The sequence below is a fragment of the Bacillus sp. FDAARGOS_235 genome, assembly GCF_002073415.2.
GTDB classification, from domain to species: domain Bacteria; phylum Bacillota; class Bacilli; order Bacillales; family Bacillaceae_G; genus Bacillus_A; species Bacillus_A toyonensis.
This window is the reverse complement of the sequence record NZ_CP020437.2, coordinates 3605343-3720685: the sequence shown is the minus strand read 5'-3', so window position 1 is coordinate 3720685 and position 115343 is coordinate 3605343. Positions and strand designations below refer to the sequence as shown.

The 115343-nt window shown below is 37.2% G+C and carries 124 protein-coding genes, 2 pseudogenes and 2 other annotated features (2 of these 128 cut by a window edge); of the genes and pseudogenes, 38 read left to right on the top strand and 88 right to left on the bottom strand.

Features of this window, described 5'->3' with window-relative positions; translation table 11 throughout:
• Window positions 1-708: the 5' portion of an EcsC family protein gene (locus tag A6J74_RS21330; RefSeq protein ID WP_001256860.1), read on the bottom strand. 126 nt of this gene lie to the left of the window's left edge; 708 of the gene's 834 nt are visible here — the first part of the coding sequence; its start codon is at window positions 706-708; its stop codon lies off the left edge, out of view.
• Between the two features lie 137 nt (window positions 709-845).
• On the opposite strand from A6J74_RS21330, the gene A6J74_RS21325 reads away from it, so the two are divergent.
• Window positions 846-1481 (top strand): DUF1796 family putative cysteine peptidase, encoded by a 636-nt coding sequence (locus A6J74_RS21325; RefSeq protein ID WP_001054281.1) that lies wholly within the window; start codon window positions 846-848, stop codon window positions 1479-1481.
• Window positions 1482-1554: 73 nt separating this feature from the next.
• Entirely contained in the window at window positions 1555-1989 is a 435-nt protein-coding gene (locus A6J74_RS21320) for an NUDIX hydrolase (protein WP_000283515.1), read from the top strand.
• A 23-nt stretch (window positions 1990-2012) separates the two neighbouring features.
• On the opposite strand, the gene ackA is transcribed toward A6J74_RS21320, so the two are convergent.
• The 5 genes from ackA to A6J74_RS21295 form a co-directional block, all read right to left on the bottom strand.
• On the bottom strand, window positions 2013-3206 hold the full coding sequence (gene ackA / locus A6J74_RS21315) for an acetate kinase (protein ID WP_000034585.1): 1194 nt from the start codon (window positions 3204-3206) through the stop codon (window positions 2013-2015).
• A 299-nt stretch (window positions 3207-3505) separates the two neighbouring features.
• On the bottom strand, window positions 3506-4492 hold the full coding sequence (locus A6J74_RS21310; RefSeq protein WP_000084373.1) for a class I SAM-dependent methyltransferase: 987 nt from the start codon (window positions 4490-4492) through the stop codon (window positions 3506-3508).
• Window positions 4493-4691: 199 nt separating this feature from the next.
• The gene (tpx, locus tag A6J74_RS21305) at window positions 4692-5192 is read right to left on the bottom strand and encodes a thiol peroxidase (RefSeq protein ID WP_000024525.1); all 501 of its coding nucleotides are present in this window, start codon (window positions 5190-5192) and stop codon (window positions 4692-4694) included.
• Between the two features lie 134 nt (window positions 5193-5326).
• A complete protein-coding gene (gene ytfJ, locus A6J74_RS21300) occupies window positions 5327-5722 on the bottom strand; it encodes a GerW family sporulation protein (RefSeq protein WP_000350003.1) in 396 nt (131 codons plus the stop codon).
• A 12-nt stretch (window positions 5723-5734) separates the two neighbouring features.
• Complete coding sequence (locus A6J74_RS21295; RefSeq protein WP_002093186.1) at window positions 5735-6373, bottom strand: DUF2953 domain-containing protein; 639 nt, start codon at window positions 6371-6373, stop codon at window positions 5735-5737.
• Between the two features lie 205 nt (window positions 6374-6578).
• On the opposite strand from A6J74_RS21295, the gene A6J74_RS21290 reads away from it, so the two are divergent.
• Complete coding sequence (locus A6J74_RS21290) at window positions 6579-7382, top strand: NAD kinase (RefSeq protein ID WP_000785189.1); 804 nt, start codon at window positions 6579-6581, stop codon at window positions 7380-7382.
• A 234-nt stretch (window positions 7383-7616) separates the two neighbouring features.
• Here the strand turns inward: A6J74_RS21290 and A6J74_RS21285 are convergent, their stop codons facing one another.
• The 8 genes from A6J74_RS21285 to A6J74_RS21250 form a co-directional block, all read right to left on the bottom strand.
• Complete coding sequence (locus A6J74_RS21285) at window positions 7617-9188, bottom strand: amidohydrolase (protein ID WP_000504016.1); 1572 nt, start codon at window positions 9186-9188, stop codon at window positions 7617-7619.
• 87 nt (window positions 9189-9275) lie between these two features.
• Window positions 9276-9707 carry a VOC family protein gene (locus tag A6J74_RS21280; protein WP_000600354.1) on the bottom strand — a complete coding sequence of 144 codons (432 nt, stop codon included), beginning with the start codon at window positions 9705-9707 and terminating at the stop codon, window positions 9276-9278.
• Between the two features lie 102 nt (window positions 9708-9809).
• Entirely contained in the window at window positions 9810-11396 is a 1587-nt protein-coding gene (mbcS, locus tag A6J74_RS21275) for an acyl-CoA synthetase MbcS (RefSeq protein WP_000817731.1), read from the bottom strand.
• A gap of 176 nt (window positions 11397-11572) precedes the next feature.
• Window positions 11573-11770, bottom strand: a complete 198-nt coding sequence (locus tag A6J74_RS21270; protein WP_000124490.1) for an alpha/beta-type small acid-soluble spore protein — start codon at window positions 11768-11770, stop codon at window positions 11573-11575.
• A gap of 80 nt (window positions 11771-11850) precedes the next feature.
• Complete coding sequence (gene thiI / locus A6J74_RS21265; protein ID WP_000989269.1) at window positions 11851-13065, bottom strand: tRNA uracil 4-sulfurtransferase ThiI; 1215 nt, start codon at window positions 13063-13065, stop codon at window positions 11851-11853.
• Window positions 13066-13071: 6 nt separating this feature from the next.
• Complete coding sequence (locus A6J74_RS21260) at window positions 13072-14214, bottom strand: cysteine desulfurase family protein (protein ID WP_000638977.1); 1143 nt, start codon at window positions 14212-14214, stop codon at window positions 13072-13074.
• 234 nt (window positions 14215-14448) lie between these two features.
• The gene (gene ezrA / locus A6J74_RS21255; protein ID WP_000377320.1) at window positions 14449-16161 is read right to left on the bottom strand and encodes a septation ring formation regulator EzrA; all 1713 of its coding nucleotides are present in this window, start codon (window positions 16159-16161) and stop codon (window positions 14449-14451) included.
• 210 nt (window positions 16162-16371) lie between these two features.
• On the bottom strand, window positions 16372-17211 hold the full coding sequence (locus A6J74_RS21250) for a LysR family transcriptional regulator (RefSeq protein ID WP_000362575.1): 840 nt from the start codon (window positions 17209-17211) through the stop codon (window positions 16372-16374).
• A 124-nt stretch (window positions 17212-17335) separates the two neighbouring features.
• On the opposite strand from A6J74_RS21250, the gene A6J74_RS21245 reads away from it, so the two are divergent.
• Window positions 17336-18280 (top strand): DMT family transporter, encoded by a 945-nt coding sequence (locus tag A6J74_RS21245; RefSeq protein WP_001036042.1) that lies wholly within the window; start codon window positions 17336-17338, stop codon window positions 18278-18280.
• A gap of 11 nt (window positions 18281-18291) precedes the next feature.
• On the opposite strand, the gene refZ is transcribed toward A6J74_RS21245, so the two are convergent.
• Window positions 18292-18930 (bottom strand): forespore capture DNA-binding protein RefZ, encoded by a 639-nt coding sequence (gene refZ, locus A6J74_RS21240; protein ID WP_000814925.1) that lies wholly within the window; start codon window positions 18928-18930, stop codon window positions 18292-18294.
• Window positions 18931-19077: 147 nt separating this feature from the next.
• On the opposite strand from refZ, the gene A6J74_RS21235 reads away from it, so the two are divergent.
• Entirely contained in the window at window positions 19078-19557 is a 480-nt protein-coding gene (locus tag A6J74_RS21235; RefSeq protein WP_000494324.1) for a GAF domain-containing protein, read from the top strand.
• A gap of 59 nt (window positions 19558-19616) precedes the next feature.
• Here A6J74_RS21235 and megL read toward each other — a convergent pair whose 3' ends face one another.
• Window positions 19617-20795: a methionine gamma-lyase gene (gene megL, locus A6J74_RS21230; protein WP_000726603.1), complete on the bottom strand. Its 1179-nt coding sequence runs from the start codon at window positions 20793-20795 to the stop codon at window positions 19617-19619.
• A gap of 399 nt (window positions 20796-21194) precedes the next feature.
• On the opposite strand from megL, the gene rpsD reads away from it, so the two are divergent.
• Together rpsD and A6J74_RS21215 are read left to right on the top strand one after the other, a co-directional pair.
• Window positions 21195-21797 carry a 30S ribosomal protein S4 gene (rpsD, locus tag A6J74_RS21220; RefSeq protein WP_000135316.1) on the top strand — a complete coding sequence of 201 codons (603 nt, stop codon included), beginning with the start codon at window positions 21195-21197 and terminating at the stop codon, window positions 21795-21797.
• A 243-nt stretch (window positions 21798-22040) separates the two neighbouring features.
• Window positions 22041-23188 (top strand): annotated as a pseudogene (locus A6J74_RS21215) (type I restriction endonuclease).
• 87 nt (window positions 23189-23275) lie between these two features.
• Here the strand turns inward: A6J74_RS21215 and A6J74_RS21210 are convergent.
• Window positions 23276-23404: a hypothetical protein gene (locus tag A6J74_RS21210; RefSeq protein WP_000050940.1), complete on the bottom strand. Its 129-nt coding sequence runs from the start codon at window positions 23402-23404 to the stop codon at window positions 23276-23278.
• A 150-nt stretch (window positions 23405-23554) separates the two neighbouring features.
• On the opposite strand from A6J74_RS21210, the gene A6J74_RS21205 reads away from it, so the two are divergent.
• Window positions 23555-23857: a YjdJ family protein gene (locus tag A6J74_RS21205; protein WP_000154645.1), complete on the top strand. Its 303-nt coding sequence runs from the start codon at window positions 23555-23557 to the stop codon at window positions 23855-23857.
• A 107-nt stretch (window positions 23858-23964) separates the two neighbouring features.
• Here the strand turns inward: A6J74_RS21205 and tyrS are convergent, their stop codons facing one another.
• The 6 genes from tyrS to acsA form a co-directional block, all read right to left on the bottom strand.
• Window positions 23965-25221, bottom strand: coding sequence for a tyrosine--tRNA ligase (tyrS, locus tag A6J74_RS21200; protein WP_000512094.1), 1257 nt, complete (start codon window positions 25219-25221; stop codon window positions 23965-23967).
• Window positions 25222-25291: 70 nt separating this feature from the next.
• Window positions 25292-25520, bottom strand: a binding site (T-box leader).
• A gap of 77 nt (window positions 25521-25597) precedes the next feature.
• The gene (locus tag A6J74_RS21195) at window positions 25598-25843 is read right to left on the bottom strand and encodes a hypothetical protein (protein WP_001293798.1); all 246 of its coding nucleotides are present in this window, start codon (window positions 25841-25843) and stop codon (window positions 25598-25600) included.
• Entirely contained in the window at window positions 25824-26369 is a 546-nt protein-coding gene (locus A6J74_RS21190; protein WP_000057201.1) for an RNA polymerase sigma factor, read from the bottom strand. The genes A6J74_RS21195 and A6J74_RS21190 overlap by 20 nt, the downstream gene beginning before the upstream one ends.
• Window positions 26350-26805, bottom strand: coding sequence for a hypothetical protein (locus A6J74_RS21185; protein WP_000066426.1), 456 nt, complete (start codon window positions 26803-26805; stop codon window positions 26350-26352). The genes A6J74_RS21190 and A6J74_RS21185 overlap by 20 nt, the downstream gene beginning before the upstream one ends.
• Window positions 26806-26871: 66 nt before the next feature.
• Entirely contained in the window at window positions 26872-27432 is a 561-nt protein-coding gene (locus A6J74_RS21180) for a maltose acetyltransferase domain-containing protein (RefSeq protein ID WP_002049131.1), read from the bottom strand.
• A gap of 84 nt (window positions 27433-27516) precedes the next feature.
• Window positions 27517-29235, bottom strand: coding sequence for an acetate--CoA ligase (gene acsA / locus A6J74_RS21175; RefSeq protein ID WP_000862062.1), 1719 nt, complete (start codon window positions 29233-29235; stop codon window positions 27517-27519).
• A gap of 176 nt (window positions 29236-29411) precedes the next feature.
• Here acsA and acuA point away from each other — a divergent pair, with 176 nt between their 5' ends.
• From acuA to A6J74_RS21155, 4 genes are all read left to right on the top strand, one after another.
• On the top strand, window positions 29412-30044 hold the full coding sequence (gene acuA, locus A6J74_RS21170) for an acetoin utilization protein acetyltransferase AcuA (RefSeq protein ID WP_000581385.1): 633 nt from the start codon (window positions 29412-29414) through the stop codon (window positions 30042-30044).
• A 17-nt stretch (window positions 30045-30061) separates the two neighbouring features.
• Window positions 30062-30706: an acetoin utilization AcuB family protein gene (locus A6J74_RS21165; RefSeq protein WP_000634579.1), complete on the top strand. Its 645-nt coding sequence runs from the start codon at window positions 30062-30064 to the stop codon at window positions 30704-30706.
• Window positions 30703-31869, top strand: coding sequence for an acetoin utilization protein AcuC (acuC, locus tag A6J74_RS21160; protein ID WP_000092814.1), 1167 nt, complete (start codon window positions 30703-30705; stop codon window positions 31867-31869). Before A6J74_RS21165 ends, acuC begins: the two co-directional genes overlap by 4 nt.
• Window positions 31870-32067: 198 nt before the next feature.
• Window positions 32068-32889, top strand: a complete 822-nt coding sequence (locus A6J74_RS21155) for an alpha/beta fold hydrolase (RefSeq protein WP_002093169.1) — start codon at window positions 32068-32070, stop codon at window positions 32887-32889.
• Between the two features lie 122 nt (window positions 32890-33011).
• On the opposite strand, the gene A6J74_RS21150 is transcribed toward A6J74_RS21155, so the two are convergent.
• The 3 genes from A6J74_RS21150 to A6J74_RS21140 form a co-directional block, all read right to left on the bottom strand.
• On the bottom strand, window positions 33012-33299 hold the full coding sequence (locus A6J74_RS21150) for a hypothetical protein (RefSeq protein WP_000503083.1): 288 nt from the start codon (window positions 33297-33299) through the stop codon (window positions 33012-33014).
• A gap of 147 nt (window positions 33300-33446) precedes the next feature.
• Window positions 33447-34136, bottom strand: coding sequence for a response regulator transcription factor (locus A6J74_RS21145; protein ID WP_002039721.1), 690 nt, complete (start codon window positions 34134-34136; stop codon window positions 33447-33449).
• 1 nt (window position 34137) lies between these two features.
• Window positions 34138-35592 carry a sensor histidine kinase gene (locus A6J74_RS21140; RefSeq protein WP_000023853.1) on the bottom strand — a complete coding sequence of 485 codons (1455 nt, stop codon included), beginning with the start codon at window positions 35590-35592 and terminating at the stop codon, window positions 34138-34140.
• 243 nt (window positions 35593-35835) lie between these two features.
• Here A6J74_RS21140 and A6J74_RS21135 point away from each other — a divergent pair, with 243 nt between their 5' ends.
• From A6J74_RS21135 to mscL, 3 genes are all read left to right on the top strand, one after another.
• The gene (locus A6J74_RS21135; RefSeq protein ID WP_000475135.1) at window positions 35836-36516 is read left to right on the top strand and encodes an ankyrin repeat domain-containing protein; all 681 of its coding nucleotides are present in this window, start codon (window positions 35836-35838) and stop codon (window positions 36514-36516) included.
• Between the two features lie 79 nt (window positions 36517-36595).
• Window positions 36596-37522, top strand: a complete 927-nt coding sequence (locus A6J74_RS21130; RefSeq protein ID WP_001039684.1) for a Gfo/Idh/MocA family protein — start codon at window positions 36596-36598, stop codon at window positions 37520-37522.
• A 128-nt stretch (window positions 37523-37650) separates the two neighbouring features.
• Window positions 37651-38049 carry a large-conductance mechanosensitive channel protein MscL gene (gene mscL, locus A6J74_RS21125; protein ID WP_000267005.1) on the top strand — a complete coding sequence of 133 codons (399 nt, stop codon included), beginning with the start codon at window positions 37651-37653 and terminating at the stop codon, window positions 38047-38049.
• A 50-nt stretch (window positions 38050-38099) separates the two neighbouring features.
• Here mscL and A6J74_RS21120 read toward each other — a convergent pair whose 3' ends face one another.
• On the bottom strand, window positions 38100-38372 hold the full coding sequence (locus A6J74_RS21120; RefSeq protein ID WP_000585028.1) for a DUF3917 domain-containing protein: 273 nt from the start codon (window positions 38370-38372) through the stop codon (window positions 38100-38102).
• 225 nt (window positions 38373-38597) lie between these two features.
• Here A6J74_RS21120 and A6J74_RS21115 point away from each other — a divergent pair, with 225 nt between their 5' ends.
• The gene (locus tag A6J74_RS21115; protein ID WP_000637896.1) at window positions 38598-38834 is read left to right on the top strand and encodes a DUF3949 domain-containing protein; all 237 of its coding nucleotides are present in this window, start codon (window positions 38598-38600) and stop codon (window positions 38832-38834) included.
• Between the two features lie 13 nt (window positions 38835-38847).
• The gene (locus tag A6J74_RS21110) at window positions 38848-39210 is read left to right on the top strand and encodes a DUF4288 domain-containing protein (protein ID WP_000271416.1); all 363 of its coding nucleotides are present in this window, start codon (window positions 38848-38850) and stop codon (window positions 39208-39210) included.
• Window positions 39211-39244: 34 nt separating this feature from the next.
• Here A6J74_RS21110 and ccpA read toward each other — a convergent pair whose 3' ends face one another.
• From ccpA to A6J74_RS21080, 5 genes and pseudogenes are all read right to left on the bottom strand, one after another.
• Complete coding sequence (gene ccpA, locus A6J74_RS21105) at window positions 39245-40243, bottom strand: catabolite control protein A (protein ID WP_001103299.1); 999 nt, start codon at window positions 40241-40243, stop codon at window positions 39245-39247.
• Window positions 40244-40837: 594 nt separating this feature from the next.
• Window positions 40838-41041: pseudogene (locus A6J74_RS21095) on the bottom strand (bifunctional 3-deoxy-7-phosphoheptulonate synthase/chorismate mutase); the annotation flags it as partial.
• Window positions 41042-41151: 110 nt separating this feature from the next.
• Window positions 41152-42168 carry a CamS family sex pheromone protein gene (locus tag A6J74_RS21090; RefSeq protein WP_000738035.1) on the bottom strand — a complete coding sequence of 339 codons (1017 nt, stop codon included), beginning with the start codon at window positions 42166-42168 and terminating at the stop codon, window positions 41152-41154.
• Between the two features lie 117 nt (window positions 42169-42285).
• Window positions 42286-42612, bottom strand: coding sequence for a bacillithiol system redox-active protein YtxJ (gene ytxJ, locus A6J74_RS21085; protein ID WP_001057464.1), 327 nt, complete (start codon window positions 42610-42612; stop codon window positions 42286-42288).
• A complete protein-coding gene (locus tag A6J74_RS21080; protein ID WP_033657337.1) occupies window positions 42612-43124 on the bottom strand; it encodes a DUF948 domain-containing protein in 513 nt (170 codons plus the stop codon). The genes ytxJ and A6J74_RS21080 overlap by 1 nt, the downstream gene beginning before the upstream one ends.
• Window positions 43125-43312: 188 nt before the next feature.
• On the opposite strand from A6J74_RS21080, the gene A6J74_RS21075 reads away from it, so the two are divergent.
• Window positions 43313-44428, top strand: coding sequence for an aminopeptidase (locus A6J74_RS21075; protein WP_000654730.1), 1116 nt, complete (start codon window positions 43313-43315; stop codon window positions 44426-44428).
• Between the two features lie 47 nt (window positions 44429-44475).
• Here the strand turns inward: A6J74_RS21075 and A6J74_RS21070 are convergent, their stop codons facing one another.
• From A6J74_RS21070 to A6J74_RS20995, 16 genes are all read right to left on the bottom strand, one after another.
• Window positions 44476-44658, bottom strand: coding sequence for a hypothetical protein (locus tag A6J74_RS21070; protein WP_044810179.1), 183 nt, complete (start codon window positions 44656-44658; stop codon window positions 44476-44478).
• On the bottom strand, window positions 44655-45059 hold the full coding sequence (locus tag A6J74_RS21065; RefSeq protein WP_001025038.1) for a PH domain-containing protein: 405 nt from the start codon (window positions 45057-45059) through the stop codon (window positions 44655-44657). Before A6J74_RS21065 ends, A6J74_RS21070 begins: the two co-directional genes overlap by 4 nt.
• 65 nt (window positions 45060-45124) lie before the next feature.
• A complete protein-coding gene (locus A6J74_RS21060; RefSeq protein ID WP_001003144.1) occupies window positions 45125-45628 on the bottom strand; it encodes a GNAT family N-acetyltransferase in 504 nt (167 codons plus the stop codon).
• Window positions 45625-46173 (bottom strand): GNAT family N-acetyltransferase, encoded by a 549-nt coding sequence (locus A6J74_RS21055; RefSeq protein WP_000494651.1) that lies wholly within the window; start codon window positions 46171-46173, stop codon window positions 45625-45627. The genes A6J74_RS21060 and A6J74_RS21055 overlap by 4 nt, the downstream gene beginning before the upstream one ends.
• 56 nt (window positions 46174-46229) lie before the next feature.
• Complete coding sequence (locus A6J74_RS21050) at window positions 46230-47135, bottom strand: DMT family transporter (protein WP_000792466.1); 906 nt, start codon at window positions 47133-47135, stop codon at window positions 46230-46232.
• Complete coding sequence (locus A6J74_RS21045; protein ID WP_000276596.1) at window positions 47125-47538, bottom strand: MerR family transcriptional regulator; 414 nt, start codon at window positions 47536-47538, stop codon at window positions 47125-47127. Before A6J74_RS21045 ends, A6J74_RS21050 begins: the two co-directional genes overlap by 11 nt.
• Before the next feature lie 170 nt (window positions 47539-47708).
• Window positions 47709-49019: a UDP-N-acetylmuramate--L-alanine ligase gene (gene murC, locus A6J74_RS21040; protein WP_000219460.1), complete on the bottom strand. Its 1311-nt coding sequence runs from the start codon at window positions 49017-49019 to the stop codon at window positions 47709-47711.
• A 251-nt stretch (window positions 49020-49270) separates the two neighbouring features.
• On the bottom strand, window positions 49271-50389 hold the full coding sequence (locus A6J74_RS21035; RefSeq protein WP_000658377.1) for a nicotinate phosphoribosyltransferase: 1119 nt from the start codon (window positions 50387-50389) through the stop codon (window positions 49271-49273).
• A gap of 61 nt (window positions 50390-50450) precedes the next feature.
• Window positions 50451-54371: a DNA translocase FtsK gene (locus tag A6J74_RS21030; protein ID WP_080609582.1), complete on the bottom strand. Its 3921-nt coding sequence runs from the start codon at window positions 54369-54371 to the stop codon at window positions 50451-50453.
• A gap of 155 nt (window positions 54372-54526) precedes the next feature.
• Entirely contained in the window at window positions 54527-55483 is a 957-nt protein-coding gene (locus A6J74_RS21025; protein WP_000874076.1) for an N-acetylmuramoyl-L-alanine amidase, read from the bottom strand.
• A 40-nt stretch (window positions 55484-55523) separates the two neighbouring features.
• The gene (locus A6J74_RS21020) at window positions 55524-55868 is read right to left on the bottom strand and encodes a hypothetical protein (RefSeq protein WP_000813345.1); all 345 of its coding nucleotides are present in this window, start codon (window positions 55866-55868) and stop codon (window positions 55524-55526) included.
• A 352-nt stretch (window positions 55869-56220) separates the two neighbouring features.
• Window positions 56221-56835: a YtpR family tRNA-binding protein gene (ytpR, locus tag A6J74_RS21015; RefSeq protein ID WP_001006772.1), complete on the bottom strand. Its 615-nt coding sequence runs from the start codon at window positions 56833-56835 to the stop codon at window positions 56221-56223.
• Entirely contained in the window at window positions 56832-57644 is an 813-nt protein-coding gene (locus tag A6J74_RS21010) for a DUF1444 domain-containing protein (protein ID WP_000784599.1), read from the bottom strand. Before A6J74_RS21010 ends, ytpR begins: the two co-directional genes overlap by 4 nt.
• Before the next feature lie 79 nt (window positions 57645-57723).
• Window positions 57724-58038: a thioredoxin family protein gene (locus tag A6J74_RS21005; RefSeq protein WP_000838192.1), complete on the bottom strand. Its 315-nt coding sequence runs from the start codon at window positions 58036-58038 to the stop codon at window positions 57724-57726.
• An 84-nt stretch (window positions 58039-58122) separates the two neighbouring features.
• Window positions 58123-58632, bottom strand: coding sequence for a DUF84 family protein (locus A6J74_RS21000; RefSeq protein ID WP_000869945.1), 510 nt, complete (start codon window positions 58630-58632; stop codon window positions 58123-58125).
• Between the two features lie 268 nt (window positions 58633-58900).
• Window positions 58901-59974 (bottom strand): M42 family metallopeptidase, encoded by a 1074-nt coding sequence (locus tag A6J74_RS20995; protein WP_001031519.1) that lies wholly within the window; start codon window positions 59972-59974, stop codon window positions 58901-58903.
• Window positions 59975-60122: 148 nt separating this feature from the next.
• Between A6J74_RS20995 and A6J74_RS20990 the strand changes: the two genes are divergently transcribed.
• The gene (locus tag A6J74_RS20990) at window positions 60123-60434 is read left to right on the top strand and encodes a PepSY domain-containing protein (RefSeq protein WP_000118536.1); all 312 of its coding nucleotides are present in this window, start codon (window positions 60123-60125) and stop codon (window positions 60432-60434) included.
• 199 nt (window positions 60435-60633) lie between these two features.
• On the opposite strand, the gene A6J74_RS20985 is transcribed toward A6J74_RS20990, so the two are convergent.
• Together A6J74_RS20985 and trmB are read right to left on the bottom strand one after the other, a co-directional pair.
• Entirely contained in the window at window positions 60634-61488 is an 855-nt protein-coding gene (locus A6J74_RS20985; protein ID WP_000391955.1) for a YtnP family quorum-quenching lactonase, read from the bottom strand.
• A gap of 70 nt (window positions 61489-61558) precedes the next feature.
• On the bottom strand, window positions 61559-62212 hold the full coding sequence (gene trmB / locus A6J74_RS20980; protein ID WP_001239372.1) for a tRNA (guanosine(46)-N7)-methyltransferase TrmB: 654 nt from the start codon (window positions 62210-62212) through the stop codon (window positions 61559-61561).
• Between the two features lie 231 nt (window positions 62213-62443).
• On the opposite strand from trmB, the gene A6J74_RS20975 reads away from it, so the two are divergent.
• On the top strand, window positions 62444-62722 hold the full coding sequence (locus A6J74_RS20975; RefSeq protein ID WP_001122853.1) for a YtzH-like family protein: 279 nt from the start codon (window positions 62444-62446) through the stop codon (window positions 62720-62722).
• 3 nt (window positions 62723-62725) lie between these two features.
• Here A6J74_RS20975 and A6J74_RS20970 read toward each other — a convergent pair whose 3' ends face one another.
• The 4 genes from A6J74_RS20970 to pepV all read right to left on the bottom strand — a co-directional run bounded on the left by A6J74_RS20970 (window position 62726) and on the right by pepV (window position 68162).
• The gene (locus A6J74_RS20970) at window positions 62726-63523 is read right to left on the bottom strand and encodes a phosphotransferase family protein (protein ID WP_002039786.1); all 798 of its coding nucleotides are present in this window, start codon (window positions 63521-63523) and stop codon (window positions 62726-62728) included.
• A 229-nt stretch (window positions 63524-63752) separates the two neighbouring features.
• Window positions 63753-65894, bottom strand: coding sequence for a type I pullulanase (gene pulA / locus A6J74_RS20965; protein WP_002039785.1), 2142 nt, complete (start codon window positions 65892-65894; stop codon window positions 63753-63755).
• Between the two features lie 212 nt (window positions 65895-66106).
• Window positions 66107-66652 carry an RNA 2',3'-cyclic phosphodiesterase gene (gene thpR, locus A6J74_RS20955; RefSeq protein WP_000433242.1) on the bottom strand — a complete coding sequence of 182 codons (546 nt, stop codon included), beginning with the start codon at window positions 66650-66652 and terminating at the stop codon, window positions 66107-66109.
• A 103-nt stretch (window positions 66653-66755) separates the two neighbouring features.
• A complete protein-coding gene (gene pepV, locus A6J74_RS20950; RefSeq protein ID WP_001274245.1) occupies window positions 66756-68162 on the bottom strand; it encodes a dipeptidase PepV in 1407 nt (468 codons plus the stop codon).
• Between the two features lie 357 nt (window positions 68163-68519).
• Between pepV and A6J74_RS20945 the strand changes: the two genes are divergently transcribed.
• Complete coding sequence (locus A6J74_RS20945) at window positions 68520-68741, top strand: DeoR family transcriptional regulator (RefSeq protein WP_000805512.1); 222 nt, start codon at window positions 68520-68522, stop codon at window positions 68739-68741.
• Window positions 68742-68823: 82 nt separating this feature from the next.
• Here the strand turns inward: A6J74_RS20945 and A6J74_RS20940 are convergent, their stop codons facing one another.
• Both A6J74_RS20940 and A6J74_RS20935 read right to left on the bottom strand, forming a co-directional pair.
• Window positions 68824-69552, bottom strand: coding sequence for a pseudouridine synthase (locus A6J74_RS20940; protein ID WP_001234943.1), 729 nt, complete (start codon window positions 69550-69552; stop codon window positions 68824-68826).
• A 41-nt stretch (window positions 69553-69593) separates the two neighbouring features.
• Window positions 69594-71246: a putative polysaccharide biosynthesis protein gene (locus A6J74_RS20935; RefSeq protein WP_001284037.1), complete on the bottom strand. Its 1653-nt coding sequence runs from the start codon at window positions 71244-71246 to the stop codon at window positions 69594-69596.
• A 154-nt stretch (window positions 71247-71400) separates the two neighbouring features.
• Here A6J74_RS20935 and A6J74_RS20930 point away from each other — a divergent pair, with 154 nt between their 5' ends.
• Together A6J74_RS20930 and A6J74_RS20925 are read left to right on the top strand one after the other, a co-directional pair.
• On the top strand, window positions 71401-72672 hold the full coding sequence (locus tag A6J74_RS20930; protein WP_000558856.1) for a BaiN/RdsA family NAD(P)/FAD-dependent oxidoreductase: 1272 nt from the start codon (window positions 71401-71403) through the stop codon (window positions 72670-72672).
• Between the two features lie 282 nt (window positions 72673-72954).
• Window positions 72955-74394 carry an MDR family MFS transporter gene (locus A6J74_RS20925; RefSeq protein WP_001228037.1) on the top strand — a complete coding sequence of 480 codons (1440 nt, stop codon included), beginning with the start codon at window positions 72955-72957 and terminating at the stop codon, window positions 74392-74394.
• A gap of 31 nt (window positions 74395-74425) precedes the next feature.
• On the opposite strand, the gene A6J74_RS20920 is transcribed toward A6J74_RS20925, so the two are convergent.
• Complete coding sequence (locus tag A6J74_RS20920) at window positions 74426-74749, bottom strand: ArsR/SmtB family transcription factor (RefSeq protein WP_000098843.1); 324 nt, start codon at window positions 74747-74749, stop codon at window positions 74426-74428.
• On the bottom strand, window positions 74750-75181 hold the full coding sequence (locus A6J74_RS20915) for an SRPBCC family protein (RefSeq protein WP_000193760.1): 432 nt from the start codon (window positions 75179-75181) through the stop codon (window positions 74750-74752).
• Between the two features lie 424 nt (window positions 75182-75605).
• On the opposite strand from A6J74_RS20915, the gene A6J74_RS20905 reads away from it, so the two are divergent.
• The gene (locus A6J74_RS20905; protein ID WP_000498975.1) at window positions 75606-75833 is read left to right on the top strand and encodes a DUF3973 domain-containing protein; all 228 of its coding nucleotides are present in this window, start codon (window positions 75606-75608) and stop codon (window positions 75831-75833) included.
• 186 nt (window positions 75834-76019) lie between these two features.
• Here the strand turns inward: A6J74_RS20905 and A6J74_RS20900 are convergent, their stop codons facing one another.
• Together A6J74_RS20900 and A6J74_RS20895 are read right to left on the bottom strand one after the other, a co-directional pair.
• Entirely contained in the window at window positions 76020-76202 is a 183-nt protein-coding gene (locus A6J74_RS20900) for a sporulation protein Cse60 (RefSeq protein WP_000621749.1), read from the bottom strand.
• The gene (locus tag A6J74_RS20895; RefSeq protein WP_000510186.1) at window positions 76180-76440 is read right to left on the bottom strand and encodes a DUF2553 family protein; all 261 of its coding nucleotides are present in this window, start codon (window positions 76438-76440) and stop codon (window positions 76180-76182) included. The genes A6J74_RS20900 and A6J74_RS20895 overlap by 23 nt, the downstream gene beginning before the upstream one ends.
• Before the next feature lie 252 nt (window positions 76441-76692).
• Here A6J74_RS20895 and A6J74_RS20890 point away from each other — a divergent pair, with 252 nt between their 5' ends.
• Window positions 76693-77187, top strand: coding sequence for a CarD family transcriptional regulator (locus A6J74_RS20890; RefSeq protein ID WP_000451448.1), 495 nt, complete (start codon window positions 76693-76695; stop codon window positions 77185-77187).
• Between the two features lie 71 nt (window positions 77188-77258).
• On the opposite strand, the gene A6J74_RS20885 is transcribed toward A6J74_RS20890, so the two are convergent.
• The 7 genes from A6J74_RS20885 to moeA form a co-directional block, all read right to left on the bottom strand.
• Window positions 77259-78044 (bottom strand): glucose 1-dehydrogenase, encoded by a 786-nt coding sequence (locus A6J74_RS20885; RefSeq protein ID WP_000286691.1) that lies wholly within the window; start codon window positions 78042-78044, stop codon window positions 77259-77261.
• Between the two features lie 12 nt (window positions 78045-78056).
• The gene (gene glcU, locus A6J74_RS20880; protein ID WP_000350876.1) at window positions 78057-78914 is read right to left on the bottom strand and encodes a glucose uptake protein GlcU; all 858 of its coding nucleotides are present in this window, start codon (window positions 78912-78914) and stop codon (window positions 78057-78059) included.
• A 33-nt stretch (window positions 78915-78947) separates the two neighbouring features.
• Complete coding sequence (locus A6J74_RS20875; RefSeq protein WP_000717664.1) at window positions 78948-79370, bottom strand: DUF3888 domain-containing protein; 423 nt, start codon at window positions 79368-79370, stop codon at window positions 78948-78950.
• Between the two features lie 93 nt (window positions 79371-79463).
• The gene (gene moaD / locus A6J74_RS20870) at window positions 79464-79697 is read right to left on the bottom strand and encodes a molybdopterin converting factor subunit 1 (RefSeq protein WP_000621781.1); all 234 of its coding nucleotides are present in this window, start codon (window positions 79695-79697) and stop codon (window positions 79464-79466) included.
• A gap of 2 nt (window positions 79698-79699) precedes the next feature.
• The gene (gene moaE / locus A6J74_RS20865; protein WP_000611223.1) at window positions 79700-80164 is read right to left on the bottom strand and encodes a molybdopterin synthase catalytic subunit MoaE; all 465 of its coding nucleotides are present in this window, start codon (window positions 80162-80164) and stop codon (window positions 79700-79702) included.
• The gene (gene mobB / locus A6J74_RS20860) at window positions 80161-80682 is read right to left on the bottom strand and encodes a molybdopterin-guanine dinucleotide biosynthesis protein B (protein ID WP_002093154.1); all 522 of its coding nucleotides are present in this window, start codon (window positions 80680-80682) and stop codon (window positions 80161-80163) included. The genes moaE and mobB overlap by 4 nt, the downstream gene beginning before the upstream one ends.
• Window positions 80646-81935: a molybdopterin molybdotransferase MoeA gene (moeA, locus tag A6J74_RS20855; protein WP_000229711.1), complete on the bottom strand. Its 1290-nt coding sequence runs from the start codon at window positions 81933-81935 to the stop codon at window positions 80646-80648. The genes mobB and moeA overlap by 37 nt, the downstream gene beginning before the upstream one ends.
• Window positions 81936-82018: 83 nt before the next feature.
• Here moeA and moaC point away from each other — a divergent pair, with 83 nt between their 5' ends.
• Window positions 82019-82504 (top strand): cyclic pyranopterin monophosphate synthase MoaC, encoded by a 486-nt coding sequence (moaC, locus tag A6J74_RS20850; RefSeq protein ID WP_000094155.1) that lies wholly within the window; start codon window positions 82019-82021, stop codon window positions 82502-82504.
• A 35-nt stretch (window positions 82505-82539) separates the two neighbouring features.
• On the opposite strand, the gene A6J74_RS20845 is transcribed toward moaC, so the two are convergent.
• From A6J74_RS20845 to A6J74_RS20820, 6 genes are all read right to left on the bottom strand, one after another.
• On the bottom strand, window positions 82540-83553 hold the full coding sequence (locus tag A6J74_RS20845) for a molybdopterin-synthase adenylyltransferase MoeB (protein WP_001158077.1): 1014 nt from the start codon (window positions 83551-83553) through the stop codon (window positions 82540-82542).
• Between the two features lie 16 nt (window positions 83554-83569).
• Window positions 83570-84583 (bottom strand): GTP 3',8-cyclase MoaA, encoded by a 1014-nt coding sequence (moaA, locus tag A6J74_RS20840; protein WP_001157124.1) that lies wholly within the window; start codon window positions 84581-84583, stop codon window positions 83570-83572.
• A 201-nt stretch (window positions 84584-84784) separates the two neighbouring features.
• Window positions 84785-87646, bottom strand: coding sequence for a BclA-related collagen-like exosporium protein (locus tag A6J74_RS20835; RefSeq protein WP_000796071.1), 2862 nt, complete (start codon window positions 87644-87646; stop codon window positions 84785-84787).
• A 116-nt stretch (window positions 87647-87762) separates the two neighbouring features.
• Window positions 87763-88086: a hypothetical protein gene (locus tag A6J74_RS20830; RefSeq protein WP_001110863.1), complete on the bottom strand. Its 324-nt coding sequence runs from the start codon at window positions 88084-88086 to the stop codon at window positions 87763-87765.
• A 20-nt stretch (window positions 88087-88106) separates the two neighbouring features.
• Complete coding sequence (locus A6J74_RS20825; protein ID WP_000512461.1) at window positions 88107-88331, bottom strand: spore germination protein; 225 nt, start codon at window positions 88329-88331, stop codon at window positions 88107-88109.
• Window positions 88332-88409: 78 nt separating this feature from the next.
• A complete protein-coding gene (locus tag A6J74_RS20820) occupies window positions 88410-88715 on the bottom strand; it encodes a rhodanese-like domain-containing protein (protein WP_000141215.1) in 306 nt (101 codons plus the stop codon).
• Between the two features lie 199 nt (window positions 88716-88914).
• Between A6J74_RS20820 and A6J74_RS20815 the strand changes: the two genes are divergently transcribed.
• A complete protein-coding gene (locus A6J74_RS20815; protein ID WP_000171892.1) occupies window positions 88915-89097 on the top strand; it encodes a hypothetical protein in 183 nt (60 codons plus the stop codon).
• 49 nt (window positions 89098-89146) lie between these two features.
• Here the strand turns inward: A6J74_RS20815 and A6J74_RS20810 are convergent, their stop codons facing one another.
• Window positions 89147-90271, bottom strand: coding sequence for a homoserine O-acetyltransferase family protein (locus tag A6J74_RS20810; RefSeq protein WP_001167598.1), 1125 nt, complete (start codon window positions 90269-90271; stop codon window positions 89147-89149).
• A 153-nt stretch (window positions 90272-90424) separates the two neighbouring features.
• On the opposite strand from A6J74_RS20810, the gene A6J74_RS20805 reads away from it, so the two are divergent.
• The 5 genes from A6J74_RS20805 to A6J74_RS20785 all read left to right on the top strand — a co-directional run bounded on the left by A6J74_RS20805 (window position 90425) and on the right by A6J74_RS20785 (window position 95715).
• Window positions 90425-92548 (top strand): spore germination protein, encoded by a 2124-nt coding sequence (locus A6J74_RS20805; RefSeq protein WP_080609579.1) that lies wholly within the window; start codon window positions 90425-90427, stop codon window positions 92546-92548.
• A gap of 16 nt (window positions 92549-92564) precedes the next feature.
• Window positions 92565-93659, top strand: a complete 1095-nt coding sequence (locus A6J74_RS20800) for a spore germination protein (protein ID WP_000049091.1) — start codon at window positions 92565-92567, stop codon at window positions 93657-93659.
• Entirely contained in the window at window positions 93635-94714 is a 1080-nt protein-coding gene (gene gerHC / locus A6J74_RS20795) for a spore germination protein GerHC (RefSeq protein WP_000411379.1), read from the top strand. The genes A6J74_RS20800 and gerHC overlap by 25 nt, the downstream gene beginning before the upstream one ends.
• Window positions 94715-94804: 90 nt before the next feature.
• Window positions 94805-94990, top strand: a complete 186-nt coding sequence (locus tag A6J74_RS20790; protein ID WP_000038783.1) for a hypothetical protein — start codon at window positions 94805-94807, stop codon at window positions 94988-94990.
• A gap of 302 nt (window positions 94991-95292) precedes the next feature.
• A complete protein-coding gene (locus A6J74_RS20785) occupies window positions 95293-95715 on the top strand; it encodes a pyrophosphohydrolase domain-containing protein (protein ID WP_000180546.1) in 423 nt (140 codons plus the stop codon).
• A 44-nt stretch (window positions 95716-95759) separates the two neighbouring features.
• On the opposite strand, the gene A6J74_RS20780 is transcribed toward A6J74_RS20785, so the two are convergent.
• Window positions 95760-96743 carry a hypothetical protein gene (locus A6J74_RS20780; RefSeq protein WP_080609577.1) on the bottom strand — a complete coding sequence of 328 codons (984 nt, stop codon included), beginning with the start codon at window positions 96741-96743 and terminating at the stop codon, window positions 95760-95762.
• 160 nt (window positions 96744-96903) lie between these two features.
• Between A6J74_RS20780 and A6J74_RS20775 the strand changes: the two genes are divergently transcribed.
• Entirely contained in the window at window positions 96904-97332 is a 429-nt protein-coding gene (locus tag A6J74_RS20775) for a GNAT family N-acetyltransferase (RefSeq protein ID WP_001246766.1), read from the top strand.
• Window positions 97333-97357: 25 nt separating this feature from the next.
• On the opposite strand, the gene leuS is transcribed toward A6J74_RS20775, so the two are convergent.
• From leuS to A6J74_RS20720, 11 genes are all read right to left on the bottom strand, one after another.
• Window positions 97358-99766 carry a leucine--tRNA ligase gene (leuS, locus tag A6J74_RS20770; RefSeq protein WP_000009469.1) on the bottom strand — a complete coding sequence of 803 codons (2409 nt, stop codon included), beginning with the start codon at window positions 99764-99766 and terminating at the stop codon, window positions 97358-97360.
• A 65-nt stretch (window positions 99767-99831) separates the two neighbouring features.
• Window positions 99832-100050, bottom strand: a binding site (T-box leader).
• Between the two features lie 51 nt (window positions 100051-100101).
• The gene (locus A6J74_RS20765; RefSeq protein ID WP_001137541.1) at window positions 100102-101295 is read right to left on the bottom strand and encodes an MDR family MFS transporter; all 1194 of its coding nucleotides are present in this window, start codon (window positions 101293-101295) and stop codon (window positions 100102-100104) included.
• A gap of 240 nt (window positions 101296-101535) precedes the next feature.
• Window positions 101536-102759 (bottom strand): cation:proton antiporter, encoded by a 1224-nt coding sequence (locus tag A6J74_RS20760; protein WP_000380436.1) that lies wholly within the window; start codon window positions 102757-102759, stop codon window positions 101536-101538.
• Window positions 102760-102762: 3 nt separating this feature from the next.
• The gene (locus A6J74_RS20755) at window positions 102763-103260 is read right to left on the bottom strand and encodes a cation:proton antiporter regulatory subunit (protein WP_001026058.1); all 498 of its coding nucleotides are present in this window, start codon (window positions 103258-103260) and stop codon (window positions 102763-102765) included.
• A 34-nt stretch (window positions 103261-103294) separates the two neighbouring features.
• Window positions 103295-103861: a tyrosine-type recombinase/integrase gene (locus tag A6J74_RS20750; protein ID WP_000454203.1), complete on the bottom strand. Its 567-nt coding sequence runs from the start codon at window positions 103859-103861 to the stop codon at window positions 103295-103297.
• A 112-nt stretch (window positions 103862-103973) separates the two neighbouring features.
• The gene (locus tag A6J74_RS20745; protein ID WP_001168330.1) at window positions 103974-104162 is read right to left on the bottom strand and encodes a hypothetical protein; all 189 of its coding nucleotides are present in this window, start codon (window positions 104160-104162) and stop codon (window positions 103974-103976) included.
• Window positions 104163-104318: 156 nt separating this feature from the next.
• The gene (locus A6J74_RS20740) at window positions 104319-106178 is read right to left on the bottom strand and encodes an FtsX-like permease family protein (protein WP_000897747.1); all 1860 of its coding nucleotides are present in this window, start codon (window positions 106176-106178) and stop codon (window positions 104319-104321) included.
• Window positions 106179-106194: 16 nt separating this feature from the next.
• Window positions 106195-106956, bottom strand: a complete 762-nt coding sequence (locus tag A6J74_RS20735) for an ABC transporter ATP-binding protein (protein ID WP_000165849.1) — start codon at window positions 106954-106956, stop codon at window positions 106195-106197.
• Between the two features lie 257 nt (window positions 106957-107213).
• Entirely contained in the window at window positions 107214-108236 is a 1023-nt protein-coding gene (locus A6J74_RS20730) for a DUF418 domain-containing protein (RefSeq protein ID WP_000527728.1), read from the bottom strand.
• Between the two features lie 136 nt (window positions 108237-108372).
• Window positions 108373-108522, bottom strand: coding sequence for a hypothetical protein (locus A6J74_RS20725; protein WP_001129345.1), 150 nt, complete (start codon window positions 108520-108522; stop codon window positions 108373-108375).
• A 15-nt stretch (window positions 108523-108537) separates the two neighbouring features.
• On the bottom strand, window positions 108538-108801 hold the full coding sequence (locus A6J74_RS20720) for a YtzC family protein (RefSeq protein ID WP_000840865.1): 264 nt from the start codon (window positions 108799-108801) through the stop codon (window positions 108538-108540).
• 115 nt (window positions 108802-108916) lie between these two features.
• Between A6J74_RS20720 and mnmL the strand changes: the two genes are divergently transcribed.
• From mnmL to A6J74_RS20695, 4 genes are all read left to right on the top strand, one after another.
• Window positions 108917-109876 (top strand): tRNA modification radical SAM protein MnmL/YtqA, encoded by a 960-nt coding sequence (mnmL, locus tag A6J74_RS20715; RefSeq protein ID WP_000868008.1) that lies wholly within the window; start codon window positions 108917-108919, stop codon window positions 109874-109876.
• The gene (gene mnmM, locus A6J74_RS20710; protein WP_000764465.1) at window positions 109873-110445 is read left to right on the top strand and encodes a tRNA 5-(aminomethyl)-2-thiouridylate-methyltransferase MnmM; all 573 of its coding nucleotides are present in this window, start codon (window positions 109873-109875) and stop codon (window positions 110443-110445) included. The genes mnmL and mnmM overlap by 4 nt, the downstream gene beginning before the upstream one ends.
• 249 nt (window positions 110446-110694) lie before the next feature.
• A complete protein-coding gene (locus A6J74_RS20705) occupies window positions 110695-111369 on the top strand; it encodes an aspartate/glutamate racemase family protein (protein WP_000579296.1) in 675 nt (224 codons plus the stop codon).
• Between the two features lie 155 nt (window positions 111370-111524).
• Window positions 111525-112826: a PepSY-associated TM helix domain-containing protein gene (locus A6J74_RS20695; RefSeq protein ID WP_000867831.1), complete on the top strand. Its 1302-nt coding sequence runs from the start codon at window positions 111525-111527 to the stop codon at window positions 112824-112826.
• 37 nt (window positions 112827-112863) lie between these two features.
• On the opposite strand, the gene A6J74_RS20690 is transcribed toward A6J74_RS20695, so the two are convergent.
• Together A6J74_RS20690 and A6J74_RS20685 are read right to left on the bottom strand one after the other, a co-directional pair.
• A complete protein-coding gene (locus A6J74_RS20690; RefSeq protein ID WP_001102465.1) occupies window positions 112864-113928 on the bottom strand; it encodes a tetraprenyl-beta-curcumene synthase family protein in 1065 nt (354 codons plus the stop codon).
• A gap of 37 nt (window positions 113929-113965) precedes the next feature.
• Complete coding sequence (locus A6J74_RS20685; RefSeq protein ID WP_000267437.1) at window positions 113966-114769, bottom strand: alpha/beta hydrolase; 804 nt, start codon at window positions 114767-114769, stop codon at window positions 113966-113968.
• A gap of 74 nt (window positions 114770-114843) precedes the next feature.
• Here A6J74_RS20685 and A6J74_RS20680 point away from each other — a divergent pair, with 74 nt between their 5' ends.
• A protein-coding gene (locus A6J74_RS20680) for a gamma carbonic anhydrase (protein WP_000640192.1) crosses the window boundary here: on the top strand, window positions 114844-115343 show its 5' portion. The gene runs 13 nt beyond the window's last position; the window shows 500 of its 513 coding nt (coding positions 1-500); its start codon is at window positions 114844-114846; its stop codon lies beyond the right edge, outside the window.

Sequence of the window (115343 nt, the reverse complement as noted above, 5' to 3'; positions counted from 1 at the left end):
TTGGAATAATTTACGACGAAGAGCATAAATTGAAAATGTTTTCAAAATTTGCTTTAACAAAACTTCGGTAGAGGCTGTTTGTAACACTGCTTCGTCTCCTTCATAAAAGAACGAATCTTCTTGCTCCAGCTCTCGTAGCAAGTTGTACCAAGCGTATTGCTGAAGTCTTCCTGGCAATAATGACGCATGAAACACCTTTAACGCCAGCATCATTTCATAAGGCTTGTTCACATCATGCCCAAACGATGTTGCAATAAGTTGGACAGCCTTCACATTTAACGCAATCATAACCGGAAAATCAGCTGTCAATAATAATAATCCTCCAGCACCCGTTGCTCCGCCTTGCACGAATGAATATAGACGATGACGTGCTGTTTGTTGCTCTGCTATGTATGTTAACTGATCAATAGATAATGCTTTCAAATCTTCAAGTTGTTCAATTGATTCATTAAATAATCTTGATGTTCCTAAAATACGATTACGTGCATCTAATTGTGATTGTGAACTTTGAATCAGTGCATGCAAATGAAAAAGCCATCCATCTGCTTTCGTAAAGAATTCTTTTCGTTTTTTCTCAGGTAATTTCACAACTGTAGTATGTAACCATTTATCAAACACTTTTTGAAAATCGGTCGCTTCTTGCTCAACTAATTGCGCTTCCCATTCCTTTATATTGTCTAAAATGGCTTGTTCTCGCTTCGATCGCATCGTAACAACCACCTCGTTCGATTTTTTTCTATTGTAACATATTTCTGCTTATTCTTTGCAAATATGCTTGTCTATCTCCATTCACATACCATTTTTTAATGACATAAAATATTAGCAAAAAGGATGAGATGAATCACATGAATCTATCCAATATAAAACAAAAGTATAATGCTGTATTTAGCTTAGGACAAAACTGCTGGCCTGCTTGGGCTTTATATCAACTAGGATTATCCCCATTTTTTGGCGTTATTGATTTTATGCTAAGTCCTTCATTAGAGAAAGTAAATTTATTATTACAAAATCGCTTTCACCGTTTTTTAGAATTAGAAAATTTGTCCTTCATCTCATTTTGGGATGATGATGCGAAATTAAGACTACGAGACAACATTTATGAAATTGACTCCTGCCATGACTTTAAAACAGATGTAAATACACCAACTTCTTGGCCTTCTTATACAGATATTAAATTAAATTATGAGCATCGGATTAATCGTTTTCTAACTACAGTAGAAATGGAAGAATCCATATTGTTTATTCGAACCGGGGGAACATATGAAGAAGCACTTTTTCTTGAACAAATTTTATCTCAAATGGTCAAGCATAACTTCTCCGTCCTTTTATTACTTCCTGCCGATGTACCAACTATCACTGAAGAAGATTGGGGATTACAAAACATTTGCGTTATAAAATGCCCAGTGATGGATATATACCAGTACAATGAAGCATTTTGGAAAGAACTATTAGACGGTATTACAATTAGCTCAACAACGTGAATAAAAAGGTGATTTTCTCTATATTTCAACTTATAATTATCCACATATAAATGAATAAGGAGCGATCATATTCATGTACCCACGTGCAAAATCCTTTGGTATTGTTATACATCACAATCGACTTCTACTACAAGAATATAATATAGACAATGAAACCTATTACCGTCCTCTTGGTGGATCAATTGAACTCGGAGAAAAATCAGATGAAACAGTTATTCGAGAGTTTAATGAAGAGCTTCATACAGAAATAGAAATTATCGATTATTTAGGTTGCTTAGAAAACATCTTTCATCTAGATGAGGAAATTGGTCATGAGATTATTCAACTATATTCTTTGCGTTTATTAGACAGATCACTATATGAAATGGAAATAGTGAATATACAAGATGAGCAAACGGCGTCATATGCAAAATGGGTTCCCATTACTGCATTCATTCAGAAGGAAAAATTATTATATCCAGATGGAATTTTAAAATATATTAAAAAGAAAAAAGACGAAATCCTATAGGATCTCGTCTTTCTTTTCATATATTAACCAATATCTCCAAGACGTAGTACGTCACGAGCAATCATAACTTCTTCGTCAGTTGGAATTACGATAATTTTTACTGGAGAGTGAGGGAAGCTGATGAATGCTTCTTCACCGAATACGTTATTGCGTTTTGCGTCGAAGTATACGCCCATGTACTCAAGGCCTTCTAATACGCGCTCACGAATAATTGCACTGTTTTCACCTACACCAGCTGTAAAGATGATAGCGTCAACGCCTTTCATACGAGCTGTGTAAGAACCGATATATTTATGGATACGGCTTACGAACACGTCAAGTGCTACTTTCGCACGGTGGTCGCCTTCTTCTTCTTTCGCAATGATGTCACGTAGGTCACTAGAGTAACCAGTAAGACCTAACATACCACTCTTCTTGTTTAATACGTTAACTACTTCTTCTACAGTTTGGCCTGTTTTTTCCATGATGTATGGAATTAACGCAGGGTCAATGTTACCAGAACGTGTACCCATTGTTACACCAGCAAGTGGAGTGAAGCCCATAGAAGTATCGATAGACTTACCGCCTTCTACTGCTGCGATACTTGCACCGTTACCTAAGTGACAAGAAAGTAGGCTTAAGCTTTCAATTGGACGACCTAATAATTCAGCCGCACGCTCAGTTACGTATTTATGAGAAGTTCCGTGGAAACCGTATTTACGGATACCAAATTTCTCATAGTACTCATACGGTAAGCTGTATAGGAATGCAGATTCCGGCATTGTTTGGTGGAATGCTGTATCGAATACTGCTACTGCTGGTACGTTTGGTAATACTTCTTGGAATGCTTTAATACCAACAAGGTTTGCTGGGTTGTGAAGTGGTGCTAAATCGCTTAATTCTTCGATTTCCGCTAATACTTCATCAGTAATTAAAACAGAATCCGCAAATTTTTCGCCGCCGTGTACAACACGGTGACCGATACCGCCAATCTCATCAAGAGATTTTACGATTCCATTTTCAGTTAATTTGCTAAGAAGCATGTTAACTGCTACTGCGTGATCTGGGATGTTTGTAATTTCTTTTTGTTTTTCGCCATCTACAGTAATAGTGAAGATACTATCTTCTAAACCGATACGTTCTACTAAACCTTTTGTTAATACTGTTTCACTTGGCATTTCAAATAATTGGAATTTTAAGGAAGAGCTTCCTGCGTTAATCGCGATGATTTTTGACATCTAGTCTTTCGCCCCTTTTTCTCTTGGTAGTTGTGTGGATCATTCCACAAACCGCTCGATTTTATCTAATTAAATTCACTCACTATGAAAACGTTTCATCATCAGTAAATTTTATACTCACGATTTTAATTTAAACATCGTCCGACATATATTTCAAGTGAAAAAATTGTAACACCAAGAAAAAAAATATATTACAGATTTCAAAAAAATTCAGTTAAATCTTGTATATATTAAAAAATATGACATATTCTATACAACTGTACTACATTAATCACTAACCCTGTTACATATATATGGTGTTACTTTTGTGTTGCAAACCAAGTATTTAATTGATCCATAATGTTCTCCATAGCCTTCATATTAGAGAATTTAGGTAATTCCACTAGTAGTGCCTGTTTCGGCATTGTTACACCTTGGCCTTTCTTTTGGAGAACAAATATACTTTTTGCATTTTTCTCGTTTTTAAACATGGAAACAGGTAGCTGTAACAAACCTTGAATAAAGCATGTTTCTTTAATAAATGCATGTAGTTTCGGCGCTTGATCACTTTCAAAAATAAAGTTTGGTACTAAGAAGAATAAATACCCGCCTTCTTTCGTATGTTTCACACTTTGTTCAATAAATAAGTGATGCGCATATGACATTCCTTGATCTGCTTTTAACTTATATTCACTCGCACTGATTTCGTTTGGATAATAACCAATTGGTAAATCTGAAACGACTGCATCAACTGGATCAATATAAAGTGGTGCTAGTCCATCTTGATGGAAGAATTCGATTCCATGCTTTTGTAAATTTGCATTTACTAAAGCAAGTTTAATTAGCACTTCATCCACTTCTACACCAAATCCACTCATTGCTAGCTCTTCTTTAGCGCTATTAAATACTGTAGTCATTAAATTACCTGTTCCAATTGCAGGATCTAAAACAGTAATTTCTGTTTTGCCTTGCATAAATTTATGGAATAAGTAGCTCATGAACATTCCAACTGCATCTGGCGTCATTTCGTGATTTGCTTGTACGCCCTCTTTCATTCCTTTTAAAATGGCTAGCTGAAATGCTTTACGAATTTCTTCACCTTTATATGTTTCTTCATTAAACGTACTATATTCACGATTCAACCTTTCAATTGTTGATTCGGATAATTCCTCTTGTAAAATCGCACCTTCAAACAAGTTATCACCTGTTTCTACAAGCGCCTCTAAATATGTTACATCTAATTCTTTACGTAAAACTACCGTAGAAGAATCAAAAATAGAAAATAATGTTTCCACTGTCTGACTCACGTACATTCCTCCTTCTCTCTTTTACACATAACTTATATCATACCACAAAGTGATTTTTTCCAAAAAGAAAAAGCGACCTCCTGTAAAGAGCTCCCTTTCAAGTTATGTATGATATAACATTTTTTCTCATCTATCGTTACCATTCGTAGCAATAGATGAGAAAAAACGACCTCTTTATAAGAGGTCATTTCCTTCCTAATTACTTTGCAGATTTAGCTGCTTCTAATGCTGCTTCATAGTTTGGATGGCTTGTACCTTCGCTTACGTATTCTGCGTAAACTACTTTGTCATTGCTATCTACTACGAATACTGCACGAGCAAGTAAACGAAGTTCTTTCATTACTAAGCCGTAAGCTTCACCGAATGAAAGGTCACGGTGATCAGAAAGTGTTACAACATTTTCTAAACCGTTTGCTGCACACCAGCGTTTTTGAGCGAATGGTAAGTCAGCGCTAATTGTTAATACTTTCGCGTTTTCAATACCTGCTGCATCTTGGTTAAAACGACGTGTTTGTGCATCACATACACCTGTGTCGATTGAAGGTACAACACTAATTAATTTTACTTCGCCTTTGTATGTTTCTAAACTTACTGGAGATAAGTCGTTTGCTAATACTTGGAAGTTTGGCGCTTGATCGCCAACTTTAACTTCTGTTCCAACTAAAGTCATTGGATTACCTTTAAAAGTTACGTTTGCCACTTGAAAATCCTCCCTTATTTAAACAAAATATGTACAATGTAAATGATAGTTTGTCCCCATCGATAATGCAAATAAAATCGCTTTATTTACAAAAAAATTAAAGAAGCTAATCCATTGATTAGCTTCTTTATTCGTTAAATTTGAAATTCAGGATCATCTTCTTTTCGTTTATCCATCATTTCTTTCACTTTATCAACAGCTTGTGGTGCTAATTCAATTATTTTATCAATGACGTGTGTCTGCTTATCTAAGTGTAATACTTTCACACCATCTCCATTTATAACAAGAAAGGCAACAGGATTAATAGAAACTCCTCCACCACTTCCCCCGCCAAATGGATGACGACCTGAATGTTCTACTTTACCAAATTCACTTCCACCAGCAGCAAAACCAAAGCTTACTTTCGAAACAGTAAGAATTACACTTCCATCTGCTGCTTTAATTGGATCACCAACAATTGTATTTACATCAGTCATTTGTTTTAAATGCTGCATTGCGGTTGTCATTAAACCTTGAATTGGATGGTCCACTCTATATCCCCCCTATGCTTGAACAGATTTTTCTGTCATACCAGATTTTTGCTTTCTCATAAACATGAGTAATTTGAATCCTGTTTTTATAGCACGAAATATACGAAAAGATGCTGTTAACTCGCACCTTGATGCAAATCCCTTCCCTTGAAAAACAGGGATAATTTCAAATTCTGGTACATCGACAATATGCATATATTGTCCTATAACTCCAGCAGCCATTCCTTTTGTCCCCCATGCATATCCAGTGACAATTCCAGTACTAGCTGCGTCGCCTGCTCCAATTTGCGTATGCCATTTCCAACCATTGATTTTCACTCGTTTGAGAAAATCTTTAACGATAGTATGAACTTTTTGAAGCCTTTTTATCAGTTCCCCGATGCTGTCAAGTTGCGCCATAATTTTATTATCTATTCCACCGTCCTTTTCAGCTTTTTCGATTTTCTGCCCTGTCTTTTTCTGCTGTTTTTCAATTCTTTCCAACACATCAAATGTATATCGAATCATCCATATTTTCACTTGAAACAAACATTGCTTTTCCATTTCTGAATATAAAAATGTCACTTTAAGCTTTATTTTCGACAATAGTATAAGCAAAATAAAAAGGAGAAGAATTATTATTCCAATTACGAGCCACTTCATACGTATCATCCTTTCACTCCGTACCCATTATCGACAAGTTTATTCATCATTAAACAGAGTTCCGTAAGATTGAATATAAAAATTTTTCTAAAAATAAAAAGGTGTTTTGACAATTTATATCGAAATATATTATTTGAACATATCATCAGGGAACGGACTCTAATGATATGTAGCACGAAAAACAGAAAATTTAACTGCAGTGGAGGGATACATAATGGCAGATCGTCGCAATTTATTTTTCTTTTATGGTGATGACAAAGCAACGCTCGTTGAAAAGATGAAACCAATCTATCGCATTTTAGAAGAGAATGGATTTACCATATTAGATCAACCAAAAAATGCAAACGCTATCGTCAGTGTTGGAGATGATGCAACTTTCTTACAAGCCGTTCGTAAAACTGGTTTTAGAGAAGATTGCTTATACGCAGGGATTTCTACGAAAGATGAAATTTCTTTCTACTGTGATTTCCACATTGATCACGTTGATACAGCCCTTCAAGAAATTACAAAAAATGAAATTGAAGTGCGAAAATATCCAACAATTCAGGTAGATGTAGATCACGGTACATCTTTCCATTGTTTAAATGAATTCTCATTACGTTCTAGCATTATTAAAACATTCGTTGTAGATGTTCACGTTGATGATTTATATTTCGAAACATTTAGAGGTGACGGTTTAGTTGTTTCTACCCCAACAGGAAGTACAGCTTACAACAAATCATTACATGGTGCCGTTGTCGATCCGCTTATCCCATGTTTCCAAGTAAGCGAACTAGCATCTTTAAATAACAACACATACCGTACGCTCGGTTCACCGTTCATCTTAAACCACGAACGTACACTAACTTTAAAACTTAAACCAGACGGTAACGATTATCCTGTTATCGGCATGGATAACGAAGCGCTTAGCATTAAACAAGTTGAAAAAGCTGTTGTACGCTTAAGCGATAAACAAATTAAAACAGTAAAATTAAAAAACAATTCCTTCTGGGAAAAAGTACAGCGAACATTTTTATAGTATTAAAATAACCGCAAAATTATGGGAATCCCATAATTTTGCGGTTATTTATTTATCCCGATTGGCGCGGCCAACAATCTCTCGCTATCCGGTCGCTATTCTTGTCAGTTTTTGTCGGTAAGTCGATATATTTTAATAATCGCTGATATATTTCGAGTTACGGTCGATATATTTCAATAATCGCTGATATATTTCGAGTTACAGTCGATATATTCCGATAATCGCTGATATATTTTACGCATCTTTTCTATAAACAACCTGGCCATCAATGACGGTCATTTTCGCTTGTACTTCTTTTATTTCTTCTGCCTCTATTTCAAATATGTTTCGATCTAATATCGTAAAGTCTGCTTCATATCCTTTTATAATTTGTCCTCGCTTCGCTTCTTTTCCTATTGCATAAGCACTTCCTGTCGTAAATAAAGAAACAGCCTCATATGCCGTTAATCTTTCCTCAGGCATATAGCATACACCGTCAATAAAACTTCTACGTGTAACAGCGCTATATATGCCTAAAAACGGATTCACTTGTTCAATAGGAGCATCTGAACCACCGTTGCAATGTAAGCCTGCGTCCAGTAACGTCTTCCAAGCATATGCGTAACGAAGACGACGCTCGCCTAGTTTTTCAATGACTGATGGAAAATCTGATGAAACAAAGACCGGTTGAATATCAATAATAGCTGGCAAGTGTTTCATTCTTTCAATCAACTCTTCACGAGCTAGCTGGCAATGAATAATACGGTCACGTACCCCTTCTGCTGGTGGATGTAATTCAAGCGCATCAATGACATATTCAAGCGACAAGTCACCGATAGTATGAATGGCAACTGGCATATGTAAATCACGTGCTTTTTTCACTAAACTTGCAAGCTCTTCACGTGAGAAAATCGCAACTCCATTTGTTTCCTTCGCATCTTCATACGGTTCACTTAATAAAGCAGTTCTTCCGCCAAAAGAACCGTCAGAAAAAATTTTCATCGCACCAAATTCAATATAGTGCTCATTTTCATATTCTTTTCTTTCATTTGCTACTTCATGATGAACGAGTAAATGCGCTTTAAATGGCATTTCTTTTATAACGTAAGAAAACGCATTATACGTTTTTCTAAAACCACCGTAATAATTTAAATCTTCCGTATGCCCACCAACGATTCCATATTGCCAGCAGTCTTTAATCGCTGTTTGCAAAGCTCTTTGTAAATAAGCTTCATCAATTTCAGGCTGAACGTGTTTCATTAATTCTTGTCCTTGTTCATATAAAAGCCCTGTTAACTTATTTGATGCATCCCGGCCAATTTTCCCGCCTTTCGGATCTTGCGTCTCTTCTGTTATGTTCGCTTCTTGCAGTATGTATGAATTCACCCATGTAACGTGACGACAAACTCGTTTTAATAAAATGGGATGTTCTTTCGAAATTGCATCTAAATCACGTGCATGAACATCTTTCGTATCTGTAAAGTTATTTTCATTCCAGCCTTCTCCGATAATCCAACAACCTTTTGGCGCGTCTTCTACTTGCTTCTGAACAAGAGTAAGTACTTCGCCATAAGATGTACAATTTGATAAATCTAGACGGAGTAACCTCTCTCCATGCCCAATAAGATGCATATGACTATCAACGAGACCTGGAATCATCGTTTTGCCTTCTAAATCGTGCAATTTAACCGTAGTAGCATATCGGTCTTCTAACTCTTCTTTACTCCCGACATCAACGATCACACCGTTTTCAACATAAACAGCGTCTACTTTTTCACTCTCTTCTCGCATCGTGTAAATGGTGCCGCCATACCAAATTTCTCCCATATGCTCATCCCCTTTTTCCCTTTAGTCTACGAGATTAATCCGTATAAAAAAAGCACCATTTGAATTAAAAATGGTGCTTTCCCAAAATTATTTTTGTTCAGTAGTAGACGTTGTAATTTGCCATTCAATGCTAAATTTATCTTTTAGTTGTCCGTATGCTGGGCTCCAGAACGTTTCTTGAAGTGGCATAATAACTTCTCCACCCTCTTGTAACTTTTCGAATACTTCTTTTGCTTTTTCTGCATTACTAATTTGAATTGCGATTGTTACTTGAGATCCGATTGCATGCCCTTGACCTGGGAATGTATCAGAAATCATAAGGTCCGTATTACCAACTTTTAAAGTAGCATGTAAAACGCGCTCTTTCGCTTCAGCTGGAATCGGGTATTCTGGATTTTCAGGCATGTCACCAAAAGTTTGCATTACTTCTACTTTTGCGTCTAATGCCTCTTTGTAAAACTGTACAGCTTCTTGCCCACTACCATCTAAAACTAAGTACGGATTAATACCTAAAATCATACGGACACCTCTTTTTTTAGTTTATAAAATCGAACTTGTGTTCGTTTTTATAATATCATCGTTTTACATTTCATTCAACAATTTACTTGTCTATTTTCAAAATTATTTGGAAGGGAGCTCCATCTCTTGTTTTCTAAGTTCAATACGACGAATTTTTCCGGAAATCGTTTTTGGTAGTTCATCTACAAATTCAATTTTGCGAGGATATTTATATGGTGCAGTGAGTTCTTTCACGTGTTGTTGGAGCACTGGAATTAATGTTTCTTCGTTCTTTTCTATATTCTCTCTTAATACGATAAATGCCTTCACGACACTCCCTCGAATTTCATCCGGACTTGCGACAACCGCACATTCTCTTACGTAAGGATGTTTTACAAGTGCATCTTCAACTTCGAACGGCCCGATTGTGTAACCAGAGCTAATGATAATATCATCTCCACGCCCTTCAAACCAGAAATAGCCGTCTTCATCTTTTTTCGCTTTATCACCCGTAATATAATAATCACCACGGAATTGCATCGCTGTGCGTTCATCATCTTTATAATATTGCTTAAAGAGGGCTGGTGTTTCAATATGAACTGCAATATCGCCAACTTCTCCTACCTGCACTGGGATTCCTTCTTCATTAACGATATCAACATGGTTTCCTGGCGTTGGTTTCCCCATTGATCCCGGTCTAATATCCATCCCTTTCATTACGCCAACAAGTAATGTATTTTCCGTTTGCCCATAGCCATCTCTTACTGTAATATCAAAGTGCTTTTGGAACGTTTCAATGACTTCTCTATTTAACGGCTCACCTGCGGATACAGCGCTATGTAACGCTTCTAAATTGTACTCAGTCAAGTCTTCTACCTTTGCCATTAATCTATACTCAGTCGGTGTACAACAAAGCACATTCACCTTATTATCATCTAATAAATTTAAATACGTTTTCGGTTCAAACTTACCGTTGTATACAAATCCTGTTGCCCCTGAACCGAGAGTGGCTAAAAACGGGCTCCAAATCCACTTTTGCCACCCTGGGCTAGCCGTTGCCCATACAACATCATTCTCTTCAATTCCGAGCCAATTTGGGGCGCTCGTACGTAAATGAGCGTATGCCCACGCATGCGTATGAACAACTCCTTTCGGGTTTCCTGTCGTCCCTGACGTATAAGATAAAAAGACCATATCTTCTTTATCGGTTTTCGCCATTTCTAACATGTCACTTTCTGTTTCTAATGCTGTTTTTAAATTGATCCATCCGTCTACTGACTGCTCGCTCAGAACGAACTTTTGAAGAGATTCCATCGCCCCTATGTTATCAAACTGTCCGATATATGGTTCATAACTTACAATCGCTTTTACTTCTCCGTGTCCAATGCGGTATTCAATATCTTTTTTACGCAACATTTCCGAACTCGGAATTACGACAAATCCTGCTTTAATCGCAGCGATATACGTCATGTAAGCTTCAATTAAACGCGGCATCATAATAAGGAGCTTGTCCCCTTTTTGTAAGCCACTTTTTATAAAAGCGTTTCCAATTTTATTTGCACCTTGCATTAATTCAAAATATGTAACTTCTCGTCTATTCCCTTTATCATCTTGCCAAATTAAAGCAAGCTTCTCTTTATCGTCTGTATATTTCTCTATTTCTGAAACTAAATTATAAGATGGTGGTGCCAACAATTCCTCTCTCTTCATAAACATCCTCCTTTTTCTTTATGCCTCCCTTATATAATAAAGAATTTTCAGTAAATTTTGAACCCTCTTCTTTTGACAATTTTTTTATGCTTTTGTCGAAATGAATTTATACTAATACGAATAACAAAAAGAAAGAGCGGGGAGAACCCGCTCTTTCTAAGCCATTGTATATGGAATTATTTTTGGAAACCGCCTAATTGTTGCTCAGCTAGTGAAACTAGACGTTTCGTAATTTCGCCACCAACAGAACCGTTAGCGCGAGATGTTGCATCCGCTCCAAGTTGAACACCAAACTCTTGAGCGATTTCGTATTTCATTTGGTCTAATGCTGATTCAGCACCAGGAACCGCTAATTTATTTGTGCTACGTGCCATGTTATATCACCTCCTTGTGAGTATAGAGTGTGATAAATAACATGACTTCATACACATTTTAGATATGGTAATTTATGGTTTTAGAAAAGTTCTTCGAATTTTTCTTCTTCCGCTACTACTTCTACCGTTTGTAATACCATTGTTTCTTTGTTTGCTACAGCTTCTTCGATTAATGGTGTGAAATCATATTTCGCTTCAAAACGATTCGCTTTTTCACGCTTCGGCTTCGTCGCTGGGCTTGCTGGTGTGAATACTGTACAGCAATCTTCGTATGGACGAATTGAGATATCATATGTGCCGATTTCTTCAGCGATTTTAATAATTTCTAATTTATCCATCGTAATAAGCGGACGAATAACAGGATAGTTTGTCACTTCATTAATCGTATGCATACTATCTAACGTTTGGCTCGCTACTTGTCCAAGACTTTCACCAGTCGTAATTGCAAGTGCATTACGCTCCTCTGCAATCTGCTCTGTAATACGCATCATCATACGACGCATTACTGTCATAGAATAACTAGATGGAATTTCTTTATTAATCGTTTTTTGCACTTCAGTAAATGGAACAAGGTGAAGTGTTACACGTTTACAGTATTTCGTTAACTCTTGTGCTAAATCGATTACTTTTTGTTTCGCACGCTCACTTGTGAAAGGTGGACTATGGAAGTGAACTGCCTCCACAGATACGCCGCGTTTCATCGTTAAGTACGCTGCTACTGGGCTATCAATACCACCAGAAAGAAGTACCATTACTTTTCCGCCAACGCCAACTGGTAAACCGCCAGCTCCCATGTGCTCACCACACATAATATAGCTGTAACCACTGCGAATTTCTACACGTACATTCACATCTGGATTATGGACGTCTACTGTGATATCCTCTGTATTTTCTAAAATATGACCGCCAATTTCTGGAAGTAACTCCATCGTCTTCATTGGGAAACGTTTATCAGAACGGTGCACTGTAATTTTAAATGTTTTCACATCATCTTTTACTTGTAAGAAAGCTGCTAATGCACCTTTTTTAATATCTTCTAATTCTGATGGTACTTTCATCGCTAAATTAAACTTATGAATACCAAATACATCTTTCAATCTTTCAGCAATTGCTTCATGGTCTTCGCCATTTAACTGAATGTACATACGGTCATGTGTTGCATCGATTTTAATGTTTGGGAATTTTTTCAGTTTGAACTTAACGTTATCTTTTAATGTGCTTACAAATTTAGAACGGTTCTTACCTTTTGTCGTCATTTCTCCGTAACGTACTAAAATATATTCATATGTCATCATATTTCTTTACCTCATCACTTCATATAATTTTGGCATTGTCTCTTTTACAATACCTTCAAATTGTTTTACTTCTTCCATCGTGTTTTCTGGTGCTAGACTAATACGAATAGCGCTTGCAGCAGCTGCATGCGGTACTCCCATTGACACTAACACTCTGCTCACTTCATTTGCTTTTGAAGAACAAGCAGACTTCGTTGATACATATACACCGTGTTCTTCTAAAGCATGAACGACCACTTCCGGTTTTAAACCGACAAACGACACATTTAAAATGTGTGGTGCTGCATATGCAAGCGACGTATTAATTGTTACATCTTCCATTTCTTTAAAGAAACGTACAAGCTCTGTTTGTAAACTTTGCAAATGAGCTATCTTTTCTTTCACTTGTTCCATTGTCATGCGAAGTGCTTTCACCATCGCTACAATGCCAGGTAAGTTCTCTGTACCAGAGCGATACTTAAGCTCTTGTTGGCCACCTGATAAAATCGGATCTAATCTTACGCCATCACGCACGTAAAGAAGACCTGTTCCTTTTACACTGTGGAATTTATGCCCAGATATTGAGCAAAGGTCAATATGCGAAGCATATAAATTAAACGGTACTTTTCCTATCCCTTGTACATGGTCCACATGGAATCTTATTTTCGGATAATTCGATAATAACGTTCCAATTTCAGCAACGGGCTGAATTGCTCCAGTTTCGTTGTTCACATGAATAATTGAAACAAGAATTGTATCTTCACGAAGCACTCGCTTCACATCCTCTACCGATACAACACCATGCTCGTTAACCGGTAAATATGTTACATCAAACCCGAGTTCTTCTAATTGCTTATATGCCTCAAACACAGACGCGTGTTCAATATTTGTTGTAATGATATGTTTGCCGCGCGAACGATTCCTCATCGCTATCCCTTTAATCGCAAGGTTATTCCCTTCCGTTCCACCCGATGTGAAAATAATTTCAGAAGGTTTTACGTGAAGAAGCTGCGCTGCAATCGTTCTTGATTGTGTTAATAGACGCTCTGCCTCTCCTCCAAGCGAATGAATAGAAGAAGGATTTCCAAAATATTTCCCAGCAACCGTTACGTACGATTGAAGGGCTTCTGGATATGGCTTCGTCGTCGCACTATTATCAAAATAGATCATCATTCTTCCCCTTTCAGCGCTATCACATCATATAATCATATCATAAATACGTGTAATTACGCTAAGACTACACAAAGGTTCCGTTTTATCCCGATTGGTGAAGGCTAGTAATCAGTGGGGATGAATCCCCCCACTGATTACAGTTTCACTTTATTTTGAAACGAATAACCTTACTGTATTCCGCTATTCATTATAGCAACATCGCCTTCAAAATTACACAAAAAAACAAACCCTTTATGAAAGGGTTTGTTCATTGTCTACATATTCAGCTATTTTTTGAACAACGCCAGGTTCAAGTTGCTCTAGTACAGAAGCCGCTTGTTCTAAAGCTGCATCGTATTGATATTCACGGAATAATTTCTCTGCATAATTTAAGCTTTCTGCAAGATTTTCATCATGACTGCGGTAACGGTTTCCGTATTGAATTAATTTTTCAACTAAATACGCTTGTCCAATTAACTCTTCTGTCATTTCAGCTACACCGTTAACAGTTGTGTATGCTTCTTCTAAACTGCTATTTACAGCATGCATATTTAACGGTTTTATTTCTAATTGCTCATATACAGCTTGCATTGCCATTTGCCCTCTTTGTAAATCTTCCATAATACTCACTGGAAGACCTGGCAAATTCGACTTTTGCATAAAGCGTTTCGTTTCAAAAATTGTATTGCGCATTTCCTGCAACTTCTCACGCGCTTCAAATTCTTCTTTACGCATCGTTTGTAGCATTTCTTTATATTCTGCATGAAGTACTTTTAAAGTTTCACATTGCTCATAAACCTCTTCTAGTTCCTCACGAATTATAGAGAATGCAATATCTTGTTCAGCAACGCGTAATTGCATCACTTCAAAACGTTTCATTAAAATGTGCATTTGCTTTTCAATTACTTTTTGAGACTCAATATCCTTATCTTGTAACTGATAGCTTTGTTTCACAAGTTGCGTTTCTGCTTTCGTTTCAATTGTTTCTTCACGAAGTTCTTCTAAATCTTCATAAACAGAAAGTGTTTTTTGCTCTACATAATGTCTCGCATGCACTTCTTGTTCTAGTTGATCATAAAAACCGTCTAAACGAGTTTTTAATTTTTCTACTTTTTCAGCCGCTTCCGTTATATGAAGCTCCTGTATATCCATTAAACATGTTTGTAGTTGTGTCGTCATATCGCGGACTTCTTTAGGGATTTCCAGGTAATCTAATACATAACCTTGTCTTACCATATCATTATGTCCGTGTAATAAATCTTCCAGTTGAACTGGTAACGTTGCTTGACACTCTACCAATAAATCTGGAATTTGGTGAATAATGATTTCTAAATTAGCTAAACCTTCTTCCAAACTAATAACAATTTCTCTCGCTTTTAAATAGTCGCCATTATTTGTTGCTTCTTCAAAATTATTAAATTTATTAGATTCGGCATCTAGCATCTCTTCAATTCTCTGCTCAGCTGCTCCATACATGTGTCGATGGGCAAGAACACTCTTTTTCATACTACGATATGTATCACGTAACCCTTCAATTTCCGAGCTATTTTTTTCATGGCTTTCTAACAGTTGCTGTAATTCATTTAAAATGTCTGTAATACGATTATCAGCGTCATCTAAACCACTTATGGATTCGTTCATCGCATGCTTTGCTTTGCGGAAGGAGAATTGCGAGGCGAATTTTCGCGCTTGCCCTAAATCTTTTTCAGCTTTTGGAAGAGTTGTTGATACGATTTCATCCCACTCTTCACGCCATTTACCAAACAGTTCTTCTGTTTGACCTGTCATGTTCAAATCTTTTACTCGCTTTAGTTCATCTGCTACAGGTTTATCTTTTATTTCTTGTTTCCACTGCTCCAGTGCTTCAATATCTTTATATGAACGATTTCTTATCACAAGCTCTATCATGAGCAGCACTAGAATAGAGCTTACTACAATGATAACGATCGTCAGGATAGAATCCATGCAAAAAAGCCTCCTAGTTATATCTCTTTTTTTGTCCGTTCCGTTTATGAAATGGAAGGCATTATGTATAAAAAGGGAATTCCCCTATATTTAACAACTAACAATGTACTAATCATACCATGTAATGACGTGTTTTTGACCTAGTTTTTTTTAAAATTTCATGTTTCTTTAAATGCAATTGTAATCTTTCTTAATCTTCCGCCCGCTTCACTACCTATCCTCAAATGATTGCCATAACGGGCACTCTTTCATATGAGATACGAAAGAGATTTTGCGCATGAGTGGGGGTTCAACAGAAATTACATGCACATTCCCCTGCTTTACCGCTTGCTCCACTGACATTTCTGGAAGTAAAGTGATGCCAAGTCCAGCTCCGACCATCGCAAGCATCGGTTCTGCATAAGAAGTTTCAAACGCAATGATTGGTTTCGCACCTATACCTTGAAACATGTTCATAATCATTTTCCTTACATCACATATTTCTGGGTACACAATTAATTTCTCATGTTCCAAACCTTCCATTCGGATTATTGTTTTCTCTTTATAAGGATGATCATTTGAAACTACACAAACAATTTTTTCCTCCCGCATTTCTTTTATATATGTAGCGCCTTCTACTACTGAATCAATGAACATCGCTTCAATCTTCCGTTCTTTAAACAATTCCATTAATACTTTCGTATGCTCAATTTTCCATTCTATTTCGAATCCATCACCTAATATATCTTTGCATTTCGATATGTAATACGCCGCTAAACTTGGCAATATACCTATCGAAATTCTCCGTTTCTCTTGATACTTCTTCATCTCCGTTTTCACTTCATGTATTTGTTCCAAAATCGGTAACATTCTTGCTATAAATATCTCACCAGCCTCTGTTAACTCCACTCCTTGAGCAGAACGCTTGAGTAAAGTAACCTCTAAATCCGCTTCTAATCTTTGAATTTGTTTACTAAGCGCTGGTTGTGAAATATGTAAAAGCTTACTTGCCTTTGATAAACTGCGCGTATGCTTTACTTCCATAAACGATCGTACTGCCTCTAAATCCATCATATACACCTCTAACAAAAAGTTATAACTGTTATAAAAAATCGATATTTCCTTCTATAAATCATTACTCTTTATACTTATTTCATCAACTTACTATAACGAAATGTAAAGGAGAATGGTACTCTTGAACAAAAAACAAATGCTCTTCGGATCCCTCCTATGCTTACTTGCCGTAACTGCCTGGGGATTTATGTTTCCTGTAATGGCAAATGCCTTACAATTTATCGATCCGTTCTTTTTCACAACTATTCGCTACGGATCTGCAGCTATTATTTTTCTTATTTTGCTATTAATCACTGAAGGGACACATTCGCTCCGCTTAGAAAAACGAACACTTTCTTTATTTTTTTACGGAACAGTCGGTTTCGCTGGATATGGTTTTCTCGTTTTCTACGGACAACAACTTGCCGGACCTCCTGGAGCAATCCATGCAGCGATGATTCAGTCTCTCATGCCACTAATTGCCTTATCATTACAATGGATAACAAAAAATAAGCGTCCACAAAACTACACTTTTCTTTGTATGTTCGTTGCATTACTCGGTGTTATGCTTGTCATTTCAAAAGGAAATATTCACTTATTATTTGGAGCTGCAAGTCACTTATCTACGAATATATTGATGTTATGCGGCGTTACTTGCTGGGTCATTTATACAAATGGCGGTGCTCGTTTTCAATCTTGGTCACCACTTCGATATACAACGTTAACTTGTTTGTTCGGTTCAATGTCACTCATCGTTATTGTCACTTTATTAACTTACACAAACGTCATTACTGTACCATCATTACGCACAATTGTGAGCGTTCGTTTTGAACTCTTTTATATGTCGATTATTGCAGGTGTTATCGCTGTGTTTTGCTGGAATATGGGGAATCGCTATATTTCATCTATTAACGGCATATTATTTATGAATTTAGTTCCTGTCCTTGCACTTATTGGTTCCATATTTCGAGGTTATACGGTCGACAAAATCGAAATTGCCGGAGCCTCATTAACAATTATTGCGCTATTATGTAACAATTTATGGCAAAGAAAAGAAACTACAAGAATCCCCACCTCGGTTCGTTAGGTGGGGATTTTTCACATATGAACAGCTCTTGGCCATTCCTGATACATATTCGTTTTACATAATGCTTGTTCCATCCATTGCTCAATTTCCTTCGTATACATTTCTAAGAAAAATGTTTCGGATGGAAAAGAATGCAATACTTCTGATATATACTGCGGATATAAAAACGGCATATTTATCATGCCTTTTAATTGCGTCATAAACATTGTAAAAGATACCTTTCGAAACTCTTTCTTCATTTGTCCTTCTCTAATGATTTGCTCGATATAATATCTTTCTTTAGAAAAATAAACGGTCATCACTTCACGAATTAATGTCGTATCAAGCGAAAGCTCTCTATAAAAAAAACGTGTCAGTTCCCTATTTTCAAATTGATATCGTAAAATCCCCCGCACCATTTGCACCATCACATCTTTAGCCGACAAATACTCTCTCTGTTCAAAGGACGTTTCAATCACATGAATATATCCTTCTAAAAAATCAGTAATAAGCTGCTCTAATAGGCCTTGCTTTCCAGCAAAATAGTATGAAATATTCGCTACATTCACATCCGCTCGCTTTGCAATGTCTCGCACTGATGTCCCGTCATAACCTTTCGTATTAAACAACGATATTGCCGCATCAATTACTTTTTGTTTCGTCTGCTTCATGCGCTCACTTCCTCTCACTGAACAGCTATAGTTTAAATTTCTTGACTTTTAAGACAAATTCCTTTAATTTTCTATCGACAAAGTCATGTGAAATACATCGTATTTTGCTAATATTTTACACATCTCGATAAAAAGGGAGTTGTTTCCATGTTTACAAAAGAAAGTTATGCAGGTTCTCGTGAAAAGCAGTATGAGACAGTAATTAAACAACTGGATGCATTATTAACTGGCGAATTAAACGTAGTCGCAAACTTATCAAATGCGTCCGCATTATTAAACCAATTTTTAGATCGCGTTAATTGGGTTGGCTTTTATGTAACAGAAGGAAATCAGCTCGTTCTCGGGCCATTCCAAGGAATGCCAGCATGCGTACGTATTCCATTTGGGCGCGGCGTTTGTGGCGTAGCAGCTGAAACGAAAACAACGCAACTTGTAGCGGACGTTCACCAATTCCCAGGACATATCGCTTGCGATAGTGCCTCTAATTCGGAAATCGTTGTACCGATTATAAAAGACGGAAATGTCATTGGTGTGCTGGATATTGATAGTCCTGAAAAAAATCGTTTCGATGAAGTAGATCAGCACTATTTAGAAAAGTTTGTGAAAACACTGTTAAAACATATATAAGAAAAAGAGTGAGTTATCGATTAAGTACGTAATGTACGAAACCGATAGCTCACTCTTTTTTATTGATTACTAACAGTAGATATTTTCTTTAACGCTTGCTCCAAATCAGAAATGATATCCTCCCACGATTCTAAACCGACAGATAAACGTATTAAATTATCGAAAATACCCATTTCTTTTCTTAGTTCCGCTGGAATCGCAGCATGCGTCATCGTTGCTGGATGCTGAATTAACGTTTCTGTATCACCTAAACTTACCGCGATCGTAATAAAGTGAAGGTCATTGATAAACGCTTGCGTTTCCTCTTTCCCGCCTTTGACAGAAAAAGAAATAACGCCACCGCCCCGTTTCATTTGGCGAGATGCTAACTCCCCTTCTGGGTACCAAACCCCTTCTACTACATCATGATTTTTTAGGAACGATACAATTTTTTCTGCATTATCACAATGACGATCCATTCTTACTGCTAACGTCTTTAATCCGCGTAATAATAACCACGCATCAAACGGCGCCATAATACCGCCGATATCTTTTCGCATCGGACGAATTTTTTCAGCTAACACTTTCGTTTTACAAATTGTTACACCCGCTACAACATCACCATGGCCACCAATATATTTTGTCGCACTATGCACAACTGCGTCACAACCAAGCTCAAGCGGTCTTTGTAAATAAGGTGAACAAAACGTATTATCAACAATGACGAGTAGGCCATTTCGCTTCGCAACTCGAATCACTTGTTTTAAATCGATTAATTTCATCGTTGGATTAATCGGTGTTTCAACGAAAATGAGCTTTGTATTTGGGCGAATCTTATTTTCAATATCAGTCTCTGTCTCCATATCACAAAACGAATGTGTAATCATAAATTTCTCTTCTAACACTTCTAAAAATCCGTACGTGCACCCATATAATCCGTTTGAACAAATAATATGATCTCCAGCTTTTAGAAAGCCAATTAACGTTGCTGAAATAGCTGCCATTCCGGATCCGAAAGCAAGTGCTTCTTCTCCCCCTTCTAACACAGCCATGCGCTCTTCAAATAATTTTACAGTCGGATTTCCAAGTCTTGAGTAAATATAAGACGGATCTACTCCCGCAAAACTCGCTTCTCCTTGCTGCGCAGTCTCAAATGTAAATGTAGACGTTTGAAATAACGGTGGTGTTAAACTTCCTTTATGTTCCTCAGATGTATAACCGTGATGAATTAACGCTGTCTCCATATGCTTCTTTTTCATAAAAACATCCCCTTTATGTTTTTATCCCGCATATTCACCATTAAAAAACTGATGAATGTTTTTACTACATTTTATGTAAGCGTTTCATTTGTGTTTCTATCTCTTCTTTTATATTGTTTTAAATTCCTTCTTATATTAATTTCCAAAATTTATATGCATAAAACAAAAACGTACTTGCTTGACGAAACTCTGGGTAAAAGATATAATAGCGTTTGTGTAAAATAAAAAGGCAGCCTTGTAATGTGAGTTTATCGTTTGTATTTTGTTCCTCTACGGAGGTGTATCTCGTAACTCCCTGCTGCTGGAGCGAAGGTACATGAAAACAAAATGCCCGTAAATATCGATTACGTCTGTTTTTATTTTACGTAAATAAAAACATTTTTAAAGGAGGAGTCAACTATGGCTCGTTATACAGGTCCAGCTTGGAAACTGTCTCGTCGTCTTGGAATCTCTCTAAGCGGCACAGGAAAAGAATTAGAAAAACGCCCTTACGCACCAGGTCCTCACGGTCCTAACCAACGTAAGAAACTTTCAGAATACGGTTTACAATTACAAGAGAAACAAAAACTTCGTCACATGTACGGCATGACTGAGCGTCAATTCCGTCGCACATTTGACCAAGCAGGTAAAATGCCTGGTAAGCACGGCGAAAACTTCATGATCCTTCTTGAAGCTCGTCTTGACAACTTAGTTTACCGTATGGGCTTAGCTCGCACTCGTCGTGCAGCTCGCCAATTAGTAAACCACGGTCACATCATGGTTGATGGCGCTCGCGTAGATATCCCATCTTACCGCGTTAAACCTGGTCAAACTATCAGCGTTCGCGAAAAATCTAACAGCCTTGTTGTTGTTAAAGAAGCGATCGAAGTTAACAACTTCGTACCAGAATACTTAACTTTCGATGCTGATAAATTAGAAGCTACTTACACTCGTCACGCTGAGCGTTCTGAGTTAGCAGCTGAAATCAACGAAGCATTAATCGTAGAGTTCTACTCTCGTTAATGACAAAAAGCCAATCCTGTGGATTGGCTTTTTTCAATTCTCACCATAATTTTTTATATCCCACGTAACATAAAAATCCCAATACTCTATACCCCCACCTAAAACAAATATGTTTTATCTAATCTAATTCAAATAAAAAAATAACCTTCCTATTTCCATACATAACTTATGTTATATTATGAATTTTTAAATAATAGTATTAATATTAAGGATTTTTAAACTTTATAACGAGGAGACGTTGATATGGAATTCAGAAATGACATAAACAAAATAGCTAACCAAATTTTAGAACGAAAAGAGTACATAACTAATGAAGAAATGACCAAGCAATCCTTAATTATTCCTTTTCTTCAAAAGCTAGGTTATGACGTTTTTAGCCCTTTAGAAGTTAGACCTGAGTATATTGCAGACTTTGGAACTAAAAAGGGGAAAAAGTCGATTATGCGGTTTTCAAAAATGGAGTTCCAATTATTTTAATTGAGGCAAAACCTGTAACAGAAAACCTCCTTAAACACGATGCGCAACTATCTAGGTATCTCAATGCCTTACCTGATGTCAAAGTAGGGGTACTAACTAATGGTATAGAATACAAATTTTATACTGATTTAACAAATGACAATGTAATGGATGAAAAACCTTTCTTCACATTCAGTATGGATAATTTAAGTAATTTAGATATTGAAACGATTGAAACTTTTACAAAAGAGAATTTTGAAGCTGAAGAGATCGTAAAATATGCCGAAGAACTTATTTATATGACCAATTTAAACTCCACAATTAAAGAGTTATTTAAAAATCCTTCAGATGACTTCCTTCGTTTTCTAATTAAAGACTTTAGCTCAACTAGAATTACAAATAACGTTTTAGAGCGGTTCCGACCAATTGTTAAAAAAGCAATTAATCGAACACTATTAGAAATAATCAGTGATGGTTTAACACCAAAAGAAACAAAAACATCGGAGAAAATAGAAACAAGCCTAGTTGCAGCCGCTTCTGCCGAAATAATGGAAGACATTAGCAAAGAAGACAAAACAGATAGAGTTTTCACTACCGAAGATGAACTGACTGCCTTTAACATTGTTAAAGAAATATTAACTGAAAATCAAAGAGACATCAGTGACCTTAAATATAAAGATACTATTAGTTATTTTTGCATCATGAATCGTGTAATCACAAAATGGTTTATACGTCTTTTCCTTGATGGAGATGCAAAATCCTTAGTTGTAAGACTAGATTTAGAAGCTACTAAACAGCTCTGCCCTAATTTCGTTGTTGAGCAAGCCCCAAAATCACAGGGAGTAAGTAGAATTTTCATTGATAATGTTAATGATTTAAAAGATTTGGAACCACTTATTATTTCATGCTATGATCAAATTTTATCTAATGTTTAAAAAGAGGGATTTCTCCTCTTTTTCCAACGTAATGACAAAAAGCCAATCCTCTAGATTGGCTTTTTGTCATTTATATATAAAATAAAGTTATTTATTTTCCTCTTTTTGAACATATACATAAGCATCTTTTTGCTCTTTATGTATATCAACCTTCGAATTCTCTGCAAGCTGACCCGCATTTAGCAAAGAAAAAATAATGAGCGCTTCTAGTGACATTTTGTTTTACCACTCCTTTCTATTTGTTATACGTTTATCATACCGCTTACATGTGATTTCCGTATGAACTCGAAAAGGAGATTACAACAAAAAGGTTACAGGCATACGAATGCACGCTATAATAACCATAAAATAGGAGGTTGATTTCTTTTGACGATAAACCAAATGGTTCAATTGGGCAGTGCATGTATGCTTTTTATTACTTCAACACTTATGAGTTGGTATCAGGGGAGTAATTTAATAGATTATCCTGATGAATGGAAATATAGCGCTAAGTTTACGAATTACTTTAAAGGCACCGTTTCAAATTACCAAGATATTTATCAAATCGATTTCTTTATATATGCAGCAAAATTTTATCCAACAGCATTTATTGTTATGCTCATTAGCTTACTTTATATGCTCGTATTAATTCTTCATATTCTATTTACAAGAACTCGTAAGGTAATCTAAATTCATACATAAAAACCCCGAATCATAAACCTTTCAGCCTACAATCCGGGGTACTATTTGTTTATATTTGTTTATATTTGTTTATATTTGTTTATATTTGTTTCTAATTAGTAACGAATTAAGAAATATTTCTTCTTACCGCGGCGAATGATTGTGAATTTACCTTCGATGCGGTCGTTTTCTGTTACAACGTAGTCTAATGCTTGCGTACGCTCACCGTTTACGTAGATTGCACCGTTCGTTACATCTTCACGTGCTTGACGTTTTGATGGAGAGATTTTGCTTTCTACAAGTAAGTCGATTAATACTGTATCTTCTGCAGTACGTTCTACAGATGGTACGTCTTTGAATCCTTGTTCGATTTCGCTTGCAGTCAGTTCTGCTACAGAACCGCTGAATAGTGCAGCTGAAATTTTAATTGCTTGCTCTAATGCTTCTTCACCGTGAACAAGTTTTGTCATTTCAGAACCTAACGCTTTTTGTGCTGCACGTTTTTCTGGCGCTTCAGCTACTTGCTTCTCAAGATCAAGAATTTCTTCATGAGATAAGAATGTGAAGTATTTTAAGTATTTAACAACGTCGCGATCATCTGTGTTAATCCAGAATTGGTAGAACTCGTAAGGAGTTGTTTTTTCTGGATCTAACCAAATTGCGCCGCCTTCTGTTTTACCAAACTTCGTACCGTCAGATTTTGTAACTAGTGGAATTGTTAAACCGAACGCTTTCGCATCTTCTTCTGATTTACGTATTAATTCAAGACCAGCTGTAATGTTACCCCATTGGTCACTACCACCGATTTGTAAGCGGCAATTATGGTTTTGGTATAAGTTTAAGAAGTCGTATGATTGTAAAATCATGTAACTAAACTCAGTGAATGAAATACCAGTATCTAAACGAGATGCTACTGTATCTTTTGCTAACATATAGTTTAAACCGAAGTTTTTACCGATATCGCGTAAGAATGAAATTACATCTAAGTTACCAAGCCAATCATAGTTATTAGCCATTGTTGCTGGGTTTTCCACGTTTTCGAACTCTAAGAAGTTTGAAAGTTGGTTTTTAATGCTTTCTGTGTAGTAAGCAACTGTATCTTTCGTATTTAATGTACGCTCTGCTTTTTTACCACTTGGGTCACCGATCATACCAGTACCACCGCCAACAAGTGCGATTGGTTGGTGACCAGCTAATTGGAAACGACGTAACATTAATACTGGTAACATATGACCGATGTGTAAGCTATCCGCTGTCGGGTCGAAACCACAGTATAATTTAACACTTTCTTTTTCTAATAATTGCTCAAGGCCCTCAGCATCTGTTTGCTGATTAATTAGACCGCGAAATTCAAGATCTTGTAAAATACCCATATCCTACATACTCTCCTTTAAGTTCATTACTGGCGTGAAGGTTGAAAACATAAAAAAATCGCCCCTTCAAATAAGGGACGATTTTGATTATCGCGTTACCACCCTAGTTGCAGGCAAAAAAAGCCTACCACCTTATTTACATAACGGCTTAGCACCGTCTTTTCCCTTTTGAATACAATTCAATCGAAAAAAGATGCTCTAGGGGCGTAATTCGCGATCATCTATGTGCTGATTTCCACCGACCATCAGCTCTCTAAAACAGGGAAATGATCACTACTTCTCCCTTTCCACGCTCAATTATTCATATACTTTTCTTTATACCATCATTTATATAGGCGTGTCAAATAAGGGCAGGATTTCTCTTCTTGTCAATCCTTTACAACGCCATAAAGAGTATCGTAATAAGAGAAAGAATTGGAACCCCAACTAATAACGATACATGAAACACAACCGATAAATCATTCCCAATGGTCGCCTCCACAGGATCTTTCGCCGGGGAACCAAGAAACCCGATTAATCGATCGAATCGACTTACCGTTTTTGGAAAGTCTGGTATTTCTACATGATCACTATCTAAATATTGCTTTAACTTATATTCACTCTTAAAGGGATTTTCGCTCAATTTCGTCCACCTCCAGCAATTGTTTCAATTTCTTTATCCCGTTATGAAGTCTCGATTTCACCGTTCCAATCGGGATGTTTAATATCTCTGCAATTTCTTTTTGCTGCATGTCATGATAATAAGAAAGGATTAGGACCGCTCTTTGCTCTTCTGGAACTTTCAAAATTGCTTCTCTTACTGTGAGCCGATCTTCGTGAGAAAATTCTTTTTCCGGAATCGGCACTAAAAATGGCAAAAGCGTACGCCACTTTTTTCTCCTATTTAATTTATTAATCATAAGACGATAACCAATTTGAAATAAATACGTTTTTATTTTACCTTTTTCAAGTTCATACATATGTTTCTTACGCTCTAGCGTCAAAAACGTATCTTGCACAAGATCGATACTTAATTGTTCATCTCGGTTAAATCGATATAAAAATGTGTATAGCGCTGGTTTGATTAAAACATATAGTCTTTCTCCCGCTTGTTTATCTCCACTTTGATACGCAAGCATGAGCTCCTCCTCAATCCCAATTTGCGCCATGATTTTTGATCTCCTTTATTCCTTTTAACGTTAATGAAATACGGGAAATTAAATATGCAATCGCAATAAAAATCCACAATTGTGATTGATTTGTAAAAAATTGAACATATGGGTTTTGAATCGTAAATCCCATTGCAACTAAAATATTTAACGCTTGCACACATATGCATGCATACAACGCAAGGCAGACAGAAATAGTATCAAATACATTCCAGCGAAAATACACTTTTGTTTTTATAAAATCAATTTTATATCCATTTTTCCGTACTATATGTTTTCTATCAAATGGAATAATGATTGAAAACAGAACACCCATTATAACTCCAGCTGTAATCATTGATACTCTATATCCAATTGGTATCGGTAAGAAAAGACCACAAGAAAATACAACTATAATTCCAATTAAAGCAAAAGCAAGAAGTAATTTATTAGACATATAAAAGCCTCCCTCATCTATTCTTTCATAAATGTATACAGACGAGGAAGGCACTTCGTTCAAATATTATTTTAGTTTTTTTATAATCTTTGCAGGATTCCCGCCAACTACTACATTATTAGGCACATCTTTCGTTACGACAGCACCAGATGCAATCACCGCATTGTCTCCAATTGTTACACCTGGATTAATAATTGCTCTTCCGCCAATCCATACGTTATCGCCAATTGTAACTGGTTTTCCGTATTCTGATCCGCTTATACGCTCAATTGGATCGAGTGGGTGCGTTGCTGTATAAATGTGAACACCTGGAGCTAACATACAGTTCACTCCGATTGTTACTGGGCATACGTCTAAAATCGTACAGTCAAAGTTCGCGTAAAAATTTTCGCCGATATGAATGTTATAGCCGTAATCACATCTAAAAGAAGATTCAAGATGAATATTATCTCCTGTCGTTCCGAATAATTCTTTTACGATTTCGCTACGCTCTTTCAATTGCTCTTCTGGCGTATCATTTAATTTTCTCGTTAATATACGTGCTTGCTCTCTTTCTTGTACTAAAACTGGATCAGCCGGTATGTACATTTCTCCTAGTATCATCTTTTCTTTTTCTGTTTTCATCATACTATCCCCTTCAACTTATATATATAAGTTCATGATATCATAAAAAAGAAAGGCCTGAACATTTTTCGTTCAGACCTTTCTCTCTTAATCTTCCATCGTTGATAAGTCACCTGTTGGTAAGTTTAACTCCCACGCTTTTAATACGCGGCGCATAATTTTACCACTTCTCGTTTTCGGTAATTTATCTCTAAATTCAATTTGTCTTGGCGCTGCATGAGCTGCTAGGCCTTTTTTTACAAATTGACGAATTTCTTCTTTTAATTCATCAGATGGTTCGTATCCTGCTCGAAGTGCGATAAACGCTTTAATAATTTCGCCGCGCACCGGATCAGGAATACCAATTACACCAGCTTCTGCAACAGCAGCATGCTCGATTAGTTTACTTTCTACTTCAAACGGTCCAACTCGCTCACCTGACGTCATAATTACATCGTCAATACGTCCTTGGAACCAGAAGTATCCGTCTTCATCCATATAAGCTGAATCACCTGATACATACCAGTCTCCCGGCATAAAGTATGACTCATATTTTTGCTGGTTATTCCAGATTCCACGCATCATAGCTGGCCAACCTTTACCAATTGCTAAGTTACCCATTGTGTATGGAGGCACTTCATTTCCTTCATTATCAACAATCGCTGCTTTCACACCTGGAATTGGTTTACCCATTGAACCTGGACGGATTTCCATACAAGGATAGTTACAAATAACTTGTCCACCTGTTTCTGTCATCCACCACGTATCATGAATACGAAGTCCAAATGCATTCATACCCCAGCGAATTACTTCTGGATTTAATGGCTCACCTACGCTTAATACGTGGCGTACTTGTGATAAGTCGTATTTTTTAATTGCATCTTGTCCAGCTCCCATTAACATACGGAACGCTGTCGGTGCACTATACCAAACTGTTACACCGTAATCTTGCAGTGCTTCATACCATGCATCTGGACTAAATCGTCCACCTAAAATAACATTTGATGCTCCGACTAACCACGGTGCAAAAATGCCGTAAGCAGTTCCCGTTACCCAGCCCGGGTCAGCAGTACACCAATATACGTCATCTTCTTTTAAATCTAATACCCATTTCGCCGTTTGATAGTGCTGAACCATTGCATTTTGCGCATGGAGAACACCTTTTGGCTTACCAGTAGAACCAGACGTATAGTGAAGAATTAAACCGTCTTCGCGGCCTAACCATTCGATATGTAATTCTTTTGAAGCTTGTTCAAATAAAGGATTGAACGCTACTGTTTTACCACCTTCTTCTACATTATCTCCAACAAGAAAGACTGTTTTTAAAGCTGGTAAATCATTTAATGGTATACGCTCTAACAATTCAGGAGTTGTAATTAACACCTTTGCTTCGCTATCTTCTAAACGATCACGAACTGCGCCTTCCATAAATGCTTCAAATAGCGGTCCAACAATTGCTCCTAATTTCACTGCACCTAAAAGCGCGAAATATAATTCTGGAGAACGTGGCATAAAAATAAAAACGCGATCGCCTTTTTCAACATCGCCATAATTTTTTAGGACGTTTCCTGCTTTATTAGAAAAATCCTTCATTTCCTTAAATGTATATTTCTCTTTTCGCGATCCATCTTGATAATAAAGGGCTACTTTATTTTTTCGATCAGATTTCGCATGCTTATCAATTGCTTCATACGCCATATTTACTCGGCCTGTCTCATTCCAAGTAAAATTTTTATTAACCTCTTCCCAGTTAAAATTCGCGTATGCCTCTTCATAATTCGGCAAATTATTTTCTCCTTTAATGACAGGAAGCGTTTCTACTTTCATACTTTACATCCCCCTCCTATGTATTCTATTATCTATTATAATGATATTATTTAAAATTTTCAGTATATTTGTTGATTTTTAGACAAATTTTTAATGACAAAATTCGATTCACATCGCATATATTATAAAGTACGATATTAATAGATTCACAAACCCTCAAGGTGGTGAGCAATACATTGATTCATAAAAAAATATATAATGCTAGAAACTTGAAAACAGCGAAAGGCACTTTAATTATTGAAGGTCCTGTCTCTACCCATAATCTTGAAATGTATGAATTCCATCCAGATTTAATTGCGTTTCGTCCTGCCGAGCAGCAATATAAAGCAATTGTCGAAATTTCTAAATTACCAGAAGCACGTCTCATTATTGCTAGACATGACCAAACGATTGTTGGATATGTTACATATTTGTATCCCGATCCGCTCGAACGATGGTCAGAAGGAAAAATGGAAAACTTAATTGAGCTCGGGGCAATTGAAGTCGTCCCAGCCTTCCGTGGGTGCTCTGTCGGAAAGAACTTATTAGAAGTGTCTATGATGGACGATTATATGGAAGATTACATTATATTGACGACTGAATATTATTGGCACTGGGATTTAAAACAAACAGGTTTAAATGTTTGGGAGTACCGAAAAGTAATGGAAAAGATGATGAATGCTGGTGGTTTACAATGGATGGCTACAGATGATCCTGAAATTTGTTCACATCCTGCCAACTGTTTAATGGTCCGCATCGGTAATCGCGTCGATACGGATTCTATTCAAGCATTTGACCGTCTACGTTTTCACAATCGTTTTATGTATTAATAAAGGGGGCAACTGGAATGATTGTAGAAGAAATTATGAATCAAAATGTAGTTACGCTACATCCAAACGATACAATCGAAACAGCAATCCGAACGATTCGCACGAAAGGAATTCGGCACATTCCAATTGTCGATCAAAATAATCACGTCGTAGGCATTATTTCTGATCGGGATGTAAGAGATGCAAGTCCGTCTATTCTAGATGAACAAGTTTCACTCGATATGCTGAAGCAACCGCTCGAACTTATTATGAAACATCCTGTAATGACTTGCCACCCTCTCGATTTCGTTGAGGAAATTGCTACTTTATTTTTTGAAAATAAAATTGGCTGCCTTCCTGTTACAAAGGCTGGTAAGTTAGTTGGTATCATCTCAGAATCTACAGTACTGCACACGTTAGTAAAATTAACAGGAGCACATCAACCAAGTTCACAAATTGAAATTCAAGTAAAAAATGAACCTGGTATTCTTGGAAAAGTCGTTGCTATTTTTAGTGATTTACAAATAAATATCGTGAGCGTTCTCGTCTATCCAGCAAAAGATGAGAATGATAAAGTACTTGTTTTCCGCATTCAAACGATGAATCCGCTAAAAGTGATTGATGCACTTGAAGCAGAAGGCTACCGCGTATTATGGCCAAACATCATGGGGATACAAGCATGAGTAGCGCGTTTATTTATTCGGATGACTTTCGGGGCTATTCATTTAGCCCTGATCATCCTTTTAACCAACTGCGCGTCACACTTACGTATGATTTATTACAAAAGGGCGGTTTCATCTCTCCCTCTCAAATCATCTCACCACGGATGGCTACAGATGAAGAGATTGCCTACGTTCATACAGAGGAGTACATACATGCGGTAAAACGTGCTGGAGAAGGAAAGTTAGAAAAATCAATTGCGATGACATATGGACTCGGAACAGAAGATACACCGATGTTTCCAAATATGCACGAGGCAAGTGCACTGCTCGTTGGCGGTACGTTAACAGCTGTCGATGCTGTTCTTTCTGGAAAAGTAAAACACGCACTTAATTTAGGCGGCGGCTTACATCACGGCTTCCGTGGCAAGGCATCTGGTTTTTGTATTTATAACGATAGTTCCATCGCAATGAAATACATTCAAAAGAAATACGGTTTACGTGTTTTATATATTGATACAGATGCTCATCACGGTGATGGTGTACAGTGGTCATTTTACGATGATCCTAACGTATGCACCATTTCATTACACGAAACCGGACGTTATTTATTCCCTGGAACTGGCGCTGTAAATGAACGTGGACAAGGTAATGGCTATAGTTATTCTTTTAACGTTCCACTCGATGCTTTTACAGAAGATGAATCGTTTCTAGAATCATATCGAACTGTCGTAAAAGAAGTTGCCGCATACTTTAAACCGGATATTATTTTAACGCAAAACGGAGCCGATGCGCATTATTACGATCCACTTACACACCTTTGTGCAACGATGAATATTTACCGTGAAATACCGAAGCTCGCTCGCGAAATCGCTAATGAATATTGCGACGGTCGCTGGATCGCTGTCGGCGGCGGTGGCTATGACCACTGGCGCGTCGTCCCAAGAGCGTGGGCGCTCATTTGGCTCGAAATGAACAACATCCAAAACATCTCAGGTTATCTCCCTCCAGAATGGATTGACGCTTGGAAAGGACAAGCAGAAACAGAACTTCCCCTCACATGGGAAGATCCAGACAACATGTATAAACCTATCCCCCGTAAACCAGAAATTGAAGAAAAGAATGCATTAACTGTAGCGAAATCCCTTGAAATTATTCGGAATAATATGACAAAATCTTTGTACTAAACGAAAAGGAGGCTCGTTTTTTAATAGCCTCCTTTTATTTATTGTCGATTTCTGTCAGTAAGTCGATATATTTTAATAATCGCTGATATATTTCGAGTTGCGCCGATATATTCTAATAATCGCTGATATATTTTCATTTCATAACAGCCTGGCCCAACTTTTACGAGAAAAGGTCGTGATATTATGTGGAAACGACAAATGCTCCGCACGAAACGTGGTACATTTGAACTCTTTACAAAAGGGAATGGTGAACCGCTTTGTGTTACACACCATTATTCACAATTTAATGAAACTGGTGATTACTTTGCGGATGTTTTTACTGCTACGCATCGTGTATTTCTCATTAATTTACGAGATGCCGGTAGCTCTGTAACCGCCCAGTCAGAAAACAAATTAAGCATGATTGAAACAATCCACGACTTAGAAGCAATACGAGAAGCATTACAACTTCCAACATGGCATTTCGCCGGTCATTCAACAGGTGGTATGCTCGGAATTTTGTATGCGATTACATATCCGAATTCCTTACAATCATTAGTCGTAACCGGAGCTGCAGCAAGTGATTATACGAAAACATCAAACTGTATTTACCATTCCTACCATCCACAATTTCATTATATGCAAGAACTAATCGAGAACTTGAAAAACCCTCATCTTACAAATGAAGAGCGAAAGGAACTATCTACTAAGAGAACAAAATTATCATTGTATAAACCAGAAAACTATAACTTTTATTTTTGTAGACCGATCAAAAAAACAATGTCCACCAGCCGCATGAACGCTTTCGCTCATGAATATTCTTCATTTGATTTAAGAGAGTCTTTACCTTCTATTAAAACAAAGACACTTATTATGTGCGGACGACACGATGTGCAGTGCCCAATTCAATATTCTATCGAGATGCATGAGGGTATACGTAATTCTATCTTTATTCCATTTGAGGACAGTAACCATTATCCTTTTTTAGAAGAGGCTACCCACTTTATTTCTATCACACAAGAATTTTACAAAACGTTATAACAGGGAAAATCCAGTTTTGAGTTCAGTTACTATTAAAAAAATCTAAATAAATAACATATGAATTCACAGACTAATGTACTAATAAAAGCTCAAAGTCTCTATATGACTTTGAGCTTTATTTTTTAGAAGAAAAACTTCATACTATAATAAAATAAAAGATAAAAAGAAAAAAGGACTAAACCTAAATCAATAAATACTGACTTTTTATCTCCTTCTTTTACGCTGATCGTAATACCAAACATACTTCTAACCATCCAAAAAGCCACCAAAAATAATCCACCTAAATGGTCATTTGTATAATCTTTATCATAAAACATTTGTATTGCACCAATAATTAATAAAATAAGTATGATATTAGTCCCAATCTTTAAAGCCTTGTTTGATTTAATATTCTTTCGTACATCCCCCAAAACCTAACACTTCCTCTCAAACCATCCTGCGTTTTATTTCTCTTTATATTTTAACACGAATTACCTAATATTCCCTTTAAAATTCAAATCATAAGTGTAATACACTATTACGCATATAAAAAACCTGTCAACACTTTGACAGGTTTACTACACATTAAAACGATAACCAGCTCCCCATACCGTTTCAATATATTGCGGGTGGGCAGGATCTCTTTCAATTTTTTCACGTAACTTTCTAATGTGAACGACAACAGTAGCTAAATCGCCAGCAGAATCTAATCCCCAAATACGTTCAAATAACTGTTCTTTATTTAATACTTGGTTTGGGTGCGTTACAAAGAATGTTAATAAATCAAATTCCTTCGTTGTAAACGCGATTTCTTCATTGTTTATAAAAACTTTCCTCGCTCGTTGATCGATAGAGATTCCATGAATATATAACGTATCACGTTGCTTACTTACATTTCCTGATAATCTTTCATAACGAGAAATATGTGCCTTTACCCTTGCGACTAATTCACTTGGGCTAAACGGTTTCGTTATATAATCATCCGCTCCTAATCCGAGTCCGCGAATTTTATCTATATCTTCTTTTTTGGCTGAAACAAGTAAAATCGGAATATCTTTTATAGCACGTATTTGTTTACAAATTTCGAATCCATTCATTTTCGGAAGCATAATATCTAAAATAATTAAATCATAGTCTTCTTGCAGAGCCATTTGTAAGCCTATTTCTCCAGAATGCTCTACATCAACTTGAAAATCACTAATTTCTAAATAATCTCGCTGTAATTCTGCAATACTTACTTCATCTTCTATTAGTAAGATTCTTTTCAATTTACTCACCACATTTCTCTACTTTTTCCAATGAGAAGAAAATGCTTGTGCCTTCTCTAGGCTCACTTTCCGCCCAAATTTCTCCGCCATGTTCTTCCACAATTTGCTTCGCAATCGCTAAACCAAGTCCACTTCCACCTGTGCTAGAGTTTCGAGATTGCTCTGCACGATAAAACCGTTCAAAAATATAAGGAAGTGTATCAGATTCTATACCTGATCCATTGTCCATCACTTTCACAATAACTTTATCGTTATCACTCGATACTGTTACAGCAATTTTTTTCTCTTCTTTATCCATGTATTTCACACTATTATGAATTAAATTTGATATCACTCTATTTATCTTTTCGCAATCAGCCGTTACATATAGTGGTGATGGATGTAATTGTAAGTACACTTCTATACCTTCTTCACTTAAATCCATCTGCATCTCTTCTATTAATTCCTGCATAAACATATTTAATTCAACCGTTTCAAACTGGAATGGGACTCGATTCAAATCGAGCTTCGAAAATAAAAATAGTTCATCAATGAGTGTATCCATATGTTTTGCTTTCGTATGAATCGTTGTTAAATACTTATCCATTTTTTCCGGGGTATTTGCTACCCCGTCCTTTATTCCTTCCACATATCCGATAATAGATGTAATCGGTGTTTTCAAATCATGGGAGATGTTTGAAATGAGCTCTTTTCGATTTTCTTCATACTGCGTTTGTACTTCAATCGACTCTTTTAACTTCTTCCTCATTTCCTCAAACCCTTGATTCAATTGACCTATTTCATCATGTGATGTAACTGGAATTTGAAATTCTAAATTCCCTTCTTTAATTCTCTCCGTCGCATCTTTCAATACAAAGATTGGTTTTATCACACTTTTTGAGACGAAATAGCTTACTAACCCAATGAGCAAAATGGCTAACAGTAAAAGTGCTACGAACAAAATCGGAAATAATTTTTGTGTAAGATCTACAAACGAACTTTGCTTTTTTAGTACAAATATACTCCCTTCTTCATTATTTTGAAAAGAAAAATCAAATTTTACATACCGATAAAATGTATCGCCTAGTTCCGTTGTACCACGACTATTAATATTTGCTGCTTCAAATTTCGGAAGGGCTTCTGTTACAGTCGAACTTTCAAAACCCTTTGTAGCATAAGAAATGGTTTCTCCCTTTCTTACAACTATTTTCACACCTTCTTTTTCAAGTGATGCAACGAACGATTCATCTAATAGTTGATATTGATGTTGCTTTGCCGCTCCTTTCAATTCAAGATACGCATTCTCTTCTTCTGGAGTCAGCGGCTTTTGAATATAAGAACTTTTATAAAAATTTTTCACTGCTTCCAAGTCACCTGTTATGGAAAATACAATTAAAAATCCCGCAACTAAAATAAGCGTAATGGAGACGAGAATAACAGCGATATAAGAAAATAAAAATCTTGTTTTAATAGACATCATTTACATCCTCACTTTATCACGCTATTTGTGGGCAGTAAGACTTCCACCTCAAAATTCGGTTAAAACAAAAAGTTAGATGAAAGTCGGGCTACCCGTAAACGCCCGATTGATTCAACTTTCATATTCATAAGCATAAAAATATATGTTCAATTACTCAAGCGATTTTATAGTAATTTTAGCGTCAGTTTATAAAAATTTAATGTTCTTATTTTACAGTTGAAATTAGGAGGTTGAAATTCCATGTTCAAAAAAACATTAAGCATGATATGTTGTGTAATTTTTTTACAAGGATGCTCGCAAGAACAAGAAGTAAAAAAGGAGATGACAAACATGGAGACTGCACTACTAGCAGCTACTGAAAAAAACGAAACGAACACTGTTATATCTTTATTAAAACAAGGAGCAAATATAAATGCAACGGATAGTCAAGGACGCACCCCGCTTATGATTGCCACATACAAAAATGATATAAAGACCGCGAAAGCTCTTATCGATGCTGGCGCCGATGTAAATATCCAAGATAATATAAAAAACAATCCATTTCTATACGCCGGTGCGGAAGGTTACTTAGACATTTTAAAACTAACAATTGATGCTGGTGCGGATCCAGCACTTACGAATCGTTACGGTGGAACAGCTCTTATCCCAGCCTCAGAACATGGCTATATTACTGTTATAAAAGAACTCCTCACGCGAACAAATATCGATGTAAACCATGTCAATAATCTCGGATGGACAGCTTTAATGGAAGCTATCGTACTAAGTAACGGCGATGAAACACAACAACAAGTCATTCGCCTGCTCATTGAACACGGCGCAGATGTAAACATTCCCGATAATGATGGTGTCACCCCACTAGAGCATGCTCGTGCTCATAATTTTGAAGAGATAGAGAAGATTCTAGTAGAAGGACGTAAGTAAAAAGCTAACTTTTGCCTTCCTCCCCCACCCTATGCTACATTTAACCCGTTACATCAATATTGATAGGGTGGGAATACAAATGAATAAACCTAAAATTGGGATGATTGGACTTGGAAGTATTGCACAAAAGGCATATCTTCCAACACTTACGAAAGAATTAGATTGGCATTTTGTTGGGGCATTTACACCTAACGCGGAAAAAAGAAAACAAATTTGTCAGCAATACCGTATTCAAGACTTTCATTCTATTGAAACGTTAGCTTCAGAATGTGATGCAGTTTTCGTTCATAGTTCCACTGCTACACATTATGAAATCGTTTCTGAACTTCTGAAAAAAGGAATCGATGTTTATGTAGATAAGCCGTTAGCAGCTACAGTAGAACAAGCTGAAAAACTAGTCGAATTGAGCGAAAAATACAATCGAAAATTAATGGTCGGATTTAACCGCCGCTTCGTTCCTATGTACGTTGCTGCAAAAGAACAGGCTAATGCTATTTCATGGATTCGAATTGAAAAACACCGTACAAATAAAGTGGGGCCAAATACGTACGACTTTACTATGTTAGATGATTATTTACATATTGTAGATACTGCTCGCTGGTTAGCTAATGATGACCTTAACGTCGTTCATAATATGATGCAAATAAATGAGAAAAATGAACTTCTTTACGGCCATCATACATATACAACAACAAACGGACTATTACTTTCAACAGCAATGCACCGCCATGCTGGTACAAATTTAGAACAAATTGAACTTGTAACAGCAGGAAAAATCATTCGCGTAAGAAATATGAATACATTTGAAATCGAACAGGAAAATTCCGTTTCACAAAGCGGTTCTCCCTCATGGGAAACGACGTTAAAGCAGCGTGGTTTTGAAGATGCTGTTCATCATTTTATTGAATGTGTACACGGAGATACGAAGCCTGTTGTAGATGGATTAGAAGGATTAAAAACGCAACAAATGCTACAAACTCTACTTGACAAAGTAAATAAAAATTAAAACGGATACATTTTTCAGAATTTACTTTCATTCCCATTTCCCCTTTATTTCTCTCGTAAATTTCTATAGAATATGTTGATAGGAATTATAAATTTCATAATGAAACGTGGAAAGGATGGGATTAACACATGTGGAACGAGTTTAAAAAGTTCGCTTTCAAAGGGAATGTAATTGATTTAGCTGTCGGGGTTGTAATCGGTGCTGCATTCGGTAAAATCGTTAGTTCTTTAGTAAAAGATATCATCACACCATTACTTGGTATGGTATTAGGTGGCGTTGACTTTACAGATTTAAAAATCACATTTGGTAAGTCATCTATTATGTATGGTAACTTCATCCAAACAATTTTTGACTTCTTAATTATTGCAGCAGCTATCTTTATGTTTGTTAAAGTATTCAACAAACTAACTTCTAAAAGAGAAGAAGAAAAAACAGAAGAAATTCCAGAACCAACAAAAGAAGAAGAACTTCTTGGCGAAATTCGCGACTTATTAAAACAACAAAATTCTTCTAAAGATAGAGCATAATTGAACGGATAAAAAGGCATGCCCCTCTCGGGACATGCCTTTTTTATATGTTATAACGTTTCCGAATTCATATGAATAAATAAAATAATACCAGCAACCATAAGTACCATAATACTACCTGCAAATAGTGTAATACCGATGAACATTAAACTTGTGCTCATGTCCACTGATACACTTTCAGTAAAAATAGAAATTACATACGTGATAAGGGCAATTCCTGCAAGAATACTTCCTGGAACAAATCGCTTTAAGCCATTTTGTTTTAACGTCATATATGCAAAAAAAGCAGTCGTGCAAAGCGTAATTATCCAAAGAATGATCATCTTTTCTCCCCCCTCACAAACCTTTTCTTTCTATTATACATGACATTGCCCTATAATAGTTGAATTTGCACTTATGTGACATATAACAAGGGATCCTATTCTATATTATAGCCTAGAATAACATTGCAGGAAGAAAATCGATTTTCGTTACAAATAAATGGTTGTTTTTCCCTTTTGTTGATATAATTGTTATATATAAATATTCTTTGTAAGGGAGTGTTCATAATGATATGGATTTCACTAATCGTATTAGCCTATTTCATCATTCTCGTCCCAATACAGTATAACTACATTAAGATGTTCAAAGAAAAACAGCAAAAAATGAATGTCGCACAAAATGAACTATACGACAAAATGTCTTATGAAGAATCCCAAGTACATTACCATTATCAAAGTAACGTATTTACAATACCAGCTTCACTTGTAGCAAGTATTGTTTATAAAGTGAAACATTCGGCATAAGGAGATTTCCCAAATGTACGCTGTAAAATTATTGTTTGAATCTGTTCATTCAGGTGAGCCTAATCCTAGTAAGATAGATGAGCATTATGAAGAGAATCACGATACGCTTTTTGAAGAAAGTATCATTCTCGTTAAAGCGAACAGTTTAGAGGAAGCTCATGATCTAGGGAAAAAGATCGCTATACAATCAGAAAATACGTACGATAATGTATACGATCAACAAGTAACATGGAAGTTTCAAAAAGTACTTCATGTTTTTGAGTTAGATGAAACGCCATTTGAAACAGGAAAAGAATTGTACGCAAGATTTTTACACGTTAAGAAAAATGAAACTGTAGATACAGTAGTTAAAAAATACTATCCTGAATATGAATAAAAGCTCACAGCAATCGCTGTGAGCTTTTTTATACTTACTTCGTTGAATCTCTAAATTGGATACGGTGAGGTAAGATAACAGTGTGATCTTCCACTTTTTCTTTGTTCATATACTTTGTTAATAAACGCATTGCTACTGCACCGATATCATACATTGGCTGTACAACTGTTGAAAGCTGCGGGCGTACCATTAGTGCAAGGCGTGTATTATCGAAACCAAGTACTTCTATATCAGTTGGTACGTTTAATCCAGCATCTTGAGCTGCGTGGATTACACCTAGTGCCATTTCATCAGAAGATACGAAGATAGCTGTTGGCTTTTCATCCATACTCCAAAGCTTTTCGAATGCTTCGATACCTGAATCATATGTGTAATCTCCATCGATTACAAGATTTTCATCATATGAAATACTTGCTTCTTCTAAAGCTTTTTTATAACCTTGTAACTTTTTAGCGCTTCCCGCTTTATCAATGAAAGGACCAGAGACGAAACCGATACGTTTATGTCCTTGCTCAATAAAGTGCTTCATTGCATCGTAAGCTGCTTGTGTATAATCAATATTTACTGATGGCGTTTCATTTTGCTCATCAAATGATGCTGCTAATACAATCGGTACTGGAGACTTTTTAAATTCTTCAATGTGAATGTCTGTAATATCTTCACCCATGAAAACAATTCCGTCTACTTGTTTTCCAAGCATCGTATTTAATAAATGGAACTCTTTCTCTTTGTTTTGGTCAGAGTTACTTAAAATGATGTTATATTTGTACATTGTTGCGATATCTTCAATTCCACGAGCAAGTTCTGCATAAAACGTATTTGAGATATCAGGAATAATAACACCCACTGTAGTTGTCTTCTTACTTGCTAGTCCACGTGCTACCGCATTTGGGCGGTATCCTAAACGATCAATTGCTTCTAATACTTTCTTTCTTGTTGTAGGCTTTACATTTGGGTTACCGTTCACAACGCGAGATACGGTAGCCATTGAAACGTTCGCTTCGCGCGCTACATCATAGATTGTTACGTTCATCTCATCGCACACTCCTTCTATTTTTGTTATCTATTTTTATGTATCGGTTACTTGAATGAAAAAAAGACATCAACTCTATTTGCAGATGCCACCAATCGTCCCGAGTTCTTCCTTTTACTAATGATACGATAAAAACGCAGGCTCATACAATATTTTCCCGCAAAAGTTTCGAAAAAATTCGCTTCTTTTCTCGTATTTTCGTATTTTTTATGAAAAAAAGGGTATTTTTTGTAAAAATATAGATGTTTCATAAGTAGAAACCGTATTTTAAACCGTACGATAGTAAATGAAATTGATATGAGCGATTTTTCAAATATATTGACCACACCTCAAATTATATCGGCGATTATCCGCATATTTCGACCACAACTCAAATTATATGAGCGATTTTTCGCATATATCGATTACAACTCAAATTATATGAACAATTTTTTAAACATATCGATTTACCAACAAAAATCGAACACAACAGGCACTATATAATAGAGAGGAAACTGTTCCAAAATGTTTTTTGGAATGCTTATTTCTTTTTTGTGATTTACTTCCAAATACTTTTAATTCTTTCATAAAGTCATTGAACTGTGAGATATTCATTTACTGCGCTGCATCTGCACCAATTGCCATCGCTGCTTTTGCAGCTGGTGGCAGAAGGTCACGTTGCCCTGTAGAATGCGTAACATCGACAACGATAGGTAAATGTGTTTCTTTCTTTAAAATCGATACAGCGGAGATATTAAGCGTATTACACGTCGCTCTTTCATACGTGCGAATACCTTGTTCACATAAAGACAACTTATTATAGCTGGTACATATACAATTATCACACGATATACCGCAATGAATTACTATAAAAAAACATCGAACATTTTCACTCACAATAAAAAAAGACAGTTTAAAACTGTCTTTTTTTACAAGAAGGAAACAAACGGTTTATCGCTGTTTTTCTCTTTTACAATAACTGCCTCGATTTTACTCTCGGACTTTATTTGTAATTGTACTTTCGCATCTTTAGGCAATTTCTCTAACATACCTTGAGCAGCCATTTGAGTAAGAGCCATTAATTCTGTTTTACCATTATATTTAATAACAATATTCATATTTAATGTATCCATTTGATTTTTCTTATAAGTAACTTTAGCATTAACTGGGATAAAATCTCCAGGAGAAAACTCTTTTATTGCCTTACCAAATTCACTTATTTTTGTATTATCTTCTCCATGTGCTTGTGTAAATTCATCAGAAGGATATGAATACGCTTTTTCATCGATTGTATTCCAACTTCCAAGGTTCGTATCATTTTTTTGAACGGTAGCACTAGCAATATACGTACCATTTTTTAACGAACTTGTACTTTCTTGTTTAAAAATAGCAAACGTAATTGGAGATTTGTTATATTTATCATTTTTATTAATAGCTTCTATAAGTTGTTTAGCAACTTCAGTACCTTTAGAAATGGCTTCTTCATTTGATACACTTGTAGACATAGATAAACCAATCATGACACCAGATAAACTTAATTCATTTGAATTCTGTTTCCCGAAATAGTCTTGTTCTATAATATTCGTTAAAACTGGTGCTTCTACTTTCGCGACTAGTTCATCAATTAACTTCTCTGGAATATACTGATTTAATTGTAATACGTGATTTTCTGTATCAAATTGTTGCATTGCAATATTCATTAAACCATTTTCATACTCTGCTAAATCTAATTTAGAATTTGTTTTTATATTAGCTGTATTAATAACCTTTTGTTCTTTTAAAGGAATAACAGTTCTATAATAATCTTTAGAAACAGCAGTTCTCGGAATCATACTTTTTTCTTTTGTATCTTTTTGTATAACTTCATCCTTCTTGCTAATCGTATTATTACTACAAGCTCCCAGTAATAAGCTTACGACTGCGAAGGATAATGCCATTTTCTTCATTACTTAAAACCCACTTTCAACAATCTAATTATTTAGTTTGAACTATTCATAGTGTACCATTAAATATATTTCAACAAAAACAAAAAAAAGAAGCAAGCACCTTTAGCTTGCTTCTTTTTACTTTATATTCTCTTCTAAAGCATCTTTTTTAATATTCCAATGAGAAGTATTCCATACTACTAGCCCATCTTTTATGTATAACACTTGTGGTGATTCGTGCTTAATACTGTACTGTTCTGCAACACGATTCGAAACATCTCTCGCATCTTGCACGTATAAGTAATACGCTGGTACTTCTCTTTCTTCATTGCAGTACGCTTGAAACTCTGTGTATGCACCATGACTAATCGGACATGTCGTACTATGTTTAAAAAGAACATAAGGCTCGTTCTTTTCTACTAAGACTTCAAGCTCTTCAATTGTTTCAAGTTTTGTCATATTCATCAAGATTCACCTCTCATACGAAATCTAGAGCGCTTCTCGTTCTTTTCAGCTTTTTTCTCAATTTTTTCTAATTTACGCTCTTCTTTTTCAACCTTCTTCTCTTGTCTCGATGCACGGTAATGATTGTATACTTCAATCGCCGCACTACTCCACTGTACAACTTGCGCTACTTTATCTGCATTATTTTCAATTTCGTCCGTAACAGACTCTGATACATTACGAAGTTTCGTATTTAAAGAATGGATTGTTGTTCCAATTCCATCTACACCTGCTACCACTTTATTTAATGATTGCGACTTCTGTTGAATATCATCAGCTAACGCATTTGTTTTATGTAATAATTGCTCCGTCTCTACACTAATTCCTTGCATTTGCTTTTCTAAACCTTCTAACGTGCTCGCAACGTTTTCTAACGTCTTCTGAACCGATAACAACGTTCTACATACATACACTACTAACACAGCAAAAGCAACCGCGATAATAGCCGCACTTACATATAAAAGAACTTGCATTTCATCACTTCCTTTATCTTTTTTCATACTTTATCCTATTATACAATCATTTTCCGTTTCATTCTAATCCCTATCTTTTCATTAGAATTTTCATACTTATTCGTTAACTTTAACATAAATGATTCAACAAATTCCACTAAGTAGGTTACAATAAGAAAGGATACATAATTAGTAGGGAGGCTTTACATATGAAAGATCCACGCATTGAAAAGTTAGCATACAATTTAATTAACTACTCTATTCGCTTACAAAAAGGCGAGAAAGTATTAATTGAAAACTTTGGCTTACAAAAAGAACTTGTAACTGCACTTGTAAAAGAAGCATATGCAGCTGGTGGTTTCCCATTCGTTTCTTTAAAAGATCATCAAGTAGATCGCTCTTTATTAATGGGTGCTACTGAAGAACATTTTGAACAAATCGCCGCATATGAAGCGAGCGTAATGAAAGATATGGACGCTTATATCGGGCTTCGCTCTGGCGACAACATTAACGAACAAGCTGACGTTCCAAGTGAGCGCATGAAAGTTCACGGTCAAACAGTTGGTAAAAAAGTTCATAGAGACATCCGTGTTCCGAAAACACGCTGGGTTGTTCTTCGCTACCCAAATGCTTCTATGGCACAGCTTGCTAAAATGAGCACAGAAGCTTTCGAAGACTTCTACTTCGAAGTATGTAACTTAGACTACGGTAAAATGGATAAGGCGATGGATAGCCTTGTTACATTAATGAATAAAACAGATAAAGTTCGCCTAACTGGTCCTGGAACTGACTTAACATTCTCTATTAAAGACATTCCAGCTATTAAATGCTCAGGTCATTTAAACATTCCAGACGGTGAAGTATACTCTGCACCAGTTCGTGATTCTGTTAACGGTACAGTTTCTTACAACACACCATCTCCTTACAACGGTTATACATTTGAAAATGTACAACTTAAGTTTGAGAACGGCCAAATCGTTGAAGCAACTGCAAACGATTCAGAGCGCATTAACAAAATCTTTGATACAGACGAAGGTGCACGCTACGTTGGTGAATTCGCAATTGGCGTAAACCCATACATCTTACATCCAATGGGAGACATCCTATTCGATGAAAAAATCGATGGTAGCTTCCATTTCACTCCTGGACAAGCTTACGACGATGCATGGAACGGCAACAACTCTAACATCCACTGGGATTTAGTATGCATCCAGCGCCCTGAATATGGCGGCGGCGAAATTTACTTCGACGACGTACTAATCCGTAAAGACGGACGCTTCGTTGTATCTGAACTAGAAGCTTTAAATCCTGAGAACTTAAAATAATAATAAAAACGCTCGGGATTTTTTCCGAGCGTTTTTTTATCTTCACTCTATATTGAGCTACTTTTCTCCCTTTTTGTTTGCTGGAAGTGAAAATAATACAAAAGCGCCACTGCAATAGTACCAATCAATATCGGAACATATAAAGGCAGATCCCATTTCATATATACTCTAGTGCAGCCAACAATCACGAACAAAATTTCCAAGCAAAACAAAGGTTTTACATATTTCATTTCTTCCCTACCATTTCTATTTTCACATTTGGATTTTCTTTTTCTACAAGTGATACAAACTGCGTCATATCTTGCGGCATCGCAATCATATGTACTTTGTATGCATTCGTCGTAATTTCAAGGGACTTCCCAACTTGACGAATTATTCTTATCTCTTTCAATACGATATCATCATTTAAAATACCGTACTTTAGCACGCCATTTTCTACTTTATGTTTTTTAATAAATACTTCCCAAACGAGTGGTACATTTACAATAAAGCATAAACCCATCCCAATTAATGCTGACATCCACTGCTCTTTATTTGCGAAAAGCATGACAAGTGGATATACGAACATAAAAACTAACGTGAGACAAACGAAAATTACTACCGACTTACTTCTTTGAATCGGAATGTTCATACACGCACCCCCTAACTTAAATTATAACATTTTTTTCCATTTTAGTTCATAAAAAAAGGCCATTTCTACATGACCTTTTTCACAATGTACCTATAAAATTTCTTATCTACCTGTAACACTGGAAAGTTTTTCGGCAACTTGTCTATACTCACACTTTGAAAACCATTCTTTTCATAAAAACGATGTGCAGCTAAAAATTTCACTGTTGTTCCTAAGTAAATATCCTTCAATTTTTTATCCTCAGCCCATGAAATTGCTTTTTGAAGCAACATATGTGAGGCGCCCCATTCTTTTCCACGAAACTCTTTTTGTACGAACATTTTTCTTAGCGCTACTTGATGATTCTCAATATCTAATAAAGCTACTGTTCCAACTACTTTACCATCATAAATTGCTACCCAAAAGTTTCCGTGATCCTTTTGATAGAATGTTTCTATTTCAAGTAAATCAGGTTGCTCTTCTTTCGTAATGGGAACATTATACTCTTTTTGCTGAATATGAACGATAAGATCTACTACTTCCTCTTGAAACGTACTTTCATACGGAATAATACGAATCTTCTCGTTCATCGAATATCCTTCCATTCTGAAGCTAGTAAACTATATACAGCGATATCATGAAAATGATCATATATCCATTCATCATCTCTTAAAATACCATCTAATGTAAACCCTAAACGTTCTGGAATCGCGCGGCTTTTCACATTTTCAACACCGCACCTGATTTCAACTTTATTCAGCTTTAAATTTTCAAATGCATAATGAAGTACAGCCTTTACGCTACGCGTCATAATGCCTTTCCCACCAGCATCTTCTGTAAGATAATATCCAAGACTCGTCGCTTTCTTCCCCCAGCTTACCGGATGAATTCCTACCATTCCAACGAGCTTTCCTTTGTAACGTATACCACTTTCAAAACCGTTTCCCTCTGCAAATTTCTTTAACCACATCGGAAAAATCTCATCATAAGCATCAGCAGATTTCGTTCCATCTACCCAAGGGAGCCATCTTCTTAAATGGTTACGATTTTGATCTAATAATTCATATAATTCCTCTTTATGATGTTTTTCTAATAGTTGTAGTTCAATTTCATCATCTACTCTGAGTGTGAACATGTTTTTTAACCCCTTTTTATTTTTCTTATTATTCTAACATCTCAAAATAAAAAATGTTAAATATTCACACTTTCTTTTGATTTTATTTGTATAAAACCGGAAGAATACAATACTCCCGTAACAACTAATATCATCCCTATACATTGTGCGGGTGTTATATTTACTCCTTCTATAAAAGAAATAAGCATTGTAACAACAGGCACTAAATTAAAAAATAAAGATGTTCTCGCTGCACCAATTTGAACAATTCCATTATTCCACCATAAGTAACCAAGCACACTCATTCCCATTGCCATGAAGAGAATCGCTCCCCAAGCTAATAAAGGAACCTCCGAAACGGGTACTATACTTTTTTGCGTGGAAGATATCATAATAAAGGCAAGCGCACCAATCGTCATCGTATATGTCGTCGTTTGTATTGGGCTACCAGCTTTAATAAATCTTCTGCCTAGTACACCGTATAACGCCCAACAAATATTCCCTAGTATAATATAAAAATCCCCTTTAGAAAATGATAAATGTTGTAGTGCGGTAAACGAGCCTTGTGTAAGCACAAAAACAACACCAAGTAGCGCAAGTAACATTCCAATTACTTGGCTCTTCACTATTTTCTCTCGTAAAATGACACTTGCTAATAACGTCGTAACGAGCGGATTTGTCGACATAATAAGTGCACCATTCATAGCTTCTGTATATTTCATTCCTAAAAAGAAAAAGAAGTTAAAGCCGAATACACCAACTATACCAAGCAAAAGGTAATAAGCCCTATTCTGTCTCCATACTTCCCACTCAAAATCTTTTCGTATTTTTAATAGACATAACATCACAAGTGCAGCAATTCCAAAGCGCCATGCCGCTATATGAATCGCTTCGAAATACTGCACCGCATATTTCGAAGCGTTAAATGTCCCACCAGTAAATATCGCAAATCCTAACAGCTGCGCATATACTTTATTCTTCATTGTCAGCCTCCGAGTTTTTCTCTTCTAAAAAACCGTAATAAATTTCTAATTTCTCTTCTGTTAGTTGAACTACTTTTTGCAATTGTTCCTGTTGTTCTTTTAACCGCTCTAAGTGAGTTGTTAAAATTAAAATTCTCTTTTTTACTTTCGTAGGTACTTCCTCTTTCCGCTGCTTGATTTCCTCTATAATACATCCATCACTTGCAAACTCAGCGATTTCTTCTAATGACATTCCAGTTTGCTTTAATGAATATAAGAATTTTAATAGACGCACATCACCTTCTGTATACTGACGAATGCCGCTATTTCGCGTTGGTGGTGGTAATAAACCTAACTTCTCATAATAGCGCAAAGTATGAATCCCCATCCCTGTTAACTCTGCTACTTCACCGATTTTATACATGTTCTCTCCCCCTTGTTTTTACATATTTATCTTACAACCTAGAGTTAACTCTAGGTCAATACGCAAATAAAATGAAACTTTAATCAGTGGGAGTTTTACTGCCCACAAATAGCGGGATAAAATATGAACACAACAAAAAAGACGCACAGCCAAGCTATGCGTCTTTTCTATTACTTCTCTGCAACTTGAACTTCTTTTACGTAAGCTGCTTCGAATTTTTGGATGTCTCCTGCGCCCATGAAAATTAGAACGCCGTTTTTATGTTTCTTTAATACATCCGTTGTTGTATCTGTAATTAGTTCTGCACCATCAATACGCTTTTGCAGATCTTCGATTGTTAAGTCACCTTTGTTTTCACGTGCTGATCCGAAAATATCACATAAGTATACTTGGTCAGCTTTGCTTAGGCTTTCTGCGAACTCATCTAAGAACTTTTCTGTACGTGAGAATGTATGTGGCTGGAATACAGCGACAACTTCACGCTCTGGGTGTTTTTGACGAGCAGCTTCAATCGTTGCGTTAATTTCTGTCGGATGGTGTGCGTAGTCATCGATGATAACTTGCTCTCCCATCGGCTTTTCATTAAAGCGACGTTTTACGCCTTCAAAAGTTGTTAATTGATGTTTAACTGCTTCTACATCAACATTTTCGTAATGGCAAAGCGCAATTACTGCTAATGCATTTAATACGCTGTGGTTGCCGTATCCTGTAATTTTGAACGTGTCATAGTACGTATTACGAACGAATACATCGAATATTGTACCATCTGTTCTCTTTTGAATGTTACGTGCTTGGAAATCATTATCTTCTCCAAATCCATAGAAAATAACAGGTACTTTCGCTTGAATTTTTTGAAGTTCTTCATCATCACCACATGCAATAATACCCTTTTTCACTTGCAATGCCATCTCTTGGAATGCACCAAATACATCATTGATGTCTGCAAAATAATCTGGATGATCAAAATCAATATTTGTCATAATTGCATAGTCTGGATTGTAAGACAAGAAATGACGACGATACTCACAAGCTTCAAATACAAAATACTTACTATTTTCTACCCCATGCCCAGTTCCATCTCCAATAAGGTAAGATGTCGGGTGTGCACCTTGCATTACATGGGCTAACAAACCTGTTGTTGATGTTTTTCCATGTGCACCAGTTACAGCAACACTTGTGTATTGGTTCATAAGGTCACCTAAAAAGTGGTGGTAACGATGTACTGGGATGTTTAATTCTTTCGCTGCTACGATTTCTTCATGCGTATCAGGGAATGCATTTCCTGCAATAATCACTTGTCCTTCTTTAACATTATTTTTATCAAAAGGAAGGATTGAGATATTACGCTTTTCCAACGCTGTTTGTGTAAAGAAACGCTTTTCATAATCAGACCCTTGAACAGTATGCTTCATGTCATGAAGAATTTGTGCTAATGAACTCATTCCTGTTCCTTTAATTCCTACAAAATGGTAAACTGTCATCTTAAAGAACCTCCAACATTTCGAACTAATACAACGGCCTATCTATAAGACAGTATATGAATCTTTTCTTATTTTGGTAATCATCATACATTTTGATGTAGTGAAGTTATTCTTTCTCTTCACTTATCAGGATAAACTCGTACGTACTTCTTTGTATGCCCATATCAAGTCCATTATAGCAAAAAAGAAGCCGCTATACTATGATAACAGAAAAACTGATAGGGTCAATCACCTATCAGTTTTTCTCTCTTTTACATATCTTCTCTTGTTTCTAATTGAACACGCTCTAGACGTGGGTTTGGACGATATTTACGGCCAGCTTTCGCTTCTGGTTTTCCATTTAATTCTACGTTATCACCAGTAAAGCCAATATTCATTTTTAATAAGCTACTTCCTACCCCGTATATATCCACAGGCACGTTTTGAGCTTCAAATTCACGAATACGCTTCTCATCAAATCCACCAGTTACAACGATGTCTACATGCTGGAATCCTTCCTCATCAAGTGCTTTACGAAGTGCAAATACAAGCGATGGGTTTACACCACGTGGATCGAATGTTCCAAGTACTTCTGGGTGACGAATGAAGTATTGATCAATCATTGTACGAGACGTATCGACACGCACGCCTTTTAATGTTGATCCAAATTCACGCGCTACGCGAAGTGCATCTGTAATGACATCATTATTGTAATCAATTAATACAACTAATTCATCTTCTGGGAATTTCTTATGATATGCTTTTGCGGCTTCCACAACATCACCATTAAACATTTGAATTAATGCGTGAGGCATCGTCCCCATACCACTTCTGCCCCACCATTCATTCATCGCATGCGTCGCTTGTGCGCTCATACCTCCGATGTATGCTGCATAACCGTCACCAGCTTGTTGTGTATAATGATCGTCACGGTCTCCCATGAAAATAACTGGTTTTTCTTTATCTACACTACGTGCAGCTTGGACAACGTTATATACGTTTGTCGCAACCGATGTACGACGAGCTAAAATCCCATCAATGACACCTTCTAAAAATCCGAAATTTTCATAAGGACCATGAATTGTTAACACTGTTTCAAATGGACTAATATTATCGCCATCTTTTAAAGAGTTAATTTCAAGTTCCTCAGGATTTTTAGCGAATGTTTGCAGCAATGCAATTACTTCATCTGTTCCGCAAAGAACTGCATTTTCCTTTTGGAAAAATTGCATCGTTACAATACTTTTCGGGCGAAATTCTTCAATGATTTCTCTAGTCTTTAAAAAGTAAACGGCAGAGAACCAACCTTCTCCAACACGTTCGTCAAATTTAAATGTTCTATTTGTTAGTCTATTTATTTCACCTTTTAATTTTAATTCAATTTCTTTCATGTCGCTTTACTCCCTACTTTACTATCCAACATTTTCTCTTAGTATACAGCAAAACCGTTTACTATATATTTGTTTCCTGCATAGCAGCGAATTCATCCTCAGAAATAAGGACATCTCTCGGTTTCGTTCCTCTTCCTTCAGAAATAATCCCTTGCGATTCCATCTCTTCAATGAGACGTGCCGCGCGATTATAACCGATGCGGAATTTTCGCTGTACAGAAGATGTGGACGCTCCCCCTTGTTCTACAACAAATTGACATGCATCTAAAAATAGTTCATCTTCCGACTCACTCTGTTCTGATTTTGCTAATAAATCCTCTTGCTTAAATAAGTAATTCGGCTTCATTTGCTTTTTCACATGATCAACTGTTTTTTCAATCTCATCATCCGATACATATACACCTTGTACACGAACTGGCTTAGATGTACCGTTCCCTAAGAATAACATATCACCACGGCCAAGTAATTTTTCCGCGCCACCAATATCGATAATCGTACGCGAATCAACTTGAGATGATACAGTGAACGCTATACGCGTTGGAATATTTGATTTAATTAAACCTGTAATAACATCTACCGATGGACGCTGCGTCGCAACTAATAAGTGAATACCACAAGCACGAGCTTTTTGGGCAATACGACAAATCGCTTCCTCAACATCACCAGGTGCCACCATCATTAAATCAGCTAACTCGTCAATGACGATAACAATGTAAGGCAATGTCTCACCCGGAATTTCTCGCTCGCTTACAATCGTATTATAACGCGTTAAATCACGAGCACCAGCATGCGCGAACAATTCATAACGGCGTTCCATCTCTTCAACTGCCCACTTTAATGCAGCGGTAGCTGCTTTTACATCCGTAATAACAGGTGCTACAAGATGCGGAACAGAATTATATGGTGCAAGCTCAACCATCTTCGGATCAATTAGTATTAACTTCACTTCATGTGGCTTCGCTTTATATAAAATACTCGTTAAAATTGCGTTAATACACACACTTTTACCAGAACCCGTTGCACCCGCAATAAGTCCGTGTGGCATTTTTCGAATATCGGTTACAATTGGATCACCAGAAATATCAAGTCCAAGCGCAACAGTAAGTGGTGATTCACTCTTTGTAAACACAGGACTTCTTAAAATTTCACGAAGAAATACTGGCTTACTTTCTTTATTTGGAACTTCAATTCCAATCGCACTCTTCCCTGGAATTGGTGCTTCAATACGAATATCTTTCGCAGCTAAACTCAGCTTAATATCATCACTTAAGTTTGTAATTTTATTTACTTTCACACCTGGATCTGGCTGTACTTCAAAACGAGTTACTGCCGGCCCTTGCGATACATTAATAACATGTGCTCCAACATGGAAATTATTAAACGTTGTATCTAACAATTCTTTTTGCTCTTCCAACCATTCCGTATTATCTAACGCTGACTGTTGCGGGATTGACAATAATGCTAATGGCGGAACGGTATATGTTGGTGGTGTTTGTAATACATTTCGCATATCGTTCTCTCTTTGATTTACAACATATGCTTTCTCTTGTGGTTCTGTACTTGAACTTGGCTTTTGTACTTGCCCTGCAACCATTTGTTGTACTGGTCTTTCTTCCACTCGTGATTCTACTACCATTTGTTGCACTGGTTGTTCTTCCATTCGTGATTCTACTACCATTTGTTGCGCTGGTTGTTCTTCCACTTGTGGTTCTACTACCACTTGCTGCATTGGCTTTTCTTCCACTTGTGGCTCTACTACCACTTGCTGCATTGGCTTTTCTTCCACTTGTGGTTCTACTACCACTTGCTGCATTGGTTTCTCTTCCACTTGTGGTTCTACTACCACTTGTTGCACTGGTTGTTCTTCCACTCGTGGTTCTACTACCATTTGTTGCGTTGGTTGTTCTTCCACTCGTGGTTCTACTACCATTTGTTGCGTTGGTTGTTCTTCTAATTGGTGTACAGGCTTATTCTCTACTCGCTCACTCATAGAAGATTGCATTGCACTCGTTCTAGCCGCATGTCTTTCCATTAATCGCGTTCTGTCTTGTTTCAACATAACAACATTAAATGGTACATGACGCTTTTTCTCACGTTTTGGCTCTTCTTTTTGCACAATTGGTTGTTCTTTAGCGACTGGCCCTTCTTCTACAACTGGTTGTTCTTCAGCGGCTGGCCCTTCTTCTGCAACTGGTTGTTCTTCAGCGACTGGCCCTTCTTCTACAACTGGTTGTTCTTCAGCGACTGGCCCTTCTTCTACAACTGGTTGTTCTTCAGCGACTGGCCCTTCTTCTACAACTGGTTGTTCTTCAGCGACTGGCCCTTCTTCTGCAACTGGTTGTTCTTCAGCGGCTGGCCCTTCTTCTACAACTGGTTGTTCTTTAGCGACTGGCCCTTCTTCTACAACTGGTTGTTCTTCAGCGACTGGTTGTTCTTCAGCGACTGGCCCTTCTTCTGCAACTGGTTGTTCTTCAGCGACTGGCCCTTCTTCTGCAACTGGTTGTTCTTCAGCGACTGGCCCTTCTTCTGCAACTGGTTTACTTTCCTCTGTTTCTGCAATTAAAACATTCGCAAAACTTTGGACATCTTCCATCGTTTGTTCATCAGCCTCAGCAACATGTATGAATTCATTTTTTTGTTCAATTGCTTCATCTAATACCATTTCTTGCTGCGTTTCCTCAAGTTCTACAATTGCTTCTACTTCAGACCCCTCTGTTTCTGCAATTACTTCTGCTTCTTCAGTTTCTTCCATTTCCGCCATTACTTCTGCTTCTTCAGTTTCTTCTGCTTCCACCATTACTTCTGCTTCTTCAGTTTCTTCTGCTTCCACCACTACTTCTGCTTCCGCCACTACTTCTGCTTCCGCCATTACTTCTGCTTCTTCAGTTTCTTCTGCTTCCGCCATTACTTCTGCAACTTCTCCAAGCTCTTCTGGTATTTCCACAATGATTGTTTCTTCAAGTTTTTCTTCTGCTTTGACAATCACTGATTCTTCTGGAGCTTGCTTTTCTACTTCCATAATAGGTTGTTCTATTTCTGTATTACATTTAATTTCTTCTGATAATATTGTATCCTCGTGCTCTACTTTGGAATCTACTAATTCCTCTTGTAAAATGTTTTCATTTAGCACCACTACATCTTTTTCTTGCTCTGCATCTTCCATACGCTCAGCTACCGTTTTATGAAGTAATTCATCCGCTGAAATTTCCTGCGGTGTATTTATTTCTTGAATTACTTCTTTTTCTTCTACTACTGGCTCTTGGCGCTCAATTTCATAACCGTTTTTCTCGAGCCATTGATCAACAACTGACTTTTCTTCCTTTTTACTCTGTTGACCTTGCTGATCAACGTCTTGATGACTAGAAGAAGTCGGTGCTTTTCCTTCTGAGAAATAAGATAATGTATACCCTTTTTTCTCTAACCATGCATCAACGACTGATTTGCCCTCTACAGATATTTCAAGATCTTCTCTTTCCTTTTCTTCCTCCTGCTTTTCTTCCTTTTTCTCTACTGAAGGACGATTATATCCATAAATCGGCGAAATCATTTCTGTTGGACGAAATGGTCTACGGCTACTTTCTTGCGGCGATACAGATACTTTTTTTACGACTGGCTCTGGATCCGGTTCATATTGCACTTCCGGCTCTTCGTATGTAGAAACTGCATTCTCCACATACTGCCGTCTACTTCTCTCCACTTTTATTCCTCTTTGAGTAGGCTGCTCTTCGTATATACCTCTTTGAACAGGTTGTTCTTCAAAGTGAGGTAATTCTCTTACGTCATCCTCATCAAATCCATCATCTGGTATTAATGGAAAACGGCATTTACCTGCATTTCTGCTTGCCATTTGTGCTTCTCTTGCTTCAGTGTAGTGGTTTACACGAGGAATTTTCGGCTGACTTTCAATTTGTTTCATTGCTTCTTTATTCATCGCTGTTTGTTCTTCCTCTTTGTTAAACAGCTTTTTCATCCAATCTAACATGCTTACCACTCTTTCTACTAAATAGTAACATCCTTTATTGTATCAGCATTCGGCAAAAAGTGCAGGTAAAATTAAGCATGTCATATTTATCCATAACATTCTAATTTACGATTGTTTTCATATAGAAAAAAGCAGCCTTCCATGTAAGACTGCTTTTAAGCTTTACTCTTCCGATATTCATCTACACTATCTGTTACACTTTGCAGTAAAGAATTTACATACTGCGGGTCAGATAATTTTTTATCTTCATCCTGATTGGACATAAACCCGAGCTCTAATAGTACGCCAGGAACTTTCGCCCAATTAAATCCAGAAAGGTCATCCCTAAATTTAATCCCATTTACTTTCACCTGATTGTTTTCTCTCATTTTATTTACTATCTTTTGCGAGATTTGAAGACTTTCTGCATAAATCTCTTTCGTATAGGGACTTCCTTCTGCTGGCGTCAATACAGCAAACCCACTTTGATTTGGATTTTCAGAACCATCTGCATGAAGGCGTAAAAATAAATCTGCCTTATGATCGTTTGCGAATGTCGCACGTTCTTTATTGCTTATATCAACATCTTGTGACGTTCTCGTCATTACTACTTGTATCCCTTTTGCTTCAAGCTTTTCTTTTAATAAAAAAGACATTTCTAATACAAGTACAGCCTCTCTCTTTTTCGTCACAACACCCGTTGTACCATCTGTCACTTTATATTTTTGCGTCGTTGCCCCTGGTCCAATCGGTTCTAAATTTAAATTTGCTTTTTGTTGATGCCCTGGATCAATAACGACGAGAAACTTTCCTTGTTTTTCATTACTCTCTACTTTTTGTTCATTATTTTGCATAAGTTGCTCAGTTGGCTTCACCGGCGTATTTTCCTCTTTCTTTTCCTCGGCCGATACTTCCTCCCGCTTAGTTTCTACTTGTTCATTCGTTTGAATTGTTTGCGATTCTTCTTTTTTTTCTTGTTCTTCTTGCTGCTTTTCTACCGGTGCTTCTTTCTTATCATCTTTACTATTTTCTTGTGTAGAAGATAATGTTTCTTTTTTCGACTGTTCTTGTGAACAACCTCCCATATATATTCCAATGAATGCAGTCATGACCATTATTTTTATATACTTCATGCTTCTCTCCCATCACTTTGCACCGGACTCAAAGTTTTTCTTATAATTGTTTTATAACCTCATCCATATTTCCAATATAAACAGGCTGCCACGTTTCTGTACCACGCTCTGCCGTATAGACTGGATAAGCGTCATCATCCACATTCACGAAAACTGGATCACCCATATCTGTTTCATATCCAATAACAATCCATTCTTCTTGCCATTTTCCACTTTCATTGCTTATTAATGAATTTTTATGTTTATCATATCGATAACCGATCTGCCCTTTTTCCAGTTCATCTTCACTAAATACATATATTTCATAAGTACCTAGCTCAACATCTTGCTGTTTTGAAGTTTCAATTCGTTTTAGAAGTTCTGCGATTTTTGGTTGTTGTTTCATACGTTTATCCCCTTCTATTTTTCTAAATTTTAACTAGATTGTTTATAAAATACAATATAGATTTTTTTAAAAAAGGTGACACCCTTATCATATTAACGATTTTTTGAGTATATCTATCACAACTCTCAATATATCAACGATTTTTTAAATATATCTATCACAACTCTCAATATATCAACGATTTTTTAAATATATCTATCACAACTCTCAATATATCAACGATTTTTTAAATATATCTATCACAACTCTCAATATATCAACGATTCAATACGAAATTTCGACTTACCGACAAAGAATGATAAAAAGAAAAGAGAGGCTGTCCAAAAGGACAACCTCTCTTTTCTTATATCAATTAAAATTTAAACTCTTGTCCAACTTCAAAGCTATCTTCTAATACAAGAATACCTTTTTCTTGTGGAGCGTCTGGAAGCTCTAATTCACGTGCAGAGCAGATCATTCCAGAAGAAGGAACACCGCGAAGCTCAGCTGGCTTAATTAACATACCACTTGGCATAACAGCGCCGATTTTTGCAACGACAACTTTTTGTCCTGCATCAACGTTTGGTGCACCACATACGATTTGTAATGTTTCTGTACCGATTTCTACTGTACAAATGTTTAATTTATCAGCATTTGGGTGCTTTTCTTTTTCAGCTACATAACCTACAACAAATTTTGGAGAAAGATCCGCTTCTACTTTTTCTTCAAAGCCGTTCTTCGCTAAAATTTCGTTGATTGTTTCTACAAGCTCTTTCGTTAATGTCAGGTTACCTGTTTCTTTTACTTCTAAGTAAGAAGATGCATTAAAGATGTTGAATCCTGCTGTTACATTGCTTTCACGATCGTATACGCGTGCAACATCTCCTTTGCGATCAAAAGTACGGTTCTCTAAAGTAATATCTTGTAAGGCAACAATTAAAGTGTCACCAATTCCTTCAAGGTTATAAAAAACGTTCACTTCGTTCATCCTTTCTCTTTTCCATCTGTCTTCTTCCGATTCTTCGCTAAAATAAAGATTGGTTCAAAGTCCCCATCTTCATAAACGAATGAAAGTGATGTAATCGGAACATGCCCTTCGGCAAAAAATTTCATTGTCATTTGTGCAATAATATCATAACCGATTTCGTTGACGATATCAGCAATAATTAATACGTCTTGGTGAGGAACAGCAACAACCATGTCACCAGAGATCTTTTCACGCATCGATTGTAGTAACGTTTCGTTTAAAATACGACTCGCATCATACCCATCATTTGTGTTTAAAAAGTAGAATGTATTATCCGCTACTGTGTCCTGCTTAAATTCATAACCTAATGAGCGAGCATTAAATAATGCCATCTCGCGCACTTGCTGCTCTGTAAGCTCTAATTTTTGTAATAAGCGCTCATCAATTAGGCGATACGTTTTATTAGAATCTAGCGCGTAATAAATACGTGTTTCCGCCGTATGATCCGTCATAATAAACGGATTTCCTTCTTCTGATTGTTTTGGGAAAGAAGTAGAGCGAATAACAGGTAAAATTTTCGCCGTGCTATTTTCTTCTCTATGCATTGCAATTAACGCTTCTTGTACATAATAAGCAACCTCTTCAATCGCCTTTTCTTTGTTCACTTCCCATTTCGCTACTACTCCTGGAAGTGATACGTTAATACCTTTTTTCGAGTTTGTTTGTTCAATACGAAGAACTTCTTTCTCGCTATCATAATGAAAATCCCATTCTGGTCGAGATAATTTCTTCATTAACTCGTCTTTCATCTTTTTACTTGTCATTTTCATCTCTTTTTCCTCCCTTCCAAAAAAATAACCTCCCCCGCGAAGGTAGAGGTTGTTTTTACAATTCAATTGGCTAATTGTTTTATTTTAAACCTTCAATAAACTCTTCGATTTGCTCTTGTGTTTTACGATCTTTGTTTACATAGCGTCCAGTTTCTTCACCTTTATTGTACGCTACAAAGCTCGGAATGCCAAATACGTCTAATTTTACGCATAGATCAATAAACTCATCACGATCTACATAGTAAAATGAGAAATCACTATACTTCTCTTCTACTTCTGGCATAAATGGATCAACGAAACGGCAATCTGGGCACCATTCTGCTGAGAACATGAAGACTACATTCTCTTCATTTTTTAATTCTTGGAATTGTTCCATGCTTTCTAATGATTTCATCTATATTTCCTCCTCTAATGCGTGCACTTTTTTCACACTATAATCTTTTCTTTATACTACCATACATCGTACACGGTGCAAGGTTTATGCTTGCTTTTTATCATACTTATATTGCCCAACGAGTAACTTAACAACGTGTACAAATAATTCCGTTCGATCGACATAATCGTCTGTAAAAATACCGATAGCACCTTCGTGACTACGAATATCTTTCCGCTCTACAAACTCTTCCATCACTTCACTTAACTCTTTACCATCTTCAAGAGGCGTTAAAAAATCGTCTGGTAACTTAATACGTGCTCCTCCGGCAACGAATATCTTATCGTCACTCGTTGCGAGTGCGCCCCAGTTACACATAAATAAACCGTGATCCGTTTTCATCACGCCGCCTTCTAACCCAATACCAATTTGAGCTTCTCCTTCTTGCAATGCTCGCTTCGCTCTATTAATTGCTCCTTGCATCGTCTCTTCATCTGAAAATGGCTGTGCCGATACTCCCGATGGGACAGAAAGAGATGTAATTTCAGCATCTTTCCATACCTTCTCCACAGCCCCAACCTTCGTTTTATTCTTCGATCCAACTACTACCTTCATTTCGTTCACCTCTATAAGAATTCATTATTCTGTTCTAATATCCACTTCAGCACAAATGAAGTGCCAACCACTACCACACACCACCAAGGAATCCCTTCTACCTATAGTAGAAGGTGACTTCCCACAATATTTTTGGTCCCGAACACAAAAACATTCTTCCGCGGTCTTCATGCATTATTCGAGCACTAATTAAGCACTGACCGCTACTACACATCGCTGGGTCATCTCTCCTACCTAAAAAAAGAAAGAGCTCTGCAGCCCTTCCTCTTTACGCGTTATTCTTAATTGTTTCTAACGTCGTTTTGTCCGTTGTTCTTACAAGCTTTGTAATAAGTTCTTTTGCTGCTGCATAATCATCAACATGTAAAATAGAAGCATGCGTATGAATGTAGCGAGCACAAACACCAATTACTGCTGATGGGATACCTGAGTTACTTGTATGTACACGGCCCGCATCTGTCCCACCTTGTGAAATAAAGTATTGGTACGGAATATTATGTGTTTCTGCTGTATCTAAAATGAATTCGCGCATTCCTCGATGAGTTACCATCGTACGATCGTAAATACGAAGAAGAGCACCTTTTCCTAATTGACCGAACTGCGTTTTATCACCAGAAGCATCGTTTGCTGGACTTGCATCAAGCGCATAGAAAATGTCTGGTTGAATCATATTAGCAGCTGTTTGTGCTCCGCGAAGACCTACTTCTTCTTGTACAGTAGCACCAGAGTATAATGTATTCGGTAATGTTTCATCTTTTAATTCTTTTAATAACTCGATTGCCAGGCCACATCCATAACGGTTGTCCCAAGCTTTCGCCATAATTTTCTTCTCATTTGCCATCGGTGTGAACGGGCAGATTGGCACGATTTGTTGTCCTGGTTTTACACCAATTTCAATCGCATCTTCATAACTATCTGCACCTATATCGATTAGCATATTTTTTATATCCATCGTTTTTGCACGTTGCGCATCACTTAATAAATGAGGAGGGATAGAACCAACAACCCCTATAACAGGACCATTCTTCGTCATCACTTGTACGCGCTGCGCTAATAGCACTTGGCTCCACCAGCCGCCTAACGTTTGAAAACGAAGCATTCCGTTTTTCGTAATTTGCGTAACCATGAAACCTACTTCATCCATATGACCTGCTACAAGAACACGTGGGCCAGTTTCGTCCCCTTTTTTCAGACCAAATACGCTACCTAAACCGTCTTGCACAATTTCATCAGCATATTTGCTTAATTCTTGCTTCATAAAACGGCGTACATCATGTTCAAAACCTGACGCACCTTGTAATTCTGTTAACGTACGAAATAATTGTAATGTCTCTTTATTCACGAAGTCCCCTTCTTTCAAACCTTAGTAGAATACCTTTTTTATTGTAACGAAATTTTCGAAATGTTTCTAGTTTCTTCTTTTTTAGCTGCATTTGCTTTATAATTATTATCGGTACACTATTTTTATTTTATAGAATTGAGGTGAATATATGAGCTGGAAAGGTTTAGTAGCAGGTCTTGGCGTTGGATTTGCAGCTGGTTATTTCGTTGCAAACAAAGTACAAGAACAATCCCATATTTCTTCAGAAAAAGCATTGAAAATGGTGAAACAAGCATTAAATCATAAAGGTGAAATTACTGGCTCTTGGGTACATATGGTTCCAGAGACATTTGAAAAATATGATGTTGCGTATGAAGTTTATCGCGGCGGTCTTACAACAATGTTAGATGATATACAAGAACGATTTGAATTTTTAGTTGATGCTAAAACAGGTACTGTTTTAGAGGTAATAGCAGCATAAAAAGAGGTTTCCCATTAGGTGAACCTCTTTTTTTTGAAAAATTGCGGATAGTGATTAAAATTATATCGGCGATTTTCCGAATATATCGGCGCAACTCGATTTATATCAGCGTTTGTTTAAATATATCGACTTACCGACAAAACCCGACAATAAAAAAGAGGCTGCTCCAATAAATATGATGGAATAACCTCCTTTTTTTTTAAGCTTCTATACTCGTTTTTCTCTCAATTTTTTCTACAATATGTCCTTCCTCATTCCACTTCACTGCACGATAATATGCGTCATGATAAAATGAAAACCACGCATCGTTTTCAGCACCATATTTCATCCACTTTTGCTTATTTTCAATCGATGTCATCGGATAATCATCATAAGCCATGACCCATAATACATTTTGATGTGCGTGTGTCGGCAATAGGTCTGCTAAATGCAGCATCGTTTCTCCTTTGCTTTCTAAAGCAATGACTGCATGTCCATCACTATGTCCGCCTGTATGCGCCATCTTTATTTCATCCGTAATTTCGATTTCTTGTTGAAACGTAACAACTTGCTCTACAATCGGCTCCCAATTTTCCTTCCAATACGTATTACGGGATCTAATATTTGGGTTCCTCATTTCATTCCACTCTGTTTCACTTACATAAACTTTCGCATTCGGAAACGCCGGTACAAGGTGATCCCCTTCCCATTTCGTTAAACCAGATGCATGATCAAAATGAAGGTGCGTCATTAAGACGTAGTGAATATCTTCAGGCTTTAATCCCAGTTTTTCTAAAGATTCATAAACCGATGACTCTTCCGTTACTCCTTGATTTCTCTTCATTTTCTCATTCAATTTACCGTTTCCTATTCCAGAATCAATAAGCATATTTCCATCTTTCGTTTGCAAAAGTAACGGATCTGTTCGTAAATATATATGATTTGTATCGTTATGTTTATATTTTCGTGACCAAAGTACTTTCGGCACAACGCCAAACATTGCCCCGCCATCTAAATGTGTGTTCCCACCTTTTAACCACGTCACTTTTATATCTCCAATTCGTAATTCTTCCATCACACATCCCCCTTTTACATTAATTTTAACATAAAATTCTGATTATTTTAGTTATAAAAAAACCTATGCATTACTGCATAGGCTCTGTGCGATACTTCGCTTCAACTCGATAAATACGATGACCTTTACTAGAGAACTTCTCTTCGTACTCAGTCATAATATTACCTTCAAAATCACTGTTATGAAGATCTAGGCTTAAGTAAGTTAGTAACATACCATACTCAGCCATACTCATTAGAGAGTATTCAAATAACCCTTGGTTATCTGTTTTGAAATGAATTTCTCCGCCCTCTACTAACACTTCTTCATAATTGCGTAAAAACGTTTTATACGTTAAACGACGCTTCGTGTGACGATTCTTCGGCCATGGATCTGAGAAGTTTAAATAAACACGATCAATTTCACCTTTTGCAAAGAAAACTGTTAAATCTTCAGCATCTTTATTTATTAACTTTAAGTTCGGTAATTCTTCTTCAATTAATTTATCAAGTGCATCTACAACAACACTCGTAAATTTTTCAATTCCAATATAATTAATATGTGGATTTGCTTTTGCCATATCGTACATAAAACGGCCACGACCTGTACCTACTTCAATGTGAATGGGTTGTTCATTTCCAAATACTTCTTTCCAATTACCCGCGCGCTCTTCTGGGTTTCCAATTACGATATGTGAATACTCATTAATTCGATCTAATGCATATGGTTTATGTCTTAAACGCATAGATGTCTCCCTCTCTTTACAAAGCTATTTTAAAGGAATGATTCCTTTTTTCTGTTTTAATCAATCTACCAAACAAAAAACCAAGTACGTACGAGCACTCGGTCCGTTTCTTTCAAGTATAAGATGTACCATTTTGATAAAAACTACATACAGCATTAAACATTCCATGACGACGTAGCTTTTTCTCTTACATTCCGAGAAGAGAAAAACAATCGAAAGGATGATCCGTTCATGCCAATTAGTCAACAACATCAATTAGAAGTGCTGAAAGATATTTTAGTCAATCACCAAAGCGATTGCTGCGGGACAGTTTCTGAATGCGAGCAATTAGAGCGCCTCATTCAATCGTTACTCGCAAACGATAATATAAGTAATGACGCTAAAACAATGCTAAACGATGTATATTCTTATAGTCAATCGGGTAAATCTTCCTCTAATTTGGACAACCATATTTCCAATAATCAAGAACAACTTACTCAGTGGATTGCTGGAATGGACAATTTTTCTTAAGTATTATTCTGAAGCAAGTAGTTGCTGTAAATATTGATGCCAATATTCAGCTTCTGCTTGCTGTTTTTTTGTTGTGTGCCATTGAATAGATAAAATCGTTTGTGCTATTACATACCATCTCATACGCCTAAGCAATGATTCATCCATTTCAATATCATAATACCCGAGCCACTCACTCCATTCATGACGCGGAATGTACCAGTATAATAACATACCTAGGTCTAGAGCTGGGTCAGCAATGACAGCTCCATCCCAATCAATTAAAAACAACTCATCTTCGTCCGACAATATCCAGTTGTTATGGTTTACATCACAATGGCATACAACGAATTCATTGTATTCAATACTTTTTAATGAATCCGTTAAATATTGAAGGCCTTGCTGAATTGTTTCATCTACCCTTATATCTCCCCTTAAAACAAGTTGCAATTGTTGTAATAACTCTTGGGCGTGAAGCGGCTGCTTCCCAAGTCTTTGAATCATCTGCACAAGCGCTTTAGAGGAGTGTATTTTCTTCAAAAGTTTCGCAACACGTTCTAGTTTCATATCCTCTGGCTCTAGCTTCTGTCCCGGAAGCCATTTTTGAGCAGAAATCACATCACCGTTCGTTACCCTTCTTGTCCAAAGTAATTTTGGAACAATTCCTTCTGCTGACAATACCGCTAAAAAGGGCGATGTATTCCGCTTTAAAAATAACTTCTGTTGTCCGTTTTGCGCAATATATGCATCGCCCGTTACTCCACCAGCCGGTACAAGACTCCACTCTTTTCCTAATAATTGTTCCAACCATTCCATATTCATTACCCGTTAACAAATCCTTATCTTTTATAGTTATGAAAAGAAAAACCGCAACATTTCTACACATGTTGTGGATTCATATATATTTTACTGTAAATGAAAAGAAAACTTGGCATAAGCCAAAAACTCTCTATTTTATTTTACAAAACCACTCATAGAATGACAACTTATCAAAATCGTCACCTTTGTCAATTCTACATTTATTACATTCTCATCGTCAAGTAGCGATTTGTCACATTATCGTCAATATATACGTGCTAATGGGAGCCAATTGAAGTTCCTTTCCTCTAAATGAAGAAATTGGCTCTATTTTCGCTTGCTTTTCGTTTACTAACACATGCCACGTTCCTTCTTTTGGAAGCTGCACCGTTTTAGCTTCCAAACCGCTATTAAATAAAACGACAATTTCTTTCCACGGCCCAAACAATTCTACATGCTCTAGGTGGTATGCAAGTACTTCTGTAGATGTTTGCAAAAAAGTCATATGCTTTTTTATAAGATCTGCGTTTTGTAATCGGAATGCCCCGTGCTCTTTGCGAATCGCAATTAACCCTTTTATATAGTTAACTGTCTCCATCTCTTTCTCTTTTTGATCCCAGTCTAATCGATTTATTTCATCATTTGCATTATAACTATTTTCATTTCCATTCTTCGTACGATAAAACTCTTGTCCTGCGTGTAAGAAAGGAATTCCTTGCGAAAGAATAACTATTGCGCTTGCTAGAAGGTGCCGTTTTTTCAAAATCTCTTCCGGTTCTTCATTACTGTGCACTAGTTTATCCCACATCGTCATGTTGTCATGACATTCTACATAGTTAATACTTTGTACCGGTTCTAGAAATAATCCTGTTTCTTTCACACTTAAAAGACTACCTGATGCTATATACTGTAAATGCTGACAGTCTACATGCCCACCAAACGCAAAACCACGTTTATTTACATTAAATGTGCTACCTTTTATTCCATCACGAAATTGATCATTAAACTGCGCGATATGTGGCATTTTTCTTGCATTATTTAACGCTGCTTTTTCCTCAAGAGGAAGCGGTGTTTGTAAATCCCATCCTTCTCCTAATAACAATGCGTCTCGCTTTATGTTTCGCACTTCTTTTTCTATTATGTTCATTGTATCAACATCTAAAATCCCCATTAAGTCGAATCGGAATCCATCAACATTGTATTCCGTCAGCCAATATAAAATAGACTCTATAATGAATTTCCTCATCATTTTCCGTTCAGACGCTATATCATTTCCAACTCCCGTCCCATTAGAAGGCATACCATCTTCGCCATGGCGAAAATAATAACCTGGAACAAGCTTTTCAAATGATGATAGTTCTCTTTCATAAACGTGATTATATACAACATCTATAACTACTCGGATACCGTTTTCATGAAATGTTTCAATCAATTGCTTACACTCTACTATCCTGTTATACGGATCAGCAAGGTTTGTAGCATAAAACCCCGTTGGTGTATTGTAATATAATGGATTGTAACCCCAATTATATGCGCCGGAAGGATTTGCCTCATCTACACCACCGAAACAAGATAACGGTAATAATTCAACATGTGTAACACCTAAATCTTTTATATGAGACAATCCTGTTAACGTCCCATTCCGTCCCGTCGTTCCCTCTTCCATCAACCCTCTATATGTTCCTTTTTTATTCACTCCACTATTTGGGTGAATAGTCGCATCACGAATATGCAGTTCATACAATATAGCATCTGTCATTGACTGTAATGGTGGTAATTCCTCTCGTCTCGTTACATTCGTCTTTTCCAAATCGATAACAACACCGTATTTCCCATTTGCAGTCGTTGACTTTGTGTATGGATCCACCGCTTCATTCCATATTAAATTAATACAGACGAGGAAGGTATATCGAGCCCCATCATGATCCCCTTGTAATGCATGAACCCAAACACCATTTTCTTCTCTATGCATGTCATAATCGGTATATTCTTTATCACTTTTATAAAATCTTACTTTTGCAAGCCTCGCAGTTGGAGCCCACACTTTAAATGTTGTTGCTTCTTTTTTGTATACAGCACCTAGATCTGTGCCTTCGTAATAATACTTCTCATCAAAAATTGCCGTTCGAATAACAGCGCCTATTTGTAAATCCGTTTCTTCGTTCCGTTCATCTCGTACTGTATAATACTTCCCCACATCTAGTGACTCTTCTATAAAGCACTCATACTTTGTTGCATCCGGAAGCGCAATAGTATGAGCAATCGGTAAATCTTTCACATTATTTCCTTCTTGCAAACGAAATGTCCGACTTGTTCCATACGCATGTGGGAGCAAAATTGTAATTTTATTCATTTCATCTAAATAGGCATCAAATGGACGTTTTACTTTCAACATAAAAAAATCACCATCATTCTCAAAATTAAAATAAAGTGAATCTTTAATCAATTCGGAGTATCCCCTGCTGATTATTAGCCCCCACCAATCGGGCCTTTGTGTGAGTATACGAGCTGCAAATAATAAAACTTTTCTTATTAGCAAGACTCTATACAGTAACTCCATTATTCTCTATAGTATATTCACCTGTATAAAAAACGTTTTCATACATTCTATTTTTGTAGTTTTATTTCAGCAATCGATTTATATTTCGGCGTTTCCTTCACGTGAGATTCGTATAAAGTAATTGTATCCGCTTGAAATGATACTTCAGGCACTTCTTTTATATTTTCCAAATGAAACTTTTTTTCTCCCATCCATTTACGAGCAACAGTAATATGTGGATGATACGGACGTGTTTCTAAAGAAAACCCATTCCCTTCACAAATCGCATGCGCTTGCTTTTGTAGCTGAAACAACTCATGATTCTCACTTACTTTCGCCCAAAAAATACGTGGCCTGTCTTCCATGCCAAATGTTGAAAATCCTTGTAATGTGAAAGGTAGTTCCTTTTTTTCTATAAGTGTTTGTAATCCATTCTTTATTCCTTCTAATTGTTCCTCTGTCGCACTTCCTAAAAAGGAAAGGGTAATATGATAGTCTTCCTTATGTACCCACGAGCGAAATGGTAATTCCTCCTCCATATCCTCTTTATAATTAGAGAGCACTTCTTTTATATAATTTGGTAAAGTAATTGCGACAAAATAATGCGGCTCCATTTATATCATCTCCTTTTTTTTATTGTTGCTTTTCTTTCTTATCTCATTCAGTTAAAAAGAAGCCGCCCTCTAAAGTAGAGAGCGGTCATTATTCATATATCCTTTATTTCGCTAACTCATGAATTGCTTGCGCGTAAATTGCTGTTGCTTTTAATAAGTCTTCAATTTCAATGTACTCATCTTTTTGATGCGCAAGTTCTTCTTTTCCAGGGAATAGCGGGCCAAATGCAACGCCAGCTTTCAATGAACGGGCGTAAGTACCACCGCCGATTGCTAATAGCTCTGCTTTTTCTCCTGTTTGTTCTTCATACACGCGCTGCAGCGTACGAATTAATACGTGGTCTTTATCGACGTGATGCGGACGAGAGTTAGAATAATCCGCTACTTCAAATCCATGAATACTAACGTATTCTTTTAACTTCGCAATCATTTCTTCAAAGTTAGTCGTAACTGGGTAACGTACGTTTAACCCTAAGTTGCCACCGTTTTCTTTCGTATAAGAAAGGCGACCGACATTCACTGTTAACGGACCGCTAACTTCGTCTTTATAAGCAATAGTAGCTTTTTCACCAAAAATATCACCAGTAAATGTTTTTGCTGCAAATGTCGCAAATGCATTTGCTTTTCCATCAAGTGAAACTGTAGTTAAGAAGTTTGCTAATAGTAAACCTGCATTTTCTCCTTTTTCTGGAGTAGATCCGTGTGCTGAAATTCCTTCTATTTGCAACGTCACTGTATTTCCTTCTATAGTTGAGTTCCCTATTTTTTTAGCCGTTTTTAAATACTCTTCATATGCTACTGTAAGTGCATTTACATCTTCTCCTGTAATAACCGCTTTTGCAAAATCAGGAACCATGTTTAAACGGCGGCCTGACTCAAATGAAACGAGTTCATATACACCTTTTTTCTCTTCACTACCATTTTGCACAACTTGTATATCAGAAATTCCTTTTTCTGCATTAATAATTGGAAAGTCCGCGTCTGGCGCAAAACCGATTGTTGGCATTTCTTCGTTTTTAAAGTAGTGATCTACACATTTCCAGTTACTTTCTTCATCTGTTCCTAAAATCATACGAACGCGTTTTGAAAGAGGCAACCCTAATTCTTTCACAATTTTCATCGCATAATAAGCTGCCATCGTTGGGCCTTTATCATCAATTGCACCACGTGCAAAAATCTTTCCTTCGCGAATATCTGCACTATATGCAGGAGTCGTCCAGCCATCTCCTTCTGGTACAACATCAACATGACAAAGAATACCTACTAGTTCTTCTCCTTGTCCCATTTCAAGATGACCTGCATAACCTTCTAAATTTTTAGAAGAAAAACCTTCTAATTCTCCTTTATGTAACATGAAAGATAAAGCTTTTTCTACACCTTCACCGAACGGTGCGCCCTCTTTCGCCGACTCTTCTTCCCACACACTTTTAATTTGCAAAAATTGTTGTGTATCACGAATTAAATCATCTTTTCGTTTTGCAACTTCTTCTGTCCAATTAATCGCTGACATCACGCATCCATCCTTCGCTATATTATCTCTTTCATCATAGCAAACCGAAATCCCTTATGCCATACACGAAAGTCAAATACCGAACAATTGTAATATTTCAGATATTTCCCATTAGTTTTTCTTTTATTTTTTCAAAAAATTTTGCAGGAATTTGGCGTTTTACGTAGAATTTTATGTGTTAGTTGACTGATCATATATACAATGTCAACTACCAATATTTTTCTATATGAAATTTTGTTAAACTTTTGTAAAATTTAAGTAGATTAAAGCATGAATTTTATCATGTAGAGTACAATGGTAGTAACGACCTTCTTTCCTGAATGGGGTCAAAAAAACTAGTAGAGGAGTGGTTTTCTCTTGAAACCTACAACTACTCGTATGCTAACACGCATTAAATCAATTTATATGTACATCAATGAAAACGGAACGGTAACGACGAAAGACCTTGTAGATGAGTTCGGGATCACACCGCGAACGATACAACGTGATCTAAATGTGTTGCAGTTTAATGAACTCGTGTATAGCCCTTGCCGCGGTAAGTGGACAACAACAGGAAAGAAAGTGAGAATGACCTCATAACGAAAAAATAATTGTATGTAAATAAATACATACCCCTTTCTAACTCATTAGAAAGGGGTCTTTTCTGCGCCTAAAAACAGGACTACTTCTCAGTATCTACTTGATATGTTTTTAACATTTCTACTTCTTCATCTGTTAGCTCTCGGTATTCTCCAAGTTCTAGTTCTTCATCTAATACTAACGGACCCATCTCTGTTCTCTTTAGGTAAACAACCTTTTTCCCTACTGCTTCAAACATGCGCTTCACTTGATGGAATTTTCCTTCTGTAATCACAAGCTCAATTTCAGAAACATCATCGCTTTTTAATATTGTAAGTGCACCTGGTTTCGTTTCATAACCATCGTCTAAAATAACACCTTTAGCAAACTCTTTTACATCCTCTTCCGTTACAACTCCTGCAACGTGTGCATAGTATTTTTTCGGCACATGCTTTTTCGGAGATAATAATTGATGTGATAACTTCCCGTCATTTGTTATCAATAAGAAACCTTCCGTATCGATATCAAGTCGTCCAACTGGGAACGGATCAAAGATTGCATCTTCTAGTTCTAATAAATCTATTACTGTTTCGTGATTATCATCTTCTGTAGCTGAAATTACACCTTGTGGCTTATGCAGCATTAAATAAACAAACTCTTTATATTCTACAACTTCACCGTGAATCATAACTTCTTGCTCTTCTACATTTACATGAACCTTTGCATCTTTCACCGGCGTTCCATCAATCTTCACAACGCCGTCTTTCAATAATTTCTTTACTTCTTTTCTACTTCCGTATCCCATATTCGCTAATAATTTATCTAATCTCACGTTTTTCACCTTCTTTATTTATCATAGAAAAGGGGACGTATTTACGCCCCTTTTGATTTCAACTTTATTTTGAATCTACTGCCAAGTTTACGCTGAATTTTCTCTAACGCTTCTCCGCCAAATACTCTTTCAAGTACTCCTGTGCGAATTGCTAACAGACCGTAAACAAGACCACCAACACCTGCACAAATCGCAACTGTAATTAAAGCACCAATACGGCCATCTGGCGAAATCATGAAGGATAGAATCCACTGTGATAGTTTTACCGCCACGACCATTACAAGTGTTAATACTGCAATTTGGAATGTTCTCTTATATACAACACCAAATGAATAGTGTGCATGTTTTTGGATTTGTCTATTCGTATACCATACGGAAGCTAAAAAACCGACTGCAGTAGCTAAAATCGCTCCTACTGTACCGAAATATCGAATAAAGATTACGTTACATACAAATTTCAAAATAACACCCATAACAAGTGCGACAATCGCATGTTTTTGTTGATTAATCCCTTGCAGAATCGCGGCTGTTACCGTAAATAAAGCAAATAACAATGCAACTGGTGCATACCACATTAACACTTGTCCACCTAATGGATCTGAATCGTAAAACGCAGTGTAAATTGGATAAGCCAGTGTTGAAATACCGACAACTGCTGGCAATGTTAAAAACATATTCGCCTGGAATGTTTGTGTAATTTGTAATTTTAAATAGCGATATTGTTTTTCCGTAAATGATTTTGTAATCGCTGGTACAAGCGTTAAACTAAACGCTGTTGCAAGCGATACTGGAATCATAATTAATTTATGCGTCCACATTGTGAAAATACCGAGCGCTCGCTCTGCGATATCACCTTGACCAATTGCCTGCATAATAGAGTTAAATGTCAATGTATCAATTTGTTGATATAAAGGAATTGTTAACCCAATTACAACGTAAGGAATTGCATACGCAAATAACTCTTTAAACAATTGAACGGTACTTACTGTCGATTCTGGTACAGTTTGTTCAATTAAATATTGATCCAAATATTTTTTACGTTTTAACCAGTACCAAATTAATACGCCGAGTGCTCCAACTGCTGAAACGAATGCAGCGAATGTCGCAACTCCGACTGCTGTTGCTACTGTACCGCCAAGTATTTTAATAACGATGAAACTACCCGCTAGTAAAAAGACGATACGAATAATTTGTTCAATAATTTGTGACACCGTAGTCGGTCCCATCGATTGGTGACCTTGGAAATAACCACGAATCAAACTTGCTGCCGGTACAACAATAAGTGCGAAACTTACGAGGCGAATAATCGTCGTAACTTCTTCTACCTTATTTTGTAAACTTTGTTTACCAAGCATTGCTTCTGCAAATAATGGTGCGGTCATGTACAGTACTAAGAAGGAAAGAACTCCTGTTACTATCATCATAACCATTCCCGAGCGGAACATTCTTCGGCTCGTTTTATAATCTCCAAGTGCATTATATTTGGAAACAAACTTTGAAACAGCAAGCGGCACCCCTGCCGTTGCAATACTTAAAAATATCGTATATGGAATATATCCATATGTATAGAGCGTTCCGCCTTCTGTGCCTACTAATGCATGAAACGGAAAGACGTAAATCATGCCTAAGAACTTTACTAAAAATGTCCCTAACGTCACAATAAGCGTTCCGCGCAGAAATTTTGAATCGGACATACGAAAATCCTCCTACTTCCTATATAACGCTGAACTCTAACTTTTGTATTGTACCACAATTCTCCCCTCAAGCAGTACTTCACTCTATTTTTCTTTTAAGGGAAAACATGCTATTCTTTTAGGCAGGAAATGTAGAAAATGAGGTCGATATATTATGCATTATGATGTTATTGTAATCGGTGGCGGGCCTTCTGGGCTAATGGCTGCAATCGGTGCTGCAGAAGAAGGCGCAAATGTCTTACTTCTTGATAAAGGAAATAAACTAGGGCGCAAACTTGCGATTTCTGGTGGTGGTCGTTGTAACGTAACGAACCGTCTACCACTTGATGAAATCGTTAAACATATACCAGGAAATGGCCGCTTCTTATACAGCGCTTTTTCTATTTTTAATAATGAAGATATTATTAAATTCTTCGAAAATCTCGGGGTAAAATTGAAAGAGGAAGATCATGGCCGTATGTTCCCTGTATCAAACAAAGCGCAATCGGTAGTAGACGCACTTTTAACACGATTAAAAGATTTAGGTGTAAAAATCCGTACGAATACACCTGTTGAAACGATTGAATATGAAAATGGTCAAACGAAAGCAGTTGTATTACAAACAGGCGAAGTGTTAGAAACGAATCACGTCGTTATCGCTGTTGGCGGAAAATCTGTTCCTCAAACTGGTTCTACTGGAGACGGATACGCTTGGGCTGAAAAAGGTGGTCATACAATTACAGAATTATTTCCAACAGAAGTACCAATCCTTTCAAACGAGCCATTTATACGTGATCGCTCATTACAAGGTCTTGCTTTACGTGATATAAACTTAAGCGTATTAAACCCGAAAGGAAAAGCTATCATTTCTCACAAAATGGACATGCTCTTCACTCATTTCGGCCTATCTGGTCCTGCTGCTCTTCGCTGTAGTCAATTCGTCGTGAAAGCACTGAAAAAGTTTAAAACGAATACAATACAAATGAGTATTGATGCATTACCAGAAGAAAATAGTGAACAACTATTCCAACGCATGCTGAAACAAATGAAAGAAGATCCGAAAAAAGGAATTAAAAACGTGTTAAAAGGATACGTTCCCGAGCGTTACTTCCTATTCTTATTAGAAAAAAATGAAATTGACGGTAGCGAACAAGCTGGACAAGTTTCTCATGAAAAGATTCGTGCACTTGTGAAAGACTTTAAAGAATTTACTGTGAATGTAAATGGTACGCAGTCAATTGAAAAAGCATTCGTTACTGGCGGAGGCGTATCTGTTAAAGAAATTAATCCGAAAGAAATGTCTTCTAAATTCACGAATGGCTTATATTTCTGCGGAGAAGTTCTTGATATTCACGGTTATACGGGCGGTTATAACATTACATCCGCTCTCGTTACTGGTAGAATTGCTGGAACTACAGCTGGAGAAAATGCGAAAATGCAATATTAAAAAAGAAACAGCATTCCTGTTTCTTTTTTTATAGGTACATGAAATTATATCGGCGATTCTGCAAATATATCAGCGATTCTACGACTTATATCAGCGATGTTTCAAAAATACCAGCGATTCTGCAACTTATATCGGCGATTTCTCAAATATATCGACTTACCGACAATAAGCGACAAATATACACTCCTCCTAACTTCCCATTACTTATTTGTTGCTTTATATACCTTAGTACCTTTATATTTTATATTGTTGAATATTTAAAAAAGGGTAAGGGGAAAACATATGAGAAAAAAAGTCATGGTGTCTTTAATGCTAATGACGTTTCTTTCTGCCGTAGAAGGAACGATTGTTAGTACAGCAATCCCTCGTATAACGAGTGATTTGTCAGGCGTCGAACTTGTTAGCTGGGTTTACGCAATTTATATGCTTGCCACAGCGGTTTCGACTCCAATATACGGAAAATTGGCTGATTTATTCGGTCGTAAAAAAGTTCTACTTATCGGAGCTACAATCTTTTTAATCGGCTCTGCACTTTGCGGTGTCGTTACATCGATGGAACAATTAATCTTCTTCCGTGCTCTTCAAGGTATAGGTGCTGGCGCTGTTATGCCAATCACAATGACGATTATTGGAGACTTATATAGCGAAGCGAAAGACCGCGCGAAAGCACAGGGCTGGATGAGTGCCGTTTGGGGTGTATCTGGTGTTGTCGGGCCGTTAGTAGGTGGTTTTTTAGTTGATTCTCTTTCTTGGCGCTATATTTTCTTCTTAAACGTTCCTTTCGGAATTATCGCTTGCTTAATGTTTGCCACTTCTTATAAGGAATCTGTTAAGTCTGCCGCCAAGCAGCATATCGACTATCTTGGTGCGACAGTCTTCTCATTAAGTACAATTGCTTTACTATACGCATTATTAACAGGTAGCAGTAAGCAAAACTGGGGAGACATTACAATCATCGGTCTATTAATCTTTTCGGCTGTGTCATTCATTATTTTCTTATACATCGAGAAAAAATCTCCGGAACCATTAATTCCGCTAGCACTTTTCTCTAACCGTACATTATCTACGATAAACATATTAACTCTTATTGCCGGTGCGATGATTATTAGTATTACAATGTACCTTCCAATTTGGAGCCAAGGTGTATTAGGAAAAAATGCGACAGAAGCTGGACTCATTTTAATGCCAATTCCTGTTATGTGGACGTTCGGTGCTATGTTCTCCGGTAACTTAGTTGGCAAATTACAAACGAAACAAATTATTTTACTCGGAGCTAGCATTTTATCAGTTGCTACCTTCTTATTATTTACATTGTCAACAAATTCACCATCGTTCCTTATTTATGTTGCAGTCGGATTATTCGGCTTAGGCATGGGGCTTGTGACACCTATTTACATGGTAACAATTCAAGCAGCCGTACCAGCTCATACACGCGGAACAGCCGTTGGTTTAAACACATTTATTAATACATTTAGTCAAACGTTAGGTGCTGCAATATTCGGTACAATCTTCAATACGATGATTCACGCACGTGGTATTAAAAACCTTGATCTTGTATCTGGCGGACACGGCGGAACTACAGCAAACGTAGCAACTGAATCACAATCTGCATTAGCAGCAAGTGTACACGTTATTTATATGAGTACTTTCGTATTAGCAGTATTTACATTAATTATTGCTTGGCTCTTATTAAAACCAGCTACACAAACAAGTGAGCAATAATAAAGAGGATGACCCAAATGGTCATCCTCTTTTATTCTTCATTCTCCACAATATGTTTAAGCACGGACAATTTATTATCCCAAAATCGTTCATAATATGAGAGCCACTGCTTTAATTCTTCTAACGGCTCCGGCTGCAAACAATATATCTTCTCTCTTCCACTCTTTCTTCCACTTACTAAATTCGCTTCTGAAAGAATATGAAGATGCTTCACAACAGCCGTACGACTCATCGGAAAATGATCCGTTATTTTTGAAATTGGTAACTCTTTATCACTTAATAACCGTAACACTTCTCGGCGGGTCGGATCAGCAATTGCTTGAAATACATCATATTTCGCTGCTGACGAAGACATTTATCCTTCAACAACCTTTTTCAGTTTTTCATTTACAATCGCTACCCAGCCGCCATTCATTCTATCGCGAATAATAGAGCTCTTCGCATTCGCTTTCGGCAGAATTTCATCAGGATGTTTCCAACCGCCGTGAATTAATGTAAATTCTGTTTTATTTTCTCCTAAGTCTCTCAAATGGAATGAAACAACCCAGCCATCTGTGTCCCATGAGAAAGATAAATGGTTTGGTTCATCAATTTCTAACACTTTACATGGTGACGGTCCAAATGGTGATTGAACATGAAACTCATGTCCTACCTCTAATTCAAAATCATTCGGCATAAACCATGATTCAATTCCTTCTGCAGTTGACACTACATTCCATACTTTTTGAATAGACGCGTTAAAAACGATTGTTTGTTTAATATCGTTTAATGTATTTTGTTGAGTCATTTTTTTAGCCCCTTTATCCAGCATTAAAACATAACACCTTTTAGTTGTATTTGAATAATATAACACCTTTTAGTTTCATGTCAACACTAATTCTTTTTACCGTTGAGAAATTCTCAACATTTTTTCAACAGGACAAACACCCTCTCAGCATTCCCTCATAATATACTCACAAAGGCAATAAAAAATAAAAACTTCTCTCAACATGAAACTCCATCATTCATATTGAAAGAAGTGCCTTACTTATATCATGCGTACATCGTCTCTCCTCCTTCCCTCAAGAGGCAATACGCAAGATATAAAAAATCAGAAGGAATATGCCCACCATTTGAGTAGGTAGTTATTTCTCTTCTCCTCAACATTTCCTTAGGAGCGAAATGACTACCCACTCACTTTTTTAAACAAAAATAAAAAGGGGATGAAAGCTATGTTCTATTGCATTAACTGTTCTGACATTCACCATGAAAAACATCCGAATGATAAAGTATTCAAAAACGGTTTTTATATTGATCCATTTTTAGGTGATCGTTATCACCTCGGTATGTGTAAAGATGCCCAAGATCATGAAACAGAGGCAAACCTTTTAGCGACAAAGAAATTAGGCGCACCCCAATCTATTATGAACGTATTACCAACCCATGTTGTCCCAACATAAAGTGAAACTTTAATCAGTGGGGGGTTTTATTCATCCCCCACTGATTATTAGTTGAACCAATCGGGCTTTTACGGGCAATTGCCTCCCACCTAACTTCCTCGTATGCGCTAAATTTTGAGGTGGGAGTCTTACTGCCCGTTAATGCGGGATAAAGCATAAAAAAGAGCTGGCTCACCCAGCTCTTTTTTATGCTTTATAAACAATCATTGCTGAAAAACAATAAATTTGGTTTTCATCATCGTTAATAGAAACACCAACTTGGTACTTAATATCTACAAAGTGACTATCATCAATCTTTTTCAAAAACACATTTACAGCGTCTTCTAAGTCTTTTTCGTGACTTTCATCAAACACTTTCACACGAATCATGTTCACACCATCCTAGATCGCAGCCCTCCGCCGCTTGATTATTGCCACGGTGCGTATCTATGATGCGATAAAACTTTCCATTTTCATATATATATCCGTCTTCTAACACATATTGTTTATCTTCAGTATAGACATAAAACTTACCTATCATAAATTTACTCGTATATAATTCCAAATAATTTGATCTAAATTTAGCTACAACTTTATTTGTAATATCAATTTTTATTGTGTGCCCCACCTTCTCTCCCTCCTTTGCAAAGAACGGATTTAGGTATATTGTATTAGCGATTTTACATTTTATGCTTAAAAATAAGTGGATATGCCCCTTCTTCACCCTGTACTATTTTTCTAAAAAAGTCACCTATATTTATTTCACATAAAACCATAAAAAAAGACCTTTTACATATTGACTCAAATGTATTCAATATGGTATTATATAAAATTTGACATTTTTATGAACTTATGTTATCATTAAAAGTGGTTACCACATATGGAGGTGGATGATTTGTTTCAAATTGGTGATAAAATCGTTTATCCAATGCACGGTGCAGGGATCATCGAAGCAATTGAGGAGAAAGAAATATTAGGTACTTCGCGTCAATATTGTGTGATACGCATCCTTAGTAAAGATATGCAAGTAATGCTTCCGATGGATCAATTACAAAAATCAGGTATTCGTTATATCGTCGATAAAGGTACGTTAAATGATATACTTCTTGAATTTCAAAATGGGGAATCAGACCCATCACTCTCATGGAAACAAAGATATACAATGAATATGGAAAAAATGAAAAACGGCAATCTGCAAGATAGTGCAGAAGTTGTTCGGGATTTACTTCGCCGTAATAAAGAAAGAGCATTAAATGCGAGCGAAAAACAAATGCTAGATAATGCACGTAAAATGATGATTAGTGAAGTTGCGCTCGTACAAGACGTTTCTGAACATCAAGCGACAGAATTTCTTCAAGAGACAATTAATCATTAAATTTAAAATAGCTCGCGCTATTTTTTTTTGCCAAAAAGGACAAAGAGATAAAACTCTTTGTCCTTTTCATATTATCCACGCCCAGCTTGAAAAGATGGGTATAAAGTCATTCCACCATCTGCAAATAACGTAATTCCAGTTACGTAACTCGCCTCTGATGAAGCGAGCCAAGTTGCTACTGCTGCGATTTCTTCAGGTTTTCCAATATAGCCCATCGGTATCATACTTTCTACGTCAGCACGCTGCTTTGGATCAGCAAACTTTTCAGCATTAATTGGCGTATTTATTGCACCTGGTCCAATATTATTTACTCGAATACCTTTTGGTGCATACTCTAACGCTAACGTTTCTGTCATAAGTTTAATACCGCCCTTACTTGCTGCGTAGTGCACAAATAGTGGCCACGGAATTTTCTCATGAACGCTAGACATATTAATGACAGATCCTTTAATGTCGTGTTCCACAAAATATTTAATCGCTTCACGGCTTCCTAAAAAAGCGCCTGTTAAATTTGTATTGATTACTTTATTCCAATCTTCTAACGGCATTTCATGCGACGGTACCGCGTTTTCTATTCCTGCATTATTAATCATAACGTCGAGCGTACCAAACTCTTTCACAGCAGATTGAATGAGATTCATAACATCTGCCTCGACCGTCACATCACCTTTTACAGCAATCGCTTCTCCGCCTACCTTTTTAATTTCTTCTAACACATCATTCGCTTCTGAATCTCGTGAGCGATAGTTAATAACGACCTTTGCTTTCTCCTTAGCAAACCTTACTCCCATCGCTCTTCCGAGACCCGTTGCTGATCCTGTAATAACGACGACTTTCCCTTCTAAATCACTATACATTTCAATACCTCCTTAACCTTTTGCAATTCCTAACATAATTCCAGCTGCAATAATAAAAACGATCCCAACAACGATACCTGTTAATTGACGTTTCGTTTTTCTTTCGCCTAATATAAGAATCCCGCCAAGCGTCGAAATAACAATTCCCATTTGCGATAGTGAAAAGCTTGTTGCGACTCCGACACGCGGCTGCGAAATGAATAAAAACATATTTCCAGCTGCCCAAATTAATCCTGGAACAATATTTCGTATCGCATATTTATTAAATGGATGATGTTTAAACGTAAGTAAAATACCTCCTAACACCATACCAACTGCTTGTGGTAATAAAGCCGACCAACCATCTACGTTAAATAGCCTAATAACTACTACGTAAACTAAATAACCGACTGTTGAAATTAATAAAATTATGATGCCCCTTTTAAAATTTGCTGCTTGCTCTGCATTTTTTTCTTCTTCACTTTGAAGTGACGTTAAAATAACACCGATAAGAATACAAACGAGCGCTAAAATTCCAAGGACGACTGAAATTGTCGTGGACCATTCATGAAATACGATAACGCCAAATAAAGTCGTCGCAACTAATTGCAGTCCTGTTGAAATTGGCATCGTCCTCGAAACACCCATTAAATCAATACTTTTCAATTGATTCGCCTGACCAAGTGCCCAAAATAAACCTGACACAATTCCAACTCCAATAACGGTAGGAGTTAATACTGGCTTTACAAAAATATAAACAACAATCGAGAAAATAAGTGCACCAAGCGTTGTGCCAAGCGTTTGACTATACGGTCCACCGCCCAGTTTCACGTTAAATAGCACAATACTTCCCCAAAATATAGCTGGTAAAATCGCTAAAAATATATCCATGGCTCATTACCTTTCTTTACGAAATGTCATCAGTTACCGCTCTACACTGTTAGAGTGTGCTTTCATTTTTTCTTTCGCTTGTGCGCAAACCTTTTCTGCGATCGCACTAGAAACATTTTTTTCTCTTTCCACTTTCTTGATCTTTATGTGATCTAAATTATCTTCCAAAGTAAGTGTAACTTTGTCATTTGGCGGATTATGTGCACCTTGAAAAGTAAGAAATTGTAGCGTCACTTCAAATCGAGGAACGAATTCATCTTTCTTGCCGAGACGCTTTATATTTATAACTGAATCACATTCATATTGATCTTCTGTCGCTTGCCTTATAACGGAGTAATATCGATTTAAGAGCGCACTCTCTAAAAGTTGTTCTTTCGATTCTTTCGCCAAAGAGTCGCTTGGAGAAAAGAGAAAGATAGAACATATCATCGTCATCATTACACATATTTTTTTCATAATGCCCTCCTTGTTCTATAAATTAGTGTTCTCAAAAATACCATAAAAAAACGACTTCCCCTATTTAGGAAAGTCGTTTTAATGAATCCAATATTAACCACCGCTCACCGGCGGTATGAGTGCAACAACATCACCAGATTGAATTTTATCATCTTCATTTGCGTATTCTTCATTAATTGCAACCATAATTGGCGCTGATACTGGTACATTATATTCATTGGCAACAATATCTTTTAACTCTGCAACCGTAATATTTTCTTTCTCTATTCGTAATTCACTTGTTCCTGCTTCTTCTTGCAAGTGCGCAAATAACAATACTCGAATCATACTTATAACTCCTTCCCAGGCTCTCCCGCCGGATATGGCGTTTTTTCTAATTGGTCACCAATCCACGAGTCACCATCTTCCCAAAACTCCTTTTTCCAAATGGGAACGATTTGTTTTATGCGTTCCATAATATATTCATTCGCTTCATAGGCCGCTTTACGATGCGGTGTTGAAACAGCCACAACAACCGCGATATCAGAAATTTGCAATGTACCGATGCGATGCGTGATCGCAACGTGTGTACCTGGCCATTTCTCCTTCACTTCTGAGCCGATTTTCTGTAGCATCTTTTCTGCCATCGTCTTATAAGCGACATACTCTAAGTATAATGTACGACGCCCTTTCGTAAACTCCCTAACCGTTCCAATAAACGTTGTAACAGCACCGCATTCACGGCGAATTACTTTCTTCGCTACCTCTTCAATCGAGATTTCTGTATCAATTACTTCATAATATGTATTTATCATTTCGCACTCCTAACCGTTTGTAAAAACCAGTCTATGTACAACTTTTCTTCTGTTATATGAAATACTTTATATTCTTCTCGTAAATTTACCGGCGCATTATACCACGTAATGACCGCTACTACATTTTCTACTTTATGTACAAGTTCAACGTCTTCCGCAGAACGAAGTAACACTACTTTCGGATAGTTCTCTTTTTTATAGCCCTCTATTAAAATTGTAGCCACTTCAAAAAACTCATATAAGCGAATAATTTCTTGTAAGGACCATTCCTCTCTTAACGAAGAAAGTGAAAGTAATCCCGCACCTTCTACACTACTTACGACAGCACCGGCTTTTCTGTGTCTTTCACTATCTTTTTGTGCTACTTCTGGAAAACCTCCGTGCCCGTGATGTTTAATTGTAGCAACTTTCATTTCGCTTTCGGCTAAAGCATGCACAACTTTCTCTACAAGTGTTGTTTTCCCGCTATTTTGATACCCTACTATTTGTATGATTGAAGAGGCTTTTCCCAAGGCCAATCACATCCCTCCGAATGCTCTAACAATAATACGGATACTTTCATCCCTGCCTCAAATCCTCTCGTTCCTCCAGGCAACACGATAAACGCATTTGCATCCGCAAGTGAAGATACCGCACTCGATTTATCTAAACCGACCGGCATCGCTTGTAATGCCCCATCCACGATCGTCACGTTTGCTCTTACGAAACGAGTAAATGGATTTGGCTTTGGAAAATCTTTTTGTAAAATAGCATCAGCTCTATATACGTGAGGCTCCTTCGCATACAAATACGTTTTTATAATCGGATGCACAAATAATTCAAAGCCTACATAACAAGCAGACGGATTCCCTGATAAACCGAAAAGTAACTTTCCATCAACTTCAGCTACTGTCGTTACACTTCCTGGTCTCATCGCTATTTTATTAAAGAGGACATTCGCCTGTAATCTTTCATATATAGCTGGTAAGTAGTCATAATCTCCTACCGAAACACCGCCTGTTGTAATTAAAATATCAACCTCATCCATCGCCGATTGAACAGCTGTAAAACATGCATCTAGCTCATCAGCCAGTTGGCCATAATATCGGACCTTTCCACCAGCTTTCATAATTTGAGCGGCAATCATATAAGAGTTACTGTTTCTAATCTTTCCTGGTTCTAACGACTCGTGTACTTCTAGTAATTCACTCCCTGTCGTTACAATACCGACAACAGGCTGTTTTACAACTTTCACAGTACTATATCCAAACGTCGCTAATAGCGCAGCAACACCTGGATTAATTGCAACACCTTTCTTAACGAGAACTTGATTTTGTTTTATATCTTCTCCTTTAAATGACACATTGTCACCACTATTAAAAGGACGCTTTAACCTCATATATGTTTTTCCGTTCTTCTCAAATCCTTCTGTCAGTTCTAGCATTACGACTGCATTGCAATTCTCTGGAATAGCTGCTCCCGTCATAATACGAACTGCTTCAAAAGAACCTACCTCTTTTACAAAAACAGACCCCGCTCCAATTTCTCCTATCACTTCAAATTCAACTGGATTCTCTTGATTCGCTTCTTTCGTATCTTCTGCTCGAATTGCGAAACCATCGTAAGGAGAACGATCAAAATGAGGAACGTCATGATCTGAGACAACACCTTCCCCAAGAATTCTCCCGTAACTTTCCGTAATAGAAACTTCTTCTACTTCACCATGCTTCGCATATTTCATTACCCGCTCTACTGCCTCAGCAACTTGAATTGGAATTCGTTTTTCTACCATCGTTTCTCACCTCATATTTGCAATTTTTTTTATCTCGATTAAACTTTATATATTAAACAGAAATTACTTCAAGGAGGAATTCCATGTCTTCATTCACACACTTTAATGACCAAGGACGCGCGAAGATGGTTGATATAAGCGACAAAAAAACAACCGTTCGAACAGCAATTGCGTGCTCTAGCATTGTAGTTACGAAAGAAATTTACGATAAAATCTCTCACAATGAAATTGGGAAAGGTGACGTATTAGCAGTTGCCCAAATCGCAGGCATTATGGCTGCAAAACGCACTTCTGATATTATCCCAATGTGCCATCCTTTATTATTAAAAGGTGTTGACGTTTCTTTCGATTGGCAACAATCAAATGAACAATATCGATTACTTATTGAAGTAAAAGTTAAAACAGAAGGTAGCACTGGCGTTGAAATGGAAGCTTTAACAGCTGCTTCTGCTACGGCTCTTACCGTGTATGATATGTGTAAAGCTGTTGATAAAAGTATGATTATTGGTGAAACGTACTTACTTGAAAAAACAGGTGGAAAAAGTGGCGATTATACGAGAAATTCGTAATCCTCTCCGTTGAACCTAAAGGATTTCCTTTAGGTTCAACCTATATATCTTGCATATAAACTTTTCGCTACATTCATATCATTTGTCCCATGAATAAACGCCCTACCATCTGTAAATAGAACAAATCGATATTCTTCTATCGGGAATGATAATAAATAAGGTGTTGCCTTTACCTCTACACTTTTTTGTAAGCGCTTTTTAGTTTCTTCTAAATTAAAATCTTTCCGCATCCCTGGACGAATTTGTACTGTATTCCGCCCACATAACACTTCCGTTTTCGTTTGTGCTTCAAATGTTAAACTCGGATATGTACGTAATCTTCCACAAGATAAACACGTATCTTTTTTCTGCCTATTCACTTTAAATGCCATCTGCTGATTATTCCAAAGGTCAAACGATAGCATCGTTTCACGAAGCGCACCAAAGTCTTCTACTAATATTTTCAACGCTTCTGTTATTTGATGCGCAACTACTAACTGCACCGCTGGCTGTATAATACCAACTGTATCACATGTTGCTCCACTCGCCGGATGCTCCATTAAACAGCGGAAACACGGTGTTTTCCCTGGTAAAATTGTATAAGTCACTCCGTAACTTCCGACACAACCACCATATATCCACGGAATATTATACTTTTGTGAAATATCATTAATGAGAAGACGCGTTTCAAAATTATCTGTCGCATCTAATATTAAGTCTACACTATTCACTAGTTCTTCCATTTCTTGCACCGTTACATCAGTTACAACTGGATTAATTTCCACCTCAGAATTAATCGCTTTTAAATGTTCTGCTGCCGCTACCGCCTTCGGTTTATACTGCTTTGCATCTTCTTCTGTATATAATTGTTGTCTTTGTAAATTGCTCCATTCTACATAATCGCGATCTGCAATCGTTACTTTTCCAACACCTGCTCTAACAATCGCTTCTGCATTTGCCGCACCTAGGGCACCAGCGCCGATAATAAGCACATGCTTCTCTCTTATTTTTCGCTGCCCTTCTTCTCCAACACCAGGAAATAATATTTGTCTTGAATATCGCTCCTGCATACGATAGCCCCCTTCCTTATCCTCCTATATAAGACATTTCAATTTTCGGACGATTTTTTGCACTTTCTTCTGTCCGTTCATCTGAATATCTATCTTTTCTATTCATCCATACATCTTGTATAACATGTAATAGCTCTTCATCCGAAAGATTATCTCTAAGAAGTTCCTTTATATCCAATCCTTCCGTCGCAAACAAACAAGTATAGAACTTTCCATCCGCCGAAATTCTCGCTCTCGTACAAGAAGAACAAAACGACTCAGAAACAGAAGTAATAAAACCGACCTCTACATTTGTTCCAACATACCGATATCGTTTCGCAACTTCACCAAAATAATGCGCTTCAGCTTGCTCAAGCGGATACACTCCATGAATTGTCTCAATTAATTCCCGCTTCGTAACTACTTGATCAAAATTCCATCCATTCGTACTACCAACGTCCATAAACTCAATAAATCTAAGCGTGATTCCTTGTTCTTTAAAATATGCAGCCATCGGTAGTACTTGATGATCGTTCATCCCTTTTTTCACAACCATATTTACTTTTACTTCAAGCCCTGCCTCTTTTGCTGCTATAATGCCCTTAATCACAGGTTTCGTATTAATATTTCGACCATTAATATTTCTAAATGTATCATCATCTATCGCATCTAAACTAACATTCACTCTATGTAATCCAGCTTCTTTTAATGCCTTCGCTTGCTTCGTTAAATGAATTGCATTTGTCGTTAACCCTATATCTACTAGCCCGTCAATTTTCACGAGACGTGCAATAAGTTTTGTTAAATCTTTACGAAGCAGTGGTTCGCCACCAGTAAGTCTAATTTTTCGTACACCGATGCTAACAAACACTTTTGCCAAACGTTCAATTTCATCAAACGTCAGTAAAAACTCATCTTTCAAAAAAGCATAATCAGGCCCAAATACTTCTGCTGGCATACAATATGTACATCTAAAATTGCAACGATCAATGACAGATATGCGTAAATCTTGAAGTGGGCGTCCAAAAAAGTCTTTAACCATCTCCTGCATCGCCACCCTCCCTTTCTGCCAAATTTCTTTCTTTTCATTCTATTATAATATATTTTCGAACTGCGATGTTTTTGCTAAGGTGAATAAAGTGAAACTTTAAACAATAGGAAGTTATCCATTCCCCTCTGATTAGCGAGAGTTACTCTCAAATACTGGGATAAAAAAACCTTGAAACATAAAAGTTCCAAGGTTTTCTACTTATTAGCTTAATCTAATAATCGTTAGAGTAGCTCCTGGCGTTGCCGTAGATAATGTAGCCAGTGCAACTACTCCAAATAATTGCAAACTAACGGCAGCTCCAGCAGGCAAATTAGCAATTATTGTTGCACTAAATGAACCAGTAGCCACTGCTGGGGAGTTTATCGTTCCCGCAAGCGGACTTCCATTTACAGTTATACGCGAACTTACAAGTAATCCTGCTGTTAAATTAATTGTATAGGCTATATAATAATTCCCTGCATTGGCAACTGTAAATACAGTATTTCCACCACTAACGGTTATTCCTGGTCCAATATTTTGATTGTTTGGTAATGGGATATTTGTACCGCCTAATAAAACAGAAATAACACTTCCTGATGTATTATTCGCAAATGCATACGTTGCAGTTGTACTAACTCCAGTCACCCCGGTCGCTCCAGTGGCTCCGGTTGCTCCAGCTCCGGTTGGGCCTGTTGGACCTTGGATTCCTTGTGAACCTGCTGGACCCGTATCACCAGTTGAACCTTGTGAACCGGTTACTCCCGTGGCTCCGGTTGGACCTTGAATTCCTTGCGGGCCTTGAATTCCTTGTAGCCCTGTTGCTCCGGTTGCTCCGGTCGCTCCCGTGACTCCCGTTGGTCCTTGAATTCCCTGTGGGCCTTGCGCTCCTGTTGCACCCGTGTCCCCGGTTGGGCCTTGTGGACCTTGTAAGCCTTGCACTCCTTGAGGACCTGTTGGACCTATTTCCCCTTGCACTCCTTGTATTCCAGTTGGGCCTTGTGGACCGGTCGGACCTTGGATTCCTTGTATCCCTTGAATTCCCTGTGGTCCTTGTGCTCCCGTCGCCCCGGTTACTCCTTGTATCCCTTGTAGACCTTGTTCTCCTTGAATTCCTTGTGGTCCAGTTGGCCCTTGAATTCCTTGAGGACCTTGTATTCCTTGTGGACCTTGATCTCCCGTCGCCCCAGTTACTCCTTGTATCCCTTGTGGACCTTGAATTCCTTGCGGGCCTGTTGGACCTATTTCTCCTTGCACACCTTGTATTCCTTGTGGACCCTGTAAACCCGTCACTCCGGTTGCTCCCGTTTCTCCTGTCGCTCCTGTCACTCCAACCGGCCCTGTCGCTCCGGTATCTCCGGTTGCCCCTGTCGAACCGGTTGCTCCGGTCGGTCCAGGTGGCCCACCGGATGGACCTGTCACTCCTGTCGGACCTGATGGTCCCGTTGGGCCAGTCGGTCCTGCTGGTCCTCCTGAAGGTCCCGTTACCCCTGTTGGACCTGTTGTTCCAGTTGGACCTGTAGTTCCTTCCCCTGTCGCCCCAGTTGCTCCCGTATCTCCTGTCGCTCCCGTCGGACCTTGTATCCCTTGAATTCCTTGTGGTCCTTGCACTCCTTGTGCACCTGTTGCTCCTTGAATCCCTTGAATTCCTTGCACTCCCTGTGGCCCCATCGGACCTGTTGGACCAATTGCCCCTTGAGCACCTTGCACTCCTTGCGGGCCCTCTGGACCGGTTGCTCCTATTTCCCCTTGTATCCCTTGAATTCCGGTTGCTCCTTGTGCTCCTGTTGCTCCCGTTATCCCTTGCACACCTTGTATTCCCTGTATTCCTTGTGGGCCTTGTGGGCCCGTTGCTCCTACCGGTCCTTGTATGCCTTGTATCCCCTGTGGCCCCTCTGGACCCGTTGCTCCAACTGGACCTGGCACTCCTTGTATTCCTTGCGGGCCTTGAAGTCCCTCTGGGCCTTCTGGACCTGTTGGGCCTATCTCACCCATCGGACCTTGTATCCCTTGAACTCCTTGTGGTCCCGTTGCTCCTGATGGACCTGGTACTCCTTGTATACCTTGTGGACCTTGATCTCCTGTTACTCCTGTTACACCTTGAGGTCCTATAGCTCCCTGTATACCTTGTGGGCCTTGATCTCCGGTTGCTCCCGTTATTCCTTGAATCCCCTGAACACCTTGGATCCCTTGCTCACCAGTTACTCCCGTCGGACCAGGAATACCTTGAATTCCCTGTGGCCCTTCTGGACCTGTTGGGCCAATTGGCCCTTGAATTCCTTGTATCCCTTGTAGCCCCTGCGCACCTGTTTCTCCTGTACTTCCTGTCGGACCGGTTAGCCCCTGACCTGTTGCTCCAGTATTTCCAGTTGCTCCTGTTGGTCCTGTCACCCCTGTACTTCCACTCGGTCCACCCCCAGGACCTGTTGCTCCTGTCGGGCCAGTTGGACCTGGAGGGCCTCCTGAAGGTCCAGTTATCCCTGTTGGACCTGTTATTCCTGTCGGGCCTGTAATCCCTTGACCTGTTGCTCCTGTTGTTCCCGTACTTCCACTCGGTCCCTCTGTCCCTTGGATTCCTTGCACTCCTTGAATCCCTTGTGGACCTGTTGCTCCCGGTATCCCTTGCACTCCTTGGATTCCTTGAGAACCCTCAGGTCCGGTAGCTCCAATCGGACCCTGTAATCCCTGTACACCCTGTATCCCTTGTACTCCAATCGGACCTGTTGGACCAATGGGCCCTTGTAATCCTTGCACACCCTGTAAACCTGTCGCTCCAGTTTCTCCTTGTGGACCTCTCAATCCTTGTGGCCCCTGCTGTCCTTCTGGTCCAGTTGCACCTATTGGCCCAACTGATCCTTGTATCCCTTGCACACCTTGAGGTCCTGTCGGGCCCATCTCCCCCATCGGACCTTGTAATCCTCTTGGTCCTTGAGGTCCTGTTGGGCCTTGTGGACCGGTTGGACCAGTAATCCCTATACCTGTAAATCCAGTTGGAACAGGGGGAAAAGTAGGCCCAATAAGTTCGGGTGGAATTCTAAAATTAGAGCTTAACGAATTTTGCTTCCGATTATTATCACGATTCTTCACACTTTCACCACCTACAAACCGTCTTTTTCATAATAAATAAGCCTCTTCTTAATCTATTTACAAAAATAATTTCCAAGACTATTTTTATTTTAAATAATAAAAACTCCCTTAATTCCTTAAGGGAGTCCAGCAATTGAATCCATATTATCTGTATTCGGGACAGCTTGCGCTATACTCGATGCATTTACACTTTGCCCCATATTTGTTCCTGTTACAGTACCAGCAGGAGTACCTCGTGTATATGTTGTCGTCACAGAATCACCCGGCTGTAAACAAAGCTTCGTCTCTGTTCCTATTACTGTAACAACATCAATCCAAGTACACCCCATTGAACCACTATACGATTTCGTAGCAGTAAATGAAGTATCACTCAAATTGTCACCTGTAAATATATTCCCAGTATTATTAACAATAACAAACTCTTTTATATGCGCAGGCATAATTACACTCTACCTTTCCTCTACGAACCTAATGTACGTGTGCTCGTTGCTAATGGCGGAAGGAATACTGATGTTCTAATCACCGCTTCTGGCTGCCTTTTTCCATTTAAAAAAATAGCCGCACTCGATCCTCCAGCACCCGCGTATATTTTCGCTACAGCTAAAGGTGAGATATCATAACAGTCGCCGACATTAACAGCTCCTGTATTATTAATAATTTTTACTTTACGCAAATTAATCCCCATTTCCCCCTCCTCCTTTTGTATACTGTATGCAAAAGAAAAAAACTTGAAACAGACTCGTTTCAAGTTTTTAGTAATTAACTATTTCATTTCGCCTTCATATTGAAGCATACCGCCAACCATATTCACTGTTTTAAATCCTTGCTCATTTAAATAATGGCATACATTCTCACTGCGCATTCCCGAACGGCAAATAAAGATATATTCATTCTCTTTATTAAAGAAGTCTACTTTATTTGGGATATCACCCATTTTAATATGTACCGCTTCTGGAATTTTCCCTGCTGCTACTTCTTCATCTTCCCTTACATCTACTAAAAATAACGTTTCTCCATTTTCTAAACGTTCTTGTACTTCTTCTGTTGTAATTGTTTTTACTTCTGTCATATGTCGTTCCTCCTTATATACAATAAAACCTTTCGTTTCTTCTTTAAACAACCATTTCTAATCAATTTTAGCATGCAAAAGAAGGAACGCAAAGAATGGAGAATTTATTTCTCAATTTCTCCGTAAAACTTATTCTTTACAAACATCTCTATCGCATTGTATCCTCAATATACTTGTTTTATGAAAGGAGTCGATTAAAATGACACTTTTTCTTTTCATTATGAGCATTATTTTTTTAACCGCCGCAATTATTGTACTCAGCATGAAAAATAATAAAAAGTTAAAATCTCCCCAAGAAATGTCATTCTTATTTCTATTACTTAGTATAGCGTTCTTCGGTATAGCAATCGCTACATATATTTTCCGTCTACAAATCATGTAAAAAAAGGTGCCTACTACACATATTGCACCTTTTTCACATCATTTATTTTCTACACAAAACTAGACACTTTCCGATTTAAAAATTCATAAACTTTCTTTTCAAATAAATGGATATCTAACGCTCCTGCCATATGCCCATTTATACTTTCTATTTCATAGACCTCCGCATACTTCCCTTGTTTTTGCAAAATGTCTACCATTTTATAATTGTAACGAGACGGCTGAAGTAAATCTTGTTTACACGGAATCATAAGTACATTCGCTTTTATTTTAGAAAGAGCCTCTTCCAAAGAAGAAAATCCATGCGCAATATCATGCAATAAAACTGCTTTCGCAGTGTACATCCACGAATTTGCATCTACTAACTCTATACTTTTGTATGTCACTTTATTTATCTCTTTCTCAAATGATGTTAATGTAGAAAACTTTTCATAAGGTTCTACCTCAATACTGTTACGAGGAAATTCCGTTTCATAAAAATGCTCATCAAAAGCGTTCATAAACATCATTCTGTTTGCTAAATGAAGCCCCTGCATTGGCTGTGTTTCTCCATATTTCCCGCCCTTCCAACTTGGATCTAGTTGAATTGCTTCAATCGCATTTTGCGCTACATTTACTGACGTTATAATTGGATTTTGCGGGTTCGTAATAACGCCAATCATTCGCTCTACCATATGAGAGTAGTGAACAGCCCATTGCTGCGCAATCATTCCACCCGCCGACGGCCCTATTACAGCATGTAACCTTGAGATTCCCATATTTTTTATTAACTCATATTGTATACGAGCTACATCAAGAAAGGTAAACACAGGGAAATCCATAACATACTCTTCCCCTGTTTCTGGATTAATCGACTTCGGTCCCGTTGTAATTACATACGGGTTCTTCACCTGTACATTACAAAGATTATCAGTACATATAACAAAATATTTATTTGTATCAATCGCTTTTCCAGGTCCAATTAGCCCAGCCCACCAACCAGACTCCTCATCATGCACAGTATATTTTCCTGCTGCATGACTTGTTGCACTAAAATAATGACAAACCAAAATGGCATTTGACCTTTCTCTATTTAAAATACCATACGTCTCATATCCCATTTGAACAGGAATTTCCCTACCATTTTCAAATGTAAACTCATTTAATGCAAACTTCTCTTTTTTTACAATTTGCACAGACTCTCCCTCTTCCCGTTATAGTATGAACTGCTTACTAAAGTTTTTTTTCTATGCAAATCAATCTCCTTCTTCTTTTCATAAATAAATGAATAATATACAAAATTAGCCACAAAATAGCACTATATTACAAAAATCAAAGAGGGCATACATATGATTTGGAATTGGCTACGTAAGAAAAAAAAATCAAATTCAACAGAGACAAAAGAAGCAGATAACCCGAAGCAGCAGCCTAGTAATCAAGAGATTGTGAACAAAGATCAGACTAGAAGTATGAAACATAATAAAGGTGATAGTAGCGAGCAAAAAAACTCGAAACAAGATGATTACTCTCATAAGAAACAGCAAAATTCTAAAAAAGATGATTCTTCTCATGAGAAACAGCAAAATTCGAAACAAGACGATTCCTCTCATGAGAAACAACAAAACTCGAAACAAGACGATTCCTCTCATGAGAAACAACAAAATTCTAAGCAAGACGACTCTTCTCATGAGAAACAACAAAACTCGAAACAAGACGATTCCTCTCATGAGAAACAACAAAATTCTAAGCAAGACGACTCTTCTCATGAGAAACAACAAAATCCTAAACAAGACGACTCTTCTCATGAGAAACAACAAAATTCTAAACAAGACGACTCTTCTCATGAGGAACAGCAAAACTTGAAACAAGACGATTCCTCTCATAAGAAACAACAAAATTCTAAACAAGACGAAGCTTCTCATGAGAAACAGCAAAACTCGAAACAAAATGATTCTTCTCAGAATAAACAACAAAGCTCTGGAAGTAATAGTATTTATGATTTTTCGAAGCCAGAAAAAGACCGTATTCATTCACTACAAGATTTAATAGAGAAGCTCAAGAAGTCTAGTGATTTTGTTAATTATCACACATCTGATGATGAAACGATGCCATATTGGATTTCTTACTATCGTCCTTCACTTGATGGGGAGAAATTGCAAAAGTATTTAATGCCTACTCTTTTGGAACGACCTAATGCTTCACTAGAAGAACTGAAGGAACATATTCCGATGAGTGGTATCACAATTACGAATGACTTACAAAAAATTGAGGACATGGTTTTAAAAGGACATGCAATTATTCAATTGAAGCAGCAAGATCAAAAATGTATGCTTGCAAACATTGCAATTGATAATTATCGTGCACCAACCCCTCCTTTAAACGAATCAACTGTTATTGGGCCACAAGAAGGTTTCGTAGAGGATATTGATACAAACATTAATTTAGTTCGAAAACGTCTTCCTGTTTTAGATTTACAAACAAAAGAAATGATTATCGGCGAGTTTTCCAAAACAAAAGTTGTCATGATGTATTTAGACAACCTCGCTGAAAAAGATAATGTTGATTTTCTCGAGGAATCATTACGCGCTCTTGAATATGATCAAATTAATGATAGTGCTTATATACAAGAATTGATGGGTGAAAAATCGATTTTCCCTCTCTATATCAATACAGAACGCACTGATAGAGTTACAAAAGCACTCATTGATGGAAAAATCGCTATTTTTGTTGATGGTTCTCCAAGCGTGCTACTTACTCCAGTATCCTATTTCGATTTTTTCATTTCACCAGAAGACTATAACGTCTCCTGGCTGTACGCTACATTTTCAAGGATTTTAAGATTAATCGCCGTTCTATTTTCAATCTGCGCTACACCGTTATACGTTGCAGTCTTAAATTATCATTATGAACTCATTCCAAGTGACTTACTTGAAACTTTGATTTTATCAAGGGCACAAGTACCGTTTCCACCTTTAATTGAAGCGCTCTTTTTAGAACTTGCAATCGATTTATTAAGAGAAGCTGGTGCAAGGTTACCGATGAAGGTCGGTCAAACACTCGGTATTGTAGGCGGTATCGTAATCGGGCAAGCCTCTGTACAAGCTGGTTTAACGAGTAATATTTTATTAATTATCGTTGCACTATCAGCACTCGCTTCCTTTATTACACCTATTTATAAAATGGGTAACGCTGTTCGATTACTACGCTTCCCGTTTCTCATATTTGCAGAAATAGGTGGACTTTTCGGTATTTCTCTTGGATTTATCTTTTTATTTACTCATCTATTTAGACTTACTTCCTTACGTAAGCCATACGCTTTATTTTACCCGACAAGGCAACAATCAGTTAAAGATTCTTGGATTCGTTTCCCTTTAACAATGATTGATACAAGAGATGTGCAAGCAAGACCACAACATGTAAAAAAAGCAGCGAAAGGAATTTCAACAAAACATAGATCGGACTTCGATGATTAAGAAATGAGGTGCATTGATGAGTAAAGTTCAAGAAAAATATCAAATATCTCCTGTCTTTGTTTTCTTCTTAATTCACAGTGCACAGTTTGGTGCCGGAGTTCTCGGGTTCGCTCGAATTATTGCAAAAGCTGCTGGATACGACGGCTGGATGGGAGTTTTAATCACAGGGTTTTGTATCCATATTCTTATATGGATGATGTACGTCTTATTAAAAGAAACAAACGGTAATTTAATTGATTTACATCGGCAAACATTTGGAAAATGGCTTGGGGACTGTATTAATATCATCTTTGCTGCTTATTTTTTAATCGTCAGTATTTCCGTCATTCGAACATACGTTGAAATTATTCAAGTGTGGATGTTTCCTACCGCTTCAACTTGGATGTTAACACTTTTTTTATGCTTAGTTAGCTACTACATTATTTCTTCTGGCTTTCGTGTCATTACTGGTATTTGTGTTATATCTGTTGGTGGTACATTGGGATATTTATTGCTTAGCCTATTTGTTTTGAAATACTCACATTGGGATAATCTACTTCCTATATTCACACATTCTTTTTCAGATATTTTAAAAGCCTCTCAACTGTCCATCTACAGTATGACCGGTTTTGAGATTTACCTCATGGTTTATCCATTTGTGAAAAAACCTATGCAATCTCATAAATACGCTCAATACGGGGCACTATTTTCAAATCTTCTATATTTATTTAGTACCCTTTTAGCCTTTGCATTTTTTAGTGAAAAACAATTGTTAAAAACGATATGGTCGCAACTTTCTATGACCCAAGTAATCCAATTACCATTTATAGAAAGACTAGAATATATTGCAATTTCAGCTTATGCACTCGTTATTGTCACTAGTTTCATCCTCCCCTTATGGGCTGCAGTGAGAGGAACTCACGAAATATTTCGCGTAAAACAAAGAGGTGTTTTAATCGCTTTCATCCTTATCACCCTCATTGTTTCACAACTTTTAACAAACAGACACGATATTAATAACTTTATTAGTAATGCATCAAAAGTTAGTTTTTGGCTCATTTATGTATACATCCCAATTCTATTTATTATTGTGTGGGTGAAAAGAAAATGGAAAAAATCAAAAGCAAATTAATACTTATTTCTTGTATAACATTCTTCAGTTTAACTGGATGTTTACAAAAAAATATTATCGATGATGTACAACTTATTCAAGGAAGCGTTTTTGATGTAGCAAAAGATAATAAAATAAAAGTGACATTCGTTTGTCCCATTCAGAAAAAAGGAAATAAAGTTCAAGTTTTTGAAGGCAGCGCAAATGCGGTAAAACAAGTAAAAGCAGACACATCTTTAGAGTCTTCTCAACCGTTTGCTAGCGGACAAATGCGTGTCGCTCTATATACGATAAGACTTGCAAAAAAAGGAATGTCTACTTCATTCGATACATTACTTCGAGATGTGAATATAGGAAACGCTTTATATGTTGCTTTATTAGAGGGGAATGGTACCGAACTTTTAAAAGGCAAATATACAACTTCATATAACGTTGCAATTTATATAAAAAAGTTGCTAGAACATAATATGGAGACCGGTCCTTTACCAACGGATAATCTGCATGTAGGAGCATTCCGTTATTATCAAGAAGGGCAAGACTACTATATTCCAATTTTAAAGAAACATGGTGATAAAATAAAAATCACCGGAATTGGTCTTTTTAAAAAAGATAAATATATCGGTAAAATTGCGCAAAAAGATATGTTCATATTTAAAGGACTGTTAGAAAAACATAAATTAGATTCACATGAATTTAAAACAGATTCTGCGTACGTAATGATTAATAATATTCGTTCTGTTCCAACTTACGATATAAAGATTAAAAACGGAAAGCCTTCTTTTTTCATTCACGTTCATCTTGATGCACGTATTCAAGAATTATCAAAACAAATTAACTTAGAAAATAACAAGAACACAAAAAACATTGAAAAAAATGTACAAAAACAATTGGACGTACAGGCTGCCAAATTAATTAAGCAGTTCAAATCTTTAGGCGTCGATCCCCTCGGGCTAGGAGCAAAATATAAACACCATTATCGCCCCTTCAAATTAGAAGAGTGGAGACAAATGTACAAAGATGTTCCGATTCATATAAAATACACCGTAAACATTACAAATTCTGGTGTAATTGAATGAGAAATGATTGAACTCCTCTCTCCGGCATGATACAACGGATAGAGGAGTTTTTATTTTAGATAGAGAGAGAAGATATTTATGGGGGAGCTTATGTCTAAAAAATTAGTAAAGCCTATTTTAAACGGTATTTTATTTCTCGGCGTCTTTTTATTTGCTCATACATACTTAAAAAATGTTTCCTTCACACGTTATTTACTTGTCGTTATACCGATGTTACTCGTTGGTATGTTCGGCATCGACCTTATTTTATCCATTTTAATAAAAAAAGAAGAATAACGAGCGAGGATGTCTCATAAGTCGAGATTTTTGACTAGATGACATCCTTTTTATTTTCTATTTTGGAATCAGCGCTACAGTACATGAATTTATATCAACGATTTTTCAAATATATCTACCATAACTCAAAATATATCAACGATTCGACACAAAATATCGATTTACCTACAAAAATTGACAATAGTAACAACCCATACTAAGAAGAGAATGTTTCAATATATTTTTAGAACATCCTTTTTTTATTTAATAATCACCTTATGTTACAATGAAATTCGGCACAAAGTGAGAAAGGATGAAACAACATGACAAACGAAAAAGGTTTAGATAAAGGGTACGAGCTTGTTGCAAAAATGCATGAAGATTTCGGACATCCTGTAACAAATACTCCAACAAAACTAACAGAAGAGCGCGCAAAAATCCGTGCAAGTTTTATGCAAGAAGAGCTAGAAGAATTTCTAGAAGCAACTACTGTTGAAGATCAATACGATGCACTTATTGACCTTATTTACTTTGCATTCGGAACGTTTGCAGAAATGGGCGTACGTCCAGATAAAGGATTCGAGATTGTAAACAACGCAAACATGGCAAAACTATTCCCTGATGGGAAACCTCGATTCCGTGAAGGCGACGGCAAAATTTTAAAACCAGAAGGCTGGCAAGCACCAGAACCACAACTTCGTGCTGAAATTGAACGTCAGCGCCAAGAAGCTGAAAAAAACTGCTAGGATTTCCTAGCAGTTTTTTATTATGTCTTTTTTTCTGCAGCTCATTAATGACCCACGTGCCCCGCGTGTCCTGCTGCTCCACTAATACTAGCTGCTCCTGCTGCTGCCCCTGCTCCTCCTGCTCCAATTCCCCCTGTCCAAGGAGACGATTGTTGCTGTTGTTGATATTGCTGATATTGTTGTTGGCCTTGATGATGCTGTTGGCCTTGGTGATGATGTTGACCTTGGTGATGGTGTTGACCTTGATGATGCTGTTGACCTTGATGATGCTGTTGACCTTGATGATGCTGTTGACCTTGATGATGCTGTTGACCTTGGTGGTGGTGTTGACCTTGGTGATGATGTTGGCCTTGGTGTCCATGATGTTGGCCTTGGTGGTGATGTCCATGGTGACCATGTTGGCCTTGATGACCGTGTTGGCCTTGGTGAGTTTGATAAAGAACAGCTTGCGGATGAATGTGGTGGTGACCTTGGTGATGTACTTGTTGTTGGTGATGACCTTGATGGCTGTGTTGACCTTGATGGTGGTGATGACCTTGATGGCCGTGTTGACCTTGATGGTGGTGATGACCTTGATGGCCATGTTGACCTTGATGGTGGTGATGACCTTGATGGCCGTGTTGACCTTGATGGTGGTGATGACCGTGATGGCCATGTTGACCTTGATGGTGGTGATGACCGTGTATGACTTGCGGATACCCACCTACTCCTCCTGCTACAACACCTACTCCTGGTACAGGGAATCCTGTCTGTCCCCCTCCAACGAAAGAAGGAAATGTAGTTGGTACTCCTACTGGAATTCCAGTTTGTGCGCCAGCTACTGATGTCGGAAATCCTCCCGTTAACGTTGGAATTCCAGTTTGCATGCCTGCTACTGATGTTGGAAATCCTCCATGTGCTCCACCCATCCAGCTCGGAATTCCACCGTATCCTTGTTGCCCTGCTCCTCCCATTAACATCATTTGTTCATAACTATCCGATCCACCTCCGAAGAAGCCATGCGGTGCATTATTGTCCATCCCTTTCATTCCTTTCACCCCTTGTTTTCAATTTAACCTACCTTTTGTATCATATTTCCTAGTTAAAAATAGGTGTTTGTCTGCATAAGAATTCCTAACCTTTTTCCTCATTCGTGATAGAATCAATTGACTGATTATTCTTTCACCACTTTAAAAGGAGGCATTTCTATTGAGAAACGTTACAAAAGCTTCAAACGACGATTTAGATTCAATCTTACATATAGATATTGATGTAATCGGAGACGATAGTAGACGAAATTATATTAAACACGCTATTGATGAGGAGAAATGCATCATTGTAAAAGAAGACAATTCTATTTTAGGTTTTCTGACGTATGATACGAACTTCTTTAGCTACACGTTCCTCTCATTAATCATTGTTTCGCCAACAAAAAGAAGACAAGGCCATGCAAGCTCATTAATCTCCTATATGTTAAGTAATTCTCCTACGCAAAAAATTTTTTCTTCAACGAACGAATCGAATGCAAATATGCAAAAAGTTTTTAAAGCGAATGGATTTATGCGTAGTGGAATAATTGAAAACTTAGATGAAGGTGATCCAGAAATTATTTTCTATATAAAAAAGCTCAGAGCATAAAGGCTCTGAGCTTTTCTTTCATTCATTAGTTTGCAACAACGTTAACAAGTTTGCCAGGAACGACAATTACTTTACGAACTGTTTTTCCTTCGATTTGTTCTTTAATTGCTTCAAGTGCAAGTTGTTCCATTTCTTCTTTTGATGCGTCTTTACTCATTGTTAATTTTGCGCGAACTTTGCCCATAATTTGAACAACGATTTCAACTTCATCTTCTACAAGTTTAGACTCATCAAATGTTGGCCAGCTTGCATATGTGATTGTTTCATTGTAACCAAGCTTGCTCCAAAGTTCTTCCCCGATATGAGGTGCAACTGGTGCAATCATTTTTACGAAACCTTCTACATATTCTTTCGGAAGTGTATTAGCTTTGTATGCATCGTTGATGAATACCATCATTTGAGAAATCGCTGTGTTGAAGCGAAGCTCTGCATAGTCTTCTGTTACTTTCTTCACTGTTTGATGGTAAGCTTTTTCAAGCTCTTTATTTGGTGCATCAGTAATTTTCTCACTTAATTCACCGTTATCTTGAACGAATAGGCGCCATACGCGGTCTAGGAAACGACGAGCTCCGTCAAGACCATTTTCAGACCAAGCGATTGAAGCATCTAATGGTCCCATGAACATTTCGTATAGACGAAGTGTATCTGCACCATGGCTCGCTACGATATCATCAGGGTTTACAACGTTACCTTTTGATTTACTCATTTTCTCGTTGTTTTCACCTAGAATCATACCTTGGTTGAATAATTGTTGGAACGGCTCTTTCGTTGGAACTACACCGATATCATATAATACTTTATGCCAGAAACGAGCATATAGTAAGTGAAGTACAGCGTGCTCTGCACCGCCGATATAAATATCAACTGGAAGCCATTGTTTTACTTTTTCAGGATCTACAAGTGCTTCGTTATTATTTGGATCCATGTAGCGTAAGTAGTACCAACAGCTACCAGCCCATTGTGGCATTGTGTTCGTTTCACGACGACCTTTTTTACCAGTTTCAGGATCAACAACATTTACCCACTCGTCAATGTTAGCAAGTGGTGATTCACCTGTACCTGAAGGACGGATGTTTTCTGTTTTCGGAAGAACTAATGGTAATTCTTCTTCTTTCACAGCTGTCATTGTGCCATCTTCCCAGTGGATTACTGGAATTGGCTCACCCCAATAACGTTGACGGCTAAATAACCAGTCACGTAGACGGTACGTTACTTTTTGATTTCCTGCGCTCGTCACTTCAAGCCATTCAATCATTTTTGCGATTGCTTCTTCTTTATTTAAACCATCAAGGAATGCTGAGTTTACGTGTGCACCATCACCTGTGTATGCTTCTTTCGTAATGTCTCCGCCTTTTACAACTTCCTTCATTGGAAGATTGAACGTTGATGCGAATTCATAGTCACGCTCATCGTGAGCTGGAACCGCCATTACAGCACCTGTTCCGTAAGTTGCAAGAACGTAATCAGCGATCCAGATTGGTAATTTCTCACCGTTTACTGGGTTAACTGCGTAAGCACCAGTGAATACACCAGTTTTCTCTTTCGCAAGTTCTGTACGCTCTAAATCACTCTTCATTTTTACAGAATTAATGTAAGCTTCTACAGCTTCTTTTTGCTCAGCAGTTGTAATGTCAGCAACAAGTGCATGCTCTGGAGCAAGTACACAGTAGCTTGCACCGAATAGTGTATCAGGACGCGTTGTGAAAACTGTGAATTTTTCATCTGTACCGTCGATGTTAAAGTGTACTTCTGCACCTTCAGAACGACCAATCCAGTTACGTTGCATATCTTTTAAGCTTTCTGGCCAATCAAGCTCATCTAGATCTTCTAATAGACGATCTCCGTAAGCTGTAATTTTTAACATCCACTGTCTCATCGGACGACGCTCAACCGGATGCCCACCGCGCTCACTCTTACCATCAATGATTTCTTCGTTTGCAAGTACTGTACCAAGCGCTGGACACCAGTTTACAGGTACTTCATCAACGTAAGCTAAGCCTTTTTCAAATAGTTTTAAGAAGATCCATTGTGTCCACTTGTAGTAGTTTGGATCCGTTGTATTTACTTCACGATCCCAATCATAAGAGAAGCCTAATGCTTTAATTTGATTACGGAACGTATTAATATTAAGCTCTGTAAATTCTGCCGGGCTATTTCCAGTATCAAGTGCATATTGCTCTGCTGGAAGACCGAATGCATCCCATCCCATTGGATGAAGAACGTTATATCCTTGCATACGCTTCATACGAGATAAAATATCTGTCGCTGTATAACCTTCTGGATGTCCTACGTGTAAGCCTGCACCTGATGGATATGGAAACATATCTAGTGCATAAAATTTTGGTTTTTCTGTCTCATCTGGCGTACGGAATGTTTTATTCTCTTCCCAATATCCTTGCCACTTCTTCTCAATTTCTTGATGATTAAAGCTCATGAGATACCCTCCTTGAAATTCTATTTATTTTCACCGCCCAAAATACAAAAAACCTCTCATCCCTAGAAAGGGACGAGAGGTTATAGATTCCCGCGGTACCACCCTAAATTAATGTAAAATATACATTCGCTTAGATCCGTAACGTGGATTAACGGCAATTGCTACTATTAGTTTCACAACTGCAACTCAAAGGCGAGTTCATAACGAAACGTGGATTGACTTGCACCGACCGTCAACTCTCTAAACCCGCTTCTATTACTACTACTCCTTTTCACTGTTATTACAAATATGAGTTAATTAAATATATTCTAAAACATGTTACATGTTCCGTCAAACTAAACTGCAATTTTTTCTTCAACTGTTTCTTCTACTTTTACTCGTTTGTCATAAATGCTCGTTGCTATAAGCGCTACTACCAGCATTACCATGATCGCGATAAACAATACTTCCATATTGTATAAATCAACAATTGCTCCGCCGACGACTGGTCCGAACATTTTCCCTACAGTCGCCGCACTATTTACGACCCCTTGATAAAATCCTAATTTATCTTTCGGCGCAAGTATATTTGCAATGGTCGGAACCGCTGGCCATACGAATAACTCACCAATCGTTAATGTTACCATCGCAACGAGGAACATCGTAAATTGCTGCGCTTGACTTAACACAATGAATGAAGCCGCAAAAATGAAAATCCCAATCATAATTTGTTGTTTTAAAGAACGCTTCATCCAGCGAATTAGCATACTAACGAGCGGCTGCGCACAAACGATCATCGCTCCGTTTATCGTCCATAATAAACTATAGTGACGAAGGCTAATATTTAATTCTTGCATATGTGTTGCAATCGCCCCTTGCCACTGTACGTATGTAACCCAGCATAAAGCATATGCTACACACACAATAAGAAGTGCTTTGAATCCCGGTGTAAGTGGCCACCCTTTTTTCGTTTCGACTTCTTTTTGTACCTCTGACCCTTTTTTGTCTTCCATACCACGGAATCCAATAAAAGCAATTAAGAAGAAAACAAAGTATAAAATAAAGTTCGCTAAGAAAATATAATCAAAACGATACGACGCAACTAAGCCACCGCACGCTGTTCCAATCGCAATACCAACGTTTTGTCCAACATACATCGCATTAAATGCTCGTCTTCCGCCCTCTGGCCAAACTGTACCAACCATCGCATACATCGATGGAAAGACCATTCCAGAACCAAAGCCAATTAATGCTAGCCATACAACATATAACGGCCAACCATGGAAGAACACAAGACCTAAAATCGATACGAGTGTAATGACAATTCCTACTAAAATTGATTTATAACCGCCCCATTTATCAAATAAAACACCGCCGAGCAAGTTTCCGATTACACCAGTAAGCGAGTTGATCATTAATACCATTCCAGCCACTGATAAAGATTTCCCTAGATGATCATGCAAATAAATTGTATTAAAAGGCCATAAAAAAGAAGCACCCGTGACATTAATAATCATCCCAGCTACTAATAGCCATACTTTCCTTGGCATATTCTCCCCTCCTATTCTATTTTTTTTCGTTCATATATAACAGTAAAATTGTAGTCGTTTTTAAATAGGAAGGCAACTGATTAATAGTTGATGAAATTCAGATAACGGTATGTTGGTAAATGAAATTATATTGATTGCCACTTAAAAATATATCGACTTACCGACAAAAAAGGACATCAGTAACAATATATAAGAAAGGGGAGGCTACATGAAGTTCATGCAGTCTCCCCTTTTTTATAACTATCCAACTTCTTTTTCTCGCTTCGCACGTTCTTTAGCACTCCATTTAAATATCTTATCTAATAGAGAGTATATTCTCCCAGACTCTTTCGTTAATAACGGACCTAACGATGCTAATATTAAAACGTACAGTGCAGAGAACGGTTTAATCGCTGCCATTAAGCCACCCGCAATACCGATATTGGCTACAATAATGGAGAACTCTCCGCGTGATACAAGCGTTAATCCGATATTCGTAGATGCCTTATGTGATAACCCTGCTTTACGTCCCGCAGCCATTCCAGCGATAAAATTACCGATGAGAGTAATGAAAACTGCTCCTAAGGCCAACCACACGGCTCCTCCAAGAGAAAATGGATCTATACTTAAACCGAAACTGAAAAAGAATATAGCTCCAAAGAAATCACGAAACGGAACGACAAGATGCTCGATTCGATCACTATGCTCTGTTTCAGAAAAGACAAGCCCTAATAATAACGCTCCAATCGCCTCAGCAACATGAATCGTTTCTGAAAAACCAGCCACAAAGAATAAAATAGCGAATATTACGATAATAAAAATTTCGTTAGACGAAATATCTAATACTTTATTTAGGAACGGCGTAGCTTTTCGAGCGATTATAAAGAACAATAACATATAGCCTACTGCGATTAAAACAGATGTAAGAGCACCTATAAATGACGTTGCACCTCCGAGTACTAACCCTGAAACAACTGACAAATATACAGCTAAAAAGATATCATCAAACATAATGATTCCTAAAATTAGCTCCGTCTCTTTATTACCAGATCGCCTTAAATCAACAATTACTTTTGCGACAATTGCACTCGAGGAAATTGTTATGATTCCGGCAATAATTAATGTTTCTAATAAGGGGAAACCCATTATATATCCGTAAAGCAAACCTAATATAAAATTAAGCGATATATGAACAGTTCCCCCAAAAGCAATCGACTTTCCTGATTTAATTAATTTTTTTATTGAGAATTCTAAGCCTAAATAGAATAGGAGGAATATGACGCCAACACGGCCGAGGAAGGAAATTACTTCTCCGCTTTCAATAAACCTTAAATCGATAAGCCCTAAATCTGGGGCATGAGGCCCCACTAGCATACCAAGTATAATGAGAAACGGAATAATCGAAAACTTTAACTTTGCAGCGAGAATTGTTGCAAAAGCTACTAATACTAACGCAGTTCCAACTTCAAAGACTAAAGTATCCATCGATTATGAGTCACCTCCCGCTGAAAGCAACTCATTAATAATTCTCTTCACTTCATGTCTTTCACCCGATAATACGAGCATATCACCAGCCTCAATGATAGAATCTGGACCTGGATTGAAAAATTTCTTCATATTCTTTTTCAAAATAGCAATGATTGTTACGTTATATGTTTTTCGAACATGTAAACTACCAATTGTCTTTTGTACGACTGGTGCGTTATTTTCTATTTTAAACCACTCAATTGATAATCCTTCAAAAGCCATCTCAATCGTGTCTAACGCTTGTGGCCTATAGACCATTCCACCTAATATAGCTGCAATTTGTCTCGCTTCAGAATCGCGAAGAGAAATACTTGAAATACTCTCATCATGATCCACATCAAAATGATACATTTCTCTTCTTCCATCATCATGAATAACGATAACCATTTTTTCATTACCTTTCGTAATTACTTCAAACTTACAACCAATACCCGGAAGTTCACTTTCTCTAATATTCATATTTTCCGCCTCCTAAAATTTTTAGTTACGGCTTTTACAAATCTACATCGATCTCCGTTTTAAACTTTTCATCTTTTGAAATACCTAAATATTTGAGCGTTTCTGATGGCGTTGCGTGATGGAAATGTTTTTGCAGTAGCGCAATCGCTATTCCTCTTTTGTACGCGTGAAACCCAAATGTTTTTCTCATTGAATTCGTTCCAATCTTCCCAACAATTCCAACTGCTTCCGCAGCATTATGAATCACCCGATAAGCTTGTTGACGCGTAATTGAATTTGTCGTTTTATTAGATTGAAATACGTAGTTTTCTCTTTGAGCATCAAAAGATTGTACGTACGCTAAAAGCGCTTCCTTTACTTTTGTATTTAAATAAATATCTTGTTTAAATTTTTCATCTTTCACAGGAAGAGAATAAAACTCTTTAGCAGTTCCATCTTCATTTAATACATCTTCAAACTTCATACTAAGGAGCTCAGTAATTTTTAAACCCGTGTTAATTCCAATAACGAATAAAAGATAATCTCGCTGGGAATGCTCTTTCAAATATTTTTTCATAGCCTCAATTTGGCTTATATCTTTTAATGCCTCTACAACTTCCATACATGTATTCTCCTCATCTTATGAACGGTAATTTTCTCATCATGTTGTCCATTTTACCTTATCATGCTATGGGAATTCCATGTATTATCCATTTCCTTTTAAATTTTTTACGCTATACAATTGAAGCGATATACTTTAATGCACCTAAAAATTCTGGATATTTATGATTTGGAAACTTACTATTGTAAAAATACGTTGCGGTTAGAAAAATAACGAGGAATAAAGATGAAAATAGTAAAACTTCTTTGGACCTTAGCGCTATACTTATAACTTCAAATAAAGATCCATCTTCTTTCTGCAAGTTGGATTCCTCCTTTCATTTCCTGCTACTTTATATGTTTAGTTTATGTTACTTAATTATATTTTATAACATAATTAAGTAACATATCAATGTTTTTCGTTATTTTTTCTGAAAATAACGAAAATACCGAGCGCCCTACGCTCGGTATTTTTGTTATTAGTCCTCTTTCGGAAGAACAATTCCTTTATACAATTGAACTGTAATGAAGTAATAAATCGCATAAATAACTACGAAAATTACAATTGGTACCCAAATACGGAAGTACGGATCAAGTAAAATAAATCCGAAAATATTCATACCAACTAATACGTGAGCAATACCGACAATTGCCGGGAATAAGAATACTAAGAATAACTCTTTATAAATAGATTTTGTTAATAATTCACGGCGCACCCCGATTTTACGAAGCATTTGATAACGCGTAATATCTTTTGATGCACCAGACAGAATTTTAAACATTAAGCAACTTGCCATCATCGCTAAGAAAGCAATGCCAAGGAAGAAGCCCATAAACACTGTTCCACTCGCAAAACCGTAGAACATGTCGTAAGCTTGATATTTACTGTTCATTCTTTCAGCCGTTACATTTTTATATTTATCTAGCTGCAACTCGTCAAGTTTTTTCCATTCTTTTGTATATGTTAAGAAATCATCTACTTTTCCGATAAATGCTATACCTTCTTTACCATTTATCCCATCGTACATTTTTTGGTCTACAATTTTAATCGCATGATCTTCGTATATATAATATGGATGGATTGTACTAAAAGCATCAACCCATTCTTTTGGAAGTTCTTTAGCGTTCGCATCTGTTTCATTCATGTCTCTAGAAACTGCACCTACTGGTAGTTCCTCTGAAGCTTTCTTCGTATTCACTAAATCTTTCATCGATTTCATGTTTGCCATATCTTTTACTAAAGGACGATTTTTCTCTAAATCCTCTTTTATATAGTAAACGTATTTATCATCTACTTTGTAACGATATTCGTTTTTCTCTTTAAATGTAATACCGTCTAAAATTTTCTTTTCTTCAGCTGTTGGGTTATGAACTACTGAATCATATATTACTAAACCATCTACCATTTTTATAACATTATTTTTAAACGCCATACCACCTGAAATTGCACCCGCTCCAAGAGCAACTAACATTGCTACTGTCGCAAGCACTTTCGTTAAACTATTAATACGGAAGTTTAATTGTGCAAAAGTAAAAGCGTTAAGCCCTTTTTCGCTTCGTTTTTTATTACTTTTTAACTTTTTAATAATAACAGGAAGAAGCGATCCAAATAGCATGTAAGTACCAGCTGTTGTTGTAATTAATGCAATAATGATTCCCATTTCTCTTAGTTTTTCCATATAAATCATTGATGCATAGCCAATACCTAATAAAATAACCGCAAGGAATGCAACTAAACCTGTCATTTTCCCTTTTACCGCAACACGTTCTGTTTGTGCATCTGCATGTACAAGTTGTAATACAGAAATACGAGATAATTTAATACTATTCATAATTGCTGATAATACAAATAGTGCAAAGAAGAAGATGCAAGTAACAGTCATAGATGGTAAATAAAATGCTTTATAGCCTTCACCAGCAAATTCTAATTGTTTCATTAATAACTGTCCGATACCTTCTGCAAGTCCTACACCAACTATAATACCAATCGCAAGAGACGCAGCACCTAATACGATTGTTTCAATAAACATAAGTAATGTAACTTTATGTTTTTTTGCTCCTAACATCATATACATACCAAACTCTTTTTGACGAAGAGATAGTAAGAAAGAGTTCGCATACAAAATATAGAAGAACGTTATAATAGCTAGTAAAAATGAACCTGCTTGGAATACAAATCCAATTTGACCAATAGTAGAATTTTCCTTAAGGAAGGCCTCGTTTAACGCTAACGTTTGGAACATATAAAAAATTGAAATCGACATGACAAGACCAACCAGTAAGACGATATAATCTTTCAGCTTACTTTTTAGTCCTGACATGGAAAGTTTGAATAACATGCCAAAGTCTCCTTTCCTACGCTTTTTGTGTGCCTAAGTCTGCAAGCACATCTAAAATTTCTTTATAAAACTCTTCACGTGTACCACCACGGTGAATTTCTTTATATAGCTCACCATCTTGAATGAATAAAATACGCTGACAGTAACTTGCACTATACGGATCATGTGTAACCATCATAATAGATACACCTTGATCTTCATTTAAGTTTGTCATCGCATCAAGTAAACTCGCTGCATTTTTAGAATCAAGCGCTCCTGTTGGCTCGTCCCCTAAAATAATTGCTGGCTCATGTACTAAAGCGCGCGCTGCTGCCGAACGTTGCTTTTGTCCACCAGATACTTCAGATGGATACTTTTGAAGTATTTCTGTGATTCCTAACATATCTGCTACTTTTTCTACTTTCGGTCCAATGTTACGTGATGAAACACCTTGAAGTGAAAGTGGAAGTGCAATGTTTTCGTAAATAGATAAGTTCTCTAATAAGTTAAAGTCTTGGAAGATGAATCCTAACTTTTGTGAACGGAAATCTGAAAGCTCACCTTGCTTCATTTTTGTAATATCCGTACCCGCAATTTCAACAACGCCGCCTGTTGCTTTATCTAACGTTGAAATTACATTTAATAATGTCGTTTTACCAGAACCAGATGGTCCCATAATTCCTACAAACTCACCCTCTTGAATTGAGAATGATACACCTTTTAACGCGTGTGATTGGTTCTCACCTTTTTTACCGTACACTTTTTGAACGTTTTTCACGTCTACAACTGGTTTCGTCATATATATCCTCCTATGCTTGTTTTTCCATTACCTATTTTGCGCTTTTTGGAGGGGAACTGCTATTTGTTAACATTACATTTACCTTACACTTTTGTAATATAAAAAGGCTGAGCATGTAAGGTTGACTTTTTTCCTTTAAATACAAATTCGTTCACTTTTTGAAATGGTACATCCGTAAATGAAATTATATTGACTTACCGACAAAAGCTGAAAATAAAAGTAGGCTGTTCCACAAAAGGAACAGCCTACTTCTCTCTTTATTTCTTTAAAGGTGTTACCGTCCAGTACGTAATAACACGCCAAATCCATTCTAGTGGACCCATCTTAAAGATTTTCATCCAAATCACACTAAACACAATTTGAATTGCGTAAATTGCAATACATACATATAACGTCTGCATGTACGTTAAGTTTCCCGCAAAGTTAAATGCACTTCCTGCAATTAAAATCATTGCAGTTTGTCCGATATAATTTGTTAACGCCATACGACCATAGTATTTGAGTGGTGCTAACAATGTTTGAACTGTTTTTAATTGAAGTAATAAAATTAATGCTCCCACATAGAAAGCTGAAATGACTGGTCCAACTGTAACACCAATTTTTAAAAATCGGCCTGCAGCATCCATTGTTCCGTCCTCATTCATAAGTATCATATTTACAAATGGCTCAGCAGGTACGTGCCCGTATTGATACCATACAGCTACGACACTTAAAACAAACATAATACCTGTAAAAATAGCGACTTTCTTTATGTTTTGCGTGAGATTTTCAAATACACGATATTGGCCTGCAGCAAGACCTAATAAAATTAAGCCGAGTGGTAATAGTTCTTTAATCCCCATTACACTAAAAGCAATTGTTAAAATAAGGCCAATAACTAAGTTCACTTGTTTTTTCGCTTTATAAAATGGTAAAACGATTAACCCGCAAATTGCATATAACGTTAATGCCTCTCCTGGCTGAAACATGTAATGAATCAAACCGAAAATAAATAGTGCAACTACTCGGCGTAGAAATAGAACATATCCATTCTTCCCTTTCGCAATTGCTCTCGTTATAAAGATATAGAATCCTACTCCAAATAAGAATGAGAAGATTGAGAAGAAACGACTTTCTACAAATAAGTATAGAAACCTTTGATAACTTGCATCCACTGTATTAGGGTCTGGAATTTTAATATTAAGTAGTGCAAGAATATTTACTAAAATAATCCCCAGTAGTGCGAAACCACGAATGTAATCTAACTCATCAATTCGTTTGTTTGTAATATTGTTCCCCATAAAGCAACTCCTTGTATAAAATTTAATCCTTCCTTACTCTACTGGAAAAGGACAATCGTAACTATCGGTTAACCTTACAGGAATCTTACATTATTGTAATATAATAAAATAAAACCAGGTCATATTGCGACCTGGTCTACTCTGATTGCTTCGATCTTTGAGGTTGTCCTTTTTTACTGTTGCGCTGTTTCACTTGCACAACTGGATCAAGCTCATTCGAAAACTCAGCGTTATGTCCATTTTGTGTTTTTTGCTCTGGGTTATTTTGATCTGAACGTTTCGCCATTACATTCACTCCTTATTAGTGCGGTGTAATAATCATTTGATGTTGCAATTGGCGAATTGCCATACGTGCTCTATTTAACTGCTCACGTTGCTCATCATTCGCATGTTGTTGCATCGTTTGTAAATCGTTATATGCTTGTTCTAATTGTAACTGTGCATCTGAATACTCCATCGTATTGTAATGCTCTTGTCTCATACCAAGATCTAATTGCTCTTTCGCATATTCCACCGCTTGTTCCGCCTGTGTAATATACGATTCAAGTGATTGACGCTCTGCCATAATTGTCCCTCCTTGCTTCAATTCCCCTTTAGTGTGTCCCTTCCATCTGAACCTTATGAGTATGTTATAATGGATTTTATTTGTTTCATTTTGACTCGTCTTAGGAGGGAAAGTAATGAAGGTTCAAAACCCTTTTCCATATACAAACGACAATAAACGTTATCATACATGGAATTACCATTTACGAAATGAATTTGGTGAAAAAATCTTTAAAGTTTCATTAGATGCTGGCTTCGATTGCCCGAACCGTGACGGTACAGTTGCTTATGGTGGCTGTACATTTTGCAGTGCCGCTGGATCTGGTGACTTCGCTGGCGATCGCCGCGATGATGTTATAACGCAATATCATGAAATGAAAGAAAAAATGCACGCAAAGTGGAAAGACGGAAAATGTATCGCTTATTTCCAGGCGTACACAAATACACATGCTCCACTTGAAGTGTTAAAAGAAAAATTTGAACCGCTTCTAGCAGAAAAAGACGTTGTCGGTCTTTCTATCGCAACTCGTCCAGATTGTTTACCGGACGATGTCGTTGCATATTTAGCGGACTTAAATAAACGCACTTATCTTTGGGTTGAGCTTGGACTACAAACTGTCCATGAACGTACTGCCAATCTTATTAACCGCGCCCACGATTATCCGTCTTACGTTGCAGGTGTAAATAAATTACGTAAGCACGGCATTAGAGTTTGCTCTCATATTATTAATGGTCTTCCACTTGAAGATTACGACATGATGATGGAAACAGCTCGTGAAGTAGCGAAGCTTGACGTACAAGGAATTAAAATTCATTTGCTTCATTTATTAAAAGGAACGCCAATGGTGAAGCAATATGAAAAAGGACAATTGGAGTTTCTTTCTCTTGAAGATTACGTAAGTCTCGTTGTTGACCAACTTGAAATGATTCCAGAAGACGTAATTGTGCACCGTATCACAGGTGACGGTCCACCTGATTTAATGATTGGCCCAATGTGGAGCTTAAATAAATGGGAAGTATTAAATTCCATCGATGCAGAATTTGTACGCCGCGGAAGCTGGCAAGGAAAATATGCAAATGAGGAGAAACAAAAATGAAATTAGAACGTGTATTACCGTTTGCTCGCTCGCTGCTGCAAACGGCTGTTAAAGAAGGCGATTACGCTGTAGATGCAACACTTGGAAATGGTCATGATGCTTGCTTCCTAGCTGAAATTGTTGGAGATAACGGAAAAGTATTTGGATTTGATATTCAAAAAGAAGCAATTGAAAGTTCTACTATCCGTCTAAAAGAAAAAAAACTTTTCGAACGTACTGTTTTAGTTCACGATAGTCACGATACACTTGTATCCGTATTACCAGAAGATGCAAAAGGAAAAGTAACAGGCGCAATCTTCAACTTAGGTTACCTTCCAGGCGGAGACAAACATATCGTTACAAAGCCGAACTCAACAATCTCGGCGATCGAACAATTATTAGAAATAATGGCACCTGAAGGTATCATCGTCCTTGTCATTTACCACGGACATCCAGAAGGACAAGTAGAACGCGACGCTGTACTTAAATTTGCAGAAGAACTCGACCAAAAACAAGCTCACGTTTTGCGATACGGCTTCATTAACCAGCAAAATAACCCGCCATTTATTGTGGCGATTGAGAAGCGATAAAGTGAAACTTTAATCAGTGGGGGCATTAACGGGGTAATTATATCAACGATTTTTCAATTATATCTATCATAACTCGGGATATATCAACGATTTTTTCGATATATCTATCATAACTTACAATATATCAACGATTTCTTGGATATATCGATTATTCGACAAAACATAACAAAAAAAGACGTGCACTCACTGCACGTCTTTTTGTTATTCTCCTATATAATGGATATATACAATGTTAAAGGAGACGAAAAAATGATTGGAATACTAGCAGGAATGGGGCCAAAATCAACTGGGCCATTCGTCGATACAGTTGTAGCAGAGTGCCAAACAATATACGGAGCAAAACATGATATAGACTTTCCTCATATGATGATTTATTCTTGCCCAACACCGTTTTACATGGATCGTCCTATCGATCACGAAGCGATGAAAAAAGCGATTATTGAAGGAGCACAAAAACTCGAAAGTGCTGGTGTAGACTTTATTGCTATACCTTGCAATACAGCGCATCTTTATTTTGAAGAATTACAGCATTCTCTTTCTATTCCAATTTTGAATATAGTCGATGAGACGTTACGAGCAATTCCTGAAACTGTAAAAAGAGTCGCTCTTCTCGCAACAGAAGCGACTGTTCAAGCTGGAATTTACCAAGACGGGATTGCAAAACGTAATATAGAATACCTCCATAATGAAAAATGGCAGGAGATGATTAATCAAATTATTACTTGTATTAAAAGCGGAGAAATTGAAGAAGCCCGCAAATTATGGAGCGCGCTCGTTTTACAATTAAAAGATGAAATAGATACTGCTATTATCGCATGTACTGATTTGAATGTTGTGGCGAGTGAGGATTTTGTGGATTCTGCTCAATGTCTTGCTGAGGCGGTTGTTTGGATGTATCTATCAAATACTAAAAGATCTTCATAAACATAGAAAACAGCCCTTTTAAAATGTGTTTTTTGTTTGCTAAAAACCCCCAAAACTTTTAACTTTCTTCACAATTCTTTCAAAGTATCCACACTTAATCTCGCTATATTAAATAAGTAGTTATTCATATAGGGAAGGTTAGGGGAACTGAAAGTATGAAAGTAAATCGTTCGCTTCATTACATTTTTTGGCGTTGGCATTTTTATGCTGGTCTTTTTATTACGCCACTTCTTATTACTTTGTCACTGAGCGGAATTGGGTATTTATTTCGGGAAGAGGTTGAGGATTTCATCTATAAAGATTTGTATTTTGGGAAGAGCGCCCAAACAGAGTCTATTTCGATGTCTGATTCTATTTCCTTAACAGAGAAAAAATATCCACATTATAGCGTGGCGAAAATTAGTGAGTTTAATGGGGATTATAATACGAGGCTTACTATTGCGAATGAATATACTGGGCAACAAAAATATGTGTATTTAGACAGCAATAATCAAATTGTTGGGGATCAAAATGCAAGTGAAACGTTTGCCAATATCATGAGGGAATTACATAGTTCTCTTTTAGTTGGTGGCACTGTCGTCAACTATACTGTAGAACTTGCGGCATGCTGGACAATCTTTTTAATCGTAACCGGATTGTACATGAGTATACGCCAATTCAAAAACACACCATCATCCAATAAGCGAGAAAAAGCAAAAAGACGTCATTCTATTATCGGTATTATATTTACAATTCCTCTCTTTCTGCTAGTCGCATCTGGATTGCCGTGGTCAGGATTTATGGGCAACCAAATTTATAAAATCGCAGCGTCGAATGAATCGATCGGATATCCCAAATTGTATATGGCACCACCTGAATCGAAGGTAAAAGAATTGCCGTGGGCAACAAGAAAAGAAGCTCCGCCTGAATCGAATTCAAATGAACCGAAAGCAATTTCTGTCGATGAATTACAAAAAGAAATTGAAATAAAAAAGCCATATGTTATCTCACTACCAGCTGATCCGAAAGGTGTATTCACTGTTTCGAAATCGAGCGGTTCTGGTATTACAGGTATGCATGTTGCACCAAATGAAGAGATAACAGCTTACTTTGATCAATATAGCGGGGAACTCATTTCAAAAACGGACTATCGTGATTATGGATTACTTGCACAATGGTTCACTTACGGCATCCCGCTTCACGAAGGACATTTATTCGGATGGCCAAATAAAATATTATGCTTACTAACGACATTTTCTTTATTACTTCTCATTTATTACGGAATAAAAATGTGGTTAGCAAGAAAGCCGAAAGGAAAATTAGCAGCACCGCCAAAGCAAAGAGATAAGAAAAGCGTACTCGTTTTCTTTATCATGATGGTTATACTAGGCGCTGTCATGCCTTTATTCGGACTGTCTGTTTTAGTTATTTTTGCGATTGAACTTCTTATATATGTATTTTCAAAAATACGATTATAATGAAAAGAAAACCACTCATATAGAGTGGTTTTCTTCATCACTGCGCCATTTTCTTTCGGTACAACTTCCCGTTCCAATAGAAGAATCGTGAAGTAAGCCCTCCGTATTTTACAATGCGCCGTGCCATTTTGTGCATATTCTTTTGTGCTGATACTTTTTGATCTGATAAATAAATACCAAGTAACCCTCGGCTAATAAGACGATGAAACTTCGCATGAGGCAAATCACCAATGCTGTTCTCTGCTTCTTCTACAAAATGTTTCATGCGATCTAATATAGCTTGCTCGTTTTCGTAATAACTACAGAAATTCAAATCTCCGCCTATACGGTCTTCTTCTTGATCGATAAAATAATCAAGTAAAATATGGAGTCCTTGTACGTAAGGGAAGTACCCTTGTCTAATTTTCGCAATATCTTCATCATGTAATTCATCATGAAATGCATATGCTACAAGACAGAAGATTCCAAGCGTAGAACCGGCACATGCTGAAAATTCAAACCAGCTCATCTCGGGTAAGTTTTCTTTATGTGCTTCAAACCATGTCTTTAAACGTGGCTCTCTTTCTTCTAACTTCACGTGTTTATGAATTTGTAAATCACAATAATAACAAGCTAGTTCATGAAGAACAGGAGCAATTTTGTCATAGTGCTTCGTTTTCTTTAAAACATCTTGGCACGTTTCAACAAGTTCATCTAAATAACCACCATCATCTTGATCATCACGATAACGATAATAATTACCGCCACCTTCTACTTCAGGTGATAATGCCATTAACATGGATTCATGCAGCGCGGCAAAATCGTTCGGATCAAGTGATGTACTGCGATCACATAAATTATCTAAATAGTCGCTAATCGTTTGATACGCTACGATAAAACGAATACATTCCTCTCGGTGTTCATTTGCTAATAGCGCTAAAATGCCACCGCCCTCGCAATGAAACGTTTTATGCTCAATACTTGCGATTGCCTGACTATGAAGCTCATCATTCGGAATATGGTAGGCACGCTCTTTCCACATCGCTAGCTCATGGTGTACAACCGGAAACACATCACGGTATACTTTCGCCATGAGCGTTATGGGATTACTCGGTACGTTCACTTCTTCCTTCATCTCCTCTATTCATTGTACAAATAATTTACTTATTTGTTTCTATTATGTTATTGATACGTATTTCAGTAAATGACTGAATATAATTCAAAATTTCATCACGCTCATACTCATTTAATAATTCATGATAACAATTAGGCCATTCTTTATATGCCTTATCACTTATTTTAACATTATCAAACCATATGCGGACACGTATTTTATCTACAAGTTTATCCTCACATGCTTGCATTAGCAAGAGCGGAACATCTGGAAAATCGTTTATTTTCTTATGGGCCATTTCAATAGACTTAATTAATTCACTATACCAACGTACTGATACTTTGCGCAAGAACAATGAATCATTCTCCATCGCATCTCTCACTTCATGATTACGTGTCGACATTTCCACTGTAAGATTCGTTGCAAATTGCAATTTTGGTGCAACAACATTTAATATTTTTGAAGCCGCTCGAAGCGGAGCAGCAGGTGCAGCTAATACGCCTAAACATGGCGAACTTAAAATGATACCATCTATATCTTCTCTCTTCGTTTCTTGCATCATACGAATCACGATAAGACCGCCCATACTATGACCGAATAGAAAAATAGGTACCCGGTATTTTCTAGCTTCTTTCACCCATAATTTAACTTCTTCTATGTATTCATCAAATGAATCAATATGTCCTCTATTTCTCGAAGTCGTTCCATGTGACGGAAGGTCTCCCATCACGACGTGGTAGCCGATATGATTCCACATTTCCGCGACCGCTTCGTAGCGTCCGTGATATTCCATTGCGCCGTGTACAATAACGACTACAGCTTTCGCTTCCTCCGCTTCATAATTCCACATACAGACCTCCTCCATTTCACTCTTTTTCATAATTTGATACACTAAAACTAGTCTCTAGGAAAGGAAGGCTTTACATGATATATCCTTATAAAGAAAAAAAACCAAAAATTTCGAGTAGTGCTTTTATCGCTGACTATGTTACGATTACAGGCGATGTTTCCATTGGTGAAGAAGCAAGTATTTGGTTTAATACAGTCATCCGAGGTGACGTATCACCGACTATAATTGGAGACCGGGTAAATGTACAAGATCAATGTACACTCCACCAAAGCCCTCAGTATCCTCTTATTTTAGAAGATGACGTTACAGTTGGACATCAAGTCATTTTACATAGCTGTCACATTAAAAAAGATGCTTTAATTGGAATGGGATCTATTATATTAGATGGTGCTGAAATTGGTGAAGGAGCCTTTATCGGTGCTGGGAGTCTCGTTTCACAAGGGAAGAAAATTCCACCAAATACGTTAGCGTTCGGTCGCCCAGCGAAAGTCATTCGTGAATTAACAGAAGAAGACCGTAAAGACATGGAACGAATTCGCACACAATACGTTGAAAAAGGTCAATACTATAAATC

Excerpts from the sequence above, each read along its gene's own strand:
- A6J74_RS21065 (WP_001025038.1), bottom strand. The coding sequence starts at position 45,059 with ATGAACATTCCGATTCAAAGAAGTAAGTCGGTAGTAATTTTCGTTTGT.
- A6J74_RS21235 (WP_000494324.1), top strand. The coding sequence starts at position 19,078 with ATGTTTACAAAAGAAAGTTATGCAGGTTCTCGTGAAAAGCAGTATGAG.
- A6J74_RS20705 (WP_000579296.1), top strand. The coding sequence starts at position 110,695 with ATGATTGGAATACTAGCAGGAATGGGGCCAAAATCAACTGGGCCATTC.
- mnmM (WP_000764465.1), top strand. The coding sequence starts at position 109,873 with ATGAAATTAGAACGTGTATTACCGTTTGCTCGCTCGCTGCTGCAAACG.
- A6J74_RS21030 (WP_080609582.1), bottom strand. The coding sequence starts at position 54,371 with ATGTTAGATTGGATGAAAAAGCTGTTTAACAAAGAGGAAGAACAAACA.
- A6J74_RS21075 (WP_000654730.1), top strand. The coding sequence starts at position 43,313 with ATGAAAGATCCACGCATTGAAAAGTTAGCATACAATTTAATTAACTAC.
- rpsD (WP_000135316.1), top strand. The coding sequence starts at position 21,195 with ATGGCTCGTTATACAGGTCCAGCTTGGAAACTGTCTCGTCGTCTTGGA.
- A6J74_RS20900 (WP_000621749.1), bottom strand. The coding sequence starts at position 76,202 with ATGATTCGTGTGAAAGTGTTTGATGAAAGTCACGAAAAAGACTTAGAA.
- leuS (WP_000009469.1), bottom strand. The coding sequence starts at position 99,766 with ATGAGCTTTAATCATCAAGAAATTGAGAAGAAGTGGCAAGGATATTGG.
- A6J74_RS21020 (WP_000813345.1), bottom strand. The coding sequence starts at position 55,868 with ATGAAACAACAACCAAAAATCGCAGAACTTCTAAAACGAATTGAAACT.
- A6J74_RS20815 (WP_000171892.1), top strand. The coding sequence starts at position 88,915 with ATGACACTTTTTCTTTTCATTATGAGCATTATTTTTTTAACCGCCGCA.
- A6J74_RS20830 (WP_001110863.1), bottom strand. The coding sequence starts at position 88,086 with ATGCCTGCGCATATAAAAGAGTTTGTTATTGTTAATAATACTGGGAAT.
- A6J74_RS21010 (WP_000784599.1), bottom strand. The coding sequence starts at position 57,644 with ATGAAAATGACAAGTAAAAAGATGAAAGACGAGTTAATGAAGAAATTA.
- moaA (WP_001157124.1), bottom strand. The coding sequence starts at position 84,583 with ATGCAGGAGATGGTTAAAGACTTTTTTGGACGCCCACTTCAAGATTTA.
- mscL (WP_000267005.1), top strand. The coding sequence starts at position 37,651 with ATGTGGAACGAGTTTAAAAAGTTCGCTTTCAAAGGGAATGTAATTGAT.
- A6J74_RS20790 (WP_000038783.1), top strand. The coding sequence starts at position 94,805 with ATGTCTAAAAAATTAGTAAAGCCTATTTTAAACGGTATTTTATTTCTC.
- moaC (WP_000094155.1), top strand. The coding sequence starts at position 82,019 with ATGTCTTCATTCACACACTTTAATGACCAAGGACGCGCGAAGATGGTT.
- A6J74_RS20890 (WP_000451448.1), top strand. The coding sequence starts at position 76,693 with ATGGAGGTGGATGATTTGTTTCAAATTGGTGATAAAATCGTTTATCCA.
- A6J74_RS21090 (WP_000738035.1), bottom strand. The coding sequence starts at position 42,168 with ATGAAGAAAATGGCATTATCCTTCGCAGTCGTAAGCTTATTACTGGGA.
- mbcS (WP_000817731.1), bottom strand. The coding sequence starts at position 11,396 with ATGAAGAGAGAGGAATTGTTGGCACCACCATCTTATAATTTAGTTTCA.
- A6J74_RS21070 (WP_044810179.1), bottom strand. The coding sequence starts at position 44,658 with ATGAAATATGTAAAACCTTTGTTTTGCTTGGAAATTTTGTTCGTGATT.
- A6J74_RS20785 (WP_000180546.1), top strand. The coding sequence starts at position 95,293 with ATGACAAACGAAAAAGGTTTAGATAAAGGGTACGAGCTTGTTGCAAAA.
- A6J74_RS20970 (WP_002039786.1), bottom strand. The coding sequence starts at position 63,523 with ATGAATATGGAATGGTTGGAACAATTATTAGGAAAAGAGTGGAGTCTT.
- A6J74_RS21135 (WP_000475135.1), top strand. The coding sequence starts at position 35,836 with ATGTTCAAAAAAACATTAAGCATGATATGTTGTGTAATTTTTTTACAA.
- A6J74_RS21130 (WP_001039684.1), top strand. The coding sequence starts at position 36,596 with ATGAATAAACCTAAAATTGGGATGATTGGACTTGGAAGTATTGCACAA.
- A6J74_RS20825 (WP_000512461.1), bottom strand. The coding sequence starts at position 88,331 with ATGGGGATTAATTTGCGTAAAGTAAAAATTATTAATAATACAGGAGCT.
- A6J74_RS21190 (WP_000057201.1), bottom strand. The coding sequence starts at position 26,369 with ATGGCGCAAATTGGGATTGAGGAGGAGCTCATGCTTGCGTATCAAAGT.
- acsA (WP_000862062.1), bottom strand. The coding sequence starts at position 29,235 with ATGAAAGTAGAAACGCTTCCTGTCATTAAAGGAGAAAATAATTTGCCG.
- moaD (WP_000621781.1), bottom strand. The coding sequence starts at position 79,697 with ATGATTCGAGTATTGTTATTTGCGCACTTGCAAGAAGAAGCAGGAACA.
- A6J74_RS21060 (WP_001003144.1), bottom strand. The coding sequence starts at position 45,628 with ATGAACGAGAAGATTCGTATTATTCCGTATGAAAGTACGTTTCAAGAG.
- A6J74_RS21045 (WP_000276596.1), bottom strand. The coding sequence starts at position 47,538 with ATGTATAAAATCGGTGAAGTAGCAGAGTTAACAGGGATGGGGATTCAT.
- mnmL (WP_000868008.1), top strand. The coding sequence starts at position 108,917 with ATGAAGGTTCAAAACCCTTTTCCATATACAAACGACAATAAACGTTAT.
- A6J74_RS21250 (WP_000362575.1), bottom strand. The coding sequence starts at position 17,211 with ATGGATTTAGAGGCAGTACGATCGTTTATGGAAGTAAAGCATACGCGC.
- A6J74_RS21140 (WP_000023853.1), bottom strand. The coding sequence starts at position 35,592 with ATGTCTATTAAAACAAGATTTTTATTTTCTTATATCGCTGTTATTCTC.
- A6J74_RS20925 (WP_001228037.1), top strand. The coding sequence starts at position 72,955 with ATGAGAAAAAAAGTCATGGTGTCTTTAATGCTAATGACGTTTCTTTCT.
- A6J74_RS21055 (WP_000494651.1), bottom strand. The coding sequence starts at position 46,173 with ATGTTCACACTCAGAGTAGATGATGAAATTGAACTACAACTATTAGAA.
- A6J74_RS21295 (WP_002093186.1), bottom strand. The coding sequence starts at position 6,373 with ATGATACGTATGAAGTGGCTCGTAATTGGAATAATAATTCTTCTCCTT.
- A6J74_RS21155 (WP_002093169.1), top strand. The coding sequence starts at position 32,068 with ATGCTCCGCACGAAACGTGGTACATTTGAACTCTTTACAAAAGGGAAT.
- trmB (WP_001239372.1), bottom strand. The coding sequence starts at position 62,212 with ATGCGTTTAAGACATAAACCATATGCATTAGATCGAATTAATGAGTAT.
- A6J74_RS20780 (WP_080609577.1), bottom strand. The coding sequence starts at position 96,743 with ATGAAAGGGATGGACAATAATGCACCGCATGGCTTCTTCGGAGGTGGA.
- A6J74_RS20695 (WP_000867831.1), top strand. The coding sequence starts at position 111,525 with ATGAAAGTAAATCGTTCGCTTCATTACATTTTTTGGCGTTGGCATTTT.
- A6J74_RS20935 (WP_001284037.1), bottom strand. The coding sequence starts at position 71,246 with ATGTCCGATTCAAAATTTCTGCGCGGAACGCTTATTGTGACGTTAGGG.
- A6J74_RS20820 (WP_000141215.1), bottom strand. The coding sequence starts at position 88,715 with ATGACAGAAGTAAAAACAATTACAACAGAAGAAGTACAAGAACGTTTA.
- ccpA (WP_001103299.1), bottom strand. The coding sequence starts at position 40,243 with ATGAACGTAACAATCTATGATGTAGCGCGCGAAGCGAACGTTTCAATG.
- thpR (WP_000433242.1), bottom strand. The coding sequence starts at position 66,652 with ATGGAGCCGCATTATTTTGTCGCAATTACTTTACCAAATTATATAAAA.
- A6J74_RS20725 (WP_001129345.1), bottom strand. The coding sequence starts at position 108,522 with ATGGCGAAACGTTCAGATCAAAATAACCCAGAGCAAAAAACACAAAAT.
- pulA (WP_002039785.1), bottom strand. The coding sequence starts at position 65,894 with ATGTTGAAAGTAAAACGTCCATTTGATGCCTATTTAGATGAAATGAAT.
- ytxJ (WP_001057464.1), bottom strand. The coding sequence starts at position 42,612 with ATGAATATGACAAAACTTGAAACAATTGAAGAGCTTGAAGTCTTAGTA.
- ackA (WP_000034585.1), bottom strand. The coding sequence starts at position 3,206 with ATGTCAAAAATCATCGCGATTAACGCAGGAAGCTCTTCCTTAAAATTC.
- A6J74_RS21320 (WP_000283515.1), top strand. The coding sequence starts at position 1,555 with ATGTACCCACGTGCAAAATCCTTTGGTATTGTTATACATCACAATCGA.
- gerHC (WP_000411379.1), top strand. The coding sequence starts at position 93,635 with ATGGAAAAAATCAAAAGCAAATTAATACTTATTTCTTGTATAACATTC.
- A6J74_RS21050 (WP_000792466.1), bottom strand. The coding sequence starts at position 47,135 with ATGAAGAATAAAGTATATGCGCAGCTGTTAGGATTTGCGATATTTACT.
- A6J74_RS21000 (WP_000869945.1), bottom strand. The coding sequence starts at position 58,632 with ATGAAGGTAGTAGTTGGATCGAAGAATAAAACGAAGGTTGGGGCTGTG.
- A6J74_RS20845 (WP_001158077.1), bottom strand. The coding sequence starts at position 83,553 with ATGCAGGAGCGATATTCAAGACAAATATTATTTCCTGGTGTTGGAGAA.
- A6J74_RS20805 (WP_080609579.1), top strand. The coding sequence starts at position 90,425 with ATGATTTGGAATTGGCTACGTAAGAAAAAAAAATCAAATTCAACAGAG.
- A6J74_RS20735 (WP_000165849.1), bottom strand. The coding sequence starts at position 106,956 with ATGACGAAACCAGTTGTAGACGTGAAAAACGTTCAAAAAGTGTACGGT.
- A6J74_RS21080 (WP_033657337.1), bottom strand. The coding sequence starts at position 43,124 with ATGCAAGTTCTTTTATATGTAAGTGCGGCTATTATCGCGGTTGCTTTT.
- moeA (WP_000229711.1), bottom strand. The coding sequence starts at position 81,935 with ATGGTAGAAAAACGAATTCCAATTCAAGTTGCTGAGGCAGTAGAGCGG.
- A6J74_RS20920 (WP_000098843.1), bottom strand. The coding sequence starts at position 74,749 with ATGTCTTCGTCAGCAGCGAAATATGATGTATTTCAAGCAATTGCTGAT.
- pepV (WP_001274245.1), bottom strand. The coding sequence starts at position 68,162 with ATGTCAGCGATTAATTGGACAGAAGAAGTTGCAAAACGAAAAGATGAT.
- A6J74_RS20765 (WP_001137541.1), bottom strand. The coding sequence starts at position 101,295 with ATGCCAAGGAAAGTATGGCTATTAGTAGCTGGGATGATTATTAATGTC.
- A6J74_RS20885 (WP_000286691.1), bottom strand. The coding sequence starts at position 78,044 with ATGTATAGTGATTTAGAAGGGAAAGTCGTCGTTATTACAGGATCAGCA.
- A6J74_RS20875 (WP_000717664.1), bottom strand. The coding sequence starts at position 79,370 with ATGAAAAAAATATGTGTAATGATGACGATGATATGTTCTATCTTTCTC.
- ezrA (WP_000377320.1), bottom strand. The coding sequence starts at position 16,161 with ATGGATTCTATCCTGACGATCGTTATCATTGTAGTAAGCTCTATTCTA.
- A6J74_RS21270 (WP_000124490.1), bottom strand. The coding sequence starts at position 11,770 with ATGGCACGTAGCACAAATAAATTAGCGGTTCCTGGTGCTGAATCAGCA.
- A6J74_RS20720 (WP_000840865.1), bottom strand. The coding sequence starts at position 108,801 with ATGGCAGAGCGTCAATCACTTGAATCGTATATTACACAGGCGGAACAA.
- A6J74_RS21185 (WP_000066426.1), bottom strand. The coding sequence starts at position 26,805 with ATGTCTAATAAATTACTTCTTGCTTTTGCTTTAATTGGAATTATAGTT.
- moaE (WP_000611223.1), bottom strand. The coding sequence starts at position 80,164 with ATGATAAATACATATTATGAAGTAATTGATACAGAAATCTCGATTGAA.
- A6J74_RS21110 (WP_000271416.1), top strand. The coding sequence starts at position 38,848 with ATGTACGCTGTAAAATTATTGTTTGAATCTGTTCATTCAGGTGAGCCT.
- glcU (WP_000350876.1), bottom strand. The coding sequence starts at position 78,914 with ATGGATATATTTTTAGCGATTTTACCAGCTATATTTTGGGGAAGTATT.
- thiI (WP_000989269.1), bottom strand. The coding sequence starts at position 13,065 with ATGATGACATATGAATATATTTTAGTACGTTACGGAGAAATGACGACA.
- A6J74_RS21165 (WP_000634579.1), top strand. The coding sequence starts at position 30,062 with ATGATTGTAGAAGAAATTATGAATCAAAATGTAGTTACGCTACATCCA.
- A6J74_RS21280 (WP_000600354.1), bottom strand. The coding sequence starts at position 9,707 with ATGATTTTAGGTATTAATCCGTACTTAGTTTTAGATGGTAGTGGGCAA.
- A6J74_RS20800 (WP_000049091.1), top strand. The coding sequence starts at position 92,565 with ATGAGTAAAGTTCAAGAAAAATATCAAATATCTCCTGTCTTTGTTTTC.
- refZ (WP_000814925.1), bottom strand. The coding sequence starts at position 18,930 with ATGAAGCAGACGAAACAAAAAGTAATTGATGCGGCAATATCGTTGTTT.
- A6J74_RS20760 (WP_000380436.1), bottom strand. The coding sequence starts at position 102,759 with ATGGATACTTTAGTCTTTGAAGTTGGAACTGCGTTAGTATTAGTAGCT.
- A6J74_RS20755 (WP_001026058.1), bottom strand. The coding sequence starts at position 103,260 with ATGAATATTAGAGAAAGTGAACTTCCGGGTATTGGTTGTAAGTTTGAA.
- murC (WP_000219460.1), bottom strand. The coding sequence starts at position 49,019 with ATGACAGTTTACCATTTTGTAGGAATTAAAGGAACAGGAATGAGTTCA.
- tyrS (WP_000512094.1), bottom strand. The coding sequence starts at position 25,221 with ATGGGTATTTTACAAGATCTTGAATTTCGCGGTCTAATTAATCAGCAA.
- A6J74_RS21180 (WP_002049131.1), bottom strand. The coding sequence starts at position 27,432 with ATGATGAAAACAGAAAAAGAAAAGATGATACTAGGAGAAATGTACATA.
- A6J74_RS21115 (WP_000637896.1), top strand. The coding sequence starts at position 38,598 with ATGATATGGATTTCACTAATCGTATTAGCCTATTTCATCATTCTCGTC.
- A6J74_RS21005 (WP_000838192.1), bottom strand. The coding sequence starts at position 58,038 with ATGAAATCATTAGAAAGCATGGAACAATTCCAAGAATTAAAAAATGAA.
- A6J74_RS21285 (WP_000504016.1), bottom strand. The coding sequence starts at position 9,188 with ATGGGAGAAATTTGGTATGGCGGCACCATTTACACGATGCGAGAAGAG.
- A6J74_RS20915 (WP_000193760.1), bottom strand. The coding sequence starts at position 75,181 with ATGACTCAACAAAATACATTAAACGATATTAAACAAACAATCGTTTTT.
- A6J74_RS21325 (WP_001054281.1), top strand. The coding sequence starts at position 846 with ATGAATCTATCCAATATAAAACAAAAGTATAATGCTGTATTTAGCTTA.
- acuC (WP_000092814.1), top strand. The coding sequence starts at position 30,703 with ATGAGTAGCGCGTTTATTTATTCGGATGACTTTCGGGGCTATTCATTT.
- A6J74_RS20685 (WP_000267437.1), bottom strand. The coding sequence starts at position 114,769 with ATGTGGAATTATGAAGCGGAGGAAGCGAAAGCTGTAGTCGTTATTGTA.
- A6J74_RS21210 (WP_000050940.1), bottom strand. The coding sequence starts at position 23,404 with ATGTCACTAGAAGCGCTCATTATTTTTTCTTTGCTAAATGCGGGTCAG.
- A6J74_RS20975 (WP_001122853.1), top strand. The coding sequence starts at position 62,444 with ATGCCAATTAGTCAACAACATCAATTAGAAGTGCTGAAAGATATTTTA.
- A6J74_RS21120 (WP_000585028.1), bottom strand. The coding sequence starts at position 38,372 with ATGATCATTCTTTGGATAATTACGCTTTGCACGACTGCTTTTTTTGCA.
- A6J74_RS20750 (WP_000454203.1), bottom strand. The coding sequence starts at position 103,861 with ATGGAAGTTGTAGAGGCATTAAAAGATATAAGCCAAATTGAGGCTATG.
- A6J74_RS20985 (WP_000391955.1), bottom strand. The coding sequence starts at position 61,488 with ATGGAAGAATTACGAATTGGAGATATAAAAGTGACGTGGTTAAAAGGT.
- A6J74_RS20905 (WP_000498975.1), top strand. The coding sequence starts at position 75,606 with ATGTTCTATTGCATTAACTGTTCTGACATTCACCATGAAAAACATCCG.
- ytpR (WP_001006772.1), bottom strand. The coding sequence starts at position 56,835 with ATGAACGAAGTGAACGTTTTTTATAACCTTGAAGGAATTGGTGACACT.
- megL (WP_000726603.1), bottom strand. The coding sequence starts at position 20,795 with ATGAAAAAGAAGCATATGGAGACAGCGTTAATTCATCACGGTTATACA.
- A6J74_RS21260 (WP_000638977.1), bottom strand. The coding sequence starts at position 14,214 with ATGATCTATTTTGATAATAGTGCGACGACGAAGCCATATCCAGAAGCC.
- A6J74_RS20740 (WP_000897747.1), bottom strand. The coding sequence starts at position 106,178 with ATGTTATTCAAACTTTCCATGTCAGGACTAAAAAGTAAGCTGAAAGAT.
- A6J74_RS21035 (WP_000658377.1), bottom strand. The coding sequence starts at position 50,389 with ATGAAAGAAATTGAATTAAAATTAAAAGGTGAAATAAATAGACTAACA.
- A6J74_RS21290 (WP_000785189.1), top strand. The coding sequence starts at position 6,579 with ATGGCAGATCGTCGCAATTTATTTTTCTTTTATGGTGATGACAAAGCA.
- A6J74_RS21025 (WP_000874076.1), bottom strand. The coding sequence starts at position 55,483 with ATGAAGTATATAAAAATAATGGTCATGACTGCATTCATTGGAATATAT.
- A6J74_RS20990 (WP_000118536.1), top strand. The coding sequence starts at position 60,123 with ATGAGCTGGAAAGGTTTAGTAGCAGGTCTTGGCGTTGGATTTGCAGCT.
- A6J74_RS20730 (WP_000527728.1), bottom strand. The coding sequence starts at position 108,236 with ATGGGGAACAATATTACAAACAAACGAATTGATGAGTTAGATTACATT.
- A6J74_RS20930 (WP_000558856.1), top strand. The coding sequence starts at position 71,401 with ATGCATTATGATGTTATTGTAATCGGTGGCGGGCCTTCTGGGCTAATG.